Source organism: Caulobacter vibrioides OR37, assembly GCF_000372645.1.
GTDB classification, from domain to species: Bacteria; Pseudomonadota; Alphaproteobacteria; order Caulobacterales; family Caulobacteraceae; genus Caulobacter; species Caulobacter vibrioides_E.
In genome coordinates, this window is record NZ_APMP01000009.1 from 1 (window position 1) to 109737 (window position 109737).

The 109737-nt window shown below is 67.1% G+C and carries 115 protein-coding genes, 1 tRNA gene and 1 pseudogene (1 of these 117 only partly in view); 64 read left to right on the forward strand and 53 right to left on the reverse strand.

Annotated features, from left to right (window positions below):
• Positions 1 to 138: 138 nt before the first annotated feature.
• Entirely contained in the window at positions 139 to 651 is a 513-nt protein-coding gene (locus tag OR37_RS09290) for a methylated-DNA--[protein]-cysteine S-methyltransferase (RefSeq protein WP_004618610.1), read from the forward strand.
• Here the strand turns inward: OR37_RS09290 and OR37_RS09295 are convergent.
• Together OR37_RS09295 and OR37_RS09300 are read right to left on the reverse strand one after the other, a co-directional pair.
• Positions 648 to 1073: a DUF4345 family protein gene (locus OR37_RS09295; RefSeq protein ID WP_004618613.1), complete on the reverse strand. Its 426-nt coding sequence runs from the start codon at positions 1071 to 1073 to the stop codon at positions 648 to 650. The two genes, OR37_RS09290 and OR37_RS09295, sit on opposite strands and share 4 nt — an antisense overlap.
• A 17-nt stretch (positions 1074 to 1090) precedes the next feature.
• Positions 1091 to 1474 (reverse strand): VOC family protein, encoded by a 384-nt coding sequence (locus OR37_RS09300; protein ID WP_004618614.1) that lies wholly within the window; start codon positions 1472 to 1474, stop codon positions 1091 to 1093.
• 174 nt (positions 1475 to 1648) lie between these two features.
• Here OR37_RS09300 and groES point away from each other — a divergent pair, with 174 nt between their 5' ends.
• The 4 genes from groES to OR37_RS09315 all read left to right on the forward strand — a co-directional run bounded on the left by groES (position 1649) and on the right by OR37_RS09315 (position 4394).
• Positions 1649 to 1939 carry a co-chaperone GroES gene (gene groES / locus OR37_RS09305; protein WP_004618615.1) on the forward strand — a complete coding sequence of 97 codons (291 nt, stop codon included), beginning with the start codon at positions 1649 to 1651 and terminating at the stop codon, positions 1937 to 1939.
• Between the two features lie 56 nt (positions 1940 to 1995).
• Positions 1996 to 3639, forward strand: coding sequence for a chaperonin GroEL (gene groL / locus OR37_RS09310; protein WP_004618616.1), 1644 nt, complete (start codon positions 1996 to 1998; stop codon positions 3637 to 3639).
• Between the two features lie 267 nt (positions 3640 to 3906).
• The gene (locus OR37_RS22080; RefSeq protein ID WP_004618617.1) at positions 3907 to 4038 is read left to right on the forward strand and encodes a hypothetical protein; all 132 of its coding nucleotides are present in this window, start codon (positions 3907 to 3909) and stop codon (positions 4036 to 4038) included.
• A gap of 41 nt (positions 4039 to 4079) precedes the next feature.
• Complete coding sequence (locus OR37_RS09315) at positions 4080 to 4394, forward strand: hypothetical protein (protein WP_035017161.1); 315 nt, start codon at positions 4080 to 4082, stop codon at positions 4392 to 4394.
• Here OR37_RS09315 and OR37_RS09320 read toward each other — a convergent pair.
• Entirely contained in the window at positions 4391 to 5335 is a 945-nt protein-coding gene (locus tag OR37_RS09320) for a hypothetical protein (protein ID WP_004618619.1), read from the reverse strand. The genes OR37_RS09315 and OR37_RS09320 overlap by 4 nt on opposite strands.
• Before the next feature lie 145 nt (positions 5336 to 5480).
• On the opposite strand from OR37_RS09320, the gene OR37_RS09325 reads away from it, so the two are divergent.
• The gene (locus OR37_RS09325; RefSeq protein WP_004618620.1) at positions 5481 to 6665 is read left to right on the forward strand and encodes a DUF3089 domain-containing protein; all 1185 of its coding nucleotides are present in this window, start codon (positions 5481 to 5483) and stop codon (positions 6663 to 6665) included.
• A 137-nt stretch (positions 6666 to 6802) separates the two neighbouring features.
• Here the strand turns inward: OR37_RS09325 and OR37_RS09330 are convergent, their stop codons facing one another.
• Complete coding sequence (locus OR37_RS09330; RefSeq protein ID WP_004618621.1) at positions 6803 to 6985, reverse strand: DUF1328 domain-containing protein; 183 nt, start codon at positions 6983 to 6985, stop codon at positions 6803 to 6805.
• 143 nt (positions 6986 to 7128) lie between these two features.
• Here OR37_RS09330 and cobT point away from each other — a divergent pair, with 143 nt between their 5' ends.
• Positions 7129 to 9075 (forward strand): cobaltochelatase subunit CobT, encoded by a 1947-nt coding sequence (gene cobT, locus OR37_RS09335; protein ID WP_004618622.1) that lies wholly within the window; start codon positions 7129 to 7131, stop codon positions 9073 to 9075.
• Entirely contained in the window at positions 9072 to 10160 is a 1089-nt protein-coding gene (locus OR37_RS09340; RefSeq protein ID WP_004618623.1) for an esterase-like activity of phytase family protein, read from the forward strand. Before cobT ends, OR37_RS09340 begins: the two co-directional genes overlap by 4 nt.
• Positions 10161 to 10199: 39 nt before the next feature.
• Here the strand turns inward: OR37_RS09340 and OR37_RS09345 are convergent, their stop codons facing one another.
• Entirely contained in the window at positions 10200 to 11456 is a 1257-nt protein-coding gene (locus OR37_RS09345; protein WP_235046562.1) for a serine hydrolase domain-containing protein, read from the reverse strand.
• A 273-nt stretch (positions 11457 to 11729) separates the two neighbouring features.
• On the opposite strand from OR37_RS09345, the gene OR37_RS09350 reads away from it, so the two are divergent.
• Complete coding sequence (locus OR37_RS09350; protein ID WP_004618625.1) at positions 11730 to 12044, forward strand: hypothetical protein; 315 nt, start codon at positions 11730 to 11732, stop codon at positions 12042 to 12044.
• A 278-nt stretch (positions 12045 to 12322) separates the two neighbouring features.
• Positions 12323 to 12616 (forward strand): hypothetical protein, encoded by a 294-nt coding sequence (locus OR37_RS09355; protein WP_004618626.1) that lies wholly within the window; start codon positions 12323 to 12325, stop codon positions 12614 to 12616.
• Between the two features lie 181 nt (positions 12617 to 12797).
• Here OR37_RS09355 and OR37_RS09360 read toward each other — a convergent pair whose 3' ends face one another.
• The 3 genes from OR37_RS09360 to rpmB all read right to left on the reverse strand — a co-directional run bounded on the left by OR37_RS09360 (position 12798) and on the right by rpmB (position 15747).
• Positions 12798 to 14189, reverse strand: a complete 1392-nt coding sequence (locus OR37_RS09360; RefSeq protein ID WP_004618627.1) for a CBASS cGAMP synthase — start codon at positions 14187 to 14189, stop codon at positions 12798 to 12800.
• An 8-nt stretch (positions 14190 to 14197) separates the two neighbouring features.
• Entirely contained in the window at positions 14198 to 15181 is a 984-nt protein-coding gene (locus OR37_RS09365) for a CBASS cGAMP-activated phospholipase (protein ID WP_004618629.1), read from the reverse strand.
• 266 nt (positions 15182 to 15447) lie between these two features.
• Entirely contained in the window at positions 15448 to 15747 is a 300-nt protein-coding gene (rpmB, locus tag OR37_RS09370; RefSeq protein ID WP_004618631.1) for a 50S ribosomal protein L28, read from the reverse strand.
• A 241-nt stretch (positions 15748 to 15988) separates the two neighbouring features.
• On the opposite strand from rpmB, the gene OR37_RS09375 reads away from it, so the two are divergent.
• Entirely contained in the window at positions 15989 to 16453 is a 465-nt protein-coding gene (locus OR37_RS09375; protein ID WP_004618632.1) for a DUF3617 domain-containing protein, read from the forward strand.
• A 180-nt stretch (positions 16454 to 16633) separates the two neighbouring features.
• Here the strand turns inward: OR37_RS09375 and OR37_RS09380 are convergent, their stop codons facing one another.
• Positions 16634 to 17104, reverse strand: coding sequence for an NUDIX domain-containing protein (locus OR37_RS09380; protein WP_004618634.1), 471 nt, complete (start codon positions 17102 to 17104; stop codon positions 16634 to 16636).
• 174 nt (positions 17105 to 17278) lie between these two features.
• On the opposite strand from OR37_RS09380, the gene OR37_RS09385 reads away from it, so the two are divergent.
• The 3 genes from OR37_RS09385 to OR37_RS09395 are packed head-to-tail and all read left to right on the forward strand — an operon-like array spanning position 17279 to position 19022.
• The gene (locus OR37_RS09385) at positions 17279 to 18052 is read left to right on the forward strand and encodes an SDR family oxidoreductase (RefSeq protein WP_004618636.1); all 774 of its coding nucleotides are present in this window, start codon (positions 17279 to 17281) and stop codon (positions 18050 to 18052) included.
• Between the two features lie 10 nt (positions 18053 to 18062).
• The gene (folB, locus tag OR37_RS09390) at positions 18063 to 18467 is read left to right on the forward strand and encodes a dihydroneopterin aldolase (protein ID WP_004618638.1); all 405 of its coding nucleotides are present in this window, start codon (positions 18063 to 18065) and stop codon (positions 18465 to 18467) included.
• Positions 18468 to 18470: 3 nt separating this feature from the next.
• Positions 18471 to 19022, forward strand: a complete 552-nt coding sequence (locus tag OR37_RS09395; protein WP_004618640.1) for a hypothetical protein — start codon at positions 18471 to 18473, stop codon at positions 19020 to 19022.
• Between the two features lie 69 nt (positions 19023 to 19091).
• Here OR37_RS09395 and OR37_RS09400 read toward each other — a convergent pair whose 3' ends face one another.
• A complete protein-coding gene (locus OR37_RS09400; protein ID WP_004618642.1) occupies positions 19092 to 19622 on the reverse strand; it encodes a fasciclin domain-containing protein in 531 nt (176 codons plus the stop codon).
• Between the two features lie 239 nt (positions 19623 to 19861).
• Between OR37_RS09400 and OR37_RS09405 the strand changes: the two genes are divergently transcribed.
• The 6 genes and pseudogenes from OR37_RS09405 to OR37_RS22085 all read left to right on the forward strand — a co-directional run.
• Positions 19862 to 20230, forward strand: a complete 369-nt coding sequence (locus tag OR37_RS09405; protein WP_004618644.1) for a DUF4870 family protein — start codon at positions 19862 to 19864, stop codon at positions 20228 to 20230.
• A 3-nt stretch (positions 20231 to 20233) separates the two neighbouring features.
• Positions 20234 to 20653, forward strand: a complete 420-nt coding sequence (locus tag OR37_RS09410) for a DUF4870 family protein (protein ID WP_004618646.1) — start codon at positions 20234 to 20236, stop codon at positions 20651 to 20653.
• A 172-nt stretch (positions 20654 to 20825) separates the two neighbouring features.
• Entirely contained in the window at positions 20826 to 21776 is a 951-nt protein-coding gene (locus OR37_RS09415; RefSeq protein WP_004618648.1) for a hypothetical protein, read from the forward strand.
• A gap of 239 nt (positions 21777 to 22015) precedes the next feature.
• On the forward strand, positions 22016 to 22579 hold the full coding sequence (gene ahpC, locus OR37_RS09420) for an alkyl hydroperoxide reductase subunit C (protein WP_004618649.1): 564 nt from the start codon (positions 22016 to 22018) through the stop codon (positions 22577 to 22579).
• Between the two features lie 136 nt (positions 22580 to 22715).
• Positions 22716 to 24299, forward strand: coding sequence for an alkyl hydroperoxide reductase subunit F (gene ahpF, locus OR37_RS09425; RefSeq protein ID WP_004618651.1), 1584 nt, complete (start codon positions 22716 to 22718; stop codon positions 24297 to 24299).
• 124 nt (positions 24300 to 24423) lie between these two features.
• Positions 24424 to 25545: pseudogene (locus OR37_RS22085) on the forward strand (phosphatidylinositol-specific phospholipase C1-like protein); the annotation flags it as partial.
• 677 nt (positions 25546 to 26222) lie between these two features.
• Here the strand turns inward: OR37_RS22085 and OR37_RS09435 are convergent.
• The 4 genes from OR37_RS09435 to OR37_RS09450 form a co-directional block, all read right to left on the reverse strand.
• Entirely contained in the window at positions 26223 to 26720 is a 498-nt protein-coding gene (locus OR37_RS09435; protein ID WP_035017165.1) for a helix-turn-helix transcriptional regulator, read from the reverse strand.
• A 10-nt stretch (positions 26721 to 26730) separates the two neighbouring features.
• Positions 26731 to 27396: a cytochrome b/b6 domain-containing protein gene (locus tag OR37_RS09440; RefSeq protein WP_004618656.1), complete on the reverse strand. Its 666-nt coding sequence runs from the start codon at positions 27394 to 27396 to the stop codon at positions 26731 to 26733.
• Positions 27383 to 27640, reverse strand: a complete 258-nt coding sequence (locus OR37_RS09445) for a hypothetical protein (RefSeq protein ID WP_004618657.1) — start codon at positions 27638 to 27640, stop codon at positions 27383 to 27385. The genes OR37_RS09440 and OR37_RS09445 overlap by 14 nt, the downstream gene beginning before the upstream one ends.
• A 98-nt stretch (positions 27641 to 27738) precedes the next feature.
• Complete coding sequence (locus tag OR37_RS09450; RefSeq protein ID WP_004618659.1) at positions 27739 to 28629, reverse strand: branched-chain amino acid aminotransferase; 891 nt, start codon at positions 28627 to 28629, stop codon at positions 27739 to 27741.
• A gap of 80 nt (positions 28630 to 28709) precedes the next feature.
• Here OR37_RS09450 and OR37_RS09455 point away from each other — a divergent pair, with 80 nt between their 5' ends.
• From OR37_RS09455 to OR37_RS09465, 3 genes are read left to right on the forward strand one after another with little or no spacing between them, the layout of a single operon-like run.
• Positions 28710 to 29210 (forward strand): MarR family winged helix-turn-helix transcriptional regulator, encoded by a 501-nt coding sequence (locus OR37_RS09455; RefSeq protein WP_004618661.1) that lies wholly within the window; start codon positions 28710 to 28712, stop codon positions 29208 to 29210.
• Positions 29207 to 29911: a response regulator gene (locus OR37_RS09460; protein ID WP_004618662.1), complete on the forward strand. Its 705-nt coding sequence runs from the start codon at positions 29207 to 29209 to the stop codon at positions 29909 to 29911. Before OR37_RS09455 ends, OR37_RS09460 begins: the two co-directional genes overlap by 4 nt.
• A gap of 3 nt (positions 29912 to 29914) precedes the next feature.
• Positions 29915 to 31255 (forward strand): ATP-binding protein, encoded by a 1341-nt coding sequence (locus tag OR37_RS09465; protein ID WP_004618664.1) that lies wholly within the window; start codon positions 29915 to 29917, stop codon positions 31253 to 31255.
• 34 nt (positions 31256 to 31289) lie between these two features.
• Here the strand turns inward: OR37_RS09465 and OR37_RS09470 are convergent, their stop codons facing one another.
• The 4 genes from OR37_RS09470 to OR37_RS09485 all read right to left on the reverse strand — a co-directional run bounded on the left by OR37_RS09470 (position 31290) and on the right by OR37_RS09485 (position 33749).
• Positions 31290 to 31844 carry a hypothetical protein gene (locus tag OR37_RS09470; protein ID WP_004618666.1) on the reverse strand — a complete coding sequence of 185 codons (555 nt, stop codon included), beginning with the start codon at positions 31842 to 31844 and terminating at the stop codon, positions 31290 to 31292.
• A gap of 40 nt (positions 31845 to 31884) precedes the next feature.
• Complete coding sequence (gene proC, locus OR37_RS09475; protein ID WP_004618668.1) at positions 31885 to 32667, reverse strand: pyrroline-5-carboxylate reductase; 783 nt, start codon at positions 32665 to 32667, stop codon at positions 31885 to 31887.
• Positions 32668 to 32852: 185 nt separating this feature from the next.
• Positions 32853 to 33359, reverse strand: a complete 507-nt coding sequence (locus OR37_RS09480; protein ID WP_004618671.1) for a YbjN domain-containing protein — start codon at positions 33357 to 33359, stop codon at positions 32853 to 32855.
• 132 nt (positions 33360 to 33491) lie between these two features.
• On the reverse strand, positions 33492 to 33749 hold the full coding sequence (locus tag OR37_RS09485; RefSeq protein ID WP_004618673.1) for an accessory factor UbiK family protein: 258 nt from the start codon (positions 33747 to 33749) through the stop codon (positions 33492 to 33494).
• A gap of 110 nt (positions 33750 to 33859) precedes the next feature.
• Between OR37_RS09485 and lgt the strand changes: the two genes are divergently transcribed.
• From lgt to OR37_RS09535, 10 genes are all read left to right on the forward strand, one after another.
• Positions 33860 to 34777 (forward strand): prolipoprotein diacylglyceryl transferase, encoded by a 918-nt coding sequence (gene lgt / locus OR37_RS09490; protein WP_004618675.1) that lies wholly within the window; start codon positions 33860 to 33862, stop codon positions 34775 to 34777.
• On the forward strand, positions 34764 to 35957 hold the full coding sequence (locus OR37_RS09495) for a class I SAM-dependent methyltransferase (protein WP_004618677.1): 1194 nt from the start codon (positions 34764 to 34766) through the stop codon (positions 35955 to 35957). The genes lgt and OR37_RS09495 overlap by 14 nt, the downstream gene beginning before the upstream one ends.
• Positions 35954 to 36742: a peptidoglycan editing factor PgeF gene (gene pgeF / locus OR37_RS09500; protein ID WP_004618679.1), complete on the forward strand. Its 789-nt coding sequence runs from the start codon at positions 35954 to 35956 to the stop codon at positions 36740 to 36742. Before OR37_RS09495 ends, pgeF begins: the two co-directional genes overlap by 4 nt.
• Before the next feature lie 118 nt (positions 36743 to 36860).
• Positions 36861 to 37799, forward strand: coding sequence for a ribose-phosphate pyrophosphokinase (locus OR37_RS09505; protein ID WP_004618681.1), 939 nt, complete (start codon positions 36861 to 36863; stop codon positions 37797 to 37799).
• Positions 37800 to 37931: 132 nt separating this feature from the next.
• On the forward strand, positions 37932 to 38999 hold the full coding sequence (locus tag OR37_RS09510; protein ID WP_004618682.1) for a hypothetical protein: 1068 nt from the start codon (positions 37932 to 37934) through the stop codon (positions 38997 to 38999).
• Positions 39000 to 39155: 156 nt separating this feature from the next.
• Positions 39156 to 39755 carry a 50S ribosomal protein L25/general stress protein Ctc gene (locus tag OR37_RS09515; protein ID WP_004618685.1) on the forward strand — a complete coding sequence of 200 codons (600 nt, stop codon included), beginning with the start codon at positions 39156 to 39158 and terminating at the stop codon, positions 39753 to 39755.
• A gap of 88 nt (positions 39756 to 39843) precedes the next feature.
• Positions 39844 to 40464, forward strand: a complete 621-nt coding sequence (pth, locus tag OR37_RS09520; protein WP_004618687.1) for an aminoacyl-tRNA hydrolase — start codon at positions 39844 to 39846, stop codon at positions 40462 to 40464.
• Between the two features lie 52 nt (positions 40465 to 40516).
• Positions 40517 to 41266, forward strand: a complete 750-nt coding sequence (locus OR37_RS09525; protein ID WP_004618689.1) for a tetratricopeptide repeat protein — start codon at positions 40517 to 40519, stop codon at positions 41264 to 41266.
• A gap of 26 nt (positions 41267 to 41292) precedes the next feature.
• Entirely contained in the window at positions 41293 to 42546 is a 1254-nt protein-coding gene (locus OR37_RS09530; RefSeq protein WP_004618691.1) for a M24 family metallopeptidase, read from the forward strand.
• Between the two features lie 269 nt (positions 42547 to 42815).
• Complete coding sequence (locus OR37_RS09535) at positions 42816 to 43718, forward strand: hypothetical protein (RefSeq protein WP_004618692.1); 903 nt, start codon at positions 42816 to 42818, stop codon at positions 43716 to 43718.
• A 130-nt stretch (positions 43719 to 43848) separates the two neighbouring features.
• On the opposite strand, the gene OR37_RS09540 is transcribed toward OR37_RS09535, so the two are convergent.
• Positions 43849 to 44679 carry a pirin family protein gene (locus OR37_RS09540; RefSeq protein ID WP_004618694.1) on the reverse strand — a complete coding sequence of 277 codons (831 nt, stop codon included), beginning with the start codon at positions 44677 to 44679 and terminating at the stop codon, positions 43849 to 43851.
• 121 nt (positions 44680 to 44800) lie between these two features.
• On the opposite strand from OR37_RS09540, the gene ychF reads away from it, so the two are divergent.
• The 6 genes from ychF (at position 44801) to OR37_RS09570 (ending at position 49446) form a co-directional block, all read left to right on the forward strand.
• Complete coding sequence (ychF, locus tag OR37_RS09545) at positions 44801 to 45901, forward strand: redox-regulated ATPase YchF (RefSeq protein WP_004618696.1); 1101 nt, start codon at positions 44801 to 44803, stop codon at positions 45899 to 45901.
• A gap of 75 nt (positions 45902 to 45976) precedes the next feature.
• Positions 45977 to 46414 carry a L,D-transpeptidase family protein gene (locus tag OR37_RS09550; protein WP_268743948.1) on the forward strand — a complete coding sequence of 146 codons (438 nt, stop codon included), beginning with the start codon at positions 45977 to 45979 and terminating at the stop codon, positions 46412 to 46414.
• A 52-nt stretch (positions 46415 to 46466) separates the two neighbouring features.
• Positions 46467 to 47147 carry a dienelactone hydrolase family protein gene (locus tag OR37_RS09555; RefSeq protein WP_004618701.1) on the forward strand — a complete coding sequence of 227 codons (681 nt, stop codon included), beginning with the start codon at positions 46467 to 46469 and terminating at the stop codon, positions 47145 to 47147.
• 2 nt (positions 47148 to 47149) lie between these two features.
• Complete coding sequence (locus OR37_RS09560) at positions 47150 to 47827, forward strand: dienelactone hydrolase family protein (protein ID WP_004618703.1); 678 nt, start codon at positions 47150 to 47152, stop codon at positions 47825 to 47827.
• Between the two features lie 68 nt (positions 47828 to 47895).
• On the forward strand, positions 47896 to 48618 hold the full coding sequence (locus OR37_RS09565; protein ID WP_004618705.1) for a hypothetical protein: 723 nt from the start codon (positions 47896 to 47898) through the stop codon (positions 48616 to 48618).
• A gap of 63 nt (positions 48619 to 48681) precedes the next feature.
• Complete coding sequence (locus OR37_RS09570) at positions 48682 to 49446, forward strand: hypothetical protein (RefSeq protein ID WP_004618706.1); 765 nt, start codon at positions 48682 to 48684, stop codon at positions 49444 to 49446.
• A 79-nt stretch (positions 49447 to 49525) separates the two neighbouring features.
• Here the strand turns inward: OR37_RS09570 and OR37_RS09575 are convergent, their stop codons facing one another.
• Genes OR37_RS09575 through petA form a run of 3 tightly spaced genes read right to left on the reverse strand, consistent with a single transcriptional unit; the run spans position 49526 to position 52229 of the window.
• A complete protein-coding gene (locus tag OR37_RS09575) occupies positions 49526 to 50380 on the reverse strand; it encodes a cytochrome c1 (RefSeq protein WP_004618708.1) in 855 nt (284 codons plus the stop codon).
• Between the two features lie 5 nt (positions 50381 to 50385).
• The gene (locus OR37_RS09580; protein WP_004618710.1) at positions 50386 to 51672 is read right to left on the reverse strand and encodes a cytochrome b; all 1287 of its coding nucleotides are present in this window, start codon (positions 51670 to 51672) and stop codon (positions 50386 to 50388) included.
• Positions 51673 to 51677: 5 nt separating this feature from the next.
• On the reverse strand, positions 51678 to 52229 hold the full coding sequence (gene petA / locus OR37_RS09585) for a ubiquinol-cytochrome c reductase iron-sulfur subunit (protein ID WP_004618712.1): 552 nt from the start codon (positions 52227 to 52229) through the stop codon (positions 51678 to 51680).
• A gap of 201 nt (positions 52230 to 52430) precedes the next feature.
• On the opposite strand from petA, the gene OR37_RS09590 reads away from it, so the two are divergent.
• On the forward strand, positions 52431 to 52889 hold the full coding sequence (locus tag OR37_RS09590) for a tRNA (cytidine(34)-2'-O)-methyltransferase (RefSeq protein WP_004618714.1): 459 nt from the start codon (positions 52431 to 52433) through the stop codon (positions 52887 to 52889).
• Positions 52890 to 52895: 6 nt separating this feature from the next.
• On the opposite strand, the gene OR37_RS09595 is transcribed toward OR37_RS09590, so the two are convergent.
• Together OR37_RS09595 and OR37_RS09600 are read right to left on the reverse strand one after the other, a co-directional pair.
• Entirely contained in the window at positions 52896 to 53318 is a 423-nt protein-coding gene (locus OR37_RS09595; protein WP_004618716.1) for a hypothetical protein, read from the reverse strand.
• A 107-nt stretch (positions 53319 to 53425) separates the two neighbouring features.
• Positions 53426 to 54163, reverse strand: a complete 738-nt coding sequence (locus OR37_RS09600) for a glycosyltransferase family 2 protein (RefSeq protein WP_004618718.1) — start codon at positions 54161 to 54163, stop codon at positions 53426 to 53428.
• A 281-nt stretch (positions 54164 to 54444) separates the two neighbouring features.
• Here OR37_RS09600 and OR37_RS09605 point away from each other — a divergent pair, with 281 nt between their 5' ends.
• The 3 genes from OR37_RS09605 to OR37_RS09615 are packed head-to-tail and all read left to right on the forward strand — an operon-like array spanning position 54445 to position 57421.
• Positions 54445 to 56151: an ArnT family glycosyltransferase gene (locus OR37_RS09605; RefSeq protein ID WP_004618720.1), complete on the forward strand. Its 1707-nt coding sequence runs from the start codon at positions 54445 to 54447 to the stop codon at positions 56149 to 56151.
• The gene (locus tag OR37_RS09610) at positions 56148 to 57047 is read left to right on the forward strand and encodes a hydroxymethylglutaryl-CoA lyase (protein WP_004618723.1); all 900 of its coding nucleotides are present in this window, start codon (positions 56148 to 56150) and stop codon (positions 57045 to 57047) included. Before OR37_RS09605 ends, OR37_RS09610 begins: the two co-directional genes overlap by 4 nt.
• Positions 57044 to 57421: a hypothetical protein gene (locus tag OR37_RS09615; RefSeq protein WP_004618725.1), complete on the forward strand. Its 378-nt coding sequence runs from the start codon at positions 57044 to 57046 to the stop codon at positions 57419 to 57421. Before OR37_RS09610 ends, OR37_RS09615 begins: the two co-directional genes overlap by 4 nt.
• A gap of 767 nt (positions 57422 to 58188) precedes the next feature.
• Here the strand turns inward: OR37_RS09615 and OR37_RS09620 are convergent.
• Genes OR37_RS09620 through cysS form a run of 6 tightly spaced genes read right to left on the reverse strand, consistent with a single transcriptional unit; the run spans position 58189 to position 63724 of the window.
• Complete coding sequence (locus OR37_RS09620) at positions 58189 to 59115, reverse strand: glycosyltransferase family 2 protein (protein ID WP_004618728.1); 927 nt, start codon at positions 59113 to 59115, stop codon at positions 58189 to 58191.
• Positions 59115 to 61091, reverse strand: a complete 1977-nt coding sequence (gene thrS, locus OR37_RS09625; protein ID WP_004618730.1) for a threonine--tRNA ligase — start codon at positions 61089 to 61091, stop codon at positions 59115 to 59117. The genes OR37_RS09620 and thrS overlap by 1 nt, the downstream gene beginning before the upstream one ends.
• Positions 61088 to 61342, reverse strand: coding sequence for a membrane protein insertion efficiency factor YidD (gene yidD / locus OR37_RS09630; RefSeq protein ID WP_035017170.1), 255 nt, complete (start codon positions 61340 to 61342; stop codon positions 61088 to 61090). Before yidD ends, thrS begins: the two co-directional genes overlap by 4 nt.
• A 53-nt stretch (positions 61343 to 61395) precedes the next feature.
• Entirely contained in the window at positions 61396 to 61857 is a 462-nt protein-coding gene (locus OR37_RS09635) for an iron-sulfur cluster assembly scaffold protein (protein WP_004618732.1), read from the reverse strand.
• Between the two features lie 8 nt (positions 61858 to 61865).
• Complete coding sequence (locus OR37_RS09640) at positions 61866 to 62327, reverse strand: SRPBCC domain-containing protein (RefSeq protein ID WP_004618734.1); 462 nt, start codon at positions 62325 to 62327, stop codon at positions 61866 to 61868.
• A gap of 5 nt (positions 62328 to 62332) precedes the next feature.
• Positions 62333 to 63724: a cysteine--tRNA ligase gene (gene cysS / locus OR37_RS09645; RefSeq protein WP_035017171.1), complete on the reverse strand. Its 1392-nt coding sequence runs from the start codon at positions 63722 to 63724 to the stop codon at positions 62333 to 62335.
• Positions 63725 to 63924: 200 nt separating this feature from the next.
• Here cysS and folE (OR37_RS09650) point away from each other — a divergent pair, with 200 nt between their 5' ends.
• Complete coding sequence (folE, locus tag OR37_RS09650) at positions 63925 to 64554, forward strand: GTP cyclohydrolase I FolE (RefSeq protein ID WP_035017173.1); 630 nt, start codon at positions 63925 to 63927, stop codon at positions 64552 to 64554.
• A gap of 33 nt (positions 64555 to 64587) precedes the next feature.
• Here the strand turns inward: folE (OR37_RS09650) and OR37_RS09655 are convergent, their stop codons facing one another.
• Positions 64588 to 65472, reverse strand: coding sequence for a DUF817 domain-containing protein (locus tag OR37_RS09655; protein ID WP_004618740.1), 885 nt, complete (start codon positions 65470 to 65472; stop codon positions 64588 to 64590).
• Positions 65473 to 65540: 68 nt separating this feature from the next.
• Here OR37_RS09655 and hisI point away from each other — a divergent pair, with 68 nt between their 5' ends.
• From hisI to OR37_RS09685, 6 genes are all read left to right on the forward strand, one after another.
• Positions 65541 to 65960 (forward strand): phosphoribosyl-AMP cyclohydrolase, encoded by a 420-nt coding sequence (hisI, locus tag OR37_RS09660; RefSeq protein ID WP_004618742.1) that lies wholly within the window; start codon positions 65541 to 65543, stop codon positions 65958 to 65960.
• Positions 65947 to 66573 carry a LysE family translocator gene (locus tag OR37_RS09665; RefSeq protein ID WP_004618744.1) on the forward strand — a complete coding sequence of 209 codons (627 nt, stop codon included), beginning with the start codon at positions 65947 to 65949 and terminating at the stop codon, positions 66571 to 66573. The genes hisI and OR37_RS09665 overlap by 14 nt, the downstream gene beginning before the upstream one ends.
• Positions 66570 to 67604, forward strand: a complete 1035-nt coding sequence (locus OR37_RS09670) for an RluA family pseudouridine synthase (RefSeq protein WP_004618746.1) — start codon at positions 66570 to 66572, stop codon at positions 67602 to 67604. Before OR37_RS09665 ends, OR37_RS09670 begins: the two co-directional genes overlap by 4 nt.
• 112 nt (positions 67605 to 67716) lie before the next feature.
• Positions 67717 to 68397: a hypothetical protein gene (locus OR37_RS09675; protein WP_004618748.1), complete on the forward strand. Its 681-nt coding sequence runs from the start codon at positions 67717 to 67719 to the stop codon at positions 68395 to 68397.
• 93 nt (positions 68398 to 68490) lie between these two features.
• Complete coding sequence (locus OR37_RS09680) at positions 68491 to 69333, forward strand: MBL fold metallo-hydrolase (protein WP_004618750.1); 843 nt, start codon at positions 68491 to 68493, stop codon at positions 69331 to 69333.
• Between the two features lie 201 nt (positions 69334 to 69534).
• Positions 69535 to 69624 (forward strand) — tRNA-Ser (locus OR37_RS09685).
• 80 nt (positions 69625 to 69704) lie between these two features.
• On the opposite strand, the gene OR37_RS09690 is transcribed toward OR37_RS09685, so the two are convergent.
• Entirely contained in the window at positions 69705 to 70199 is a 495-nt protein-coding gene (locus OR37_RS09690) for a universal stress protein (protein WP_035017174.1), read from the reverse strand.
• 572 nt (positions 70200 to 70771) lie between these two features.
• On the opposite strand from OR37_RS09690, the gene OR37_RS09695 reads away from it, so the two are divergent.
• A complete protein-coding gene (locus OR37_RS09695) occupies positions 70772 to 72235 on the forward strand; it encodes a FadR/GntR family transcriptional regulator (protein WP_004618753.1) in 1464 nt (487 codons plus the stop codon).
• An 87-nt stretch (positions 72236 to 72322) separates the two neighbouring features.
• On the opposite strand, the gene OR37_RS09700 is transcribed toward OR37_RS09695, so the two are convergent.
• The 4 genes from OR37_RS09700 to OR37_RS09715 all read right to left on the reverse strand — a co-directional run bounded on the left by OR37_RS09700 (position 72323) and on the right by OR37_RS09715 (position 75227).
• Positions 72323 to 72643, reverse strand: a complete 321-nt coding sequence (locus tag OR37_RS09700) for a 2Fe-2S iron-sulfur cluster-binding protein (protein ID WP_004618755.1) — start codon at positions 72641 to 72643, stop codon at positions 72323 to 72325.
• 124 nt (positions 72644 to 72767) lie between these two features.
• On the reverse strand, positions 72768 to 74084 hold the full coding sequence (locus tag OR37_RS09705) for an amidohydrolase family protein (protein ID WP_004618757.1): 1317 nt from the start codon (positions 74082 to 74084) through the stop codon (positions 72768 to 72770).
• Between the two features lie 53 nt (positions 74085 to 74137).
• Positions 74138 to 74377, reverse strand: a complete 240-nt coding sequence (locus tag OR37_RS09710; RefSeq protein ID WP_004618759.1) for a hypothetical protein — start codon at positions 74375 to 74377, stop codon at positions 74138 to 74140.
• Positions 74378 to 74393: 16 nt separating this feature from the next.
• Positions 74394 to 75227: an enoyl-CoA hydratase/isomerase family protein gene (locus OR37_RS09715; protein ID WP_004618761.1), complete on the reverse strand. Its 834-nt coding sequence runs from the start codon at positions 75225 to 75227 to the stop codon at positions 74394 to 74396.
• Between the two features lie 289 nt (positions 75228 to 75516).
• On the opposite strand from OR37_RS09715, the gene OR37_RS09720 reads away from it, so the two are divergent.
• Positions 75517 to 75810, forward strand: coding sequence for a hypothetical protein (locus OR37_RS09720; RefSeq protein ID WP_004618763.1), 294 nt, complete (start codon positions 75517 to 75519; stop codon positions 75808 to 75810).
• A gap of 108 nt (positions 75811 to 75918) precedes the next feature.
• Here the strand turns inward: OR37_RS09720 and folE (OR37_RS09725) are convergent, their stop codons facing one another.
• The 3 genes from folE (OR37_RS09725) to OR37_RS09735 all read right to left on the reverse strand — a co-directional run bounded on the left by folE (OR37_RS09725) (position 75919) and on the right by OR37_RS09735 (position 78070).
• Positions 75919 to 76503, reverse strand: coding sequence for a GTP cyclohydrolase I FolE (gene folE, locus OR37_RS09725; RefSeq protein WP_004618765.1), 585 nt, complete (start codon positions 76501 to 76503; stop codon positions 75919 to 75921).
• A 197-nt stretch (positions 76504 to 76700) separates the two neighbouring features.
• Positions 76701 to 77354 carry a 3-oxoacid CoA-transferase subunit B gene (locus OR37_RS09730; protein WP_004618767.1) on the reverse strand — a complete coding sequence of 218 codons (654 nt, stop codon included), beginning with the start codon at positions 77352 to 77354 and terminating at the stop codon, positions 76701 to 76703.
• Between the two features lie 14 nt (positions 77355 to 77368).
• Complete coding sequence (locus OR37_RS09735; protein ID WP_004618769.1) at positions 77369 to 78070, reverse strand: CoA transferase subunit A; 702 nt, start codon at positions 78068 to 78070, stop codon at positions 77369 to 77371.
• Positions 78071 to 78324: 254 nt separating this feature from the next.
• Here OR37_RS09735 and OR37_RS20715 point away from each other — a divergent pair, with 254 nt between their 5' ends.
• From OR37_RS20715 to OR37_RS09790, 11 genes are all read left to right on the forward strand, one after another.
• Entirely contained in the window at positions 78325 to 78984 is a 660-nt protein-coding gene (locus OR37_RS20715) for a methyltransferase (RefSeq protein ID WP_165570594.1), read from the forward strand.
• Positions 78981 to 79664, forward strand: coding sequence for an SDR family oxidoreductase (locus OR37_RS09745; RefSeq protein ID WP_004618772.1), 684 nt, complete (start codon positions 78981 to 78983; stop codon positions 79662 to 79664). The genes OR37_RS20715 and OR37_RS09745 overlap by 4 nt, the downstream gene beginning before the upstream one ends.
• A gap of 102 nt (positions 79665 to 79766) precedes the next feature.
• Complete coding sequence (locus OR37_RS09750; protein ID WP_004618774.1) at positions 79767 to 81071, forward strand: phenylacetate--CoA ligase family protein; 1305 nt, start codon at positions 79767 to 79769, stop codon at positions 81069 to 81071.
• Positions 81071 to 82393 (forward strand): MFS transporter, encoded by a 1323-nt coding sequence (locus OR37_RS09755; RefSeq protein WP_004618776.1) that lies wholly within the window; start codon positions 81071 to 81073, stop codon positions 82391 to 82393. Before OR37_RS09750 ends, OR37_RS09755 begins: the two co-directional genes overlap by 1 nt.
• A 23-nt stretch (positions 82394 to 82416) precedes the next feature.
• Positions 82417 to 83538 carry an acyl-CoA dehydrogenase family protein gene (locus OR37_RS09760; RefSeq protein ID WP_004618777.1) on the forward strand — a complete coding sequence of 374 codons (1122 nt, stop codon included), beginning with the start codon at positions 82417 to 82419 and terminating at the stop codon, positions 83536 to 83538.
• On the forward strand, positions 83535 to 84764 hold the full coding sequence (locus OR37_RS09765) for an acyl-CoA dehydrogenase family protein (protein ID WP_004618779.1): 1230 nt from the start codon (positions 83535 to 83537) through the stop codon (positions 84762 to 84764). The genes OR37_RS09760 and OR37_RS09765 overlap by 4 nt, the downstream gene beginning before the upstream one ends.
• A gap of 25 nt (positions 84765 to 84789) precedes the next feature.
• Positions 84790 to 86241 (forward strand): aldehyde dehydrogenase family protein, encoded by a 1452-nt coding sequence (locus OR37_RS09770; protein ID WP_004618781.1) that lies wholly within the window; start codon positions 84790 to 84792, stop codon positions 86239 to 86241.
• 9 nt (positions 86242 to 86250) lie between these two features.
• The gene (locus OR37_RS09775) at positions 86251 to 87504 is read left to right on the forward strand and encodes a CaiB/BaiF CoA transferase family protein (protein ID WP_004618783.1); all 1254 of its coding nucleotides are present in this window, start codon (positions 86251 to 86253) and stop codon (positions 87502 to 87504) included.
• Positions 87505 to 87514: 10 nt separating this feature from the next.
• Positions 87515 to 88327 carry an enoyl-CoA hydratase/isomerase family protein gene (locus tag OR37_RS09780; RefSeq protein ID WP_004618785.1) on the forward strand — a complete coding sequence of 271 codons (813 nt, stop codon included), beginning with the start codon at positions 87515 to 87517 and terminating at the stop codon, positions 88325 to 88327.
• 26 nt (positions 88328 to 88353) lie between these two features.
• Complete coding sequence (locus OR37_RS09785; RefSeq protein WP_004618787.1) at positions 88354 to 89214, forward strand: SDR family oxidoreductase; 861 nt, start codon at positions 88354 to 88356, stop codon at positions 89212 to 89214.
• A gap of 88 nt (positions 89215 to 89302) precedes the next feature.
• Complete coding sequence (locus OR37_RS09790; protein ID WP_004618789.1) at positions 89303 to 90142, forward strand: alpha/beta fold hydrolase; 840 nt, start codon at positions 89303 to 89305, stop codon at positions 90140 to 90142.
• An 80-nt stretch (positions 90143 to 90222) separates the two neighbouring features.
• On the opposite strand, the gene OR37_RS09795 is transcribed toward OR37_RS09790, so the two are convergent.
• From OR37_RS09795 to OR37_RS09840, 10 genes are all read right to left on the reverse strand, one after another.
• On the reverse strand, positions 90223 to 91833 hold the full coding sequence (locus OR37_RS09795) for a GMC family oxidoreductase (protein ID WP_004618792.1): 1611 nt from the start codon (positions 91831 to 91833) through the stop codon (positions 90223 to 90225).
• A 105-nt stretch (positions 91834 to 91938) separates the two neighbouring features.
• Entirely contained in the window at positions 91939 to 93057 is a 1119-nt protein-coding gene (locus OR37_RS09800; protein ID WP_004618794.1) for an acyl-CoA dehydrogenase family protein, read from the reverse strand.
• The gene (locus tag OR37_RS09805; RefSeq protein ID WP_004618797.1) at positions 93054 to 94220 is read right to left on the reverse strand and encodes an acyl-CoA dehydrogenase family protein; all 1167 of its coding nucleotides are present in this window, start codon (positions 94218 to 94220) and stop codon (positions 93054 to 93056) included. The genes OR37_RS09800 and OR37_RS09805 overlap by 4 nt, the downstream gene beginning before the upstream one ends.
• Before the next feature lies 1 nt (position 94221).
• Positions 94222 to 95010, reverse strand: a complete 789-nt coding sequence (locus OR37_RS09810) for an enoyl-CoA hydratase-related protein (RefSeq protein WP_004618799.1) — start codon at positions 95008 to 95010, stop codon at positions 94222 to 94224.
• A 57-nt stretch (positions 95011 to 95067) separates the two neighbouring features.
• Positions 95068 to 97386: a TonB-dependent receptor gene (locus tag OR37_RS09815; protein ID WP_035017178.1), complete on the reverse strand. Its 2319-nt coding sequence runs from the start codon at positions 97384 to 97386 to the stop codon at positions 95068 to 95070.
• Positions 97387 to 97585: 199 nt separating this feature from the next.
• The gene (locus OR37_RS09820; RefSeq protein WP_235046563.1) at positions 97586 to 99073 is read right to left on the reverse strand and encodes a class I adenylate-forming enzyme family protein; all 1488 of its coding nucleotides are present in this window, start codon (positions 99071 to 99073) and stop codon (positions 97586 to 97588) included.
• A gap of 81 nt (positions 99074 to 99154) precedes the next feature.
• Positions 99155 to 99940 (reverse strand): thioesterase family protein, encoded by a 786-nt coding sequence (locus tag OR37_RS09825; protein ID WP_004618805.1) that lies wholly within the window; start codon positions 99938 to 99940, stop codon positions 99155 to 99157.
• Positions 99937 to 102036 (reverse strand): acetate--CoA ligase family protein, encoded by a 2100-nt coding sequence (locus OR37_RS09830; protein ID WP_004618807.1) that lies wholly within the window; start codon positions 102034 to 102036, stop codon positions 99937 to 99939. Before OR37_RS09830 ends, OR37_RS09825 begins: the two co-directional genes overlap by 4 nt.
• Positions 102037 to 102066: 30 nt before the next feature.
• Positions 102067 to 102897 (reverse strand): SDR family NAD(P)-dependent oxidoreductase, encoded by an 831-nt coding sequence (locus OR37_RS09835; RefSeq protein ID WP_004618809.1) that lies wholly within the window; start codon positions 102895 to 102897, stop codon positions 102067 to 102069.
• 108 nt (positions 102898 to 103005) lie between these two features.
• Positions 103006 to 104280 carry an FAS1-like dehydratase domain-containing protein gene (locus OR37_RS09840; protein ID WP_004618811.1) on the reverse strand — a complete coding sequence of 425 codons (1275 nt, stop codon included), beginning with the start codon at positions 104278 to 104280 and terminating at the stop codon, positions 103006 to 103008.
• Between the two features lie 198 nt (positions 104281 to 104478).
• Here OR37_RS09840 and OR37_RS09845 point away from each other — a divergent pair, with 198 nt between their 5' ends.
• Entirely contained in the window at positions 104479 to 105717 is a 1239-nt protein-coding gene (locus OR37_RS09845; protein WP_165570595.1) for a cytochrome P450, read from the forward strand.
• A 93-nt stretch (positions 105718 to 105810) separates the two neighbouring features.
• Here OR37_RS09845 and OR37_RS09850 read toward each other — a convergent pair whose 3' ends face one another.
• From OR37_RS09850 to OR37_RS09865, 4 genes are all read right to left on the reverse strand, one after another.
• Positions 105811 to 106980 carry an acyl-CoA dehydrogenase family protein gene (locus tag OR37_RS09850; RefSeq protein ID WP_004618815.1) on the reverse strand — a complete coding sequence of 390 codons (1170 nt, stop codon included), beginning with the start codon at positions 106978 to 106980 and terminating at the stop codon, positions 105811 to 105813.
• Positions 106977 to 108005: an acyl-CoA dehydrogenase family protein gene (locus tag OR37_RS09855; protein WP_004618817.1), complete on the reverse strand. Its 1029-nt coding sequence runs from the start codon at positions 108003 to 108005 to the stop codon at positions 106977 to 106979. Before OR37_RS09855 ends, OR37_RS09850 begins: the two co-directional genes overlap by 4 nt.
• Before the next feature lie 6 nt (positions 108006 to 108011).
• Complete coding sequence (locus tag OR37_RS09860) at positions 108012 to 109553, reverse strand: AMP-binding protein (RefSeq protein ID WP_004618819.1); 1542 nt, start codon at positions 109551 to 109553, stop codon at positions 108012 to 108014.
• Between the two features lie 73 nt (positions 109554 to 109626).
• Positions 109627 to 109737 carry the end of an AMP-binding protein gene (locus tag OR37_RS09865; protein WP_004618821.1) on the reverse strand. 1410 nt of this gene lie beyond the right edge of the window, so 111 of the gene's 1521 nt are visible here — the last part of the coding sequence; the start codon falls outside the window, past its right edge; its stop codon occupies positions 109627 to 109629.

Genomic DNA, 109737 nt, shown 5'->3' on the forward strand with positions numbered 1-109737 from the left:
ACGAGTAGACTGGAGGCTCTAAATCAAATACTTAGAGCGTGACTCACGCCGAAACCGGTTCCCACTGTCGGCGTCACGCTCTAGGCAAACCGCAAATTCCGGGCGGACAACCTGATCCGCTCGCGCGACCATCGCCGCATGAGTCGTCCCGCCCGCCTCGTCCTCGACCGCGCGCCCTCGCCGATCGGCGAACTGCTGATCGTCACCGACGAGACGGGCGCGTTGCGGGCGCTGGATTTCGATGACCACGCGCATCGCCTTGATCGCCTGCTGAAGATCCACTACGGCCGGCTGCGTCCTGAGCCGGGCGCGGCGCCCATCGCGATCCGCGAGGCCCTGTCGGCCTATTTCGGCGGCGCGTTCGCGGCGCTGAACACCCTTCCCTGGGCGACCAACGGCACGGCCTTCCAGCAAGCGGTGTGGACGGCGCTGACCCAGATCCCCTCGGGCCAGACGATCACCTATTCGGAACTCGCCCGCCGCGTCGGCCGCCCGGCCGCCGTCCGCGCCGCCGGCCACGCCAATGGCGCCAATCCGCTCGGCATCGTCGTCCCCTGCCATCGGGTGATCGGCCTGAACGGCGCGCTGACCGGCTATGGCGGCGGAATTGAGCGCAAGCGCTGGCTGCTCGCCCACGAGGGGGCGCTTTAAACGAGGTTCATCCCGCGCACGATGATCCGGCCGACCTGGAACGACGGCAGGGTCAGGGTCAGACCGATCAGGGCGTTGAAGACGATCGAGCCCAGATTGAACCGCGCCTCCGCGCCGTCCAGGGCCAGGGAGGCGGCCCGGCCCGCCGCCGCGCCCAGCCAGGCGATGGCCAGCACCAGGGCCATGGCCGCGCCGATCCGGGGCTGATAGCCGAGATAGAGCGCCGTCACCCCGTGGCTGGCGATCAGCACGCCGCCCAGGGCGCGCCCCTCGGCGAACAGCGGCGGCTTGGGCGTGTCCTCGTCGGCCAGTCCCGCCAGCTCCAGCATGATCTGCGGCCGCGCCAGGATCATCCCGCCCAGGGTTCCGCCAATGACGCAGGCCAGGACCGCCAGGAACAGCGACAGGACATAGTTCGACATGCCTAGGGGGCTCCCCTTCACTCCGTCGCGCGGCAGACGGCCTCGACGTTGAAACCGTCCGGATCCAGAACGAACGCGCCGTAATAGTCCTTATCGTAATGCGGGCGAAGTCCTGGCGGACCATTGTCTTTTCCGCCGGCTTTCAGCGCCGCCGCGTGGAAGGCGTCGACCTGGGCGCGGGTTTCCGCCGCGAAGGCGACGTGCAGCTTGCCGCGTGTCGGATCCGCGCCCGAAATCCAGAACATCGGCCGCTGGACGCCGTAGCCGACCACGTCCACGCCGCCGGTGAATTCCCTGGGCACGACATAGAGCTGGCGAATGCCCAGCGGCGCCAGGGCGGCGTCATAAAAGGCCGTGGATCGCTGGTAATCCGCCACGCCCAGACCCATGTGGTCGTACATCGAAGCCCTCCCGCGTTAACCGCGCCAAAAAAAGTTCGCGGGCGCCGTCCTTGACTCCCGTCGAGGCCCTACTTAACTCACGCCCGACGTTGGCACTCGATGGGAGCGACTGCTAACAGCCCGCTCCCCGGTCCAGCGCAGCCTTTACAGAAACCGTTCCGACGGAGAACCACAATGAAGTTTCGTCCCCTGGGCGACCGCGTCCTCGTGAAGCGCGTCGAAGAAGAAACCAAGACCAAGGGCGGGATCATCATCCCCGACACCGCCAAGGAAAAGCCGCAAGAAGGCGAAGTCGTCGCCGTCGGCCCCGGCGCGCGCAACGACAAGGGCGATATCGTCGCCCTGGACGTCAAGGCTGGCGACCGCATCCTGTTCGGCAAGTGGTCGGGCACCGAAGTGAAGGTCGACGGTCAGGACCTGCTGATCATGAAGGAAAGCGACGTCCTGGGCGTGGTCGAGGCCTAAGCCTCCCGCTCCCGAGCGCTTTCTTCCCCTAACCTCTTTTCAGAAAGGCACCTAAAATGGCCGCCAAAGACGTCTATTTCTCCTCCGACGCGCGCGACAAGATGCTGCGCGGCGTCAACGTCCTCGCCAACGCGGTGAAGGTCACCCTGGGTCCGAAGGGCCGCAACGTCGTCATCGAAAAGTCGTTCGGCGCTCCGCGCACGACCAAGGACGGCGTCTCGGTCGCCAAGGAAATCGAACTGGCCGACAAGTTCGAGAACCTCGGCGCTCAGATGATCCGTGAAGTCGCCAGCAAGACCAACGACAAGGCCGGCGACGGCACCACCACCGCCACCGTGCTCGCTCAAGCCATCGTGCAAGAAGGCCTGAAGTCGGTCGCCGCCGGCATGAACCCGATGGACCTGAAGCGCGGCATCGACAAGGCCGTCGCCATCGCCGTCGAGGACATCAAGGCCTCGTCGAAGAAGGTCACGACCAACGCTGAAATCGCTCAGGTCGGCACCATCTCGGCCAACGGCGACAAGGAAGTCGGCGAGATGATCGCCAAGGCGATGGACAAGGTCGGCAACGAAGGCGTCATCACCGTCGAGGAAGCCAAGACCGCCGAGACCGAACTCGACGTCGTCGAAGGCATGCAGTTCGACCGCGGCTACCTGTCGCCGTACTTCATCACCAACGCCGACAAGATGGAAGTTCAGCTGGAAGAGCCGCTGATCCTCCTGTTCGAAAAGAAGCTGTCGTCGCTGCAGCCGCTGCTGCCGGTGCTGGAAGCCGTCGTCCAGTCGGGCCGTCCGCTGGTGATCATCGCCGAGGACGTCGAAGGCGAGGCCCTGGCCACGCTGGTCGTCAACAAGCTGCGTGGCGGCCTGCGCGTCGCCGCCGTCAAGGCTCCGGGCTTCGGCGACCGCCGCAAGGCCATGCTGGAAGACATCGCCATCCTGACCGGCGCTCAAGTCGTCAGCGAAGACCTGGGCATCAAGCTTGAGAACGTCTCGCTCGACATGCTGGGCCGCGCCAAGAAGGTCTCGATCACCAAGGACGACACCACGATCGTGGACGGCGTCGGTGAGAAGGAAGCCATCGAAGCCCGCATCTCGCAGATCAAGAAGCAGATCGAGGACACCACCTCGGACTACGACAAGGAAAAGCTGCAAGAGCGTCTGGCCAAGCTGGCCGGCGGCGTCGCGGTCATCCGCGTAGGCGGCTCGACCGAAGTCGAGGTGAAGGAAAAGAAGGACCGCGTCGACGACGCCCTGAACGCGACCCGCGCGGCCGCCGATGAAGGCATCGTCCCGGGCGGCGGCACGGCCCTGCTGAAGGCCTCCAAGGCCCTGGCCGGCGTCACCGGCGACAACGACGACCAGACCGCTGGCATCGCCATCGTCCGTCGCGCCCTGCAATCGCCGATCCGCCAGATCGCCGAGAACGCCGGCGTCGAAGGCTCGATCGTGGTCGGCAAGATCCTGGAAAACGCCTCGAGCTCGTTCGGCTTCAACGCCCAGACCGAGCAATATGTCGACCTGGTCGCCGACGGCGTCATCGACCCGGCCAAGGTCGTCCGCACGGCTCTGCAGAACGCCGCCTCGGTGGCCGGCCTGCTGATCACCACGGAAGCCGCCATCGTCGAAGCCCCGAAGAAGGCTTCGGCCGGCGCCGCTCCGGGCGGCATGCCCGGCGGCATGGGCGACATGGACTTCTAAGAAGTCCATAAAGTCGCCCATCTCCCAAAGAGATCTGGATCGGCCCAGCCGATCCAGAGCGGCGACATGGACTTCTAAGAAGTCCATAAAGTCGCCCTAGGCGCTGAATGAATGAAGGGCGGGGCCGCGAGGCTCCGCCCTTTTTCTTTGCTCCGAACACGGCGCGTCACGGCGCCCTCAACTTCCCGTGACGGGCGAATGGTCACGCATCCAAAGACCTCCGGCGGCGTTAACCTGCCGCTCAAGGTTCCAGGCATGGAGGCGTGTATGTCGTTCGTGCGTTTCCTTCCCGCCCATCGCAGGCGGCGGATGTCCAAGACGGTGGTGGTCGTGGCCGGGCTGTCGGCCTGGCTGGTTCTGGGTCTGGTCAGCCAGGCGGCGTTCCAGCTGATCGGCTAAGGCCCCTTTCGGCGAAGGCCAGCCGGCGCTACATGCGCCTCATGTTCCGCCAGCGCCCCGACGCCGACATGATCGTTCAAGGCTGGGTCATCGGCGTGATGGTCGAGATCGCGGGCGAGCGGGCGCCTGTCCGCCACTACTTCGCCGTCGGCAAGGCCGATCGCGCCCAGGCCGAATGGACCGCCGTGGATCTGGCGATGAACGCCGGCCCCGTGGCGTCCAGTCCGGTGGCCGGCCAGGAGCCCGTCGAGGCCCTGCGCGAGATCGTCGCCTACCGGATGCGCGAGCTGGGCCTCAAGCCGGGCGAGGCCCGCGCCCTGGGCGACAAGCACCCCCGCCGCTGGTTGAACCTCTAGTACCGGCTGCCCCCGCACCCGCCGCAGCCGCCGCTTTGGCCGCCGCCGACATGGACCGATGACGACGCCGAGACGGACGAGGAGGCCGACGCGCTCGCCGAGGCCGAGCCCGATGCGGAGCCGCCGACATACCCGCCCGCGTAGCCGCCAACATAGCCGCCGCCGCGTCCGCCCGACGGCCGGCCGACATAGCCCATCGGCAGGGGCGGCGGCTCGACGGCGTAACCCCAGCCGCTGGATCCGGCGGCCGTGGGATTCCAGCCGCCCCCGACCCCGTAGCGCGACACGGCGTATCCGCCGCTATAGGACACGCTCTCGTGGCTCTCCTCGTAGGATGAGCGCTCGCGGCTTTCCTCGCGGGTCTCCGGGCCGCAATCGCAGGACCACCGAGGCGGCGGCGGGCGATCCACATAGACGGGACGATCGATATAGATCGGCCTCTCGACGATCTTTTCGACCGGAACCCGGACGATCCGCTCGACGGGCTTTTCGATGATCCGATCCACGGGCCGATCGATATAGACCGGCCTCTCGACGATCTTCTCCACCGGAACCTGGACGATGCGTTCGACCGGGACCTCGACGCGCTTTTCAACGATCCGATCGACGGGACGGTCGATATAGACCGGCTTTTCCACGATCCGCTCGACCGGCACGTCCACGCGCTTTTCGACCACGACGGGCCGCTCGACGATCACCGGCTTCTCGACGACCTTCTCGACGGTCACCGGGCGGTCCACATAGACCGTGACCTTCTTTTCCACGACGACCGGGCGGTCGACATAGACGATCCTGACCCGCGGCTTGGGCGCGTGCCGTTTCGGGACAGCCGCGTGACGAACCGGCGCGCCGGGAAAGCCGTCGGCCAAGGCCGGTTGGATCACCGAAACACTCGCCAGCGCCGTCGCGGCGCCGACAAGGAGCAGGGTCTTGAGCGTCATCGACCACTCCGTCGCAAAGCTTCACTGTCCCAGAGCGGAACGATTGGGCGGTGTTTCGCAACCTCCGCGCCAAAGCCCCTTGGCGATCGCGTCTGTTTTGGACATGCTCGCTCGAAACGGGCGTTTGAACGCCAGGGAGGAACCGATGAAGACGACGTGGCTCGCCTGGACCCTGGCGGCGGCCTTGACCGCGGGAAGCGGAGCCCTGGCCCAGACGCCCGCCGCCGCGCCCGCCCCCGCGCCCAACGACTACGGCAAGACCGAGAACTGGCTGTGCTGGCCCGGCCGCCAGGACGCCTGCGCCGTCGACCAGACCACGACCATCGTCCAGGCCGACGGCAAGACGGCGACCGAGACGTTCAAGCCCGCCGCCGCGCCGGCCTATGACTGCTTCTACGTCTATCCGACGGTCTCGGCCCAGCCGACCGGCAACAGCGACATGACCGTCACCGCCTCTGAGCGCATGGTGGTCGAGCAGCAGCTGGCGCGCTTTACCAGCAAGTGTCGGGTCTTCGCGCCGATGTACCGCCAGGTGACCCTGGCGGCCCTGCGCGCGGTGATGATGGGCCAGCCCTCGCCCGGCGACGGCGCCCTGGCCTATGGCGACGTGCGCGACGCCTGGACCTGGTATCTGACCCACGAGAACAAGGGGCCCGATGGTAAGGCAAGGGGCGTGGTCCTGATCGGCCACAGCCAGGGTTCACGGGTGCTGCAGACCCTGCTGAAGCAGGAGATCGACGGCAAGCCGGCCCAGAAGCGGATGATCTCGGCCCTGATCCTGGGCATGACCACGCCGGTCGTCGATGGCCAGTACGGCTCGATCCCCTTGTGCGCCAAGGCCGACCAGGCCGGCTGCATCGTCACCTATGTCTCGTTCCGCGAGACCAGCCCGCCGCCGGCCAACAGCCGGTTTGGCGTGACCGACGCGCAGGGCCATGCGGCCGGCTGCGTGAACCCCGCCGCCCTCTTGGCGGGCAAGGCCTCCACCGAGGAGGTTCCGCTTCGGTCGTATCTGAGCGCCAAGGGCTTCGGCGCGGTCTCGGGCCAGGCGCCCAAGCCGTTCGCCACGGGCGTGACGGTGACGACGCCGTTCGTCGCCCTGCCGGGCCTGCTGTCCGCCCGCTGCGCCAGCGAGCGCGGCTTCACCTATCTGTCGGTCAAGGTGAACGCCGATCCCGCCGACCCGCGCACCGACGAGATCACGGGCGACGTCGTCGTGGGCGGCGCGGTGCTCAAGGACTGGGGCCTGCACCTGATCGACGTGAACCTGGAGATGGGGGATCTGGTGGCGCTCGTCGATCGGCAGGCGGCGGCATACGCGGCGAAGTGAGCGCGCGGGATGCTCCCCCGCGACGCGGGGGAGATGTCGCGAAGCGGCTGAGGAGCTAACTGGACATATGCCGAGCTCGCCCCCTCCGGTCCTCTGGACCACCTCCCCCGCATCGCGGGGGAGGAAGTCGGTCGGACCTATTTCGGCCCGGTCACGGCCTTGAACACCGTGGTTCCCAGCACGAGCATGATCACGAAGCCGATCAGGAACAGGAAGAACAGGATCTTGGCGACGCCGGCGGCCGCGCCCGCGACGCCGGTAAAGCCCAGCGCCCCGGCGATCAGGGCGACGACGGCGAGAATGATGGCCCATTTCAGCATTTGCGTTTCCTCTCGAAGGCGCGTGAGCGGCGCCGGCGGAAAATCCCAAAGGCGGCGCCCTAGCGGCGCCGTCGGAAAATCAACGTTCCTTCCGCGCACGCCGTTCCTTGTTTTCGCCCGCGCGGGCCGCTAACTCGGAAGCCATGGCGTCCAAGCCCGAAAGCCCGACCGAACCCTTCAAGCGCGCGCTGGCGCACGCCGCGCGCTCGCTCGCCGAGACGCCAGACCTGGAGGTCGTGTTTTCGGGGGACGGCCCGCAGCTTCTGGGCAACCGCGCCGTGCTGCCTCACCCGCCGCGCGACCTCAATTCGAAGGAGGCCGCCCGCATCCGGGGTCTGGCCGACCAGATGGCCCTGCGCCTGGCCCACCACGACCCGATGGCCCACGCCCGCGCCCGTCCGGCCTCGCCCGACGGCCAGGCGGCGTTCGAGTCGATCGAGCAGGCCCGGCTGGAGGCCATCGGCGCCAACGCCCTGGGCGGCGTCCGCGCCAACCTGACGGCCGCCCTCGAGGCGCGGCTGGAAAAGCAGGGCCTGACCCGCGCCGTCGCCACCGACCGCCAGTCCGCCCCGATGGCCGAGATCCTGGGCCTGCTGGTCCGCGAGCGCCTGACCGGCGACGCCCCGCCGGACGGCGCCAAGGCGCTGGTCGATATCCTGCGAAGCGACATCGAGGCCCGAGCCGGCAAGGACTTGGACCGCCTGGCCGCCTCGATCGACGATCAGGCCGCCTTCGCCCGCGTGACCCGCGACATCCTGCGCGACCTCGACCTGGGCGAGGAGATGTCGGACGCCACCGAGAGCGCCGACGAGGACGACGGTAACGAGGACGAAAGCCCGACCGAAAACGCCGACGAGGATCAGGGCGAGGGCGAAGGCGAGCAGCCGGAGGGCTCCCAGCCCCAGGAGAGCGAGGCCTCGGACCGCGAGACCGAGGCCGGCGACGAGGAGATGGTCCAATCGGACCAGGACGGCGAGCCCGACGAGTCCGACGAGCAGCCCGAGATGGGCGACGGCGCCAAGCCGGCCCGTCCCGACAGCGGCCAGTCGCAGGGCGGCGAGCCGCAGTACAAGATCTTCACCACGGCCCACGACGAGGTCGTCGACGCCGAGGACCTGTGCGACGCGGAGGAGCTGACGCGGCTGCGGGCCTATCTGGACCAGCAGCTGACCGCCCTCTCCAGCGTCGTCTCGCGGCTGGCCAACAAGCTGCAGCGCCGCCTCCTGGCCCAGCAGAACCGCGCCTGGACCTTCGACCTCGAGGAAGGGATGCTGGACGTCGCCCGCCTGACGCGGGTGATCATCGACCCGACCGCGCCCCTCTCGTTCAAGCAGGAAGAAGACCAGGAATTCCGCGACACGGTCGTGACCCTGCTGATCGACAATTCCGGCTCGATGCGCGGGCGGCCGATCATGGTGGCGGCGATCTGCGCCGACATCCTGGCCCGCACGCTGGAGCGCTGCGGGGTCAAGACCGAGGTCCTGGGCTTCACCACCCGGGCCTGGAAGGGCGGGACCAGCCGCGACGAATGGATCAAGGCCGGCAAGCCGCCCGCCCCGGGCCGGCTGAACGACCTGCGCCACATCATCTACAAGGCCGCCGACGCGCCCTGGCGCCGGGCTCGCAAGAACCTGGGCCTGATGATGCGCGAGGGCCTGCTGAAGGAAAACATCGACGGCGAAGCCCTGATGTGGGCGCACCAGCGGATCATCGCCCGGCCCGAACAGCGCCGCATTCTGATGGTGATCTCGGATGGCGCCCCGGTGGACGACTCCACCCTGAGCGTCAATTCCGGCCACTATCTGGAGCGTCACTTGCGCCAGGTCATCGCTGAAATCGAGGGCAAGAGCCCCGTGGAGCTGATCGCCATCGGCATCGGCCACGACGTCACCCGCTACTACCGCCGCGCCGTCACCATCGTCGACGTCGAGCAGCTGGGCGGGGTGCTGGTCGAGCAGCTGGCGGCCCTGTTCGAGGAAGAGCCGCGCCAGATCGCCCGCACGCGCGGCCTGCTGGCCCCGCCACCGGTCGTGACGCCCCAGACCTCTCAGGTCGGCAAGTCCGCCAAGTCCGGCAAGGTTCCGGCGTGATCGGACCGCGCTCGGCGCTGGTCTTCGCGCTGATCGGCGGCCTGTCCGGCTTCGCGACCCAGTGCACGCCCAAGCGCCCGCCGCCGGTGGTCCAGACGCCGCCCGCGCCAGTCAAGGCCGGGCCGGAGATCAGCGTCACCGCCACGCCCGCGCCGCTGGACGCCTCCAACCCCGCCCGCGTCACCGTCGACGGCGGCTTCACCTACGCCGGCGGCCTGGTGCTGACCAGCACGAGCACAAGCCGGCTGCACGGCCTGTCGGACCTGGCCATCGGCGGCGACGGCCAGCTGACGGCGATCACCGACGAGGGCGATGTCTTCGAGGCCAAGCTTCAGCTGGACGCCAATGGCCGCCTGACCGGCCTGACCGACGGCAAGCTGTGGCCGCTGAAAGGCCTGGACGGCCAGCCGATCCAGGGCGGCAAGACGCAGACCGACGCCGAAGGCTTGGCCATACTGCCCAATGGCGATCGCCTGGTCAGCTTCGAGCGCAACCACCGCATCTGGCTCTATCCGACCCAGGCCGACGGAAGCTGGGGGACGCCGCGCCCGGTTCCCAAACCCGCCACCGTCTTTCCCGACAACGAGGGCATGGAGGCCCTGACGGCCTACCCGGCCGCCGGTCCGGACGCCTATCTGGTGGGCGGCGAGGAGGGCGAGGTCTGGCTGTGCCGCCTGGCCGGCGCCTGCCAGTCCGCGCCGCCGCAGTCGGGCCCGGACTTCACCTGGGGCCTGACGGGCTTCGCCGCCTTCGGAGGCGGCGCGGTCGCCACCCTGCATCGCGGCTATGACCCGATCCGGGGCTGGCGCGCGATCGTCCGCTTCATCTCCGACCCCACCAAGCCGGCCGCCCAGCAGCGCATCACCGCCGCCCTGCATCTGGAAGGGTCGCTGATCCGCGACAATTTCGAGGGCTTGGCCCTGACCCGCTCCCCGTCGGGCGGGACGCGGCTCTATCTGGTTTCGGACGATCAGGCGGTGGGGAACAACCAGCGCACCCTGCTGCTGGCCTTCGACTGGGTCGCCCCGCCAAGCCCGCCGCCGCTTCCGCCCAAGCCGGCCAAGAAGAAGCGCGGACATCGCTAGGGGCGTCGACCCCGCCGCGAGGGGACGAGGATAAGCCGACTAGATCAGGGACTTCAGCCGGTCGATCCCCGTCGCCTCCCGAACGATCCGGGCCGCGAGCGCATTGCCGTTCGCGGCGTTGGTGAAGACGACGATCGCGCGTCCGCGGCGGGCGTCGCCGACGCCCAGCGTCTTGAAGATCCCGTAATTGCTGCCGCTGTGCTGGAACAGCGGGCCCGCCGAGGATTGTTCGAGTTCCCAACCCAGTCCGCGCGAAATGTCGCGCCCGCGGATGTCGAGCAGAGGGGTGAGCATCGCTCGCCGCGAAGCATCGCTGATCTCCCAGTCCGCCCGTGTCGGCCGGTCGATCATCAGCCGCATGAACTTCGCGTAGTCGGACGCCGTCGTCAGGAGCCCGCCGGCCGAATTGACCAGCAGATCGTGCGTCGACGGCGCCGTCTTTGGGTCGATCTCGCGCATCGCCGCGATCGACTCTTCGTAGGTCCATGACGCGATCGGCTTGCGCCACCGCGAAGCGACCCCAAGCAGCCGGTCGCCCAGCTCGCGCGTGGGCTGGGGCGGAAGCGTCTCCTCGCCCTCCGGAGGCTCGGAATGGCCAAAGACCGCCGACCTGGCGATCCGTTCGTCCCAGCCGAAGCCGCTGTGAGACATGCCGGCCGGCTCGAACAGCTTGGCCCGCATCACGTCGCCAAGGCCCATGCCCATGATCGACTCGACGACCAACTGGAGCCAGACGAAGGCTTCGCCCGAATAGGTGTAGCTTGTTCCCGGCGCCTTGCTCGTCACGAGCGGTCCGGTGGCCCAGTTGGGCAAGCCGGTCGAATGCGCCAGCACGTGCCGGACCGTGATCCGTTCCAGATTCGGATCATCACCCAGATACCCGGGCCGGCGATACGCGACGAGCGGCGTGTCGAGGTCCAGGCGCTTCTCATCGACCAGCCGCATCACGACATAGGCGAAGACCGGCTTGGTCATGGACGCGGCTTCAAACAACGTGTCCTCCCGCACCGGGTCGCGGGTGAGAACGTTTTTCACGCCAAAGCCGCGGCTCCAGGCGAGCTTTCCGCTATCGATGACCGCGATGGCGACGCCGGGGACCCCGGCGATGCGCATGAAGCGCGGAAGCTCCTGAACCAAGTCGTCCGACGGGATCCAGGCGGCATCCTCGTCCAAGCACCGGGCTGGCGGACGGGCGCGGGCCGATGTCGCCCCGCCGCCGACGGTCAGCGCCGCGGATCCGGCCAGCAAGGCGCGCCGCGCGAACGTCGGTCCAGAAGAGCTCATCTCGGTTTCCAATAAGGCCGTCGGGAAAGTCTCGCGTGCTGGCGACCCTATTTCAAGGGCCGAGCGCGCGGGGGCCGGCGGGGTGCGAGGCCGCCCCGAATTGGTTTCGTTGGCAACGATATGTTACCGCTAACATTTTTTCGTCGAAGTGGCGCTTTCGCACTTGCAGCAGACAACGTTGTCATGCATCTCTGACAGCGACGGACGACGAGGCGAGACCCGGGGGCCGTCAGAGGAACGCGCCGGGAGGCGGTTGAACCCAACCTCCTTTCCGGGACTACCCACATGATCCGTCTGCTCGTTATCGCCATCTCGGCCCTGATGGCCACGACCGCCGCCACCTCGGCCAGCGCCGCCGAGATCGCCGTCAAGGTCGCCGGTCGCTCGACCCCGGCCGTCCACGCCGACATCGTCCAAGCCGCCAAGCAGCTGTGCCAGCAGGATCTGGCCGACGGCCCCGCCGTTCCGACCGATTTCGCCGCCTACTGCGTGCGCGAAGTCACCCGCGACGCCGTCCGCCGCGCCCACAGCCGCGATCTGGTCGCCTATGACAAGGCCCAGGGCCGCGCCACCTATCTCATGCGCGTCTCGTCGCGCTAAGGTCGCTCAAAACCGCGACGGCCATAGCCCTCGGGACTCGCGACCCGAGGGCTTTTTGCCGCCGGTTTGATCGGCCTGGCGCCGCCGATGACGGCTTTTCGCGCGCGCTTGGCGCGACCGTCCCCATTTAGGGTGCAGCGCAACATAATCGTTGATCAGTCACACAAACGTCGCTATAGCCGATGACGACGACGCAGGCGGGCGTTCAGACCTTGGCCGGATCGTCAGAGGAACGCGTCTGGAGGTGGTTGCTCACAACCCCCTTTCGGAGCATCGAAATGATCCGCACCATCGCCATGGCCGCCTCGGCCCTCGCCCTGACCGTCGCCGCCCCGGCTTCGGCCGCTGAAATGCGCGTCAAGGTCGCCGGCAAGTCGGCCGCCGAAGTCCACGCCGAAATCGTCAAGGCCGCCTCGTCGGTCTGCTGGCACGACGTTCGTGGCGAAGCCCTGGCCGGCTACCTGTACCCGGCCTGCATCCGCGCCTCGGTCAACGACGCGGTCGCCAAGATCAACAACCCGGCCCTGACCGCCTACAACACGGCCAATTCGGGCGCCATCTCGGCCCGCTAAGCCGCGATCCAAAGTACCAAGCGTTCAAAACCCGCCGCGGCAGAGGTCGCGGCGGGTTTTGCTTTTTGCGGTGAGGGGGACTTTGGGGGAGATCTTTGATCTCGGCGGCGACATTCACAACGACCGGTTTACCGCCGGCCATTCGAAGCCGTCGTCGCTCCCATCCGCCCCGCTTGGGCGCCTAACGCCTCTTTTGCCGAAACTTGACCCAGCCGGGCCGGGCCGAATTCCGCTTCGGCATGCGCAGGCCGTAAATTGTGACGGGAACCCGCCGGTGGCCAACGAGCACACCGTTTCGACGCACCGCGACGTCCATGAAATGTCTTCCCGTGTAGGCCGCGTTCTCTTCAGCCCGAAGGCCGACGCCCACTGGGTGCCCAAGGTCGTTCTCCTCCTCTGCCTCCTTGCCCTCATTGCGGACAGTCCAGGTGACGATGGAGCCGGCGGGCAGCTCGTGGGCGTTGGCGAGAGTGAACTCGATAGAGGAGTTCTTCGGCAGCGGGCCGATGCTGTTGAGCCCCCGGATGGTTCTCACTGGACCGCTCGGAGCCGTCGCCTCGACGTGTACTTCGGGGACGAAGAGCACCGGCGTTAGCGCCCTGGCCATTTCCGTGAGCATCTCTTCTTCTGGCGGGACAGGGAAGAAATGATGGAATGCTTCCGCCCAGATGTCGGCGGCCTGCGATTTTGTGGGGGCCGCCAGCGCGCGATCCGCCGTCGACAGCAGTCCGTCGAGCCCTGCAACGAACGCGTCTGAACGCTCTTTCGAAAGGCGGTTGAGGTTCTCTGTCGTGTCGACGGGATTGGCTACGGCCGGGTTTCGGCGAAGTCGCGACAGGGCGGCGTTCACCACCGCGCGAAGATACTCATCGTCGCCGCTGAAGCCTTCCACGTCGAGGGTAACGTACCCTTGCGCCGCGAGAACGGTAAGCATGATGGAAGAGGGTCGGTGTTCCGCCTCGAAGGCTAGTGCGGCCCACATCTTGAGGTATCGCACCAAGCGGCGGACCCGAGGGCGGTCACTGTCGCTGATCGTGTCTTTCCACCATCCGTAGAAGGCCTTCGGATCGCTCGGTTCCCAGGCATCTTCCTGAGTTGCCAGAGCGCGCGCATCGCGGTCCCGGTCTAGGTGGTACGACGGAACGTCAATATGGAAGTTGTCCGCAAAGTGGATACGATTGCAACGCGGCTTCGGAGCCGAAACGCCTTCCGCGTCGTTCTCACTATCCTCCACGTAGGCCTCCAAGCTAGCCTGGACAAAGTCCTTGAGCTCGGAGGGCTTGTGACCCCCGTCGAAGGGCGTGCCCAACCAGTTGAAGTACACGCCGAGGTCGATGTCGAACTCTTCGAATTTGCTAGGCGGCCGCACCTGGGTGCCGAACTTGTATGACCCCTGAAGCCAGGACGAGAGGGTGTACCCTGATCGTTCCTTTAGGTCCGCAAGCAGGTAGCTCGCAAGGTCGTTCCAGCGCTCCTTCTGAGCGTCGTACTGCTCGTCGGAAGGCCGGATGCGCCAGTCCAGGCATTCGGTCGGCGTGGTGGTGCTGAAAAACAAGCTGGCGGCGTTGCCCATGGTGGAACTCAGTTGTTGAAGAAGGCGGGCACCGGCGCTTCACGGCCGAGCATGGCCTGCAGCCGTGGCTTCGCGAGATGCTCGCGGGCAGACGCTTCAGCCAGTCCGCGAAGATCCAAGATTGATCCTGGGCTTGCTACGTCTAGGCCGAGGAAGCGCTCCTGCTGCGGCGACTGCCTTTGATCGATGCGCAGGTAGCGTTCCCCCAGACGATGCCGGAGCATTTCCTGAACGATCATCTGCTGAGACGAGATCATCACACTGGGCAACCGCTGCCCCTCCATCCAGGCCATCCATCCCATGTCGACTGATACCGTGTTGGAGAATGAAAACTGCGCGGTCGTCGTGCCGATGCTGAGCATGGAGACGTCCGCTGCGTCCCAGCCGAGGAAGTGTTCGGCCTCGTGCAAGGCCACTTGATCGGGCGCGTTGGCGTAGAGGCCACCGTCGGCAAATAACTCGCCGCCAATTCGATGCAACGGAAAGAAGGTGGGTGCAGCCGATGTCGCCAGCGCCACGTCGGCCACGTCGAGCCGCCAATCGCGCACGAAGGTCTCGTGGTGGCTGGTCTTGAAAACCTGCGGCGCGCCCTTGGTAAGATTGACGGCCGGAACGACCACCCGTTGGCGGAGGTCACCGATCTTTCGTCCATTGCCCACAATCGTCTCGATCACTTCTCGGAGCGGTTCAGGGCGATAGCCGGCGCGAAAGGCATTTGTTCGCAGGGCGAGGGCGCGCCCCGCCCCGGTCTGAGGCGGAGGTTTGTCACCGAAGATTTCCGGCCCCTTCTTGACCATGGCGTCACGGATGGTTGCGGCCGGTGTGCCAGCCGCCAATCCGAGCGCGATGATCCCGCCAATGGACGTGCCGGCGATCAGGTCGAACTGGGAATGGATCGGCCGGCCGCTGTGCTGCTCAATTTCTGCGAGGACGCACGCGGTGTAGAGGCCAAGGAACCCCCCGCCGGACAGCGCCAAAATCTGGTAAGTCATTTCCCCCACGACACCCCTTGCGAACAACGCGCACGAGTAGCGAAGCTAGTTCGCTATCGAGGCGCTAGTCTAGACACCGGGGTGACGATTGGGGCGGCATGTCTGAATGCGGCGCCGCCCCGCCGTCGCGAAGCGCGGTCGCGTCGCGGTGGGTGGCGGGCTGAACGTGCGTTGGCGGGATGGCGACGTCGGCCCCAACGCGAAAAGCCCGCCGGGAGCGCTCCCGGCGGGCTTTCGAAATTCTCGGCCTTGGAAGCCGGTAAGCCTTAGGCGGCTTGGGCGGCGGCCTTCACCTTGGCCTTCACCTGGGCCTTGATCTTCAGGGCGCGCGGCGACAGTTGCTCGTCCTTGGCGCCCAGCAGGAAGGTGTCCAGGCCGCCCTTGAAGTCGAGCGTGCGCAGCGCCGCGTTGCTGATGCGCAGCTTGAAGGTCTGGCCCAGCGCTTCCGACTGGAGCGTGGCGGGCGACAGAGCCGGCAGGAAGCGGCGCTTGGTCTTGATGTTCGAGTGGCTCACATTGTGGCCGACCATCGGACCGATACCGGTAAGTTCGCAACGGCGCGACATGGTGGTTACCCTGGGCTTGGGCGAAGCCCCGCTCCGTTTAAGGAGCCTGGCCCGCTACATATGAATTCGGACACGCGGTCCGGACGAGGTCCGCCGCGCGAGAGCGGGCGATATAGGCGAAGGCTCGCCGTCGAGTCAAGGCTGGAGTCCGACGCGGCGAAGGAACCATCGCCCCAACCTCGCCTTCAAGCACGGTTCATGTGCCGCTCTATATATAGGGCCGCAGAAGGAGACCTTTCGTATGCGTTCCACCGCCCTCGCCGCCTCCGCCCTGGCGCTCGCCGCCGGCGTCGCCCTCGCCGGCTTCAGCCTGGCCCAGACCCCCGCGCGCGCCCCCGCGAAGGCGACGATTCTGCCCGGCTACTGGGAGTACGACTACAAGGTCGGCATCATTCCGGTCAGCAGCGAGACCAAGTGCCTGAAGCCCGCCGACGCCGAGCAATTCTCGCGCGGGATCTGCACCCGCAAATATCGCTGCGACTACACCACCAATGTCGTCTCGAACGGCAAGATCCAGCTGCAGGGCTCGTGGACCGACAAGAAGGACCGCGTCTCTCCGGTCACCGCCGAGGGCTCCTACACGCCCGAGAGCTTCAAGATGGATATCCACATCAAGACGATCAGCGGGATGCCGGTGGCCGGGACCATGACCGCCAAGCGCCTGTCGGCCGACTGCCCCGCCCCGGACCCCGCCAGCGGCAAGTGACGCCGCGACGCTTGGCCGCGTGAAACCGATTTGTGGTTAATCCGCTTTAAGCTACAATAGCTGGTAGGGAACAAACGCTGAATCGGAGAACGTCGCCGATTCGGTCATGATTCGTTTCGCCCCTGTTCGAGGAAGCGTTAGCGCGCGTTAAGAGGCGTGGCCGGACGGTTTCCCAGGCCCCTACCACATCACGTCCGGTTCTTGCCCCGCCAGCGCCTCGGCGATCCGCCGGCGGGTGGCGGGGGTGGTCGACTCGGGCAGGGCGTCGGGCGCGAACCACCCCACCGCCAGGATCTCGCCCGCCGCGTCGGAGGCGCAGGGCTCCCAGGCGTCGACGCGGTAGAGCAGCACGTGGTCGCCCGGATGCAGCGCCTCGTTGCTATGGGCCGACACCAGGCGCGGCCGCGAAAGCGCCCGGACCCCGGCCTCCTCCCGCAGCTCGCGAACGACGGCGGTCTCGGCCGTCTCGCCGCGCTCGACCCCGCCGCCGGGCAGGTACCAGCCCTTCAGATAGGTGTGCTCGACCAGCAGGACCTTGCCGGCCTCGTCCGTGACCACCGCCCGCACGCCCAGGGTCAGCCCCCGCCTCATCCGAAAGACGGCGTAGATCAGCGGGCGGGCAAAGGGTTCGATGCGGCGACGCCAGGTCATGGCCCAGCTCTGTACAGCTTACCGGCCTTGCGGTCAGCGGTCTCGACCTTTAAAGCCGGCTTGACCGCTGTTTTCTTTCATCCGGAGCCGCGCCATGCTCGCGATCGGTGTCATCGCCATTTTCCTGCTCATCATCATGGGCCTGAACGCCGTCGAGTTCGGCCGCATCGACTAATGAGCGCCCCGCGGGGTCCGGCGGGACGCGGCGCGGCCCTGGTCACCGGCGCGGGTCGCCGGATCGGCCAGGCCCTGGCGCTGGAAGCCGCCCGCGCCGGCTACGACGTCGCCGTCCATCATCGCGGCCCGGCCGAGGAGGCCGAGGAAACCATCGCGGCCGTTCGCGCCCTGGGCCGCCGCGCGGCGGCCGCGCGCGCCGATCTGTCGGTCGAGGCCGAGGTCCGGCGCCTGATCGACCAGGCCGGCCAGGCGCTCGGCCCCGTCACCCTGCTGGTCAACAGCGCCTCGGCCTTCCAGGACGACCGCGTCGGAAGCCTGTCGCGCCAGACCTGGGACCTGCATTTCGAGACCAATCTGCGCGCGCCGATCGTGCTGGCGGAAGCCTTCGCCGCCGCCCTGCCGGACGACCGGGAAGGCCTGGTCGTCAATATCATCGACCAGCGCGTCTGGCGGCCCAATCCGCAGTTCTTCAGCTACACGCTCAGCAAGGCGGGCCTGTGGTGGGCCACCCAAACCCTGGCCCAGGCGCTGGCGCCGCGCGCGCGGGTCAACGCCATCGGACCGGGACCGACCCTGCCGTCGGTGCATCAGGCCCCCGGCGAGTTCGAGGCCGAGGCGGCCGGCACCCTGTTGCAACGCCGCGCCACGCCCGACGAGGTCGCGGCCGCCCTGCGCTATCTGATTGACGCGACGTCGGTCACGGGCCAGATGATCGCCGTGGACGGCGGCCAGCATCTGGGCTGGCGCACGCCTGACATCGTTGCTCCGTAGGAGGCCAGATTTGGCCGCTTCGCCCCTCCCCGACACCGCTCCCGCGCAAGACCTGGCCCGCGTCATCGTCACCAAGGTCTTCGTGCGCGGCCTGAAGGTCGACGCCCAGATCGGCGTCTACGACCACGAGCACGGCCGCGCCCAGCCGCTGCTCGTCGATGTCGAGCTGGACGTGGCCGCCAGCCACTGCGAGCGCCTGCCCGACACGGTGAACTACGAGATGATCGGCGAGGCCGCCCGCGCCATCGCCGCCCAGGGCCATGTCGACCTGGTCGAGACCTTCGCCGAGCGCCTGGCCCAGGCCTGCTTCTTCGACCACCGCGTGACCCGCGCCCGGGTGCGGGTCGAAAAGCCTCTGGCCCTGGCCCCGCACGCGGCCGCCGCCGGCGTCGAGATCACCGCCGTCCGGAGCTAGGGCTTGGAGATCCGTCACGCCGCCCGGCTCGCTCCGTTCCAGCCCGAAACGGTCTGGAGCCTGGAGGCCGGAACGCTGGTGGAGACCCGTGGCCCGCGAAGCCGCCGCTTCCCGCTGTCCAGCCTGACCCGCTACAGACTCGCCGCCGAAGCCGGCGGCGGGCGGCGGCGCAGCCTGTTGGTCACCTTCGGGCGGCGGCGCTTGGTGATCGTCTCGCAAAGCTATCTGGCCCCCGGCCGGTTCGAGGATCGGCTCGCCAGCTTCTCGATCCTGGCCCGGGCGATCGCGGCGGTGGGGGCGGACCTCGCTCCTCGCGCCCGGTTCGGCCTGGCGCGGTTCGAGGCGCGGACGGCCCTCACGTGGGTGATGGGTCTGATGGCGTTCGGCGCGATCGCCACGCTGCTGTTCTCGCTGACCGCCGGCATGGCCGCCGTCGGGATCGACATGGCCGCGAGGATGAGCTTCGCGCTGTTCCTGATCCTGGCCGCCTTGCCATGGCTGAGCCGAGGCCAGCCCTTCGATCCGCGCGATCCGCCCAGCGACCTGCTGCCCTGATCGAGAAAACCCCGACCGCCGAGGCGGCCGGGGCGCGAGAGGCGCGGGTAAAGGTTGGCGCGCGCGCGATCAGCGCGGCATCAGCACTGAGTCGATGACGTGAATGACGCCATTGCTGGCGGCGACGTCCGTGGCGGCGACGGTGCTCTGGCCGCCCTTCTCGTCGGTGATCACGACCTTGCCGGCCTTGACCGCGGCCTTGAACTCGCAACCGCCGACGGTCTTGATCGTGTAGGCGCCGCCGTGCGCCTTGATGGCCGCGACGAGATCCTTGGCCTCGACCTTGCCGGCCACCACGTGGCAGGTGAGAATCTTGGTCAGGGTCGCCTTGTTCTCCGGCTTCACCAGGGTCTCGACCGTGCCGGCCGGCAGCTTGGCGAAGGCGGCGTTGGTCGGGGCGAACACGGTGTAAGGACCCGGCGCCGACAGGGTGTCGACCAGGCCGGCGGCCTTGACGGCCGTGACCAGGGTCGAGAAATCGGCGTTGCCGGCGGCGACGCCGACGATGTTGGGGGCGTGGTCGCCGGCCAGGGCGGGCGCGGCGAAGGTGGTGGCGGCGAGCGCCAGAGCGGCGGCGCCGCCCAGAATCGAACGCGTCATAGTCAGGACCTCATGCTTTGGGGTGAGCCTTGGCTCGGGGGTGTCGACGGCGCGCTGTCGATGACTTCTACGGTCCTCCCCCGGCCCCGGACGAAAGACGGACCATGACTCTTTGGTAATCTTCTTCTTCGCCATCGCGTCGCTCCGCCGATGACTGCGCCTTCATGACGCGGGCTTCATTTGCATCCCGGGCCGTTCAGCGCGACGATCGAGAAACGTCGTTCTTCCAAGGCTCAGAAGTGACCGACCCCATCGCCGACCCCGCCGTTCCGCCGCGACTGCAGGACGACAAGACCCTGCCCCTGATCATCTACGTGCTGCTGATCGCCGGACCGGTGACGGGCGTCAGCCACGTGGTCGCGGTGATCCTGGCCTATATCAGCCGCAAGGACGCCCCGGACTGGCTGGCCAGCCACTACCAGTTCCAGATCCGCACCTTCTGGCTGTCGCTGCTGTTCTGGACGATCGCCGCCATCCTGACCCCGGTGGGCGTCGGCGTCGTGCTGTTCGTCGCCGTCGGTCTGTGGATCATCGTCCGGGCCATCGTCGGCCTTTCCAACCTGCTGAAGGGCCAGCCCTATCCCACGCCCAAGAACTGGATGCTGTAAGCCATGACCGATCTCGCCGCCGAACAACCGTCCGGCCCGCCCACCGGCGCCGCCGAGGAGGAGAAGGTTCTCCCCGCCATCGTCTATGGCCTCTACCTGCTGGGCTTCACCAACGGCCTGACCTTCATCGCCGGCCTGATCGTCGCCTATGTGAACCGTGACACGGCCGGACCGATCAACGAGAGCCATTTCACCTTCGCCATCCGCACCTTCTGGATGGCGATCGCCTGGTTCCTGCTGGGGATGGCGATCCTGCTGGTCGGGATCGTGCTGTCGATCGTGCTGATCGGCATTCCGCTGATGGTGCTCGGCGGAACCATCCTTTGCGCGGTCGGCCTCTGGTTCGTGACGCGCTGCATCCTGGGCATCTACTATCTGTCGCGCGGCGAGGCTTATCCACGTCCGCGCGCGTGGTTGGTTTAAGGGCGCCCGGCCCGTCCGGCGCCCGCCGAGCCATCAGATGACTTGAGCGCTTCCCCCGTCGGTTGAGACGGCTCGACGGCGCGTCGGGTCTGAGATGAGCTGCGCGGTCTGGCGGTGGGAATGCTCCGGTGGGGGAGTGGCGCCCATTCTTGGGTACGTCTGGGGGGACGTGATGCTGGCGCGAGTGGTTGGGATCATCTTGGGGCTGATCCTGGCGAGTTCGGGATACGTGGTGGCGGGCTGGGGCTCGCTGGGGAACTGGGCCGCGCATCTCGATCTCGGACCGCTCGAGCCATATCGGACCAACGCCGGCGTGGCGGCGGCGATCGTGGGCGGGGCGCTCATCGTCGCCGCCCTGTCGCCGCGCCGCGAACCCAAGAAGCCGAGGCGCGCGCCCATGGCGCTCGGCCTGGACCTGGAACCGGAACCCCAGACCAAGACCGCCCCGCCCGAACCCGCGCCCGTCCCTCCAGCCCCCATGGCCGCGCCGATCATGGAGACCGCCGCGCCGCCGCCCCAGCCGCCGCGCGCCCTGACCTTCGCCGAGCAGCGCGCGCGCCTGGTCTCGCTGAGCCGCTCGGAGTCCTGGGCCGAGGCGGCGCGCGCCCTGAACGCCATGAAGTCCCTCGCCCGCACCGACGAGGAGCTGGCGATCCTGCATCGCGATCTCGGGGACTTCGCGCGCGGCCAGGGCAATCTGGACAGCGCCGCCGAGGCCTATGAGACCGCCGTCGGCCACGCCCGCCAGGTTTGTCATGACCGCCCCTCCGACGAAGCCTCGGAACTGCTGGCCGGCGCGCTGTCGGGGGTGGGCGACGTCGCCGAGGCCGAGGGCCGCCTGGACGCCGCCCTGGCCGCCTTCGAGGAGGCCTTGGCTCTGCGCCGCGCGCGCGGCGGCCGCGAGGCCGGCGATCCGAACGCCCAACGCGCCCTTTCGGTGAACCTGGAGCGCCTGGCGGACCTGCGCGAGGATCGCGGCCACCGGATGCGCGCCCTGGACCTTTACCGCGAAAGCTATGACATCGCCGGCCGCCTCGCCGCCGCCGACCCAGCCCGCTTCGGTCCGGACCTGGCGGCGACCCGCACGCGCCTCAACGAACTGGAAGCCAAGATCTCGAGCTGAGGCCCGCCGGATTATTCCCACAAGTTTTTATGACGGGCTTCCGCGCCGCCTCCGCGCGCCACCATACTCGAAATTCGATAGTGTCGCCTAAAGGCCGCCTAGGAGACCCCCACAGCCATACCCCTGCTTCTCTTTCTTGCTTGAATAGATTAAATCTATTCCAACGAGAAGATTTATCAATTTGATCAATTGAAAAGCGCCGCGCTAAAAGGGCGCATCCTTTTCCAACGGAGCGTCTCATGTCGCTGATCAACACCGAGATCAAACCCTTCACCGCCCAGGCCTACAAGGACGGCAAGTTCGTCACGGTCAGCGAAGCGGACACCAAGGGCAAGTGGTCGGTCTTCTTCTTCTATCCGGCCGACTTCACCTTCGTCTGCCCGACGGAACTGGAAGACCTGGCCGACAACTACGACACGTTCCAGAAGCTGGGCGTCGAGATCTACGCCGTGTCGACCGACACGCACTTCTCGCACAAGGCCTGGCACGACAGCTCGCCGGCCATCGGCAAGATCAAGTACACGATGATCGGCGATCCGTCGGGCCAAGTGACCAACAACTTCGAGATCATGCGCCCGGGCATCGGCCTGGCCGACCGCGGCACCTTCCTGGTCGACCCGCAAGGCGTGATCCAGTTCCTGGAAGTCACCGCCGAAGGCATCGGCCGCAACGCCGCCGAACTGATCCGCAAGGTCAAGGCCGCCCAGTACGTGGCCTCGCACCCGGGCGAAGTCTGCCCGGCCAAGTGGGAAGAGGGTGAGAAGACCCTCGCCCCCTCGCTCGACCTCGTCGGCAAGATCTAAGACCTGAACGATCCCGCGCCGCCGCTCTTCGGAGGGCGGCGGCGCATCCCCTTCCGATCGTTCGCCGCGTTCGATCGCTCTCCCCCCCGACAATCGAACGTTCCTTTCACTCCCCCAGCCTCCCAGGGAGCCCCTCATGCTGGACGCCGGTCTGAAGACCCAACTGAGCACCTATCTGCAGAACCTGCGCCAGCCGATCGAACTGGTCGCCACGCTGGACGACTCGGCCGGTTCGGCCGAGATGAAGGCGCTGCTGGAAGACATCGTCGCCACCTCGGACAAGGTCAGCCTGAACCTGACCGGCGACGACGCCCGCAAGCCCTCGTTCGCCATCACCCGCGCCGCCAATGACGCCGATGTGCGCTTCGCCGGCCTGCCGCTGGGCCACGAATTCACCTCGCTGGTGCTGGCCCTGCTGCACGTCGGCGGCCACCCGCCGCGCCTCGACGCCGAGGTGATCGAGCGCATCAAGGCGCTGGACGGCGACTATCGCTTCGAGACCTATTTCTCGCAGTCGTGCCAGAACTGCCCCGACGTGGTGCAGGCCTTGAACACGATGAGCGCCCTCAACCCGCGCATCCGTCACGTCGCCATCGACGGCGCCCTGTTCAAGGCCGAGGTCGAGGCCCGCGAGGTCATGGCCGTGCCGACCATCCTGCTGAACGGCCAACCCTTCGGCCAGGGCCGCATGGACGTCGAGCAGATCCTGGCCAAGCTGGACGTCGGCGCCGCCGACCGCATGGCCGACAAGATCAAGGCCAAGGACGCCTTCGACGTGCTGGTGATCGGCGGCGGCCCGGCCGGCGCCGCGGCCGCGGTCTACGCCGCCCGCAAGGGCATCCGCACGGGTGTCGCGGCCGAGCGCTTCGGCGGCCAGGTGCTGGACACTATGGACATCGAGAACTTCATCTCGGTGCCCCACACCGAGGGCCCGAAAATGGCCTCGGCGCTGGAACAGCACGTCAAGGACTACGACGTCGACATCATGAACCTGCAGAAGGCCGTCGGCCTGGTCCCGGCCAAGACCGCCGGCGGGCTGATCGAGGTCAAGCTCGAGAACGGCGCCAGCCTGAAGTCGCGCACCGTGATCCTGTCGACCGGCGCCCGCTGGCGGAACGTCAACGTGCCCGGCGAGGCCGAGTACAAGAACAAGGGCGTGGCCTATTGCCCGCACTGCGACGGCCCGCTGTTCAAGGGCAAGCGCGTGGCGGTGATCGGCGGCGGCAACAGCGGCGTCGAGGCGGCCATCGACCTGGCCGGCATCGTGGCCCACGTGACCCTGATCGAGTTCGACAGCCAGCTGCGCGCCGACGCCGTCCTGCAACGCAAGCTGGCCAGCCTGCCGAACGTCAAGATCGTCACCTCGGCCATGACCACCGAGATCCACGGCGAGAACGGCAAGGTCTCGGGCCTGTCCTACAAGGACCGCAACCACGACAGCGTCCACCGCGTGGACCTGGAAGGCGTCTTCGTCCAGATCGGCCTGGTGCCCAACACCGAGTGGCTGAAGGACAGCGGCGTCGCCCTGACCCCGCGCGGCGAGATCGAGGTCGACTATCGCGGCGAAACCTCGATCCCCGGCGTCTTCGCCGCCGGCGACGCGACGACCACGCCCTACAAGCAGATCATCATCGCCATGGGCGAAGGCGCGAAGGCCTCGCTGTCGGCCTTCGACTATCTGATCCGCCAGGTCCCGGCGGACGAGGCGGCGGCGGCGTAACGGCGTCTGGCGTCCGACAGCTTGAAGGCCGCCCAAGGCTCCTTGGGCGGCCTTCTTCGTGGACCCTTACGTCAAACCGTCACGCCTGGGCGATACTGCGACGCTCTGATTTCGGAGTTCGCCCATGCTGCCCCTGTTCGCCGCCCTGGCGGTCGCCGCCGCCCCCTGCCCCTCCAGCGACGAGAGCGCCGCTTGCGTCCGCCAGCGCATGGACGCCTTGCGGATGAACGACCTCCTGGCCGTGGGCACGCACAATTCCTACAAGCTGGCGATCCCGGCCGACGAGATGGCCGCCATGGTGGCCGCGCGCGGCCGCGAGGCGCTGAGCATCGATTACGGTCACCGCCCGCTGACGCAGCAGCTGGACGCCGGCGCCCGCCAGCTGGAGCTGGACGTGGTGGCCGACCCCGAGGGCGGGCGTTACGCCAAGCCGCTGACCGTGTTCGGCCACGGAACGACCCTGCCGCCGGCCGTGGCGGCGGCCCTGGCCAAGCCGGGCTTCAAGTCGATGCACATGCCCGACGTCGACTTCCGCGTCTCGTGCGTCGCCTTCGTGACCTGCCTGCGCGAGATCCGCGCCTGGTCGGACGCCCACCACGACCACGTGCCGATCATGATCCTGATCAACGCCAAGGACGACGGTCCCTCCATGCCCGGCGGCGTGGTCCCGCTGCGCTTCACCGAGGCCCTGTTCGACGCCCTGGACGCCGAGATCCGCTCGGTGTTCGGCGAGGACCGGCTGATCACCCCCGACCAGGTGCGCGGCAAGGCCGCCACCCTGCGCGAGGGCGTGCTGAAGACCGGCTGGGCCAAGCTGGCCGACGCGCGCGGCAAGGTGTTCTTCGCCCTGGACGAGGACCCCGACAAGATCGCGGTCTATCGCGGCAAGCGCGCCTCGCTGGAAGGCCGGGCGATGTTCGTCAACACCGACGAGGCCTCGCCGGCCGCCGCCTATCTGACGCTGAACGACCCGATCAAGGACCGGGCGCGCATCGCCGCCGCCGTCAAGGCCGGCTTCATGGTCCGCACCCGCGCCGACGAGGGCACCTGGGCCGCGCGCGACAACAATCCGCGCCAGCGCACGGCCGCCCTGACCAGCGGAGCGCAGTATGTCTCGAGCGACTATCTCTGGCCCGACCCGCGCTTTCCCGGAAACTACACCGTGCGCCTGACGGGCGGCGACGTGGCCGTCTGCAACCCGGTGCGCCAGCCCGCCGCCTGCGACAATCTGGCGATCGAGGCCCAGCCTGGCGCGCCGACGCGCGGCTACCTGCCGCCGGAAAAGCGTCCCGACCTGACCAGGATTCTCAGCGCCCCGCCCCAGCCCGGCTCGCCGCGCGCCCTGGCCGACGCGGCGATCTTCGACGAGAGCCGCGCCCTGAAGGACACCCCGCGCTGGAAGCGGGCGATCGACGACGTCGACGGTCCGCCCATGGGCCACTTCGAAGAGGTCCTGGGCCTGCGCCTGACGTCGGAGAACGCCCCGATCCTGACGGCTCTGCTGGAGCGGGCCGGCGACGATCGCTCGGTGGTCGGCGTCGCCAAGGACCACTGGGGGACCAAGCGTCCCTATATCGGCAAGGACGCCGCCCCGATCTGCGAGGCCAAGACCGCGCACCTGGCGGCCAATCCCGACTATCCGTCCGGCCACTCGACCTTCGGCGAGCACGCGGCGATGATCCTGGCCGAGGTGATCCCCGACCGCGCCGACGCCCTCTACGCGCGGGGGCGCGACTATGCCGACAGCCGTTGGGTCTGCGGCTCGCACAGCTACAGCGCCACCGAGGCCGGCGTGCAGTCGGGCGCGGTGATCTATGCGGCCGAGCACCGTTCGGAAACCTTCCGGCGCGACCTCGACATGGCCCGGGCGGAAGTCGCGGCGGCCATGGCGGATGCGGGTGTCAAGGCGCCGTAAGAAGGGCGTCAGCCGGGGCGGGTCTCGACCAGTTCCTCGATGAACAGCGCCATCAGCCCTGACTGGGATTTGACGGCCGCCTTGGCGTAGACCCTCGCCAGCTGGGCCCGGACGGTGCCCGGAGCCGCGCCGCGCAAGGCGGCGATCTCGGCGACGTCGCAGCCCTTCAGCGCGAAGAGCGCGACATCGGCCTCGGCCGCCGTCAGCCGCCATTCGGCGAAGCGCAGGCGGACAAGGTCGGCCAGGGCGCCCTTGGACGCGGCGACGGCGGCCTCGTCCTGGCGGGCGCGCAGCGCCAGCCAGCGCACCTGGCCCGCGCCGAACAGCACGCCGACGAGGAGCGCCACGGCCGCGCCGCCCTCGGCGACGAGATGCGCGCCCGGCCCGTCGGCGCGCAGGTCGCCGGCGAAGTCCACGAGAAAGAAAAGGGTCGCGGCCAGCTGCAGGATCACGATGACCGCGATCATCGTGATCCTGTGCTCGAGGGCGCGCCGGCGACTGTTCATCGCCGGACTTTTAGCGCCGCCCCGGAAGCATCGCCAAGACAATCCGCCGGCCGCTCCGCCGCGTCTCGAAGACCACGCCGGCGATGTGCAGGACGATCAGGACGTAGAGCAGGTTCACCGCCGCCTCGTGGACTTCGGCCAGGGGACCTTCCTCTTCGCGACCCTCGCCGGCCTCCTCGCGTTCGCCGGTCTCTTCGCGTTCGCCAGTCGCTTCGCGTTCGGGGGGCTCCCGGTCGAGTGTCGCGGCGGCGACGGGACGAGCGTCCGTCGCCGCGCGGGGCTTGTCGGGCGCGGCGACCATCAGAACGCCGGTGACGACGATGGCGGCCAGCGTGCTCCAGATCGCGTAGACCATCAGCGCGCCCAACGGATTGTGCGAGGCGTGCTCGCTTCGACGGCCCTCGGCGATCTCCCGGATATGATCCAGGGCCCGGCCCGGGCTGGGCGGAAAGGCCGAGAACCGCGCCTCCGGCGGACCGATCACGCCCCAGAGCAGGCGCAGGGCCAGGGTCGCGGCCAGGGCGTAGCCGACCCACACGTGGGCTCCGGATCCTTCCTCGGTGATCAAGCCGTTGGCCAGGATGGCCCCGACGATGGTCCAGTGGGTCAGCTTGACGACCGGGTCCCAGCGGCGAGGCGCGGCCGTGACCGAGGTTTCGGCCTCAGTCGCGGTCATGACGCTTTTCCCCGCGATGGTCGTCGTCGCGCCGGTCGCGGTCGCGATCGTCGTCCCGCCGCGTCTTGCTCGCGCCGGCCGCCTGGGGCTGGTTGGCGGGCTTGGCCTTGGCCGACGGGGACGAAGGAGCGGCGGGCGGGCGCGGCTTGTCTGTCGAGGGTCTGGCCTCGTCGGCCAGGGCCGTCGTCGCGAGGAACAAGGTCAAGGCGGCGCCGACGAGGGCCGCGCGGGGGTGATGGTTCATGAGGACTTCTCCCGTGTCGAGAACGAGAGAAGCGATGCGCCGGGCGGGGCGGCGCGACCATGGGCGGGCGGCTTACGCCCCCGCCCATAAGCCCGTGCTTACGCCTCGGCCATCGCCTGGCCGCGCACCAGGGCCGCGTAGGTGTCCATCAGGTCCAGCGACAGCTTGCCGGGGGTGAACGTGAACTCGCCCACTTCCGACACCGGCGTGACCTCGGCGGCGGTGCCGACGATGAAGCACTCGGTGAAGCCCGAGAGCTCTTCCTTCTGGATATGGCGCTCGATCACCGCGATCCCCTTGCCCTTGGCGATGTCGATCACCGTGCGGCGGGTGATGCCATCGAGGAAGCAGTCGGGCTTGGGCGTGTGCAGCACGCCGTCCTTGACGAAGAACACGTTGGCGCCGGTCGCCTCGGCCACGTAGCCGCGATAGTCCAGCATCATCGCGTCGGCATAGCCGTCCTTCTCGGCGGCGTGCTTGGAGATGGTGCAGATCATGTAGAGACCGGCGGCCTTGGCGGCGACCGGGGCGGTCTTCGGGTCCGGACGCTGATACTTGGCCCAGGTGAGGCGGATGCCCTTGGCCTTGGTCGCCGGGTCGAAATACGACGGCCACTCCCAGACGGCGATGGCCACGTGGATCTTCGTCTGCTGCGCCGAAACGCCGATCATTTCGCTGCCGCGCCAGGCGATCGGACGAACGTAGCAATCCGTGAGGCCGTTCTTGGCCGCGGTCGCCTTGCAGGCCTCGTCAATCTCGGCCACCGTGTACGGGATCTTGAAGTCGAGGATCTCGGCCGACTTGAACAGGCGCTCGGTATGCTCGGTCAGCTTGAAAATCTCGCCGCCGTACATCCGCTCGCCCTCGAACACGGAGGAGGCGTAGTGAAGGCCGTGCGTGAGTACGTGCACCTTCGCCTCGCGCCAGGGAACGAACTGGCCGTCCAGCCAGATCCATCCATCACGATCGTCGAAGGGAACCAGAGACATCGGCCCAAGACCTCCTTATTGAGAACCCGGCCCTTAGACGCCCCGGGGGCGGACGCGTCAAATAAAATGGACTCCTCGCGATGATAGCGCCGCTGCAGCCTGGTTCGGACGACCCCCGTCTGATCCTCCGCGAGGAGGAACTCGACGGCGGCCTGGAGCTGATCCTGCTGGCGGAGGCCTCGCTGTGGGCGGCGGTCGACGCGGCGCTGGAGAGCGAAGGCCTGGGCCGCTCGCACTGGCGAGCGACGTTCCTGCTGCGCCGTCGGCCCGGCATCGGGGTGCAGGACCTGTCCAGGCTGACCAGCCTGTCGAAGCAGGCCGCCAGCCGCACCCTGGCCGACCTGGAGAAGGCGGGCCTGGTCGAACGCCTCTCCGGCGACCTGGACGGCCGGCGGCGGCCGGCCAGCCTCACGCCCGAGGGCATGGCGTTCGAGCAGCGCACCGCCGAGCGTCTGCGCGCCCTGCTGGCCCGGGCCTATCGCACCGGCGGCCTCGACGGCGTGGCCGGCGCGCGGCGGATCCTGGCGGCCCTGGCCGGTCCCCGCCAGGGCGTCGGGGCGGCGCGACGGACCGTGTCATGACGCCCGAAGAGCGCCGCGAACGCCACATCCTGGTCGTCGACGACGACGATCGCCTGCGCAAGCTGATCAAGGAATTCCTCGGCCGGGCCGGATTCCGCGTCACCGCCGCCTCGAACGCGGCCGGGGCCGACCGGCTGTTCGAGGCCCTGGATTTCGACCTGATGGTCCTGGACGTGATGATGCCCGGCGAGGACGGCTACGCCTTCACCAAGCGCCTTCGGTCCAAGGGCGGCGAGAGCGGCCGCACGCCGATCCTGATGCTGACCGCGCGCGACCAGACCGCCGACCGCATCGAGGGCCTGTCCAGCGGCGTCGACGACTATCTGGGCAAGCCGTTCGAGCCCCAGGAGCTGCTGCTGCGCATCGAGGCGATCCTGCGCCGCTCGACCGCCCGGCCGACGGGGCCGAAGGCGGCGCTGTCGCTGGGCCGCTGCGCGTTCGAGCCCGAGCGCGGCGAACTGACCTGCGACGGCGAGACCGTGCGCCTGACCGAGGCCGAGGTCACGCTGCTGCGCCGCCTGGCCCGCGCCGCCCACGAACCCGTCGACCGTCTGGAACTGGCGCGCGACACCGCCGACGCCACCGGCCGGGCCGTGGACGTGCAGGTCACGCGCCTGCGCCGCAAGATCGAGCCGGACCCGAAGAACCCCCGCTATCTGCAGACCGTGCGCGGGGTGGGATACAGGCTGGCGCCGGATTGACGGATGCGCCTTCGCACCAGGCTCTACATCCCTCGCGTCATCAAGCGTCTGCTGCCGACCTCGCTGTTCGGACGCAGCCTGCTGATCATCATCCTGCCCGTGGCGGTGATGCAGATCGCCGTGACCTGGGCGTTCTTCGACGCGCACTGGCAGGCGGTGACGTCCAAGCTTTCGGAGGGGCTGGCCGGCGACATCGCCTGGGCGGTGCAGTCCTACGAGGACGATCCCAGCCCCGCCGCGGTCGAGAAGCTGGCCAAGCGGGCCGAGGACTCGATGTCGCTGTCGATCGCCTTCCAGAAGGGCCGCAAGCTGCCGACCGGCCACCGCCCGTCGCTGTTCGCGGCGCTGGACCGCTCGCTGCAGCACGCGCTGGAGGACCGGCTCGACAACCCGTTCTGGTTCGATACGACCCGCTATACGGCCTATATCGACATCCGCGTCCAGGTTCAGGGCGGGGTCTTGCAGATCTACGCCCTGCGTGATCGCGCCTACGCGACCCAGGGCCATATCTTCATCCTGTGGATGGTGGTGGCGACGCTGCTGCTGACGGCGGTGGCGATCCTGTTCATCCGCAACCAGGTGCGCGCCATCGAGCGCCTGGCCGACGCCGCCGACGCCTTTGGCCGGGGCGAGGACAACGACTTCAAGCCGCATGGCGCGCGCGAGGTGCGCCAGGCCGCCCAGGCCTTCCTGGCGATGAAGGCCCGGATCGTCCGCCACATCGAGCAGCGCACGGCCCTGCTGGCCAGCGTCAGCCACGATCTGCGCACGCCGCTGACCCGGCTGAAGCTGGAAATGGCCTTGTCGGAGCCCAGCGAGCAGATCGAGGCCATGAAGGGCGATCTGGCCGAGATGGAGCACATGATCGACGAGTACCTGGCCTTCGCGCGCGGCGAGGGCGGCGAGGCCGCCCAGGTCGTCGATCTGGCCGAGCTGGTCGAGGGGGTCGTGGCCTCGGCCGAGCGCGCCGGCGCGGCGATCGAGACCCAGATCGCGCCGGGGCTGGAGGCGCGCCTGCGACCGCTGGCCTTCCGCCGGGCGCTGGCCAACCTGATCGACAACGGCCTGGCCCACGCCCGCCATGTTCGCGTCAGCGTCGCGCCGCGCCTGACCGGCGGGGTCGAGATCGCCGTCGACGACGACGGGCCGGGCATCCCCGAGGATCGCTACGAGGAGGCCTTCAAGCCGTTCTCGCGCCTCGACGAGAGCCGGAACCAGAACGAGAAGGGCGTGGGCCTGGGCCTGGCCATCGCGCGGGACATGGCTCGCGGCCTGGGCGGCGACCTGGTGCTGGCGCGGTCGGCGCTGGGCGGTCTGAGGGCGTCGATCCGTCTGCCGGGATAAGCCGTAGATCCTCCCCCGCGCCGCGGGGGAGGATCTAGAACCCCGCGCCGATCTTGCCGAGCTGCTCGGCCATCTGCTTCAGGCGCTTGTCGAGCTCGGCCATGGTGCGGTTGAGGGCGCCTTCATCGTCGCGCCAGACCTGGACGGCGCGGGCCCAGACAGCGGTCATCGCCGCCAGGCGCGCGGCGGTGGCCTCGACGCCGGCGGCTTCGAGGATGGCGCGGGCGGTCTTGGGAAACCGGATCACCGCCAGCAGCGGACCGTCGGCCTTGGCGATGGCGATCAGCGCCGCGCGGTGCGGCTCCATCGCCTCGAGGCGCGCCATGGCCGCGTCGAACAGGCGATCGTGGACCGGCGCGCTTTCGGCATAGTCGACGCCGAGGGCCGCGCGGTCGAAGCGAGCCGACAGATGGGCCAGCACGCCGCGCTTGCTATCGGCGGCGACGTAGAGCTCGGCGAACGGAACCTCGGCCTTGGCGGCGATGTCGCGCAGGGCGATGGCCGGCCAGGGCCGGTCGGCCGCCAGGGCCAGGGCGGCGGCGGCGGCGCGGTCGAGAATATCCTCTCGGAGGGGCGAAGCGGCGGTCATGAGAGTCACATGGTCGCCGAAAGCGACGAGAGCAAGACAGTCAGCCGCCCAGTTCCTTCGAACGGGTCACGGCGGCCTCCAGCGCCTTGGGCAGCAGGTCGCCAAACCCGCCCTCGCCCATCAGCACCGACAGCGCCGCCGCCGTCGTGCCGCCGGGCGAGGTCACCTGCTTGCGCAGCTCGGCCGGCTCCTCGCCGCCCCGCGCCATCAGGGCCGCCGCGCCGATGATGGTCGCCCGCGCCAGCTTGGCGCTGTCGGCCGCGTCCAGGCCCTGGGCGGCGCCGGCGGCCTCCAGCGCCTCGACGAAGGCGTAGAGATAGGCCGGCGCCGAGCCCGAGACGGCCGTCGCCGCGTGCATCAGGTCCTCGTTTGGCAGGTCGACCACGGTCGCCACCGGCGCGAACAGGGCGTGAGCCGCCGCTCGCGCGTCGGCGTCGTCGGCGAAGATCGACGCCGTGCCTTGGCCGATCGCCACCGCCGTCGTCGGCATCACCCGCGCCACGCGCCGGCCGCCGAAGGCCTCGGCGATGTCGGCCGCGCGGACGCCGGCCGCGATCGAGACGATGATGGCGTCCGGGGCGAGATGGGGAACGACGTCCTTGACCGCCTCGCGCCAGATCTGCGGCTTCACGGCCAGCAGCACGGTCTTGGCCGCGCCCAGAGCCTCCGGCGCCGGATTGACCAGAGCGCCCTCGAAGGCGGCGGCGTCGATATTGGGATCACGGATGATCAGGTCGGCGGCGGCGAAGGCCCCCGCGTCGCGCCAGCCCTCGGCCAGGGCCCCGCCCATGCGGCCCGCGCCGAGAAGGAGAATGGGGGTCATAAGGATTACCTCTCGCAGCCCGCTCCTTCTCCCCTTGCGGGAGAAGGTGTCGCGAAGCGACGGATGAGGGGTCGCACAGCGGCGTCCATCAAGCCTATCGCGCGTCGAAGGCGAAGAAACCCCTCATCCGACCTGCTTCGCAGGCGACCTTCTCCCGCAAGGGGAGAAGGGAAGTCCAGCTTAAATCAGGCCTGCCCCACCGTCTCGAACATGCAGGCGGCCATGGCCTGGTCCGGGGTCTTGGCGCCCTGGAGCAGGAATTCGAACGCCGGGAAGAAGCGGTCGGCGGCTTCCACCGCCGCGTCGATCATCGAGGCGGCCTGGGCCATGGTCGGGCGCTCGCCGGCCGGCAGGGCCAGGGCGTGGCGGAACACCACCTCGCCATCCTCGGTCCAGACCTCGAAATGGCCCAGCCAGACGCGCTGGTTGATCAGGGCCAGGAGCTCGTAGGCGTTGGCGCGCTTGGATTTCGGGGCGCGGAGATCCAGCGACAGGCACAGCTGCAGGCAGTCGGCCTCGGGGCGCCAGGCGAACCACAGCTCGTAGTCCTTCCAGTCGCCCCGGAGCGCGAACGCCAGGTCGCCGTCCTCGGTGCGATCAAAGGTGAGATTTTCGGCCGACAGCACATGTTCGACCACCTCTAGGGGGTCGAGAGCCATCAGGACGTCGTCGTCTTCCGGTTGGGTGTCCATGAAAAACCTACGTCCCCGCCCGCGACGGCGGGGGTCGCCCCCGCCATGAATCGCTCACGTCCTAGGGGACACTAATCTGCTTCGTTGCGTTCGTCTCAACCCGCTTCACGTCCGGAGCGAGCGACGAATCACCTATTCGCCTGAACTCGCGGTTTTTTTGGCGGGCGTCTTCTTGGCCGCCTTCAGCGCCGTGACCTCTTCGCGCAACGCCGCGACCTCGGCCTTGAGGGCTTCGAAATCGTCGCGACGGATCAGGTCGAACTCAGCCGCCAGGCGGTCGGCCTGGGCCCGCATCGCGGTTTTCGCCTCTTCTCCGGCCGTTTGGGCGATGCCCATGGCCGCCTGGGTCAGCTTGGCGAATTCGTCGAGGAAGGGGTTCTGGCTATGCATGTCCGGTCCATGCCCGAGGAGGGGCGCGCCTTCTTATATGGGAAACGGGGGATGAAAGCGAAGCCCGAAGGCTATAGAGGTGCGACGATCTGTCCGCACGGAGCCCGAGCGTGATCTTCCCGAACATCGACCCCGTGGTCCACATCGGGCCCCTGGCGCTGCAATGGGGCCCGCTGGCCCTGCGCTGGTACGCCCTGGCCTATGTGGCCGGCATTCTGCTGGGCTGGCGCTACGCCATCCGTCTGACCCGCACCGAAGGCGTCTGGGGCGGCCGCCAGCCGACCGCCAACGCCCTCCAGATCGACGATCTGGTGCTGTGGATCACCCTGGGCATCATCCTCGGGGGGCGGCTGGGCTATATTCTGTTCTACATGCTGATGAACGGCGACCAGCGCGCCTGGCTGTTCTCGCACCCCCTGGACGTCTTCAAGATCTGGGAAGGCGGCATGTCGTTCCACGGCGGCTTCCTGGGCGTCTGCGTCGCCATCGTGCTGTTCTCCCGCAAGAACGGCATCGACATGCTGAAGCTGGGCGATCTGGTCGCCCCGGTCGTACCGATCGGCATCTTCTTCGGCCGTATCGCCAACTTCATCAACGGCGAGCTGTGGGGCCGGACGACCGACGTCCCCTGGGGCATGATCTTCTGCAACGAGACGATCAAGGCCGCCAATCGCGGGACCTGTCCGGCGGGTCCGTATCCGCGTCACCCCAGCCAGCTGTACGAAGCGGGTCTGGAAGGCCTGACGCTGTTCCTGATCCTGGCCTTCTGCGTCTATCGCCTGAAGTGGCTCCAGCGGCGCGGGGCGATCGTCGCCGCCTTCCTGATCTCGTATGGCCTTTTCCGCCTGTCGCTGGAGAACGTGCGCAATCCGGACATCGGCATGCCGGCCTTCCCGCTGGGCCTGACGATGGGGATGATGCTGTCGACGCCGATGCTGCTGGTGGGCGGCTGGCTGCTGTGGAAGGCGCTGAAGGCGCCGATCCAGCCCGTCGGCGAGGACGATCCGGGGGCGCATGAGCCTGCTTGATCGCCTGAAGGCCCAGATCGCCCAGGACGGGCCGATCGGCGTCCCCGAGTTCTTCACCCGCTGCCTGCACGACCCGCGCGACGGCTACTACGCGACCCGCCCCGAACTGGGCGCTGGAGGCGACTTCATCACCGCCCCGCTGGTCAGCCAGATGTTCGGCGAGTTGATTGGCCTGTGGGCGATCGAGACCTGGATCCGCATGGGTCGCCCCGCGCCGTTCCGCCTGGTCGAGATGGGTCCCGGCGACGGCGCGCTGATGAGCGACCTGCTGCGCGCCGCGCGCGTGGCGCCGGACTTCCTCGCGGCGTCCGACCTTTGGCTGGTCGAGGTGTCGGCGCCGCTGCGCGCCCAACAGAAGGCCCGGCTGGGAGACACGCCCCGCTGGGTCGACCGGCTGGACGAAGTCCCGGCCGGCGCGCCGATGATCCTGGTCGCCAACGAGCTGCTGGACTGCCTGCCGGCGCGGCAGTTCGTCCGAACGAAAGACGGCTGGGCCGAGCGGGTGATCGGACTGGGCGACAAGGGAGAGCTGGCGTTTGGGCTTAGAAGTTTGGGTAAATCCCTCCCCCTTGATGGGGGAGGGGCAGGGGTGGGGGTGACTGCGGCGGTGGGGGTGACCGCGGCGGTTGATGATGAACGCCGTCGCCAAGCCGCCAACGCCGAGATCACCCCCATCCCCTACCCTTCCCCCATCAAGGGGGAAGGGGGCTTTTCGATCGGCGCCGTCGTCGAATCCTCGCCCGCCCAGGCGGCCCTCGCCTCCGACATCGCTCATCGCCTCGTCGCCGACGGTGGCGCGGCGCTGCTGATCGACTATGGCCGCGACGCCCCGGAAGCCGGCGACACCCTGCAGGCCGTGCGCGACCACCAGAAGGTCGATCCGCTGACGACGGCGGGCCTGGCCGACCTGACCGTCTGGGCCGACTTTCCCTCGGTCATCGCCGCCGCGCGGGAAACCGGGGCCAAGGCCGGACCGATCCTGAGCCAGGCCCAGTTCCTGCTGGCGCTGGGAATCCTCGACCGCGCCGAGGCCCTAGCGGCGCGACAGCCCGAGAAGACCGACCAGATCGGAAGACAGCTTGATCGCCTGCTCGGCGAGGCGCAGATGGGGAGCCTGTTCAAGGTCGCGTGCCTCGCCGCGCCCGGCCTTTCGCCCCCCCTCTTCGAGGACGCGACATGATCCACAAGTCCGACCTGCCGACCGTCCAGTCGCCGCTGCTGTCCAGCCTGCCCGGCGTCAAGCACGCCTTCTTCACGCGCCAGGGCGGCGTGTCGAAGGGCATCTATGACAGCCTGAACGTCGGGCGCGGCAGCAAGGACGACCCGGCCGACGTCGTCGAGAACCGCGCCCGCGCCGCGCGCTGGTTCGGCGGCGCGCCGGAAGACCTCAACACCTGCTACCAGATCCACTCGACCATCGCGATCACCGCCGACGGCTCGTGGGGCGATGTCCGTCCCGAGGGCGACGCCGTGGTCAGCAAGACGCCCGGCGTGATCTGCGGCGCCCTGGCCGCCGACTGCGCGCCGGTCCTGCTGGTCGATCCCGAGGCCCGGGTCGTGGCCGCCGCCCACGCCGGCTGGCGGGGCGCGCTGGACGGCGTGGTCCAGGCCGCCGTCGACCGCATGGTGACGCTGGGCGCGCGACCGGATCGCATCACCGGCGTCGTCGGCCCCTGCATCGGCCCGAAGTCCTACGAGGTGGGACTGGAGTTCCTGCAGAGGTTCGAAGCCGACTGCCCGGGCTCGGGCCGGTTCTTCAACCCCGGTGTTTCCGACGACAAGCGCTTCTTCGACCTGCCCGCCTTCGTGCTGGACCGCCTGGCGACCGCCGGCGTCGAGCGCCGCGAGTGGGTGGGCCGCGACACCCGCGCCGAGGAGGATTGGTTCTTCTCCAACCGCCGCGCCTTCCTGAACAACGAGGGCGATTACGGCCGCCTGCTGTCGGCGATCATGCTGGAGGCGTGAGGCGCCCGAACCACGACGGCAAAGCTCCGCACACGGAAGCGGATGTTAACGCTTGCCCCGGGGGCGATCGCTGCTAGAAGGCCCCGCATCGGCCGCCCCCACATTCCGAGCGATCCCCATGAAGCTGCTGTCCGGCAACTCGAACCGCCCTCTGTCCCAGGCGATCGCGGAATATCTCGACATGCCGCTGACCCGCGCCCAGGTGCGCCGGTTCGCCGACCTCGAGGTGTTCGTCACCATCGACGAGAACGTGCGGGGCGAGGACGTCTTCGTCATCCAGTCGACCAGCTATCCGGCCAACGACAACCTGATGGAGCTCCTGATCTGCATCGACGCCCTCAAGCGCGCGTCGGGCAAGCGGATCACCGCCGTGCTGCCCTATTTCGGCTATGCCCGCCAGGACCGTAAGACCGGCGGCCGCACGCCGATCTCGGCCAAGCTGGTCGCCAACCTGATCACCCGCTCGGGCGCCGACCGCGTCCTGACCATGGACCTGCACGCCGGCCAGATCCAAGGCTTCTTCGACATTCCGACCGACAACCTCCTGCCCTCGCGGCTGATGGCCGAAGACATCCGCAAGCACTATCCGATGGGCGACGACCTGATGGTCGTGTCGCCGGACGTCGGCGGCGTGGTTCGCGCGCGCGCCCTGGCCAAGCGGCTGGACGACGCCGATCTGGCCATCGTCGACAAGCGCCGCTCGGGTCCGGGCCAGTCTGAGGTCATGAACATCATCGGCGACGTCAAGGATCGTCGCTGCATCCTGTTCGACGACATCGCCGACTCGGCCGGCACCCTGTGCAACGCCGCCCAGGCCCTGATGAGCCACGGCGCCACCTCGGTCAGCGCCTACATCACCCACGGCGTGCTGTCGGGCGCGGCGGTCGACCGCGTGGCCAATTCGGTCCTGACCGAGCTGGTGGTCACCGACTCGATCGAGGCCTCGGATCCGGCCAAGGCCTGTCCGAAGATCCGCTACGTCTCGTGCGCCCCGCTGATCGGCGAGGCCATCCGCCGGATCGCCAACGAAGAATCGGTGTCGAAGCTGTTCGACTAACCCGGAGGGGCGAGCCTCTCGCCCCTCCCACGGCCACGCTTGTAAAAGTTTGGTTAACGAGGCGACAGTCACATTGTCGTCCGCCCGGGCTGCTATGCGCGCCGCCGAAGTCTTGATGGGAAATTCACCACCATGCGTTCCTTCTCGCGTACACGGATCGTCCTGACGACGACCGCCGTGGCGCTCGCCGCGTTGGTCGCGGCCTGTAGCTCCCCGCCGCCGCCCGCGCCGCCGCCCGTCGTGCAGGCCCCGCCGCCCCCGCCGCCGATCACCCTGTCGACCAGCCTGGTCGAGCGCGCCAGCGCGTTCCGGGGCTATATGACGCGCGCCGCCGCGGTGTCGTCGACCTTCCAGAACGGCGACCAGATCCAGGCGTCGCTGAAGGTCGGCGCGGCCTACGAGCCCAAGTCGTTCCTGAACGGCGCGGTGGCCTACGCCGCCGTGCTGGCGCTGCAGGACCCGACCTTCGTGTCGTCCGTGCGCGAGGTCGCGGCCAACGCGGCCCAGCGCCAGCAGATGATCGCCAACATCTTCTCCAACCCCTCCTACGCCACGGTGTTCAAGGGTTCGGACAGCGCCGCGGGCCTGATCATCGACACGATCGGCAATGACGGCCTGAAGGTCTACATGGCCGGCAAGGCCGTGAAGCAGTCGGCCTATGACGTCCAGAAGGCCAGCTGGTCCAAGAGCTTCGTCGTCGACCGCGACGGCCGCTTGGCCTCGGCCAAGACGCTGTCGAACACGCCGGCCCTGGCCGAGAGCGCCGACGTGGCGGTGCTGCAAAGCGCCTCGACCGGCGGCCAGTCACTGGGCCTGACCCCGCGCACGGCGCCCGCCCCCTACCAGCCTGTGGTGATCCGCGGCCTGGCCGTCGCGGCCCTGGCGGCCCTCGGCGCGGCCGGCGACGACAACCTGACCTCGATCGACGCGCTCAGCAACGATCCGGGGACGTCCAACTGCCTGTCCATGGCCAAGCTGAACCTCTACCAGTGCCTGGCGGTGGCCAAGCCGCACTACGAGGACATCTTCTGCCTGGGCCAGCACATCCTGATGGATACCGGCGCCTGCATGGTCAAGGCCGCCGGCGCCAGCCTGCCGCCCGAGCCCCCGCCGCCGCCCAAGCCCGAGCCGGTCTCGACCAAGAAGAAGGTCGCGGCCAAGAAGGGTTCGGCCAAGAAGCCGGCCGCCAAGAAGAGCTGATTTTCCTCCCGATACGCGCGAAGGGGCCGGGCGATTGCGTCGCCCGGACCTTTTGTGTATGTAGCGCGACCCCAAAACGACCGGGCGAGCGTGGCGATACGGCCATAGGCGTCAGGTCACAGACGAGAGCATCCGGCTCTCGAGAAAGACAGCCTCATGGCCGAGATCATTCTGAACGTTGAAGTCCGCGACGGCGCCGGCACCGGCAACGCGCGCGCCACCCGCCGCGAAGGCAAGGTCCCCGGCGTCCTGTACGGCGGCGGCAAGGCCCCGGTGAACATCGCCGTGCGCGCCAACGAATTCCGCAAGTCGCTGTACACCGGCAAGCTGCTGGGCCACCTGGTCACCCTGCAACACGGCGACGAGAAGCAGTCGGTCATCGCCAAGGCAATCCAGTTCCACCCGGTCACCGACGAGCCGATCCACTTCGACCTGTACCGCGTCGACGAGCACCAGCTGATCAAGATCGAAGTGCCGGTTCACTTCAAGAACCAGGACATCTCGGTCGGCATGAAGAAGGGCGGCTCGCTGGAAGTGATCCGTCACACCGTCGAACTGGCCTGCCCGGCCGACAAGATCCCCGAAGAGCTGGTCATCGACCTGGCCTCGCACGACATCGGCGACACCATCCGCATCTCGGAAGTGAAGCTGCCGGAAGGCGTGAAGCCGGCCGTGGACCGCGACTTCGTGATCGCGACCCTGAAGGCCTCGTCGGCCGCCCAGTCGGACGCCGGCGACACCACCGTCGAAGGCTAATCCGCTCGGTCTTCGGATCGACCTGTTTTAGAGACGGGCGGGCCTTCGGGTCCGCCCGTTTTCGTTTGTCCCCCTTGAGACCCTCGCGATGCTGATCCTCGCCGGCCTGGGCAATCCCGAGCCCAAGTACGAGAAGAACCGCCACAACGTCGGCTTCATGGCCGTCGACGCGCTGGCGCGAAAGTGGGGGACCGCCCCGTGGCGCGCCCGCTTCCAGGGCCTGGCCTGCGAGGGGCAGGTCACGACGCCCGACGGGCCGGTCAAGCTGCTGCTGCTCAAGCCCAAGACCTATTACAACGAAAGCGGCCGCGCCGTGGGCGAGGCCATGAAGTTCTTCAAGCTGACCCCCGCCGACGTCATCGTCTTCCATGACGAGATCGACATGGCGCCTGGGCGCTTCCGGATGAAGGCGGGCGGCGGGGCGGCCGGCAACAACGGCATCCGCTCGGTGACCAGCCAAGTCGGCGACGCCTTCCGCCGAGGCCGCATCGGCGTGGGCCACCCCGGCCACAAGGACGCGGTGATGCACTATGTGCTGGGCGACTTCCACAAGGTCGAGCACCAGTGGCTGGACCCGATGCTGGACGCCATCGCCGACGCCCTGCCCTTCGCCGCCGCCGGCGACGACGATCGCTACCAGGCCGAGGTCATGCGCCTGGCGCCCGCGCCGAAGGCCGATCCTCGCAAGCCCGGCAAGGCGGACGATTGACGCCGGACGGCGGGCAAGGGAAAGACCGGAGGCCACAGTCTAGGGTTCCGACATGTTCTCGCTTCCGCTACCGCTTCTGGGCCTGTCGTTCCTGATCGCCATCGCCCTGTGCGTCCATGTGGTCCGCACGGGCCAGCAGATGTACTGGCTGTGGATCATCCTGGCCTTCCAGCCGATCGGCGGGATCGTCTATTTCGTGGCCGTGATCGGCCCGGAGATCTGGGGCGGCAAGACCGCGCGCAAGGTCGGCCAGGCCGCGCGCAAGGCGCTGGACCCGCAGCGTGAATACCGCGAGGCCGCCCAGGCCGTCGACGACGCCCCGACCGTGGCCAACCGCGTCCGCCTGGCGGTGGCGGCCACCGAGCTTGGCAAGCACGCCGAGGCCGAGCGCCTCTACGCCGACAGCCTGACGGGCATGTACGCCGACGACGCTCAGCTGCTGCTGGGCCGCGCCAACGCCCTGATCGAGCTCTCCCGCCCCGCTGAGGCCCTGCCCCTGCTGGAAAAGCTGGGCGAGCAGCCCAACGCCGGGCGCACGCCCCACACCATGCTGGCCCTCGGCCGCGTCTATCACGCCCTGGGCCGCGAGGAGCAGGCCGACACCGCCCTGCGCTGGGCCGCCGACCACTATCCCGGCTTCGAGGGCATCGCCCGCTACGCGGTGTTCCTGGCTCAGACCGGCCGCAAGGACGAGGCCCGCGCGCAGTTGGCCGAGATCGACAAGCGCCTGGCCAAGACCCACAGCCACTTCCGCAAGGAAGCCAAGAGCTGGCGCGACTTCGCCGCCCAGGCCGTGGGCTGAGCCCGACCGATCCAGAGGGGACCGACATGACCGCTCTTCACCCGCTTCGCCGGCGCGAGCTCCTGGCCAGCCTGGGCGCCGGCGCCCTGGCCGCCGCCGTCCCCGCCTGGGCCAGGCCCGACGCCCCCCGGAAGATGACCGACGGCGTGGCCCTGATCGGTCCGGCCGAGCGCCAGGCCCGGCTGGAGCGCGCCCAGGCCCTGATGGTGAAGCTCGGCCTCTCGGCCATCGTCACCGAGGCCGGCTCGTCGATGGACTATTTCACCGGCGCGCAATGGAGCCGCAGCGAGCGGCCGGTGCTGGCGATCATCCCGCGCGAGGGCCAGGTCGGCATGGTCATGCCGAAGTTCGAGGAGCCCTCGATCCGCCAGAGCCTGTCGGTCCCCGCCGAGGTCCGCCCCTGGGAAGAGGACGAGAACGCCTACGCCATCGCCGCCGGCCTGCTGGCCGACCGCAAGCTGGCCTCGGGAACGATCGGCGTCGAGGAGACGACCCGCGACTTCATCGTCGAGGGCCTGACCCAGGCGCTGCCCTCGGCCAAGGTGGCGTCGGGGGCGGCGGTGTTCCGGGGCTGCCGGATGATCAAGACGCCGGCCGAGATCGCCCTGATGCAGGTCGCCGCCGACATCACGGTGGCGGCCCTGCGCCACACCCACGCCAACGTCCGGGCGGGCATGGGCCCCAAGGACATCGCCGCCCTGATGAGCGACTTCACCGTGGCCCAGGGCGCGCGGGTCAGCTTCAACCTGATCCTGATCGGCGAGGCCAGCGCCTATCCGCACGGCTCGCGCCAGCCCCAGATCGTGGGCGAAGGCCAGGTGGTGCTGATGGACTGCGGCTGCAATGTCGGCGGCTACGAGTCGGACATCTCGCGCACCTTCGTATTCGGCGAGCCGACCGCCCGCCAGCGCAAGGTCTGGAACGACGTCGCGCGCGGCCAGCAGGTGGCGTTCGAGGCCGCCCAGATCGGCGCCGAGGCCGGCTCGGTCGACCGCGCCGTCCGCGCCTATTACGAGAGCCTGGGCTGGGGTCCGCGCTACAAGCTCCCCGGCCTGTCGCACCGCACCGGCCACGGCATCGGCATGGACGGCCACGAGCCGGTGAACTTCGTGATGTCCGAGACGACCCGGCTGGCGCCCGGCATGTGCTTCTCGGACGAGCCCGGTATCTACATCCCGGACGAATTCGGCGTGCGGCTGGAGGACTGCATCCACCTGACCCCGCAAGGCCCCAAGTGGTTCAGCGAGCCGCCGAAGTCGCTGGACAAGCCGATGGGGTGACGGGCCGGCGCGCGGCGTCTCGACCAGGCCGACATCGCGAGGTTGGGCCTCGTTCAGCCCCCCTTCCCCCTTGATGGGGGAAGGGTTGGGGATGGGGGTGATCCGCTGAGTTCGGGGCCGCGCACGGCTTCCAACGCCGCGTCACCCCCATCCTGCTCTCCTCGAGCCCCGCGCCAATCTCGGGAGAGGCCCCTGAACGACTCGCTCCCCGTCGGCATGGCGACATCCGTCCCGATGGCGGCGAGTTCGTCCTCTGGTAGTCTGCGGCCATGAACGACAAACCCGCTCTCTGGCCCACGATGCGAGCTAACTCGGCGCGACTTTACGTGCTGATAGCGCGCAAAGCGGGTCGCGCCGTCGTGTTTCGACGAGGGCCGACGAAGCGCACTCTCGTTCTCACTTGGGACCTGAGGACCGACACGCTCGTCCCGGGGCAATGGCTTAAAGGCCGAATCTATGAACGCCGCGCCGACTTGTCGCCGGATGGAGAACTACTCGTGTACGCCGCTGCAAAGGGCGGAAGCGAACTTACGAGTTGGGTCGCCGTGTCGCGACCGCCGTACCTGACCGCGCTGGCCCTTTGGACCGAAGCCGGCATGTGGGGCGGCGGCCTCTTTGGAAAAGATTGGCGATCGCTCCAACTGAACCTGCTGTCCTGGGAAGTCGCCGACAAGGACAGGAGCGCTGGCTCGGTGTCTTCGAAACTGCGGGTTTCGAGACTTCATCCCTATCTCGACGAGCTGAGATTATCGCTCATGCGCCTGCAGCGAGAGGGATGGGATATCACATTAGGCGAACGGAAAAAGCTGCCACGCACCGCGCGCTATGGCTACGTCTTCGATCCGCCCATAGTTCAAACCAAGGCTCTGCGCGCGGGATGGACGCTCGTCGTCGAGATGCACGCCGCTAATGAGTCGAATGGCAGGCTGTACGTTGAAACCGCTTCCGTGCGAGGCGCGGACGGCGTGATCAAGGCCCAGCTGGGGCGGGTAGATTGGGCGGATATCGACCTCAAAGGGGATATCATACTCGCGCGTGAAGGATGCTTGAGCCGGCTCAAAATATCTCAACTGGCCAATGACGCGCCCAGCGAGCCAAGCCTGATCGCAGATCTAAACGATCTGAGCTTTCGGCCCCTTGAAACTCCGGCGAAGGCATTGCGATGGCCCTGATGGGCTGGTGCGTTTGTTAGCGCCAGTGGCCGCTTCGTCCGACAATCACCCAAGTCGGACTATCGTCACTTCCCTTTACGGCGATCCGCCAACCGACAGGCGAAAAAGGTCGCCCAAGACAGCGCGCCCCCTAAAACCGTCCCCGCTGGAAGTCCTCGAACGCCTGGACGATCTCCTCGCGGGAGTTCATCACGAACGGGCCGTGCCAGAAGACCGGCTCATTGATCGGGCGGCCGGCCAGCAGCAGGACGCGGGCGTCGGTGACGGCCTCGACGCGGATGGCGTCGCCGGTTCCCAGGAACACGCCCGACAGCGCGTTCACCGTATCGTGGGCCACCCGGACCTGGCCTTCATAGACCGCCAGCATGGCGTTGCGGTCGTCGCCGACCGACTCCTCGAACACGGTCCCGGCCGGCAGGACGACGTCGAAATAGAGCGCGTCGACCGCGCCGCCGCCGATCGGGCCGGCGGTTCCAGCATCGGTCGCGCCGGAGATCACCTTGACCGAGACGCCGCCGTCGCGGGCCTCGACCGGAATGCTGTCGGCCTCGAACTCCTGATAGCCGGGCGCGCTCATCTTCAGCTTGGCCGGCAGGTTCACCCACAGCTGGAAGCCGCGCATCCGGCCCTCGGCCTGCTCGGGCATTTCGGAGTGGACGATGCCCTTGCCGGCCCGCATCCACTGGATGCCGCCCGGACCGATCACGCCCTCGCGGCCGGTGTTGTCCTTGTGACGCATCCGGCCTTCCAGCATGTAGGTCACGGTCTCGAAGCCGCGATGCGGGTGGTCGGGGAAGCCGCCCATGTAGTCGCTGGCCTGGTCGTTGTCGAAACAGTCCAGCATCAGGAACGGGTCGAACATCTGGGCTTCCGGCGTGCCCAGCATCCGGGTCAGGCGCACGCCGTCGCCGTCCGAGGCGGGCAGGCCCTTGACGATCTTCAGGACGGGTCGAACGCGCATGGGAGAACTCCTTTGGGCCTTTGATATCAGGTCTGGTTGCAATTGATGCAAGGGGCCGGCGCGTTCGCCTTTCGCGGCCATCCGTGCTAAGCGCGCGCCCAACGAAATTCACGAGAGTTCCATGGCCCTGAAAGTCGCCATCGTCGGCCTGCCCAACGTCGGCAAGTCCACCCTGTTCAACGCCCTGACCCAGACGGCGTCGGCCCAGGCCGCCAACTATCCGTTCTGCACGATCGAGCCCAACACCGGCGACGTGGCGGTGCCCGAGCCGCGCCTGAACGCCCTGGCCAAGGTCGCCGGCTCCAAGGAAATCATCCCGGCCCGGATCAACTTCGTCGACGTCGCCGGCCTGGTGCGCGGCGCGTCCAAGGGCGAGGGCCTGGGCAACCAGTTCCTGGCCAATATCCGCGACTGCGACGCCGTGGCCTTCGTGGCCCGCTGCTTCGAGGACAGCGACATCACCCACGTCGAGGGGCGCATCGACCCGATCGCCGATCTCGAGATCATCGAGATGGAGCTGATGCTGGCCGACCTGGAAAGCCTGGAAAAGCGCCTGCCCAACGTCGAGAAGCGCGCCAAGAGCGGCGGCGACAAGGACATGGTCCAGACCCTGCGCCTGATCAACCTGGCGCTGGAGCAGCTGCGCGAGGGGCGTCCGGCCCGCGCCGCCAAGGTCGACAAGGAAGACGCCAAGGCCTGGGCCATGCTGCAGCTCCTGACCTCGCTGCCGGCCCTCTATGTCTGCAATGTCGAGGAAGCCAGCGCCGACAAGGGCAACAAGTATTCGGACTTGGTCGCCGAGCGCGCCGCCCGCGACAACGCCAAGAGCGTGATCATCTCGGCCCAGATCGAAAGCGAGATCGCCCTGCTGGACGAGGCCGAGCGCGCCGAGTTCCTGGAAACCCTGGGCCTGGAAGAGCCCGGCCTGAACCGCCTGATCCGCGAGGCCTACAAGCTCCTGGGCCTGCAGACCTATTTCACGGTCGGGCCCAAGGAAGCCCGCGCCTGGACCATCCCCGTGGGGGCCACCGGCCCGCAGGCGGCCGGCGTGATCCACACCGACTTCGAGAAGGGCTTCATCCGGGCCGAGACGATCGCCTTCGACGACTACATCGCCCTGAACGGCGAAGTCGGCGCCAAGGAAGCCGGCAAGATGCGCTCGGAAGGCAAGGAATACATCGTCAAGGACGGCGATGTGATGCACTTCCGGTTCAACGTCTAGGACGTGCGGCGCCTCGTTCTAGTCGGGGCGCTGCTGCTGACGGCCTGCGGCTCGCCGCGGGCCGCGCTTCCGCCTGTGGTCGCAGATGGGGCGGTCGATCACGTTTTGGTCGAAAAGGCCGCCCATCGCATGACGCTCTACGTCGGCGACCGGGCGGTGCGGACCTACAGGGTGTCGTTGGGCGCCGGCGGCCTCGGCCCCAAGACCCGCGAAGGCGATCGCCTGACGCCCGAGGGCGAGTACCCCATCACCGGCCGCAATTCCCGGAGCCGCTTCCATCGCGCTCTACGCATCGGCTATCCGACGTCGGCCCAGCTCGCCGACGCCCACGCGCGCGGCGTCTCGCCCGGCGGCGACATCATGATCCATGGACTGCCCAATGGGGCTGGCGTCGTGCCGGCGCTTTTCAAGGGCCGTGACTGGACCGATGGCTGCATCGCCGTCACCGATTCCGAGATCGACGAGATCTGGCGGCTGGTTCCAGACGGGGCGGCCGTGAGGATCATCGCTTGACCAATGGTCCAGCGCGCCTCTTGGATGCAGACGCATTTTCGGGAGTTGCTTCATGCCTGAGACCATCACCCTCGCCTCGGCCGTCGACGGCTTCGAGTTCACCGCCGTCCACGCCCAGGCCCAAGGCGCGCGCAAGGGCGGGGTCGTGGTGATCCAGGAGATCTTCGGCCTGGACCAATACGTGCTCGCCGATGTCGAGCGCTGGTCGGCGCGGGGCTTCGAGGTGTTGGCCCCGTCGATCTTCGACCGGGCCGAGCGCGGCTATGTCGCCGAGCACGAACCGGCCGCCTTCCCCGTCGGCATCGGTCACGTGCAGTCGATCGGCGTCGAGAAGATGCTGTCGGACATCCAGGCCTGTATCGACGCCCTGACCGAGCGCGGGCCGGTGTTCGCGGTCGGCTACTGCCTGGGCGGCTCGCTGGTCTGGCTGGCGGCCAGCCGGCTGCAGGGCCTGGCCGCCGGCTCGGCCTATTACGGCAGCATGATCGCCGCCAACGCCGAGGCGACGCTGGCCGCGCCGGTCCTGGTCCACCTGGGCCGCAAGGACGCCCACATCCCCGCCGATGAGGTGAAGGCCAAGGTCGAGGCCGCCCACCCCGACGTCCCGGTCCACATCTACGAAAACAGCGGCCACGGCTTCAACAACGACGGCCGTCCGGACAGCGATCTCGCCGACGCCGAGCTGGCCCGCGCGCGCACCCTGGCCTTCTTCGAAGCCCACGGGGCCGCCTGAGCATGGGAGCGCGCATCGCTCTGGCCTGCCGCGACGGCGGGCCGTTCGCGGCCTACCACGCGCCGCCGCTAGAGGCCCGGCGCGGCGGGATCGTCATGCTGCACGCCATCTGGGGGGTCACGCCGCATATCCGCCAGCTCAGCGACAGCCTGGCCGAGCAGGGCTATGAGGTCATCGCCCCCAGCCTGATGGACGCCGCCGACGCGGATTTCCCGGTCGAGGACCTGACGCCGGCGATCCTCGACGACCGCATGGCGCTGGGCAAGCTGACCGGCTGGGGCGCGACCACCCTGCCCCGCGTCCAGGCGGCGATCGACGCCCTGGACGGCCCGGTGTTCGTCATGGGGTTCTGCTATGGCGGCACGACGGCGTGGCTGGCGGCATGCCGCTGCGACGGCGTGACGGCGGTCTCGGCCTTCTATGGCGGCGACATCGCGGCCTATCGCGACGAGACGCCCAAGACAGCGACGATCCTGCACTTCGGCAAGACCGACAGCCTGATCCCGATGGCCGACGTCGACGCCATCCGCGACGCCCATCCGGACCTGCCGATCTATCTGTACGAGGCCGGCCACGCCTTCGTCGCGCCCAGCGGCCACCACCCCGACAGCGCGCGCCTGGCCCTGCTGCGGACGCTCCAGCTCTTCCAGCGCGCGGGGGGTGGGAAGGCGGAGAACTGACCCGCGGCGCTTGACTTTGTGACGCTTCGATTGAACCCTACTCTGGGTTTATGGATGGAGGGGTGACAATGTTTAGGCGTTCACTTCGGTCGGGCTTTGTCGCGGCGCTGATCGTCGTCGCTTCGGGGACCTCGGCTCTCGCGCAAGTGGGCGCCCCAGCGCCGTTTCCGAACCTTCCGCCGCAACCGCTGCCCAAGCGCTTCGCCACCTCGAGCTTCGACGTACAGAAGAAGGCGACATCGACGTTCCGTGAGGAGCGGCGCTCGGCGCTGCCGCTTCAGGTCAGCACCGCGCGTAAGCTGGCGGAACAATTGCAGATTCCCTGCGATGTCATTGACGCCGGCCTGCTATCGGACCGTCCGACCAAGGATCCCAGCTACGAGCTCGTCTGCAAGGACTCGATTGGTTGGATCATCCTGCATCGCGACGATGGTGGCACTCAGGTGGCCGACTGCCTGGCCTGGCAAGACTCGGCCGCCGCCGCCGGCCGCAAATGGCCGCGCGGGCTCGAATGCCTGATGCCCGCCAACAGCGACCCCATCGTCGGCCTGAAGCCTTTGGCCAAGCGCGTTGCCTCGGGCTGTGACCTGGCGGATGCGGCCTTCCTCGGATCGGGGGGGCAGCCCGCGATCACGCGCTATGAATTGGCCTGTCGGAACGGCCAAGGCTACGTTGTCGATCAACCCGCGCCGGGCTCAAAGGCCTCCTTCTCTTCGATCACCTGCGCCGACGCGGCTAAGCTCGGCGCGCCGTGCAAGCTGCCAGCCGGCGGCAAGAATAAAGCCGGCTGAGCAAGGCGCGACGACACAAACAGATCTTTCCCTTTCCCGGCGCGGCGACCTAGGCTGCGGGTCATGCGTTCCTGCCTCGCCGCGCTGCTTCTGACGACCACGATCACCGCCGACGCGGCCCGCGCTGGGGAGACGGCGTGCTGGTTCGAAAACGGGGCGGTCGTGGCGCCGGCGGTGATCGGGACCATGGCCGGCGACTACGTCATCGACCTGTCGGCCCCGCGCACCCTGCTGCATGACACCAAGGCGCAGATGGAGGGGATCCTCGCGCCCGAGCTCTCACTGTCGGTCGAGGTGGCCGGACTGAAGGCGCCGGCCGTGTCGGTCAAGGTCGCCGACCTGGACGCGCGCGGCGCGGGCTTCGTCACCCCCATCGCCGGGGTCATCGGCATGGATGTCCTTTCGGGCCACGCGATCGAGATCGACTTTCGCCATTGCCGCCTGCGCATCGACCGGCCCTGGCGGGCGCGGCGTCAGGCCGTCTTGCCGGTCACCCTGGTCCAAGGCCTGCCGACGATCGTCGCGGCCGTCAGCGACGGCCCCGTGGCCCTGCGCGGAGCCTTCGCCATCGACACCGCCTCCCGGGCCATGGCCCGGCTCTCGACGCGCGAGGCCAAGGCGAGCGGCAAGCTTGACCTTTCGGCCCGCCATCGGGCGCCGGCGCGGCTGCGGGCGCTGTCGATCGGCGGCGTGCTGGCCCAGAACGTTCCCGCCAGCCTGGCCGACGACCTGCCGGAGGGCGTGACCGGCAGCCTGGGCGTCGGCCTCTGGGCCCGCCATCGGCTGCACCTCGACGCCCGCGCCACCACCTTGTCGGTCGCGCCGTGAGCCCCTCCGCCGCGGCTTGACCAACGAAAAAGGCCCGGCGTTTCCACCGGGCCTTTCCATTTCAGCGCTGAACCAGGGCTCAGTGCGACTCGTTGCGCCACACGGTCTTGTAGCTGGCATACAGCAGACCCGAGAGCAGGATGAGGTAGATCAGCACGGCGAAGCCGGTCTGCTTGCGCTCTTCCAGCTTGGGCTCGGCGGCCCACATCAGGAAGGCCGAGACGTCCTTGGCTTCCTGTTCCAGCGTCGACTTCGTGCCGTCATCGAACGTCACCTGCCCGGCCTTCAGAGGCTGGGGCATGGCGATGAAGCCGCCCGGCGGGACGTGCTCCTTGTCGCCGGACCAGTACGACGACAGGTCGCCGGCCATGTACGGGTTGTAGTTCTGGCCAGGACCGACCTTCAGACCCTTCGGAGGCGCCTGATAACCGACCACGATCGAGTAGATGTGCGCCGGGCCGCCTTCGCGGGCCTTGGCCAGCAGCGACATGTCCGGCGGCAGGGCGCCGCCGTTGGCCGCGCGCGCCGCCGCCTCGTTGGCGAAGGGCGACGGGAAGCGGTCGGCGGGCGTGGCCGGACGCTTGATGGCGTCGCCGGTCTCGCCGTCGATGTCGGCCACCTGGTAGTCCTTGGCGATCGCCTTGACGACCGGGTTCTCGTTCGAGTTCGGATACTTCGGATTATAGAAGGGCGCGCCCTTGTCGCCGAGGTTGCGGAAGGCCACCAGCTTCATCGAGTGGCAGGCCGAGCAGACCTCGCGATAGACCTTGTAGCCGCGCTGCAGCTGGGCCTGGTCGAACGTGCCGAACGGACCTTCGAACGACCAGTGGACGTCCTTGGGCTCCAGCGCGCCGCCGTTGGCGAAGGCGGGGGCCGAGGCCCCCACCGTCAGGAGACCCGCGACCGCCGCGATAACCGAGAGTTTGCGGAGCATCGGGATCAACCCTTCTTGGCGTCGGCCGACAGGGCCGGCGAGGCGATCGAGTCCGGCACCGGCAGGGTCTTTTCGACCAAGCCCAGGACCGGCAGCACGACCAGGAAGAAAGCGAAGTAGTAGAGGGCCGCGAAGCGCGACAGCCACACGAAGCTGTTCAGGTCCGAACCCATGACCGAGAAGGTGGTCAGGTGCGGGATGACCGGATCGTCGGGCAGCTTGGCGCCGCAGAGGCCCAGGATGCAGCACACCACCACGAAGAACAGGAAGTAGATCTTCGCGGTCGGGCGGTAGCGCATCGAGCGCACCTTCGAAGTGTCCAGCCACGGCAGGGCGAACAGGCAGGCGATGGCGCCGAACATGGCCAGCACGCCCATCAGCTTGTCCGGCACGGCGCGCAGGATCGCGTAGAACGGCAGGAAGTACCATTCCGGAACGATGTGCGACGGCGTCACCAGCGGGTTGGCCTCGATATAGTTGTCCGCGTGGCCCAGGGCGTTGGGCATGTAGAAGACGAAGAAGGCGAAGAGGATCAGGAAGACGCTCATCGCGAAACCGTCCTTCACCGTCGCGTAAGGCGTGAAGGGCACGGTGTCGGCCTTCGACTTCGGGTCGACGCCGGTCGGGTTGTTCTGGCCGACGACGTGCAGGGCCCAGATGTGCAGGATCACGACGCCCGCGATCATGAAGGGCAGCAGGTAGTGCAGCGAGAAGAAGCGATTCAGGGTCGGGTTGTCGACCGCGAAGCCGCCCCACAGCCAGGTGGTGATGCTCTCGCCGACCAGCGGCAGGGCGCCGAACAGGTTGGTGATCACGACGGCGCCGTGGAACGACATCTGGCCCCAGGGCAGGACGTAGCCCATGAAGGCGGTGGCCATCATCAGCAGATAGATCACGCAGCCCAGCAGCCACAGCACTTCGCGCGGCGCCTTGTAGGAGCCGTAGTAGAGGCCGCGCAGCATGTGGATGTAGACGGCGATGAAGAACATCGACGCGCCGTTGGCGTGCATGTAGCGGATCAGCCAGCCGTAGTTCACGTCGCGCATGATGTGCTCGACCGACGCGAACGCGCCTTGGGCGCTCGGCGTGTAGTGCATCACCAGGATGATGCCGGTGATCAGCTGGGAGGCCAGGCACAGCGACAGGATGCCGCCGAAGGTCCACCAGTAGTTCAGGTTCCGCGGCGTGGGGTAGTCGACGAACGAATCGTAGCCCAGGCGCACGATCGGCAGACGGGCGTCGAGCCAGCGCTCGAAACCGGTCTTGGGTTGATAGGTCGAATGTCCGCTCATCTCGATTAGCCGATCTTGACCTTGGTGTCGGAGAGGAAGGCGTAATCCGGAACCACCAGGTTCTTGGGCGCGGGGCCCTTACGGATACGACCCGAGGTGTCGTAGACCGAGCCGTGGCACGGGCAGAACCAGCCGCCGTACTCGCCGCCGCCGAAGGTCGGCACGCAGCCCAGGTGGGTGCAGTTGCCGCCGACGATCAGCCATTGGGCCTTGCCCGGCTTCACGCGCGAGGCGTCCGTCGCCGGATCCTTCATGTCGGCGTGGTCGTCCTTGACCGCCTTGGCGATCTCGGCCTTGGTCCGGTTGCGGACGAACAGCGGCTTGCCGCGCCACTTGATCGTCACCTGCTGGCCCTCGGCGACCTTGGTCAGGTCGAACTCGGTCGAGGCCAGGGCCCGCGTGTCCGCGGACGGGTTCATCTGATCGATGAACGGCCACACCAGAGTCGCGGCGCCGCCGGCGGCGGCCGCGACGGCGGCGATGTGAATGAAGTCACGCCGGGAAGGATCGCTCCCGTGTTCCGGCTCGGTCGTTGCGCCCACGGCGGTGTCGGCCACCTTAAGTCACCCCTTTGATACAGGCGGTCGCGAGCGACCAACCTGGAGAAGCGCCTCCCAGCGCCATTCTTGCTCGACCCGCGAACGGATCTCCGCCACAAGGCAGCGGTCGGATCGTCCTATCGGACGCGCGGGCCAAGTCCGCAAGTCCTTTCGATTCGCGGCAAAGCCCCTGCTGCCCTTGTGGTTGGTTCGCTTATTATGCGTATCGCACTTTTTCAACCGGGTATTCCCCAGAACGTCGGCGCCGCCATCCGCCTCACCGCCTGTTTCGGCGTGGGGCTGGACGTCATCGAGCCTTGCAGTTTCCCCTTGAATGACAAGAGCTTGAAGCGCGCGGCGCTGGATTACGGCCCTCTGACGCACCTGACGCGGCACGACAGCTGGGAGACGTTCCTTAAGGCGCCGGCGCGCGCCGAAGGGCGCCTGTTGCTGTTCACGACCAAGGGCGCGACGCCGTTCCACCGGTTTTCGTTCGAGTCCGGAGACACCCTGCTGTTCGGCAACGAGAGCCGGGGCGCGCCCGAAGAGGTCCACGCGGCGGCCCAGGGGCGGCTGGTGATTCCAATCCGGCCCGAGACGCGCTCGATGAACCTGGCCACCACGGCGGCCATGGCGCTGGGCGAGGCGCTGCGCCAGACGGGCGGCTTTCCGGGCTAGAAGCCCCTAATGGTCCCCGAACTCGATGTCCCGGCGCGCGGACACGATGGTGACGATGAAGCCCGCCAGTACGTCCAGCAGCACCATCAGGGTGACCAGGAAGAAGGTCGAGGTCGCGAAGGCCGGAAACAGCAGAAACTCGACCAGGCAGAAGATGAACAGCACCATCGACAGCGAGTGGTTGATGATGGCGATCCGGCGGCTGGTCGTGGACTTCAACAGCTCGACGAACAGCACCACCAGCGAGGCGGCCAACAGAAGGTCGCCCAGGCTGACGCCCCACTCGGCCCGCGAGGTCATGTGGATGGTGAACAGCTTGTCGGTCATGCGGACATTGGCGTCCACGGCCTTGAACGCGCCCGACAGGGTCAGGCAGATCAGGTTGTAGATCAGCACTGGCAGCGCCAGCAGCGGAACCGCCGCGAACATCGAGCTTCCCCCTTCGGCACGCCCCGAGACGTCATGCCATGGTTAAGGCGTAACGGCTTATTCGGCTTCGGTGAAGACGTCTCGCCCGAAACGCGTGACGTCGCCTCTTACGCCTCGTCGACGCCCAGAGGATTGCGGGCCCGCGACTGCAACCACATCACCCCCAGGAGATCGGACACCGAGGCCTTCAGGCGGCCGAGGTTGGTGTATTTCGACACCCCCGTCTCGCGGTGGCGATGGTTCACCGGCTGGAACGCGACCTCGTAGCCCTCGCGCAGCATCAGGGCGGGAATGTAGCGATGGATGTGATCGAAGTACGGCAGGCGCAGGAAGGCCTCGCGCCGGAAGGCCTTCAGGCCGCAGCCGGTGTCGTTGGCGGTGTCTTTCAACAGTCGCTTGCGCACGCCGTTGCCGAACTTGGAGGCCAGCCGCTTGGCCTGGCTGTCCTGACGCTTGACCCGCTCGCCGCCCACCAGGGCGAGGCTGTCGGGGCCGGCGGCCAGGGCCTTGGCCAGGCGCGGCGCGTCGGCCGGATCGTTCTGCCCGTCGCCGTCCAGGGTGATGACGATCGGCGCGCGCGCGGCCAGCACGCCGCTGCGGACGGCGCGGCTCTGACCCGAGTTCTTCCGATGACCCAGCACGCGCAGTTGCGGGATCTCGGCCTTCAGGGCGATCAGCCGCGCCTTGGTGTCGTCGCGGCTGGCGTCGTCGACGAAGATCATCTCGTAGGCCTCGCCGGCGAAGGCGGCCGCGATCTCGCGCGCCAGCTTCGGCGCGGCCTCGCCCTCGTCGAAAACGGGAACGACGACGGAAAAGTCGGGGGTCTGGGCGGCTTGCAGGCTCATCGCCCCCTCATACAACAAAAGTCGCTCGAAGCCCGTCCTTTTCAAATCTCCGATTTGAAAGGGAAAGACGGGCTTCGAAATCAGATAGTTAGAGCGCGATCGCCGCCGAAACCGGCTTCCACTTTCGGCTATCGCGCTCGAAGCCCGTCCCTTTCAAATCTCCGATTTGAAAGGGAAAGACGGGCTTCGAAATCAGATAGTTAGAGCGCGATCGCCGCCGAAACCGGCTTCCACTTTCGGCTATCGCGCTCGACCGGAAGGATCGTGCTAAAGCAGGGCGCATGACGCTTGAATCTCGCCTGGATGGCTGGAGCCGGGGGTGGCGCGGCCCCCTGTTCGCCGCGCTGATCGCCCTGGTCGCGGGCCTGCCCGGCCTGTTCGCCATGCCGCCGCTCGATCGCGACGAGTCCCGCTTCGCCCAGGCCACGTCGCAGATGCTGGAGACCGGCGACTATGTCGTCATCAAGTTCCAGGACCAGCCGCGCTTCAAGAAGCCGGTCGGCATCCACTGGCTGCAGGCGATCAGCGTCAAGGCGCTGTCCGACGCCGAGACGCGCCGGATCTGGGCCTACCGCATCCCTTCCCTGCTGGGCGCGATGCTGGCGGCGGCCGCCTGCGCCTGGGGCGCGAGCGCGCTGTTCGATCCTCGCACCGGCCTGATCGCCGGCGGGATCCTGGGGGCCACCTTCCTGCTGTCGTCCGAGGCCTTCATCGCCAAGACCGACGCGGCGCTATGCGGCTTCACCACCCTGGCCATGGCGGCCCTGGCGCGAGTCTACGCGGCCCAGCTGAAGGGCGAGAACGCCGGCAAGCCGACCAAGCTGGCCTTCTGGCTGGGCCTGTCGCTGGCCGCCCTGATCAAGGGCCCGGTCGGCCTGCTGGTCGTGATCCTGGCCCTGATCATGCTGGGCCTGTGGGACCGCAAGGCCGCCTGGATGAAGAGCCTGGGCCTGACCTGGGGCCTGATCCTGTTCGCCGCCATCGTCCTGCCCTGGGCGATGATGATCACCGTGGCCACCGACGGCGCCTTCTGGGGCGCGGCCGTGGGCGGGGACCTGGCGCCGAAGATGGCCGGGGGCCAGGAGGGGCACGCCGCGCCGTTCGGCTACCACGCCCTGGCCGCGCCGCTGCTGACCTTCCCGGCCACCCTATTGCTGCCGGCCGCGGTCGCCTTGGGCTGGACCGGCCGCAAGCAGCCGGGCGTGCGCTTCGCCGTCTGCTGGCTGGTCCCGACCTGGCTGATGTTCGAGCTTTTGCCCACCAAGCTGATCCACTACGAGCTGCCGGCCTATGGCGCGCTGGCCATGCTGATGGCGGCGGCGATCCGCGCGCCGCTGGGCGGTTGGAGCCGGCGGATCGGCGCGGTCCTGGCCCTGTTCGCGGGCGTCGTCTTCGCGGCCGTCGCGGTCTACGGCCAGAAGCGGTTCGGAGACGGCGCGACCCTGGCCTTCGCCGCCCTGGCCGGCGCGCTGGCGCTGGGCGCGGGGATCGCCGGCGCGGTCCTGCTGCTGCGCCGCCATTCGGTTCTCGCCCTGGTCAGCGCCGGGGCCCTGGGCGTCGCCGCCCACATCGCCCTGACCGCCGGCCTGTTGCCGAACCTCAAGCCGCTGTTCCTATCCAAGGACGTCGCCGACGCCCTGGACAGCGCCCGCCTGTCGCCCCGCTCGGGCGCGCTCGGGCCGGTGGCCGTCACCGGCTACGCCGAGCCCAGCCTGGTGTTCCAGCTGGGCACGGCCACCCAGCTGACCAATGGCGAGGGCGCGGCCGACGCCATCGCCGAGGGCCGCCCCGCCGTGGTCGAGGCCCGCGAGGAGAAGGCCTTCCGCGCCGCCATGGTCGACGACAATCTCAAGCCGCGCCCCGTCGCCGTGATCGAGGGCGTCAACTATTCCGACGGCCACAAGAACCGCCTGACGATCTACCGGGGCGAGCCCCAGACGCCCGATCCCTCCGCCGAACCGGGCGGGGCGCAGGAAACCAACCCATGAGCCGCTTCATCCAGATCGTCGAGGTCGGGCCGCGCGACGGCCTGCAGAACGAGAAGACCATCCTGAGCGTCGAGGACAAGCTCGACCTGATCCGCGCGCTGGAGACGGCCGGCGCCCGGCGCATGGAGGTGGTGTCGTTCGTCAACCCCAACCGCGTGCCGCAGATGGCGGGGGCCGAGGACATCATGGCCGCGCTTCCCGCCGACCGCGTCCAGTCGCGCATCGGCCTGGTGCTCAACATGCGCGGCTGGGAGCGTTGCGTCTCGACCGGCTGCGACGAGGCCAATGTCGTGGTCTGCGCCTCGGACGGCTTTGGCGTGAAGAACCAGGGCGCGACGGTCCGCCAGCAGATCGATACGTTGGCCGCCATCGCCGAACGCCAGGCCGTCGAGGGCGGCCCGCCGATCACCGCGACGATCTCGGTGGCCTTCGGCTGTCCGTTCGACGGCGAGATCAGCCAGGATCAGGTCGTGGCCATCGCCCGCGAGGCCGCCGCCCTGGGCGTGCGCGAGATCGCCGTCGCCGACACGATCGGCGTCGCCGATCCCTGGACCGTCCGCCAGCGGATCGAGGCCGTCCGCGCGGCCGCCCCGGACGCGCGGCTGCGGATGCACTTCCACGACACCCGCAACACCGGCCTGGCCAACGCCTTCGCCAGCGTCGAGGCCGGCGTCGACGTGCTGGACGCCTCGGTGGGCGGCCTGGGCGGGTGTCCGTTCGCGCCCGCCGCCACCGGAAATATCGGCACCGAGGATCTGGTCTACATGCTGGAACGCGCCGGCTTCGAAACCGGTTACGACCTGGCGGCCCTGATCCGGATCGGCCGCGACATCAGCGCCAAGCTGGGCAAGGCCCCCGCCTCGTCCCTGGCCCGCGCCGGAGGCTTCCCCGCATGATCCGCCTGGCCGCCCTGCTCGCCCTGTCCTTGAGCGCCTGCGCGGCGGCCGCGCCGGAGGGCGCCTCGCCCGGCGGCCCGGCGTCGCGCTGCGACGTGACGATCCGCTTCGGCAGCTATGGCGGCGGCATCGACCGGCCGCTTTCCGACACCGTGACCGACATGGTCAAGACCGACCGCGACCTGGCCCATGTCGAGCGCAAGCCCTGGGGCCGCGAGGGCGAATACGACCTCTGCCTGACGGCCAAGTCGAAGCTGAACGCCAGCGCCATCTACGAGCGCTACCGGGCGATGCTTCCCGCCAGGAACCTGCAAGCGCCCACGTCGATCGAGGGGCCGGACGGCAAGCGGTTCGAGACGATCGGGCCTATGTAGCGGCGGTTCCTACCGACAGATCTGGGTGGAAGGGCGACTTTCACTCCGGCAAGCTGGAGCGATGACAATACCTGCCGGCTTCTCCGAACTTTGCTCAGGGCTCCACCAGGACGCGCTCTACCTGGCGCAAGGTAGCGTGGAACGTCTTGCGGCTGATTGCGTCGAATTCGTCAGGCAAGATCACAAGGCTGATCTCCGTGAATTCTTGCGCACCGAACTCGAAGCACGAACGGCAAGCGAACTGAAGGGAGCCATAAATCGGCAAAAGCCCGACATTCGCTTTTCGTCTTCCGAAGCGAAGACCTTCCTTGAGAGTGCCCTTCAGCGCCTTGGCTAATCCGACAGCTGTCGAACGCGGACGTGATCAACGTCTGAGACGGGCGGTGGTTGGGCATTGCGCCCCCTTCGTCACGTCGCCTATCGGCGCCGCGCCACCTCCCCCGTTTCTCGGGGGAGGAGGAAACGGTTATCTCCTCACCCGTAGCCAAGCGTACGGGGGAGGTGGCGCGATGCGGATACGCATCGTGACGGAGGGGGCGCTTGCGAACTTCCGAGTAGGGCCGCGAACAGCCTCTCCCCTTCTTCCATAAACCCGACCTTCCCGGCGACTGCCGGGACCCAGATCGAACCCACGGTCGCGCGTCCCTTTGGTTCGGAGCGATGTCGCCCCCCCAGCCGCTCTGGATGAATCTGGGCCCCGGCGTTCGCCGGGGAGGTCGGTTGAGAAGGGATATCTATTAGGGCCGAAAGCCGCCCCGACCGTCGCCCTAAATCGGCCGCCCGGTCAGCTTCCACAGCAGCGGGCGGCAGACGCTCATCAGCATGATGGCCGGGGCCAGCAGCACGGCGGCGGCGAACAGCTGGAACGAGTCGGCGCGCTTGATGAAATAGCGGGTCAGGCCGACGCCCTTGTGGAACTCGACCTTGACCGGATGCTCCAGGCTGGTGTGGCCCAGATGCACGACCTGGGCCTTGGGCTGGAACAGCACCTGGCCGCCGGCGCGGCGGGCGCGCCAGCACAGGTCGATGTCCTCGACGTGCAGGAAATAGCCTTCGTCGAAACCGCCCAGGGCGTCGAAATCCCGGCGGCGCATGGCGAAGCAGGCCCCGGAGATGGTCGGCATCGGCGCCGGTCCCGCCGGCACCGGCTCGTGTTCCCGGTGGATCTCGAAGGCCGCCAGCTTCGGATAGCGGCGGGTCAGCTGGCCGAAGCTGAGCACGGTGCTCATCGGCGTCACCTCGCCGCGACGACCGCCGCGCTGCTCGGAGCCATCGACGTTCAGCACCCGCGCCCCGACGATGGTCGGCGTCGGCTGGCCCTTGAAGGCCGTCACCAGGCTGGCCACGCAGCCGGGCTGCAGGTTGGCGTCCGGATTGAGGAAGACGATGTGCTCGCCGCCCGCCGTCGTGGCGCCCAGATTGGCCCCGCGCGCGAAGCCGATATTGCCGTGGCCCTGCTTGAGCACGACGCGCGGCTCGGTCAGGGCCAGGGCGCGCAGCATGTCCTCGTCGCGAGCGCACGAGCCGTTGTCGACGATCACGAACTCGTCGACCAACGGCTCGGCCAGCACGTGCCTGATGCTCTCGATGAGCGCGTCTCCCGTCCGATAGACGACCATGACCACCGACACGTTCGGGCGAGCCGGACGGGCGCCGGCGGTAATGGTCGAGAGGGACGGGATCATGCTGTTCATCAGGCGGTCACGGCCTCCAGTGACGCCTTGGCGGCGCGCGCGCGCGCCACGTCCGGCGGGGTGGCGTCAGCGGTCAGGACGGCCAGGGCTTCCTCAAGCGGCAGGACGCTCTGTCCCTCGCCGCCCAGGCGGCGCAAGGCCAGTTGCCTCGTCTCTGCTTCCTTGCGTCCCACAACCGCGATCACTGGCGTCTTGGCGAGGCTATGCTCGCGAATCTTATAGTTGATCTTCTCGTTCCGAAGGTCCAGTTCCGCGCGCATACCTAGATTCGTCAACGTCTCAACGACCTCGCGGGCATAGTCGTCGGCGTCGGAGGTAATGGTGGCCACCACGACTTGCGTCGGCGCCAGCCAGACGGGCAAGGCGCCCGCGTAGTTCTCCAACAGAATGCCGATAAATCGCTCGAAGGACCCCAGAATGGCGCGGTGAAGCATCACGGGACGCTTCTTCGAACCGTCCTCGGAAACGTATTCAGCGCCCAATCGTTCCGGCAGAACGAAATCTAATTGCAGGGTGCCGCACTGCCAGACGCGGCCGATCGCGTCCTTCAGCGAGAACTCCAGCTTTGGACCGTAGAAGGCGCCCTCGCCCTCCTGGAGCACCAGGGTCTCGCCCGCCGCCTCGGCGGCCGCCGACAGAGCGGCTTCGGCCTTGTCCCAGATTTCGTCCGTACCCGCGCGCAGCTCGGGACGCGTCGAAAACTTGGTGTCAGCCAGCGTCATGCCCAAGTCGTTATAGACCGAGCGCAACAATTCGATGAATCGCGCGCTCTCCTCGGTGACCTGCTCCTCGCGGCAGAAGATGTGGGCGTCGTCCTGGGTGAAGGCCCGCACGCGCATGATACCGTGCATCGAGCCCGACGGCTCGTAGCGGTGGCAGGCGCCGAACTCGGCCATGCGCAGCGGCAGTTCGCGATAGGACTTCTGGCCGACATTGAAGATCTGGATGTGGCCGGGGCAGTTCATCGGCTTGACGGCCAGGACCTCGCCCTCGGCGCTCTCGCACATGAACATGGCGTGGCCGAACTTCTCGGCGTGGCCCGACTTTTCCCACAGGCTCCGGTCCAGGATCTGCGGCGTCTTGACCTCCTTGTAGCCGGCCGCGTCCAGGCGGCGGCGCATATAGTCTTCCAGCACGCGATAGAGCGCCCAGCCCTTCGGGTGCCAGAACACCATGCCCTTGCCCTCTTCCTGGATGTGGAAGAGGTCCATGGTCTTGCCCAGCTTGCGGTGATCGCGCTTCTCGGCTTCCTCGACGCGCTTCAGATAGGCGTCGAGATCGGCTTCGGTGGCCCAGCTCGTGCCGTAGATGCGCTGCAGCTGAGCGTTGTTCTGGTCGCCGCGCCAGTAGGCGCCGGCCAGCTTGGTCAGCTTGAAGGCCTTGCCGACGTGCTTGGTCGACGGCAGATGCGGACCGCGGCACAGGTCCTTCCAGTTCCCCTGGCGATAGACCGTGATCGTGTCGGTGTTGGGCAGATCGCGGATGATCTGAGCCTTGTACTGCTCGCCGATCTCGTCGAAGTGCTTGATGGCCTCGTCGCGGTCCCAGACCTCGCGCGTGATCTTCTCGTCGCGATCGACGATCTCCTTCATGCGCTTTTCGATCTTCTCCAGATCATCCAGACTGAAAGGCTCGTCGCGGGCGAAGTCGTAGTAGAAGCCGTCCTCGACGTTCGGGCCGATCGTCACCTGGGTGCCGGGGAACAGCTCCTGCACCGCCTCGGCCAGCACGTGGGCCGTGTCGTGACGGATGGTGTCGAGGGCCTCGGGCGCCTCGCGCGTCAGGATCTCGAACTTGCGCTCGCCCGTCAGCAGGTCGGGCGTCAGGGCGCGGTCCAGGTCCAGCACCTGGCCGTCCAGCTTGATCAGCAGCGCCTTCTTTTCCAGCGACTTGGAGATGGCGGCGGCGACGTCGCGCCCCGTGGAGCCGTCCGGATATTGTCGCGAGGAGCCGTCGGGGAAAACCAGATCGATCATTCTTCACATTTCCACTTGCGTGGCTGGTGTCGCGGCGGCGGCGGGTCGTATCCCGATCCGCCAAACGGATTGCAGCGGCAAATCCGTCGCAACGTCAGCCAAGAACCCGTTATCGGGCCATGATCCTTCAGGGCGGCGGCCGCGTACTCCGAACAGGTCGGCGCGAAGCGGCACTGACGCCCGATAAAGGGCGAGAGCGTCAACTTGTAGGCCCGGAGGCCAAGGTCGACGGTGCGTTCATAGAGAGACATTGCCGGCGCGCGACTTTGTTGCAGTGCGGTTACACACTCCCCGGAGGGAAGGATCAAGCCGCGCCGGCGGTGCTAGTTCGCGTTTCGGAGCGGGCTGTGGCCTTCCGGACAGCCTCCACCGTCGCGTCGAACGCCAGCAGCGTCGAGGCGTGACGGGCGGGATAGTCCTTGACCGGCTCCAGCACGGCGAGCTCCGCAAACCGGCCCGCGGGAGGCGAACCGTTCGACTTGAGCATAGCGGCAAGCGAGTCCCGCGCCAACTCGATCTCGGAAAGTTCGGCGCCGATCACGTTGGCGCCCAGGATCGCGGCGGCCGCCTGGCCCAGGGCGCAGGCCGAGACGTCCTGGGCGTAGTCGACGACCTTGCCGTCTTGGACCGTCACATCGACGACGATTCGGCTGCCGCACAGCTTGGCGGTCTTCTCGCTGGTGGCGTCCGGCGCGGCCAGGCGGCCGGCGCGCGGCATATTGGCCACTAGCGTCAGGATTTTCGCGCTGTAGAGGTCGTCGATCATCGCGCGTCTCAGATGGGGGCCCGTCGGCGCTCGGACCAGAGGACCTCGGACCGATCGCGCACCGCCTCGCCCATCGCCGCGAAGGCGGCCTTCAGCCGGCGGCGCTCCTCGCGCGACACGAAGCGCAGCAGAAGCCCCATGAACAGCTCGCCGTTCGAGAAGGTGGCGTTCTCCGGGCCCATGTTCTCGATCTCGAGATACCGGATGGCGGTGACGAAGCCGCCCATGCGGCTGGATCGCCAGTGCAACTGCTCGTAGGGCACCCAGTCCTGGACGATCGGCGCGATCACCTGGGCCGGCTGGTCGGGCAGGTGCTGTTCCAGCGTCAGGGCCGTGCCGATCTTCATCTGCCCCTCGGCCTTGCGGTAGAGGGGGTTCCACTCGTGCCAGGTCGAAAAGTCGGACACGACCTCCCAGACGATCTCGGCGGGGGCCTGGACCCCGATGCGGTGCTCGACGGCGCGCTTCATGGCCCTCAGTCCTTCATCCGCCAGGTCGCGCCCGACGGGCCGTCCATGACCACGACGCCCAAGGCGTCCAGCTGGGCGCGGATGGCGTCGGCGGCGGGCCAGTCCTTGGCGGCGCGCGCGGCGACGCGCTGGGCCAGCAGCGCCTCGACCTGGGCCTTCAGCTCGTCGGAGGCGTCGCCTTCGAACCAGCTGTCCGGATCGGCCTGCAGGAAGCCCAGCAGGGCGCCGGCCTCCAGCAGACGCGCCTTGTTGGCGGCGATGGCGACGGTGTCGCCGGCCGTCACGGCCTTCTCGATCAGGCTCGACACCTCGAAGAAGGCCGAGGTCGCCAGCGGCGTGTTCAGGTCGTCCATCAGGGCGGCCATCACCTCGGCCGGGGCCTCCATGGCCTGGTCGGGCGCGACGTCCTTGGCGCGGCGCAGGGCGCCGTACAGGCGGTCCAGCGACTTCTTGCTCTGCTCCAGCAGTTCCGGCGTCCAATCCAGCGGCTGGCGGTAGTGGGCCGACAGCAGCGCCCAGCGGATCACCTCGCCCGGCACCGTCTTCAAGAGCTCGTGCGGGATGATGACGTTGCCCAGGCTCTTGGACATCTTCTCCCCGCCCATGTCGAGGAAGCCGTTGTGCATCCAGTAGTTGGCCAACACGGACGTCTTGTGGGCGCAGCGGCTCTGGGCGACCTCGTTCTCGTGGTGCGGGAAGGTCAGGTCGATGCCGCCGGCGTGGATGTCGATCGTCTTGCCCAGCGCCTTGTCGATCATGGCCGAGCATTCGATGTGCCAGCCCGGACGGCCCGCGCCCCAGGGGCTTTCCCACTCTGGCTCGTTCTCCTTGGAGGGCTTCCACAGCACGAAGTCGGCCGGGTGGCGCTTGTAGGGCGCGACCTCGACGCGGGCGCCGGCGATCATCTCGTCCAGCGGCCGGCCCGACAGCTGGCCGTAGTCGGCGAAGCTCTGGGTGTCGAACAGCACGTGGCCCTCGGCGGCGTAGGCGCTGCCGTTCTCGACCAGCTGGCCGATCATTTCGAGGATCGCGCCGATGTGTTCGGTGGCCTTGGGCTCGAGATTGGGCCGCAGCGCGCCGAGCGCATCCGCGTCCTGGTGATAGGCCGCCAGATAGCGCTCGGTGATCACGCTGATCGGCACGCCCTCGTCGGCGGCCTTCTTGTTGATCTTGTCGTCCACGTCGGTGACGTTGCGGGCGTAGACCACCGCGTCCTCGCCATAGAGATGGCGCAGCACGCGATACAGCACGTCGAACACCACCACCGGCCGGAAATTGCCGATGTGGGCGTGGTTGTAGACCGTCGGGCCACAGACATACATCGTCACCCGCGTGGGATCGGCGGGAACGAAGTCGCGCTTCTCGCGCGCCAGGGTGTCGTGGATCTTCAAGGTCATGATGTCGCGATGCTGTGACGTAACGGAGATGTTGCCCCCAGGCGGGGCCGGCTCCATATATCCTTCGGATACGGATTGGGCCACGCCCATCGATACGTCCATCGCGACGCTTCGACCGTAGCCGTGAAACGGGTGGCACGCGTCATTCCAGGACGACCGGCGTCCTGGCGCAACTCAGCCCGTGGAAAGAACCCTCTGACATGGACGCCCTCGCTCGCGAACGAACCCTGATCGGCGCCGACGATCTTGATCTTGAAGCCGCTGAACGCCCTTCGAAAGAGGAGGCCATGGCCGCCGTGCGGACCTTGCTGGCCTGGGCCGGCGACAATCCCGAACGCGAGGGGCTGATCGATACGCCCAAGCGCGTGGTCGAGGCCTTCGAGGAATGGTTCGCCGGCTATCACGGCGATCCGGCCAAGGAGCTGTCGCGCACCTTCGAGGACGTGCAGGGCTATGACGACATGGTCATGCTGCGCGGCATCGACGTGCAGAGCCACTGCGAGCACCACATGGCGCCGTTCCTGGGCAAGGCCTGGGTCGCCTACATGCCGACCGGCAAGGTCGTGGGCCTGTCGAAGCTGGCGCGCCTGGTCGAGATCTTCGCCAAGCGTCTCCAGACCCAGGAGACCATGACCATGCAGATCGCCGACGCCATCGAGGACCACCTCTCGGCCGCCGGCGTCGCCGTGCTGATCGACGCCGAGCACCAGTGCATGTCGACGCGCGGCGTCCACCACCACGACGTCTCGACGATCACCACCCAGTTCCGCGGCGTGTTCAAGACCGACAAGGTCCTGCAGCAGCGGTTCATGGACCTGGTGCGGAAGTAGGAAATGGATCCTCCCCCGCGACGCGGGGGAGGATCAAGCCGCCCGCCAGATGCCCTCGCGCAGCCGCGCGACGCAGGCGTCGACGGGGCGGTGCACCAGCGTCACCAGCACGAAGCTGATCAGCATCAACAGATACCAGGCGCCCATCTTCTCGATCGGCACCAGGCGCCAGCCGTCCGCCTGGCTGGGATAGATCCACGCCCCGGCGAAGGTCCCGAGGTTCTCGGCGAACCAGATGAACAGCGACACCAGCACCGCGCCCATCAGCATCGGCATCCGCCGCGCGGTTTGATCGGGCGTGAACACGAACCACGTCCGGCCGAACAGGAGCGCCGACAGGGCGAACAACCCGACCCGGAAGTCGACGATGTAGTGGTGGGAAAAGAAGTTGGCGTAGATCAGCACCGCCAGGATGTGCGTGCTCCAGAACGGCGGATACCGCTCGAAGGTGATGTCGAACAGCCGCCAGATCCGCGCGATATAGCTGCCGACGCAGGCGTACATGAAGCCGGTGAACAGCGGCACGCCGCCGATCCGCAGCAGGCTGGGCTCGGGATAGATCCAAGAGCCATGGGCCGTCTTGAACAGCTCCATCACCGTGCCGACGACGTGGAACATGAAGATGACCAGCGCCTCGTCCCAGCGCTCCAGCTTCAGCGCGAGCAGAGCCGCCTGGATCGCGACGGCGGCGATGACGAGAAAGTCGTAGCGGGCCAGCGGCGCGTGGGCGGGCCAGAACAGATGGGTGCCCACCAGCAGGGCCAGCATCAGACCGCCGAACAGGCAGGCCCAGGCCTGTTTCAGGCCGAACAGCAGGAATTCGTAGGCGTAGCCGTTCCAGCGCGAGCGCCGCGCCCAGGGCCGAGCCCACACGTCCAGAGCCGCGACGGCGGCCTTGATGCGGTCCTTCAGAGTCATCCCTGTCCCGTCCCTCGGGGAGACGCGGAACCTAGCGCAGGCTCAGCGCCTGCGCCATATGTGGCGCCATGAGCACCAACCTGTTTCCCCAAGCGCACAGCAAGCACGATCTGGAACGCGGCGCGGCCCTGGCCCCGCGCTTCAACGCCGACGGTCTGGTCGTGGCGGTGGCTCAGCACGCCGACACCGGCGAGATCCTGATGCTGGCCTGGATGAACGACGAGGCCCTGAAGCTGACCGTCGAAACCGGCGTCGCCCACTATTTCAGCCGCTCGCGCAACGCGCTCTGGAAGAAGGGCGAGACCAGCGGCCAGCTGCAGGACGTGGTCGAGCTGCGGGTCGACTGCGACCAGGACGCGGTGCTGATCAAGGTTCGTCCGCGCGGCGACGGCGGCGCCTGCCACGTCGGCTTCCGCTCGTGCTTCTACCGCGTCTTGAAGGACGGCGAACTGGTCGAGACGGACGCGCCGCTCCATGACCACGACTGACGCCCTCGTCGCCTTTAGCCTGGCCGCCGGCCTGCTGACCCTGACGCCGGGCCTGGACACGGCGCTGGTCATTCGCACGGCCGCCGCCGAGGGGCCGCGCCGGGCGGCGGGCGCGGCGATCGGCATCGGCCTGGGCTGCTTCCTCTGGGGCGCGGCGGCCGCCTTCGGCATCGGGGTCCTGCTGACCGCCTCGACCCTGGCCTATACGGCGCTGAAGTGGACCGGAGCCGCCTTCCTGGCCTGGACCGGCCTTCGCATGATCCTCAAGCCCCGCGACCAGTTCGAGCCCGGCGAGATGAAGGCCGTCGACGCCGGACCGATCGGGGCGATGCGCCGGGGCCTGCTGACCAATCTGCTCAATCCCAAGGTCGGGATCTTCTACGTCTCGTTCCTGCCGCAGTTCATCCCGGCCGGCGTCGATCCCGCCCACTTCGGCCTGCTGCTGGCCGGCATCCACGTGGCCGAGGGCCTGCTGTGGTTCACGGTCCTGATCGCCGCCACCGTGCCGATCGCCGGCCTGCTGCGCGTGTCGAGCGTGGTCCGCTGGCTGGACCGCGTGACCGGCGGCGTCTTCCTGGCGTTCGGCCTGCGGCTGGCGTTGGAGCGGCGATGACCCGCGCCGTCGATGACATGGACGACGACTTCGCGGACCTGGCCTTCGCGGATGGCGCGGAAGGCGCGGAAGGCGAACGTCTGACCGTCGACCTGCCCGCCGATCAGGCCGGCCAGCGGCTGGACAAGGCGCTGGCGCCGCTGTTTCCCGCCCTGTCCCGCGCCAGGCTGCAAGCCCTGATCGGCGAGGGCCGCCTCAGCCTCGACGGCCAGCCGGTCGCCGACGCCTCGCGCAAGGCCCGGGCCGGGACCTATGTCCTGTCGGTCCCGCCGCCCGCCGCGGCCGAGCCCGAGCCCGAGGCTATTCCTCTGACCGTCCTCTACGAGGACCAGCACCTGATCGTGGTCGACAAGCCGGCCGGCATGGCGGCGCACCCGGCGCCGGGCTCGTGGACCGGCACCCTGGTCAACGCCCTGCTGCACCATTGCGGCGACAGCCTGTCAGGGGTCGGCGGGGTGGTGCGGCCGGGCATCGTCCACCGCCTGGACAAGGACACCTCCGGCGTCATGGTCGCGGCCAAGAGCGACGCGGCTCACCAGGGCCTGTCGCGGCTGTTCTCGACCCACGACATCGACCGCCTGTACATCGCCCTGACGCGCGGCGCGCCCTCGCCGGCCGCGTCCACGATCGAGACCCGCATCGGCCGCTCGCCCGGCGATCGCAAGAAGATGGCGGTGCTGCGCGCGGGCGGCCGCGAGGCGATCACCCACTACCGCGTCGAGGCCGCGTTCGGCCCCGCCGACAAGCCCCTGGCCGCGCGCGTCGCCTGCCGGCTGGAAACGGGCCGCACCCACCAGATCCGCGTCCACATGGCCAGCAAGGGCTCGCCGTGCCTGGGCGATCCGGTCTACGGCGCGGGCCAACCGGCGACGGCGGTGCGCGAGATGATCCGGGAGGCCGGCCTGTCGCGTCAGGCCCTGCACGCGGCGGTGCTGGGCTTCGTCCATCCGATCACCGGCGAGGCCCTGCGCTTCGAAACCCCGTTGCCGGCGGACATGGCGGCGCTGCAGGCCTGTCTGGAAACCCTCTGAACCCGGCCTAAATGTCGCGACGAGGCAAAACTTGCGCCCCGGCGACAAACTCGCCCTAATTAGGCTGACTTGGCGGCGCACTGTTGGGGTTCCGTCGTCGTGGAGCGTAGTCATGCGGCCTCATCTCGCGATCATCGTCGCCTCCCTGGCCCTGGGCGCCGCCGCCGCGCGGGCCGCGCCCGCCGACGACGAGGTGATCGCCACCGCCCAGGCCAAGCCCTCGGCCCAGGCCCTGACCGCGACCGCCGCCGCGCCGACGCCGCCCGCCGCGACGCCCGCCAAGCCGTTGACCACCCAGGAACAGATCGCCGCGTTCATCGCCGCCAACCCCGCGCCCCAGGTCGAGGACGGCCCGCGCGGCATCGTGCCGGCCGCGCGCGACCAGGACGACGACCGCGACGCCGACGGCAAGCGCAAGATCCACGGTTCGGCGGGCTTCTCGGTGGGTTCGGGCGGCTATCGCAGCGCCTACGCCTCGGCCCTGATGCCGGTCGGCGAGAACACCACGGTCGGCGTGGCCGTCTCGAAGACCGACTACGGCAAGCGCGGCGCCTATCTTGATCCCTATTATGGGTACGGCGGCGGATACGGCTACGGCGGGCCGTGGCGGCGCGGCGGCGAAAGCCAGTCCCTGGCGCTGTCGGTGATGACCGGCTCCGGACGGGGTCATGGCGACGTGCCGGCCGGCTGCGCGCCTGGATTCCGCGATGGAAGCCGCTATGTCGAGCCGCTCTGGGTGCAGGACATGCGCGCCGATGGTCGCGGCTGCCCGGCCAGCGAACCGTCGCACTGATCCGCATACCCGCGATCGACGATCGCGCGGCGTTCGCGGATGTTTAACGGCTTAGCCCCCATGGTGCGCGCCTCGGGCGTCTAGGGCTATTCGATGCAGCCGGAACTCACCGCATATCGCCACCCCGCGACCGGGACCATGACCTATGTCATCGTCGACACCGCGACCTTTCTTTGCGCCATCGTCGACCCGGTTCTGGACTTCGACCCCAAGACCGAAGCCGTCGACACGGGTTTCGTCGACCAGATCATCGCCGACATCCGCGCCAAGGATCTGGGTCCCACCTGGATCCTGGAAACGGGCCTGCACACCGGCCATCTCTCCGCCGCCGGCCATCTGAAATACGAAACCGGCGCCTCGGTCTGCATCGGCGCGCGGGTCGTCGAGAGCCTGAAGCGCCTGGCCCCGATCTTCGGGGAAACCATGGTCGACCTGGACGGCTGGGATTTCGACAAGCTGGCCCAGGACGGCGACACCTTCCCGATGGGCGGGCTGGAGATCACCCCGATCGCCCTGACCGGCCGCCTGCCCGGCGCGGTGGCCTACAAGATGGCCGACATGCTCTTCACCGGCGACCTGATCCTCTGCCCCGAGGACGGCGCGGGCCGTTGCGACGTGCCGGGCGCCGACGCCGGCAAGGCCTGGGACGACGCGCGCAAGCTTCTGGACCTGCCGCCGGAAACCCGGATCCTGCCGGGCGTCTGCGCCGTCGAGGCCCGCGAATCGACCGTGGCCGAGGAAAGGGCCGGCAATATCCAGTTGAACGACAAGATCGACCGGCTGGACTTCATCGCCCTGCGCACCGCCGCCGACGCCATCCTGCCCGACCCGGATCTGGTCTCGCCCGCCCTCCGCGTGGCGATCCGATCCGGCAAGCCGCCCTCCCCGCCCGAGCAGGGACCGCGCTTCCCGGTCGTGGACCTTTCGAAGCTCTGAGGCGACGGGCGTCGGGACCCTGGACGCGCCGCCGGGAACCCTGGCGAAGTCCCCGCTTTTTCCGCTGCATCCTGACAATCGCGCGCCCCCTGGGCTCGCTCGATAAAAAGCTTGGTCCAGGGGCTTGCGTCCCGCCGACGACGCCGCTAGGTATCGCGCCCTCGACCTCGGGGGCCTTTCCGGCTCTCCCGAACGGCGCCTGGAGAGGTGGCAGAGTGGTCGAATGCGCCGCACTCGAAATGCGGTTTACGTGAAAGCGTAACGTGGGTTCGAATCCCACCCTCTCCGCCATAGCCCCTCGCCGCGACCGTGGTCTTCTGGCCATGAGTCCTGAGCCTAGATCCCGCACCGACGAACCTGTCCGCGAACAGTCAGCCGGTTGATTCAAACGAGCGGGCGTCGAGCTCGCGCAACTCCGCCTCAAATGCGGTGTCGCTGATTGTCGTTTGCGCGACCAGCAGGCTGCAGTCGACATTGTCGACGATGTATCCGCCGCTTGCCCCCGACCACCAGCGCTCAAGGAAGTTTCGCCGGCGATGCCCGACCACGACCAGATCAGCGCCCACCGCTCGGGCGAATTTGGCGATCTCCTGGGTTGGTTCGCCTCGAACCAGTTCACCTTCCGCCATGAAGCCCAACCGACGAAGATTGGACAAGCCTTCTTCAAGGACCGAAGCATAGGTGTCCCTCAGCCGTTCGGCCGCGCCGACCTGAGCCGCCTCGGCCATCGACACGCCCGAGGACGCCGGCAGAACCGACAGCAGAAACACGCGCGCGCCACAACGTTTGGCGACAAGCGCGCCCTCGCGTAACGCCGCGCGTCCTTCCAATGTGCTATCGTAGGCCAGTACGATCCTGCGGTACATTTCCACCCCACGCAGCCGGTCCGATGGCCGGAGTCCTTATTGTCGCCAATCGCGGCGACCCAAAATAAAGGGTATACTGGTTAAAATGGCCGAGTCCACCAGCCCAAGCGTCTATGAGGTTCACGGGACAGCGTCGATCAATGGGCTGGACAGCGCGCTCGACCGGTTAGCGCGCGGGCGATCGCCGCGCCTCCGCCGTCACCGGTGAGACGGCGATCGGCGGGAGCGCCCGATCGCCGAGACGCCAAAGCCTAATCGATCCCCTCAGGATCGCTCGGCCGAACTGGCGCGCCTTCCGACGCCCGCGTCACCTACCGGCCGCCAAGCTCTCTTTCATCCTCGGCGGACAGACGCTCGATTTTCTTCTCGGAATTTACCGCCCATGGTCTCCGCGCACGAAGACATCTTCAGTATACCCATTTGAACGCCTTACGCAGTTGGACGAGATGACAAAGCGGCCTAGGCGTGTCAAATTGTTTGACCCAGTAGTCTGAAGTCAAATCCGAACCCAACGAGGCGAATAGCTCGGCGGGACAAACGTGCTCGGTGCTCGCAGGAAACCCATAGAGATTATGCCGTCGTCCAACGTGGATTTCGTTCAGCCCCGAAAAAAGAAACTTGGTGAGCAGATCGCTCAACAGATCATCCGGCACATCATCGACAGCGGCTGGCCCCAGAATGAGAACCTTGGCACGGAGCGGGAGCTTCTTGAGCGCTACAATATTTCGCGCGCGACGTTCCGCGAGGCCGTAAGGCAGGTCGAGCGTCACGGCGCGGCCAAGATGCGACGCGGCGCCGGCGGCGGCTTGGTGGTAACCTCCCCGCCGCGTTTCGCCGCCCTGCGGGCGATGATCACCTATCTCGAATTCACTCGCGTTAGTTTCGCCGAACAGCATGAGGTGCGCGAACAGCTCGAACGCACCGCCGCGCGCTTGGCCGCGACCCGCGTCCAACCAGAGCAGGCCCAGCGACTCGTCGCCCTGGCCAAAACACTGGACGGGCTAACCGACCCCGCCGAAAACGTCTCGGGCAACATGGCCATCCGGGTCGCGATCGCCGAGACGACGGGCAATCCGTCGCTGGCCTTGTTCATCGAGACCTTGAACGGGGTGTTACGCGACATCCTGGTCGTGCTGGGCCTAGACGCTCGCTCCTTCCAAGAAGACCGCGACCAGTCGGTGCGCTTCAAGCATGAATTGATCGCGGCGATCATCAGTCACGACAGCGAGGAGGCCCAACGCCTAGTGGACCGCGACGTCGCCCGCCGACTGCTCGCGATGTCCTCCGTAAGCGCATTGGGGCCCGCGCCGGCGGAAGCCCAGCACAGGATTCGCACGGTTCCCGACTGGTGGGAGGCCGCCGGCGCCGAGCGAAAGCTTAGCGAGCGGGTCGCCTTCGACATCGTCAGGGACTTGGCCGCCGAGCGGTGGCAGGAGGGCCGCAACCTGGGCAATGAGGCCATTCTGCAGAAGCGTTACAAGGTCAGCCGCGCCGTGCTGCGCGAGGCTATTCGCCAGCTTGAGCTGCACGGCATCGTGCGTATGAAGAGCGGCGTCCAAGGCGGGCTGATCATCGGTCGGTTCGATCCGGCCTACACCGTCGAACTGGTCGAGACGTATCTGACCTCCACGAAGATCGCGATGATGCATCTGTGGGAGACCCAGTCGGTCCTTGAGATCTTCGCGGCCGAACGTCTGGCGCGGATCTGCACGCCTCGGGACGCCGCCGCCCTCAGGACCGCCGTCGACCGGCTAGACCATGCCTCCCCGGAGGCGTTCCTGGCCGTATCGACGCAGTTGCATCGGGAGATCGCCGATCGCGCCGGCAATCGCGCGTTATCCCTGTTCGTGCACATCCTGCTGCACCATGGACTTCTGGCCTTGCCCCCCATCGACGCCCTGCGCATACCGTGGTTGATCAAGATGCACCGACGGCTTGTCGACGCGATCTGCGCGCATGATCAGACGGTCGCCCGTCGCGAGATGGCGACCCTATTCGAGCAGTCGCGGATCTGGGTCAGCGAAGTAGATCGTTGAGGGACTGGCTCCGGGGCTAGGCCTGAAGATGGTCACGCCACGCCAGCAACCGACAGTCCTTTGAATCGGGCGCGCCGGGCCACCCGCTCAATCCTCTTCCGGCGCGATCACGACCCGCAGGCCATCGAGCGCCGCGGTCATCTCGATTTGGCAGCCCAGGCGCGAGGTCTCGCGTCGGTGGTTCGAGCTGTCGAGAAGCTCGCTTTCGAATTGGCCGGGCGCGCCCACGCGATCGATGAAGGCCGCATCGACGAAGACGTGACATGTCGCGCATGAGCAGCTTCCGCCGCACAGAGCCAGCAATTCATTCAAGCCGCCGTCACGAATGATTTCCATGACGGTGAATCCCGGCTTGGCCGGCAGACGATGCTGCCGGCCCCCTCGGTCCGTGACGACGAGCTCCGCCATGTTTTCTCCCCGCGGCGCGTTCGCCCGCGATCTATTTGGTTGAATGGCGCGGAAGCACGCAGGGCGCCTCCGCCGACGCGAGTGACGCAAGAGCGCGAGTGGGTCGGCCGCTCGCGCTGTTGCGTCAGGCCCTTTCGAAGGTGTTGGATTGCGGGAACAGACGCATGATGTCGCGCGCGCGCACCGTGCCTTGATGCTCGGCCGGCGGCTTCCCGCCGCCTTTCAGCGGCGTCAAGTCGACATGGCCTGCCTGAGCGCGCATGGCCCCGACGTTGCAGTTCTCACGCCCGAGGCGTTCCACCGCGTCCCACCTATAGGTGCGGGCGGCGTTCTGGAACGTGATCTTATCGATGTCGGCCTGCCCGATCGCGCCATTTTCGAACTCGCCGCTCCACAACTGTTCGGGCGTGTTCGGCCAAGTGATATCGGCGTGCGGATAGTCATTTTCGAACGTGATGGTGTCCACGCCGATACGGTCGCGCATCGAAACCCCAACCTCATCCTGGATGAAGCACGAGATGAAGTGCTCGCGATAGATATCGGTCGGACGCTTACCCCGCCAGTTGTGGCGCATCCAAGGACCATGGTTCTTGCACACCAGCTCGGCCCGTTCCAGGCAGTAGGGCAACCAACCGATCCCGCCTTCCGACAGAATGATCTTGAGGTTCGGGTAGTCATGGATGAAATCGGACCATAGGTATTCCGCGAAGACCGCCATCGAGGCCAGGCCGACCTTGGTCAGGAACGAGCCCAAGGGCGAGTCCATCGAAAGGTGCTCCGATCCCGTGGAGTCGCCGGCGCTGATGTGGATCGAGATCGGCATCCGCTCTTCGTCCAGCACCTTCCATAACGGACGCCAGTAGTCATCATGGATGGTCGGCATACCCAGTTGATGCGGCATTTGCGGGATCGTCACCGTCCGCGCCCCCTTGCGCGCCGTGCGCTTGACCTCGGCAACGGCGGCGTCGATGTCGTAGAGGGGCAGGCTCACCATCGGGATCAGCCGATCCGGGGCGACTCCGCAGAATTCGTCGATGTGCCAGTCGTTGTAGGCGCGGATGATGGCCGTCGACAGATCCCGATCGGCGCCGGTCTGGAACATCTCCAAGGCAAAGCCCGGAAACGTCGGGAAGTTGACGCCGGCGAAGACGCCATTGACGCTCATGTCGTCGACCCGGCTCTTGGGATCGTAGCACCCCTTGCGGATCTGCTCGAAGCGATTGGGTTCGAAACCAAGCTCCTCGCGCGGTCGTCCGGCCACGGCGTTTAGCGCGAAATTGACGCTAGGCTTGCCCTCGTAGACCCACTCGAACCCATCCTCCCGCTCGATGCACTTGGGCGCGCGGTCTTTCCATTTGGCCCCGATGTGCTGGTCGAAGATGTTCGGCCCTTCGACGATATGATCGTCGACGCTGAAAATCACCATGTCCTCTTTGCGCATCACCCAGATTCCTCGCCTAATTTCTAATTAGTATACTCTTAAGGCCTACGCATTCAAGCACTCGCGATGCGGGGCTCTCCTGTCGCCCCGGCGGGAATCTCGACCTTCACGCCATCGACGCGAACCGCGTAGCCGCTCTCGGGGAACACCTGGGTGGGCCTGATGCCGCCGTGCTGACGGAGCCAACGCCCAACCCGCCAGGCGACGAAGGCGCTCGATCCGTGGGTGAACTCGACCGTAGCGTCTTCCTCGGCGTCATAACCTTGCTGGGCGAAGAGGGTCAGATCGATCATCGCGTCTCTCCTGAGGTCACTGGCCCGTGAATTCGGGTGCTTGCTTCGTGCCGAACAGCCGCATGGCCGCGAGGTTGTCCTTGGTGCGACCGGTGCGCGCGACGGCCCTGGCCTCGGCTTCGAAGGCGCTGTCGAGTTCGCCGCTTAAACCGTCGGCGAGCAGCCGCTTGATCTCCATCAAGGCGATGGTCGGCCCCGCCGCGAAGGCGGCCGCCCGCGCCAAGGCCGCTTCCTCGAAACCTTCCTCGGGCGCCACCTCGGCGATCAATCCAAGATGCAGCGCCTCGCGCGACGAAATGCGCTCGGCGCCCAGCAAAAGGCGTCGCGCGGCCTGCAGCCCCACCAGCCTGGGCAGGAGCCAGGTCAAACCGGAGTCCGAGGCCGAAGCCAGGTTCCGAAAAGGGGCCTGAAAATAGGCGGCTTCGGAAGCGATGATGTGATCCGCCGCCAGAGCCAGGCCTAGACCGATGCCAAGGCAGGGGCCGTTGACGGCGGCGATCACTGGCACCGGTAAGGCGTGGAGCCGGCGCAGCATAGGGTGGAAAGCCGTCTCCACCGCGTTGATCGCCGGCGCCTTGCCTTGCCCCCGCGTGACCGCTCGGGCTTCCGCCGCGAGGTTCGCGCCGGCGCAGAAGCCCCGCCCCTCGCCGCGGATCAGCAGCGCGCGAACCCCGCGTCGCGGCTTCGAAAGCTCCGTTAAGGCCTCGATGACGCCCAAGGCCATGGCGGCGCTGAGCGCGTTCAACCGATCCGGATCATTCAGGGTCAGCGTGGCGAGGGCGGCGTCGAAACGCAGCGTCAAGCCCTCGTAAATGATGGTTTCTTCGACACGCTCCGTCGCGTCCGTCATGGCCAAACCCCTTTCATCGACATCCGCCGCCTACCTGGTGGGATCGCCGCCGACGGGCGGCATCCAGCGATTTCATCCTTCGCCTCTCGCTTGACGTGAGGATTTCCATATCCAGTATACGGTTATAGGCTAACGAGCGCTCTTACCAGGGACTTCCTTGGCGACGATGGCGCTCCGCCCGCACGCGTTGCAAAAAATACGGCGCTTGCCTCCGCAAACTAGTATACTCATATAGGCCGCATTGGCTCGGGCCGCCTGGAGCGACCGAGCGCGCCAAAGAGAGTTCGTCATGCGCCTCATCTCCATCGCCGCCACGCTTCTCGTCCTGACCTCGCCCGCGATGGCGCAGACCGCTTCGCCCCAAGCGCGGACCGCGACACCCCAGGCGCCGATCCGCGCCGGGCAGATCCTGCGCGACGTCAACAAGGTCCGCTTGGGCCCCATCAACACGGTCAAGGCCGACGGGTCGGTCGTCATCATCTTCGACTCCCACTTCAAGACGATACCGGCCGACAAGGTCAACGTGATCAACGGGCAGCCGACGACGTCGCTGACTCGCGGCGAAGTCTTCAAACTCGACTGACCGAAGCGGGATCTCCCTGCGCGTTGTCGGATGCCCGCTCGAGGAATTCCTCGAGCGCCGCGACGCGGATATGCGTGGCGATGGAATGACGCTTTCGCGACTTGCGCTTCAGAAGCCCATCAGGGCCAGCACCTCGCGCCGTGAACGCTCGTCTTCCCGAAAGACGCCCATCATGCGACTGGTCTTCATCGCCACGCCGGGGGTGCGTACGCCACGGCCGCTCATGCAGGCGTGACTCGCCTCTATCACCACGGCGACGCCAAGAGGCTTGAGATTTTCCCAGAGGCAATCGGCGATCTCGGCCGTCAGACGCTCCTGGACCTGCAGGCGCCTAGCGTAGCCATGCAATACGCGCGCCAATTTGGAAATGCCAACGACATGGTTACGCGGCAGATAGGCGATATGCGCCTTGCCGATGATCGGCGCCATGTGATGCTCGCAGTGCGACTGGAACGGGATGTCCTTGAGCAGGACGATGTCATCGTAGCCACCGACCTCCTCGAAAACGCGCGAAAGATGTTCGCCCGGATCCTCGTCATAACCTTCGCAATACTCCTTCCAGGCCCGCGCCACACGTAATGGAGTGTCGATGAGACCTTCGCGCTCGGGGTCGTCTCCGGTCCAGCGGATGATCGTCCGAATGGCCTCCTGCACGTCTTCCGGAACATCGGGCTTCTTGGCTTTATTGCTCATCGAGTTCTCCCATCTCGGGCGTCCGCCGCTCGTCAACACGACCGATGCGAATAGCGCTCGCCAGCCGATGACGCTCCCGCGCTCGAAATCGGCCGTGATCTCGTCTCGCCGAACGGGCGATCTCAAAGATCAATCGCGGCGCGGCCGCGCTTGCTGACCTGTCGCTTCGCGTCCCCGAGACATTCGCTCTTTCGATGTCAGTCCGTCAGGTATCTTGCGGTCGTCGCCGCCCGAACCCGCGCCGCGCTCACGCCGGGAGCCGTTTCGAGCAGGCGAAAGGGCGCGCTTCGGTCCGGGCGCTGGAATACCGCCAGGTCGGTGATGATCATGTCGACGACGTTGACGCCGGTGAGCGGCAGCGTGCAGGCGGGAATGAACTTGGCTCCGCCATCCTTCGCCAAGTGGTCCATCACCACGATGATCCGCCGGGCGCCGGCGACCAGGTCCATGGCGCCTCCCATGCCCTTGACCATTTTCCCCGGGATCATCCAGTTGGCGATGTCGCCGGTCTCGGAGACCTCCATCGCGCCGAGGATCGACAGGTCCATATGGCCGCCCCGGATCATCGCGAAACTGTCGGCGGAAGAGACGTAGGCCGTATGGTCAAGCTCGGTGATGGTTTGTTTGCCGGCGTTGATCACGTCGGCGTCGACCTCATCTTCCCGGGGATAGGGCCCAAGGCCCAGCATGCCGTTCTCGGACTGCAAGACCACCGCGACGCCGGACGGAATGCAATTGGCCACCAGCGTGGGAATGCCGATGCCGAGATTGACGTAAAACCCGTCACGCAGCTCCCGAGCCGCGCGAGCGGCCATGCCTTCGCGGGTCCAGCCCTCCGTCGTCGCCGACATGCCTGCCTCCAAGCTCATGCGGCGCTCCGACGAACCGTGCGCTGCTCGATGCGCTTTTCGAACGTGCCTTCCAGGATACGATCCACATATACGCCCGGCGTGTGAACCGAGTCGGGATCGATCTCGCTCGCTGGCACGATCGCCTCGACCTCCGCGACGCACACCTTGCCGCAGGTGGCGACCATCGGATTGAAATTCCGGGCCGACTTTCGGTAGACCAGATTGCCCCAGGAGTCGCCCCGCCAAGCCTTGACGATCGCCAAATCGGCGGTGATGCCGGTCTCCAGAATGTGGGTCTCGCCATTGAAGACCTTATGGTCCTTGCCCTCGGCTACCTGGGTGCCGACCCCGGTTTTGGTGTAGAAGCCGGCGATGCCCGCGCCTCCGGCCCGGATACGCTCGGCCAGGGTGCCTTGCGGATTAAATTCCAGCTCGAGCTCGCCGGCCAGATACTGACGCTCGAACTCCTTGTTCTCGCCGACATAGGACGAGATCATCTTGCGGACCTGACGCGACCGCAGCAGCAGGCCCAGACCGAAGTCGTCGACGCCGGCGTTGTTCGAGACGATGGTCAGATCCTTGACGCCCGACGCGCGGATGGCGGCGATCAAGTTCTCGGGGATGCCGCACAACCCGAAGCCGCCCGCGGCGATGGTCATCCCGTCGAACAGGAGGTCTTGGAGCGCGATCTCGGGATTCTGAAAAATCTTGTTCATCACACTTCCGGCGATGCTGAGTGAAGGTCGTGAAGGCGCCGCGGGGACAATTGCTTATTCCCATTTCCCGCAAAGAGTCTACTAGAATGGGGTGGTGATCGCGCCCTGGCGACATACTGACGGAGGAACCCCTGGACCGCCACGCCACGCCGGTCAGCCATGTCCGAGACGCGGACGAAGCCAGCCGGCGCCACCATGAAGCGGTGCTGCTTCGCCTTGGCGTGCGGCACTGGGCCAGCTTCGATCGGGAGGTCGTGGCCGGCGCGCACGAGGCGCATCTCCAGCTCCAGCTGACTGACGCCACCTATTCAGTCGATGGCGTCGAAGCGCACTGCCCGCCGGGCGTCTATCATGCCACGTCGGCCTCCAGCTCGACCTTTCTGCTGCGCCACCTCAACGGCGTGAACTTCGGCGATCATCCCTCCATCCTGGAGGTCGGCGTGGGCAGCGGCGCGGTGCTCCTGTCATTGGCTAAACGCCTGGGCGACGGTGTTTTCGTGGGCGTGGACATCTCGGACCTGGCGGTGAAGACCGCTAGGTCCAACGCCGTTCGAAACGGCCTGAACGTGGACATCCGCAAATCGGACCTTTTCGACGCGGTCGCGGGCGAGCGCTTCGACGCGATCTTCTTCAACGCGCCGCTTTACGATCGCGAGCCGCGCTCGGCGGTCGAGGAGCACATGCTGTGCGATCCGGGCGGACGCATCCTCGAGCGCTTCGTCCGCGAGGCGCCGCGACATCTGAAACCCGGGGGCGCGGCCTTCGTCACCGCGTCGAATATCGGCCTAGTCGCGCCGCTCGACGATCCGACCGTCTCGATCGCGCTGAAGGGCGCCGAACTTTTCGACACCGGCGTGATCCGCGCGCTCGTGCGCATTACGCCCGCTAGGACCCGGAAGGACACGCCACCATGAACGCTCCCGTGATCGTCGTGACAGGGGCCGCCGGCGCCCTGGGCTCGGTGGTGGCCGCGCGTCTGGCCGCCGCTGGCGCGCGCGTCGTTGGCGTCGATCTCGCGCGCGAAGGGCTCTCGCCCGCCTTGGCCCTAGCGCTCGGCGGGGTCGACCTTGGAGAGCCCGCGCAAGTGCGAGCGGCGTTCGCGGCGGTGGCGGAGCGCTTTGGCCGCCTGGATGGCCTGGTCAATATCGCCGGCGGCTTTGCCTGGGAAACCATCGAAAGCGGCGCCGTGGAAACCTGGGACCGGCTGTACGCCATGAATGTCCGTTCCGCGCTCTTGGCCTGCCAGGCGGCGACGGAAGCGCTGGCGCGCGACGGCGGGGCGATCGTCAATGTCGGAGCCGCCGCCGCCCAACGGGCGTCCTTGGGAATGGGCGCCTATGCCGCATCCAAATCCGGCGTCGCTCGCTTGACCGAGGCGCTGGCCGCAGAGTTGCTGGACCGAGGGGTGCGCGTGAACGCCGTGGCGCCGAGCATCATCGACACCCCGCTCAATCGCAGGGACATGCCCGACGCCGACTTCGAGCGCTGGGTCGCGCCCGAAGCACTCGCCGAGGTCGTCGCGTTTCTCCTGTCGCCGGCCGCCCGCGCCATGACCGGCGCCTTGCTTCCCGTCACCGGCCGCACGCCGCTCTAGCTTGGCTTTCGGATCTTCCTTCGTCTCGTAGGGTGGACACTCGACGCCGAATTTTAAATCGTATACTAGATTGCCTAAGAACATCGACGTAGGGAGAGAGACGTGGCGATTGAGGATTTTGGCGATCTGACGCGTGAAATGTGGGACGAGGCCGCCGAGACCGAGCCGATGGAGTCGCGACGTCAGCGTTCGCTTGCCGCACTAAAGACCGAATGGCTCCGGGTCTGGGATGAGCCTATCCCCTTCTATCGCGACAAGTTCGAGGCCGCCGGTCTGACACGCGACGCCATGCCCGCCCTGGACGAGATTCCAGTGACGCGGAAGGGCGAACTCCGCGCGAACGAAGCCGAACACCCGGTTTTCGGCACCCACCGCTCGACCCGGCTTTACAAGGATGGCCAGATCAACGCCCTGCGGATCGCCCAATCGACCGGAACGACCGGCAAGGCCTGGTACATCTTCTACTCGAAGGATGACCTGCTGCGCTGGCGAGCGCTCAACAAAGAGCAGCTTTGGCGCAACGGCGTGCGCCCAGGAAATCACTTCACCCACGCCTGGCCGGGGGGCATGTATCCGACCGGTATACTGGGCGGCGCGCAGTATAGCGACCTCGACGTGATCGAACTGCCCGTGGGCCCGCCCTTTTCGGCGGCCGACGCCCTACGTCACATCCAGATCTGGCAGGATTGCGGGATCGACGCGCTGATGTGCACGATTTCTCAGTTGCAAATCTATGACGCCGCCGCCCAAGGCGCCGGGATCGACCTAGCTTCGATTCTGAAGGGCAAGCCACTGATTACCTCGGGCGAGGCCATATGGCAGTTCGAAGCCGGACGTAAGCGCATCGAGGACGCCTACGGCGTCTCGCTATTCAACATCGGCGGCGCTTCCGAAGCCCCTGGCTTTGTCACGGCCGACAGCCGCTACCACGACGGTCTGATCTGTCCGACCGATCACTACTGGATTCAAGTCTGCGATCCGGAAACCGGTAAGGAAGTGCCACCCGGAACGCCCGGCCACCTGGTCATCAACGCGTTCGGCATGGATCACTTCATGCTGCGCTACGACCTCGAAGACCTGGTCGTCCTGCATGAGGGCCCCGACAAATCTGGCCGCACGGCCCAACGCTATACGATCTTGGGTCGCCTGGCTGATCGCGCCATAGTCGGCGGGAAGGCGCTTCTACCCATCGATGTGCAGCTGGCGCTCGAAACCTTCGGCGCGCCGGAATACACCATGGCCGCCGGTGTCGCCGACGCGCTGATGCTCAATATCGAGGGCGAGGGCTCCGCCGCCCGGTTGACCGACGGTCTGTCCGCCGCGCTCGGCGTCCCGGTGGTGATCACCGAGGTCCCCGTCGGCTCGATCCCGCGCTCGACCTTCAAGCAGCGTCGACTGGCGGAGTGATGGCCGGGGACGCGCTCAACAGTGGCGAGGCGTCGGATCCCGAGGCCCGCTACCGCTGGTATGTGCTCGCCATTCTGATGCTGGCCTATACCGTCCACTACCTGGATCGCAGCGTCGTCAACGCGGTGCTGGAGCCCATTCGCGTCGAGTTCCATGTCTCGGACGCGGCGTTGGGTCTGTTGGCGGGGCCGGTCTATGCGGTGGCGTTCGCTTGCGCCGGCGTGCCGCTTGGCCTGCTGATCGATCGGGTCAACCGCAAGCGCCTGCTGGCGACCCTGTTGGCCGGCTGGAGCGCGTTGACCTTCGTCAGCGGCTTCGCGGGCGGCTTTTCCATGCTCTTGGCGGCTCGGGCGGCGGTCGGCGCGGCCGAAGCCGGCGGCTCGCCAACAGCCATGTCGCTCTTGTCCGACTACTTTCCGGCGTCCAAGCGCGCGACGGCGACAGGCGTCTTCTTCCTGAGCGTCACGCTCGGCATCTTCCTGGGCTACCTCGTCAGCGGCGTCGTCGCGGCCCATCACGGTTGGCGCGCGGCCTTCCTGGTGGCCGGCGCCCCCGGCCTCCTGATCGCGCTGCTCTTGATGGCAACGGTGCGCGAGCCGCCGCGCGGCCGGTTCGATGCGCGAGCCGTTCAGGCCCGTCCGTCTCTGCTGGAGACCTTCTCGGCCCTGCTCGGGCGTCGGGCCCTAGCGCTCACGCTCGTCGCGCTGGTCATCGCCGCGACCGTCACGGGCGGCTTCAACGCCTTCGTCATCTCGCTCCTAGTCCGCCGCTATGAGCTCGGCCTGGCCGAAGCGGCGATCATCGTCTCGGTCTCTCTGGGCGTCTTCGGCGGCCTGGGATCGGTTTTTTGGGGCGCGCTCAGCGACCGGGTCGCCGAGCGCGGCGCCTTCGCCCCGCCCCTGCTCATCGCGATCACTTCGCTGATCGCGACAGGATTTGGCGTCTTTGGCGTTCTCGAAGGCTCGTTGAAGAGCAGCATCCTGGGTATCGCCGGGTTTTCGCTGTTCATCACCAGCTTCATGGGCGGCGGCTATGGCCTGCTGTTGAACCTATCGCCGCCATCCATCCGAGGGGCCTGCACCGCGATGGCGCAAGTGTTGGTCAATCTGATCGGCGTGGGCTTTGGACCGCTCGTCGTAGGCGGGCTCAGCAGCGCCCTTGGGGCGAGCGGCAAGGTCGACGGCCTTGCCTGGGCCCTGGTGCTCGTTCTGCTCCTGTCGCTGGTCAGCGCCGCTTGCCAAGTCGGCGTGGCCAACGCCCTGAGGCGCTCAGCCGCCGCTGGCCAATCCCCCTTGCCGAACCCGCTCCCCGCGCCTAATTAGTATACTAGTTTTGGAGACAGCCCATGCGCTTATCCTTTTCAAGCGATCATCAGGGCCTGCGGGAGGAATTCGAACATGTCTTCGCCGCCGAGGCGACGAGCGCCCGCGCGCGCGCGGGCGCGTCGAGTCCGGAAGGCTGGGATCGCGCGCTTTGGCGGCAGTTGTCCGAGTTGGGCTGGCTCGGCGTGACGGCCAGTGAGGCCCATGGCGGCTTGGGTCAGGATCCCCTGGCGCTCTGCCTTATCGCCGAAGCCTTCGGTCAACGCCTGGCGGCGATTCCGTTCCTCGGCGCCGCGCTCGGTTTCGCCGACGCGTTGCTCACGATCGGCGACCGGTCTCTGTCGGACGCGCTGGCGCCGGGTGTCGTAGCTGGTGAGGTGATCGGCGCTCTGGCGATCCCCGAGCATTTCACGGCGCTGGATATCGACGACGGACACGCCAGCGGCGCCTGCCCAGCCTTGATGGACGCGGCCGCGACGACTCACATCCTGACCTTGGCGGGAGCAGGATCGGACGCGCAGCTGATCCTGCTGGATGTAACCGCCGCCCACCGCGAACGGATCGACTCCCTGGACAGAGTCAACCTGGCTTGGGCGGTCACGTTTGACCGCGCGCCGAGCCGAACCTTGGCGCGCGGCGAAACGGCGTCGGACCTGTGGCGAACGCTACGAGCTCGCTACGCGACCTTCATGTCCTTCGTCCAGATCGGCGCGGCCAGCGCCGCACTGGACATGGCGCGTGATCATGTCATCCAGCGTTACGCCTTCGGTCGCCCCCTCGGGTCGTTCCAGGCGGTCAAGCATGAGCTGGCCGACGTGCTGGCGGCCATCGAGATCGCCCGATCGAACGCCTGGTTCGCCGCCGCCGCGCTGAACGAGGGCGGATCGGCTCTGGCTCAGGCCGGCGCCGCCGCGCGCGTATCCGCCACAGACGCCCACCGCTTGGCCGCCCGCGCCAATGTTCACCTTCACGGTGGCCTTGGGGTCACGGCCGAGAGCGACGCCCACCTTCATTATCGACGCGCTCAGGCTCTTGGCCTGGTCATCGGCCCCTCGTCGGTCTGGCGCGAGCGCCTGATAGCCGAGTTGGTCGCCGCGCGCGCCGTCGCGCCCGCCGCGCCGCAGCTACCGAGGACCGGCTCATGAACCTCAACGACACGCCCGAGGAGGCCGCGTTCCGCGCCGAAGCGCGCGCCTGGATCGCCGCCAACCGATACGACGAGAGGACGATGGAGACCCTGAAGGGCCTGGCGGGCAACGGCGCGCCCCTCCCCTCGGCGGAACTCTGGGCCCTGGCCAAGGACTGGAACGCCCGCAAGTACGACGCCGGCTATGCGGTCCTGACCTGGCCCAAGGCGTTCGGCGGCCGAGACGCGCCCAACCTTGCCGCCATCTTCGCCGAGGAGGAAGGCCCGCTGGCGCGCTTCCAGGGCTATCTGGTGATCACCCAATTCATGTGCGCGGCGACCTTGATGGCGTTCGCTTCGTCGGAACAGAAGGCCGCCCTGCTGCCGCGTATCGCCCGGGCCGATGACATCTGGTGCCAGATGTTCTCCGAGCCGGCCGCGGGCTCCGATCTGGCGGCGGTCCGCACCCGCGCCGAACGTGTCGAGGGCGGCTGGCGGGTAAACGGCCAGAAGGTTTGGACCAGCGGCGCGCACATGGCCGGCTGGGGAACCTTGCTGGCCCGGACCGATCCGACGACGCCCAAGCACAAGGGCTTGACCATGTTCTTCCTCCGCATGGACAGTCCAGGCGTGCGCGTTCGGCCGATCGAACTGATGTCCGGCGAAGCCGAATTCAACGAAATCTTCTTCGACGACGTCTTCATTCCCGACGCCCAGCGTCTCGGCGAGGTCGGCGCGGGCTGGAAAGCCGCTGTCGTGACGCTGAACAGCGAGCGCATGGCCATCGGGGCGATGCTGGACGTCGATTCCGCCGCCCTGCTGGACCTCGCCTGCGAGACAGGCGCGATCACGCGGGCGGATGTGCGCCAAACGCTCGCGGACTGGATCATCAAGGAGCGCGGGCTTCGCGCCTGTGTCGCGCGGCAGCTGACGGCGATTTCCGAGGGCCGCGCGCCGGGTCCGGAGGCGGCGACCATCAAGCTCGTCGGCGGCGTGATGATCGAAGACATGGCCGCCTACGCCCTGGACCTTATCGACGGTGAGGGCCTGGCGTTGCGGCCTGGCCGCGACCCGCGCCGCGTCTATCGCGACATGTTCTACTTTGGTCCCGCGCAGCGCGCCGCCGGCGGCTCGGACGAAGTGCTCAAGAATGTTCTGGCTGAAAGGGTTCTGGGCCTTCCGATGGAGGATCGTCCGGACAACCGGCTGCCCTTCAACGAGGTGCCGACGGCGCCCCGCGGCTAGAACCATATAGGGAGGAAGAAAGATCATGGACGCCCAAGGCCAAGACTTCACCCGCAACGCACCGCTGATCGGCGGTCGCTGGCTGAGCGCCACTTCGCTGGGCAAGGCGGATCATCTCAATCCAGCCAACAATCGCCCCCAGGCCGAACTGCACATCGGCGGCGCGGCGGAGATCGACCAGGCCGTGGCCGCCGCGCGCCAGTCGCACCGGGCCTGGGCCGGACTCGGCGGCGACGCCCGCCGTGATATCCTCCTGCGCTGGGCCCAACTGATCGAGGACAATCGCGAGCAGTTCACGCGTCTGGCCGCGCTGGAAAGCGGCACCCCGGTGATGATCGGCGGCGGGGTCGGCTTGGCGCTCCATTGGCTGCGCTATTTCGCCGGCTGGGCCGACAAGATCGCCGGAGACGCGGTCGAGCCGATCGGCGCGGCCGGGATGAACTACACCCGGCACGAGCCCTATGGGGTCGTCGGCCTGATCATACCCTGGAACTCGCCAATGGTCGCCAGCGCGATGAAGGTTGCGCCGGCCTTGGCGGCCGGCAACAGCGTCGTGCTCAAGCCTCCGACCCTCACGCCGTTCGTGGCCCTACGCCTGGCCGAGCTCGCGCTGCAGGCGGGCATGCCCGAGGGGGCGTTCAACGTCGTTCCCGGCGACGCCGAAGCCGGCAACGCCCTGGTGACCCATCGCGACGTCGCCAAGGTCAGCTTCACAGGCGGAGAGACGGTGGCCAAGACCGTGATGCGCAACTGCGCCGACCATCTCAAGCCCCTAGCCCTGGAACTGGGCGGGAAGTCGGCCAATCTGATCTTCGAGGATGCCGACCTCGACGCCGCGGCCCAAATGGCGGCGATCCATGGAACGGCCGTTCTGGCCGGACAAGGTTGCGTCTTGCCCACCCGCGCCTACGTCCACGAAAGCCTCTACGACGCGTTCGTGGCCAGGGTGAAAGCGATCGTGGAGAGCTTCCGCGTCGGCGATCCGCTCGATCCGACGAACTTCGTGGGCCCCGTGATCAGCCGCGGCGCCGCCAGCCGGATCCTCGGCATGATCGAGCGGGCGAAACAGGAGGGCGGAGAGCTTATCGCCGGCGGAGAAAAGCTCGGCGGCGCCCTGGCCGAAGGCAATTTTATCGCGCCGACGGTGTTTGGCGTCGCTCACGACAGTGATCTCGCGCGGCGGGAAGTGTTCGGCCCGGTCCTGGCCGTTTCGCGCTTTTCGGACGATGACGACGCCCTGGCCAAGGCCAACGACTCGGACTTCGGCCTGGGCGCCTACGTCCACACCCGCGACCTGGGCCGCGCTCACCGCCTCGCCGCCGGGCTCAAGGCCGGCGCCGTGTCGATCAATAGCGGCGTACCCATGGCCCCGAACACGCCCTTCGGCGGCTACAAGCAGTCGGGCTTCGGGCGCGAGGGCGGCAAGGCGGGGCTCGAAGAGTTCCTGCAGGTCAAGAACGTCTACATCCCCTTCTGAGGAACAGCCATGTTCAAACTCCTCGAAGGCGTGCGCGTGATCGAGTGCGCCATGCTGTTCAACGGTGGCGCCGTCGGAATGCATTTGGGTGATCTGGGCGCCGACGTGATCAAGATCGAAAGCCCGGGACGCGGCGACTATCTGCGCGATTTCCTGGGCCAGATCGTCCCGCACGTCAGTCCGCCGCACGCCCAGCTCAACAAGAACAAGCGCTCGGTCGAACTGGACGTGCGCACGGCCGAAGGCCGCGAACTCTTCTTCGCCCTTATCCGCGACGCCGACATCTTCATCGACGGCTTTCGCGCTGGGGCCTGCGACGAAATGGGCATTGGCTACGACGCCCAGAAGGCCATCAAGCCCGATATCGTCTACGTGCAATACACCGGCTATGGCGCGGACGGCCCCTACGCCGCCATTCCCACGCACGGCCAGCAGATGAACGCCCTGGCTGGCGGCATGCCCTGCGAGGTTGGAGAGGACGGATTCGTCCATTTCGTCCGCGGCAAGCAGTTCATGGGCGGCACCGAGCAGTCGGGACCGGGCCCTTCGGTCGGCGCGCCCGTCGCGGCCCTAGCGGCGGTCTCGGCCTTGGTTCACCGTGATCGGACCGGCAAGGGCGCATACATCGACGTATCGGCGGCCGACGCGGTTCTAGCCATGAGCTGGATCGGCGGCGCCTTCGCGTTCAACAAACACCGACTGACGAGCCGGGTCGGCCTCGCCGACGAATCCAAGGCCGACGAGGTCGGCGGCGGCTCGGCCCGCTATCAGCTGTACCAGACCCTCGACGACCGCTTCATGCTGTTCTGCGCGATCGAACCCAAGTTCTGGCGCAACTTCTGCGCGGCGATCAACCGTCCCGATCTGGTCGAGACGATCGACCAAGGCGCGCCGGTGGACTTCGGACACGCCGACGATGCGCTGCGCAAGACGCTGACGGAGATCTTCAAGGGCCGAACCCAGGCCGAATGGACGAAGATCGCGGCCGACCACGATATCGCCATGGGACCGGCCCCGCGGCTCGAGGAAGTGCGCGAAGACCCCCATATCGCGCACCGCGGCGTAATCGTCGACGGCGTGCATCCGGCCGCGGGCCCGTTCACCTATATCGGCTTCCCCGCCGTGATCAGCGGTGATCGCTACGGCGAGGTCCGTCCCGCGCCCGCGCTCGGCGAGCAGACGGCCGAAATTCTCTCCGAGCTTGGCGTGAACGCCGCGCGGCTGGCCCAACTCCGCGCCGCGGGCGTGGTGGGAAAGAATTAGGGAGCACACCATGGAAAGCCACGAAGGCCTGCTTTACGACATCGACGACGAAGGCGTGGCCACCATCACGCTGGACCGTCCCCAGGAAGGCAACGCCTTGACGGTCGAGATGCACCGGGCGCTGCGGCGCGTCTGGCGTGATGTCGACGAAAACCCCGCCGTGCGCGTCGCGATCGTCACCGGCGCCGGCGAACGCCATTTCTGCACCGGGGCTTCGGTCTCAGGGCTCAAGACCGATGGCGATACCGCTCTGCAGATGGGCACCTTCCAGGAATCCAACCATCTGTCGCCCTATCAGAACCGCGTCTGGAAGCCAGTGATCTGCTGCGTCAACGGCTTGGTCGCCGGCGGCGGATTTCACTTCGTCGTCGACAGCGATGTCGTCGTCGCGGCTTCGCACGCCAAATTCATGGACACCCACACCACCATCGGCCAGGTCGGGGCTCTGGAGAACATCGGCATCGCCCGACGTTCGACGCTGGGCACGGCGCTGCTTCTGACCCTGGCGGGGCGGGGTTATCGCATGGACGCCGAACGGGCCCACCAGGTGGGCTTGGTCGACATCCTCGAGCCCGACGCGCCCAGCGCCCTGGCCAAGGCGCGCGAGATCGCAAAGTTGATGGCCGGCAATTCTCCCAACGCCATGCGCCTTTCCAAACAAGCGCTCTGGGGAGCGATGGAGAACGGTTACGAGCGCGCGCTGGAGCACGGCTGGTCGCTGCTGCAGGCGCAATGGTGCCATCCAGACTTCGAGGAAGGCCCCAAGGCCTTCGCGGAAAAGCGAGCGCCGGTCTGGAACCCTGACCGGAACGCCCGTCGATAGGACAATTCAGGATACAAGGTCAGAACATGGGAATGCTCGACGGCAAGGTGGCCATCATCACGGGCGCTGGCGGCGGCTTGGGGCGCGAATATGCCCTGCTGCTGGCCAAGGAAGGCGCCAAGATCGTGGTCAACGACTATGGCGGTTCGCCGGATGGCCGGGGTGGAGGCTCGCCAGCGGCCCAGAAGGTGGTCGATGAGATCCGCGCCGCCGGCGGCCAGGCGGTAGCCAATGGCGCGGACGTCGGCGATGTCGCTTCCGGCGCGAGCCTACTCGACGCCGCCCTCGACGCGTTCGGCCGCGTGGACATCCTGATCAACAACGCCGGCATCCTACGCGACAAAAGCTTCGTGAAGACCGATGAGGAGGACTGGGACGCCGTGGTCCGCGTTCATCTCAAGGGAACCTATGCCGTCACCAAGCCCGTTTTCGCCTGGATGAAGGATAATGGCGGCGGCGTCATCATCAACACGTCATCGGCCTCTGGACTTATCGGCAACTTCGGCCAGTCCAACTACGCGGCGGCCAAGGCCGGCGTCTGGGGCCTGAGCAATGTCCTGGCGATCGAGGGAGCGCGGTTCGGCATCCGGGTCTGGACCCTGGCGCCCACGGCCACCACGCGCCTTACCGAAAACCTGCTGCCGCCCGAACTCGCGGCCAAGTGGAGACCTCACCGGCTGGCGCCGGCCGTACTCTACATGGTCAGCGATGCGGCCGCCCATTTGACCGGCAAAACGCTTTCCGTCTCGGGCTCGAAGATCCAAGAGCTGCGGCTGGTCGCCGGACCCGGCTACTGGCCCGGCGATGAAACACCGACCGTTCAGGACATCGTCGACAACTACGACAAGATCTTCCTGCCGGAGACCGCTCCGATCGGCTTCGAATAGGCTGGGCCATGGGCGCGCGCCGCGCCGGATGGTCCCAGGGCCGGCCGCGCCACCGATCTATCGGCGCTCGCCCTTATAGGAGCTGGAATTGGAACACCGTAGGTTCGAGGGTCATCGCGGTCTTGCTCTGGCCGCGGATATCGCGGGACCGGCCCAAGGCCGGCCCGTGGTCTTGTTGCATGGCGGCGGCCAGACGCGCGGGAGCTGGAAGAACGGCCTGAAGGCCTTGGTCGAACGCGGCTACCGCGTGTTCTCGATCGACGCCCGCGGCCACGGCGAGAGTGGGTGGGATCCCGATCAAGACTACAGCTTGGACGCCCAAGTCGCGGACCTGACGGCGCTGCTCGCCCAGCTTCCCGACTCTCCGGCCCTCGTCGGAGCCTCTATGGGCGGCGTCACCGCCTTGGCGACCCTGGGACAGGCCCATCCCCCCGCCGCGCGCGCCCTAGTCCTGGTGGACGTCACGCCTAAGGTGGACCCGGTCGGCGCCCAGCGCATCGCCGACTTCATGCGCGCCAATCCAGAAGGTTTCGCCACCCTGCAAGAGGTGTCGGACGCGGTGGCGGCCTATAATCCTCATCGCCCGCGCCCCAAGGACCTTTCGGGGCTCAGGCGCAACCTCCGAGAGGTCGACGGTCGGTTCTATTGGCACTGGGACCCAGCCTTCCTCGGCGTGCGCCGTCTTGAGCCGGAAGCCTATCGCGAGCGCCTGGAGGACGCGGCGAGGGCTATAGCCGTCCCGACCCTCCTCGTGCGCGGCGCGCGAAGCGAGATCGTCGGCGACGCCGAAGTGGCCCACTTCCGCGCGTTGATGCCTAGGGCGCGCTACGTCGACGTGGCGGGCGCCGGGCATATGGTGGCTGGCGATCGCAACGACGCGTTCAATGCCGCGATCCTGAATTTCCTCGCCGACGTCGACGCGACCTAGACTCTTCGGATCGTCAAGCTTCCGAAGATGAATAGAGTGAGGATGGCCGCTTCCGATGTTCCATCGGAAGCGATAGCGATCTAAGCAGCGACCCGTCGGCGGAGCGCCGCGGCGACGAGTTCGGCGCCTTTTTCGGCGATCATGATCGTCGGAGCGTTGGTGTTGCCCGAGATGATGTTGGGCATGGAGGACGCGTCAATCACCCGCAGTCCCGCCACGTCGCGCACACGTAGCTGGGCGTCGGTCACCGCTTGCGGCCCATCCCCCATCGCGCAGGTGCTGGTGGGGTGGTAGCCGATGCCCGCCGTGGTCCGGATGTGGCTTTCCCACGCCTCGTCGGTCTCGGGTATCGGCGAGGGCATGTTCTCGGCGATCACGTGACGCTTCATGGCCGGAGCCTGGTAGACCGCCTCGATGGCGCGGGCGATGGCGATGAGAACCCGCATGTCGCGCTCATCGCCGATCAGGCGATGGTCGATGACGGGCGGATCTTCGGGTTGGGCCGAGCGCAGCAGGATGCGGCCGCGGCTGTGAGGACGCGCCACGTTGCCAGCCAGGGTAATGCCTGGCTTGGGGTGCATGCCCGGCTTGCCGCCGGCGAAGCTTATGGCGAGCGGCATCAGGCTCAGGCAGAAGTCAGGCACGTCCAGATCAGGACGCGACTTGCCATAGGCCATGGCCTGAACCGCCGCCGACGTCATGGGGCCATTCCTCAAGAACAGGTACCGCAACATGTTCCCCGCCGCTGTCAGCGGTCCGAAAGGACTGTTGTAGGTTGGCATGTCGACCAGCTTGCTGATCGATGTGGCGCTGTGCTCCTGGAGATTGCGCCCTACCCCATCGAGCGGGACCACGACATCGAGGCCGTGGGCCTTAATGGCGTCAACCGGTCCGATGCCCGAGCGCAGTAAAATCGCCGGAGAACCGATCGCGCCGGCGCTAACGATCACCTCGGCCCCCGCGCGCAGGTCTCGACTCCCGCCATCCTGCTTGATGCGCACGCCAGTCGCGCGACCGCCTTCGACGAGCACCTTATCGACCAGGCAGTCGGTCAGGACCGTCAGGTTTGGACGCCCCAACGCCGGCTCGAGAAAAGCCTTGGCGACACTGGCGCGCTGGCCGTTGCCGGTGGTGTTGTAGACTTGGAAGGCGCCTTCCGGGTCGCCGTCGCAATAGTCGTCATTGCGGGGGAGACCGATTTCGCCGCAGGCTTGGACGAAGACGTCGACGATCGGGTGCTTGACGCGCCCGGCCGATACGGACAGCGGCCCCATCGCGCCATGGCTTTGCGAAGGCGGACCATCGAAACGTTCGGACTTCTTGAAATAGGGCAGCACCTCGTCAAACGACCAGCCCTTGGCGCCCGCCGCGACCCAGTCGTCATAGTCGCTACGCTGACCGCGAATGTAGACGAGACCGTTGATGGCGCTGGAACCGCCCAGCATCTTGCCGCCCGCCCATTGGACGACGCGGTTGTTGATCGAGGGGTCCGGCTCGGTGCGATAACTCCAGTCGGCCTTGGGGTTTCCCATCAGCTTGAAGGTGCCGGCGGGCATGTCGACGAGGAAGCCGCCGCCCACAGGTCCGGCTTCGATCAGCAAGACCTTGATCGATGGATCTTCGGACAGGCGCGCGGCCAGAACACAGCCAGCACTGCCCGCGCCCGCGATAATGATGTCGGCGTCCGCCAAGCCTTCACTCCCAATCATCGGCGCATTTCCGTCAGGTCTAAACAGCCGGCGGAAGTGTTCGCGGAACTATTGGACGGTCGGCGCCCGCGCCCGCGCGCGCCCTCGTCAGATAGAAAAGGTATACTGATTGTCGAGGCGGAGTCCAGATGACCAGCCGGCCAGATCCGCGGCGCGCAGACGATGGTGTCGAGGGTCGCCCATCCACGCCCAGTCGAACATCGCGCGCTTCAGAAACAGATGCGCATCGTGCTCCCAGGTAAAGCCGATGCCGCCATGGGCCTCCACCGTGTCGCGCGCGGCCTGGAGATAGCCATCGCAAAGGTGTGCCTTGGCCTGGGCGGCGGCGTGGGCGGCTTTTTCCGGCAGATGATCGATGGCGTGGGCCGCGTACCAGAAAAGGCCACGGCCGGGTTCGACGGCCAGAGCCATCTCGGCCAGTTGGTGCTTCAGCCCCTGGAACGAACCAATCGGAACGCCGAATTGCTCGCGAAGCTTGGCATAGTCGACCGACATCGCCACACACCGCCGCGCGCCGCCGAACGCATCGGCCGCCAACAGGACGCAAGCCGCGTCGACGAGGCGTTCAGCGGCATCGAGCTCGCCCTTGAGCGGATGAGCCCGGACGTCCACGAAAGACACCCGATCCAGGGGGCGCGTGCGATCGGCGCCGTCGATTCGCTCGCAGGTTACTCCGCCCCCCCGCTCGACCACGCAAAGCCCGCCGTTCGCCGTGCCGACCACGAAGAGGTCCGCCTCCGTGCCGTGGGGAACAAGCGTCTTGACGCCGCTAAGCCGTCCGTCGCGGGGTGACAGCGTCCAGGCCCGCGACGACCAGCGTACTGCCTCTTCCGCCAGCGCTACGGTCGCGAGGATTTCCCCGGAGGCGATCGCGGGAAGCCAACGCGCCCGCTGATCGGCATCGCCGCCGCGCGCGATCGCCAGGCCAGCAAGAGCCTGTCCCAGGAAAGGGACGGGCGCGAGCGCCGCGCCAAGAGTTTCCGCCACCAGGGCCAGATCGATCATCTCAAGGCCCAAGCCGCCCGCCGCCTCGGGCAGGATCATGCCAGCGACGCCGAAATCGATCAGTTTTGCCCAGAGGTCCTTATCAAACGCGACCCCGCCGTCGAGCACTTCGTGAACCCGCCGTAAGGGACAGGTCGCTTCGATAAGTTCGCCCAGCCGATCCTGCAGGATCCGCTGTTCCTCCGAAAGCAGGAAGTTCATGGGGCGCTCGTGATGTCGCGCGGCAGGCCAAGGCCCCGCTCGGCGATAATGTTGCGCTGGATGTTGGACGTGCCGCCCGCGATCGCCATCGACAACGAGACCATGAAACGTTCGGTCCACTTGCCGTGCGGTCCGGACATGTCGAGAAGGTCGTCCTTAAGGATGTCGCGCGCAAGCTTGGCGATGCGTTGGGCCAGATCGGTGCTGGAGATCTTGGCCATGGTCGAGAACAGCCCAGGATCTTGCCCATGCGCGTTCATGGATGCGGATCGATAGGTCGAATAGGTGAGCGCCATCGCCGCACCTTCGATGGCGGCCAGCTCGGCGCGAATACAAGGGTCGAGAATGGCGGGTCGTCCGTCATGCGTCGTCTCGCGCGCCAGTTTCACGAGATCGCGTAGCATCGACTCCACCCAGGTCACCCCGCCCAGCGATCCGCGTTCATGCTTGAGGGTCGACCGGGAGACACGCCAGCCCTGCCCGCGACCGCCGACGATCCAGTCGGCCGGCGTCCGGGCGTTGTCGAAGAAAACCTCGCAGAACTCCGACCGCCGCGTCATCTGGCGTAAGGGACGGATCGTCACGCCAGGCTGGCGCAAATCGATGATAAGGTAGGAGATACCCTCGTGTTTTGGCGCGTCGGGCTCGGTGCGCACCAGCGCGAACATGAAGTCGGCGCGGTGCGCGTAGCTGCTCCAGATCTTCTGACCGTTGATCACCCAGTTATCGCCAACCAGCTCGGCGCGGGTCCGCAAGGCCGCGAGGTCCGAGCCCGCGCCCGGCTCCGAAAAGCCCTGCGCCCAGCGATATTCTCCCGCCAGCGTTTTGGGGATGAAGGTCTCCTTCTGGGCCTCGGTCCCCCACTCAAGCAATGTCGGAATGAGCAGGGTGATGCCGCCATCCCGCACCTCGGCGGGCGCTCGGGCGCGGCGCACCTCTTGGCGGATGATCTCTCCCCGAACCATGTCCGGGGGCTGCTCGGATCCGCCATAGCGCTTTGGAACCCCGCGGGCATAATAGCCCGCGGCGATCGCCGCGTCCCGAAAGGCGCGCTGGGCGACCGGATCCTTAGGATCGCCGCCAGGAGGCGGCCAGTGGGCCCCGACGAAGGCGGCCACTTCGGACCGGAAATCGTCGAACCGTGAACCGAAGCCGAGATCCATCCTAGCCCCCGCTCCAATTGGGCGCGCGCTTTTCGAGAAAGGCGCGCGGCCCCTCGCGCGCGTCGTCGCTCGCCGCGATCCTCCGTCCGGCGGCCTGGCTGAGCGTCCAGAGTTCTTCCTCGTCCAGCTGATCGGCCTGTCGCGCCAGGGTCAGGGATTCGCGGACCGACAGCGGGGCGTTGGCTGCGACCAAGCTCGCCAGGGTCAAGGCCTCCGCCATGAGCAGCGAGTCGTCCACCACGCGATTAACAAGGCCTAGGGTAAAGGCATGATCGGCCCCAATGGACTCTCCGGTCGCGATCAGCTCCATGGCCACGGCGCGGGGAATGGCGCGGGGCAGTCGGAAGACGCCTCCGGCGCCGGCGAAGATGCCGCGCTTGACTTCCGGAAGCCCAAAGCGCGCCGCGCGGGCCGCGACAACCATATCGCAGGCCAAGCAAAGCTCCAGCCCGCCACCCAGGGCGTTGGAATTGACCGCCGCGATCCAGGGCTTCGAGCGCTTTGCGCGCACGAAGCCGGCGAAGCCGCCACGCGCTGTCGACAGTTCATGGCCTCGTCCGCTCGCGGCCACGGCTAGGTCCGCGCCCGCGCAGAAGCTCTTGTCGCCGGCGGCCGCGAGGATAGCGACCCGAACCTCCGGATCGGCTTCGGCCTCGTCCACCGCGGCCTCCAAGCGTTGGGCGACCTCGCCGTTCACTGCGTTGCGGACAGCCGGACGGTTGAGGGTCGCGCGCATGACGAAGGGCGCGGGGCGCTCGATCAGCACCGCCGGAGCGGCTACATCGGTCATGAAATGAACTCCAGGCGGTCGCCACGCTCCACGAAGGTCGCGGCGACCGCTTTCCGGTTAGAACTTGACGGTCGCCTCGAGACCGAAGATCCGGGGTTCGCCATAGAAGCGCGACAGGTAGCCGAAGGCTTGGCCCAGATTCACCGTCTGCGCGTAGGCCTTGTTTGTGAGATTCTTGCCATAGAGCGCCAGGTTGACGTTCGATCCGGCGACATTGGCCAAGTCGATGCGCGCGTTCAGCAGGCCGTATGAACTGATGAAGTTGCCGGGCGACTTCTCGTAAGTGAAGTAGAAGCCCTGACGCCAGCTATAGAAAACCGACGGGGTGAGCCGACCAAAGTCCGTATCAAGGCCGTAGGAGGCGTTTAGAGTATAGGTGAGCTTTGGTTGTGAATTGTAACGCACCCCGGCTAGGTTCACTGGCATGTTGTTGGTGCCGATGATCGTACCTTGGGTGAACTTACCGTCGAAATAGCTGACGGTCGCGTTGAGCGTGAGATTGCGGACTGGAATGACGATCAGTTCGCCCTCGCCGCCCCAGAGCTTGGCCTTACCGATGGTCTGTGTAAGCGATTGAGGGCCTGCCGTCGGATCGACGACCACGTTGGTCAGTTGCAGACCATCGTACCAGTCGTGGAAGCCCGATCCGTTGAAGCGGACGTCCACGTCGCCGAAGCGGTGCTGGGTTTTGAAGCCGACCTCCAGATCGTTCAGTTTTTCAGGCTGGAAAATCAGCCCTGGCCCGGAATAGCTCGAAGTCGAATTGAAACCTCCGGACTTATATCCGTGGCGGAACGATGTGTAGAGCAGGACGCCCTCGGTCGGCTTCCAATCCATGCTGGCGATATAGTTGCCCGCCGCGAACTTGGCGCTGGCCGAGCGCATGCAGTTTGTCGTGTCCACCGTAACCCCGGGGGAGATCGGAGCGGCCAGCAGCGAGCACGCGCTGAAGCCTGTCGCCGGCGGCGTGAACGGCAGCAGCACCGTTCCGGGGAAGAACACGCGATACTGGGAATCGTGCAGCTCGGTTTCGTCCCAGGTATAACGATAGCCGCCCGTCACGGTGAGTGTGTCGGTCAGCTTGTAGCTGGCCTGGGCGAATAGGGCTTTGCTGGTCTCTTCGCGATGGGTGTACTGCGGGTTCACGAAGAAGGCGGGGAAATCGACATAGCCGACGCTGGTCCCGCCCATCGCCGTGCGCCCCTTGAACGGATCCTCGGAGGTGTCGAGATAGAAGGCGCCCCCAATCAGGCGCAGGCGGTCGTCCAGAAGCGAGCCCTGCACCTGGAGTTCCTCGCTCAGTTGCTTGGCATGACGGGCGTACTCAACGGTCAAGCCCGTGGAGTCGATGCCGTCATAGTCGTCGTGACCCTGGAACTTGGCGTCGTGATAGCCGAAGACATTCTTGATGGTCAGATTGTCCAGCTGGAACGTGGTGGTGTTCGAAACCCCGTAGGCTTTGATCTCGATATATCCGGGCGTGCTCAGCGCCACCTTTCGTATGCCCAATGCCTGTTGGGCGGCGAACTGCGACGTCGCGGCGGGGAAGATGCACGACATTGCCGGCGGCGAGGAGCACGGCGCTAGGTCAGAGAGGATATAGGCGGGACCGCGCTCGTTGCTGTGGCTGTAGTTGACCACCAGTTTGTTGTCGACGACGTCGTTGGGCTGCACGCGCAGCGAAATCCGGGCGTTCTCATAGTTGAGATTGTCTAGATCGGCCCCCTCGGTGTTCTTGGTGAAACCATCCCGCCGCTCGATATTTCCGGCCGCCCGCAGAGAGACCTTGTCACTCAGCGGAATATTGATCGCCGCCTCGCCGTAACGCTCGTTGAGATTGCCGATCCGGCCTGTGGCGTAGCCTTCGAAATGGGCGCTCGGAGCCACGCTTTCGAAAAGGATCGCGCCACCGTTTGTATTGCGTCCAAACAGCGTGCCTTGCGGCCCCTTCAGGACCTGGACGTTGTTGATGTCGAAGAACGACCGGGCGATTTCGGCGCCGAACACCGGCACTTCGTTGAGATAGGCCACGACCCCGGGCGGCGCATCGTCGCCGGCGGCCTTCTGACCGTGGATGACATAGCTACCGGAGGCCCGGCCCTCCGACTGGGTGCCCTGAACCTGCAGCGAAGGGGTGGCCATCTGCAGGGCGTAGACGTCGTTGACCGCCCTCTCGGCGAGAATTTTCGGCGACATGGCCGTTACCGTCAGAGGCACGTCCTGCAGATTTTCCTCTGTCCGGCGGGCGGTGACGATGACCTCCGCTATGCTTGTCGAGGGTTCGGCCGCGGGCGACGAAGCCTGCCTGGCCTGCGCGAGGGACGGCGCGGCGACATAGGCGCCCAGACCGAGCAGCACAGCGGTCGCGCCCGACATCGTCGAGTTTCTACGCATACAAACCTCCCTGATCCTTATTTTATAGAAAAGGAGTATACTATTTTTCGCGGGCGCCAAGCCAAGATAAAATCAGTGCACTAAATTGGGGGTTAGTGAGGCTCCCCCGCCACACCTAACGGCGTTCACTTTCGCTAGGCGCGCGCCTAGCCGGCTTGTGACGCCCTGATCCGGGGGCGTCTCAAGGCCTAGCCGTCCCAGCGAACATTTCGCGCAGCGCCAGCGCGCTGACCTTCATCGAGACGGTGCGGGGCAGCTCCGCCACCGGCCGAATTTCGACGGGCACCTGGTAGGACGAAAGCCGCTCGCGCAAGAAGGCCTTCAGGTCCTCGTCCGAGGGAGCCGCCTGCCCTGCTCTGACGATGTAAGCCGCCACGGGAAGTTCGCCCAGTCGATCATCGGGTATCGAGCCTACGGCCGCCTCCAGGACGGCGGGATGCTGCTCGATCGCCCGCACGACGTCGTCAGGCATGATCTTGAAACCGCCGCGGATGATGGCGTTGTCGTAGCGCCCCTTGATGAACAGAAAGCCGTCCTCGTCGAGCACCGCGCGGTCGGTCGTGTCGATCCAGGCCTGACCATCGCCTAGGTGCCCCGCGCGTAACGACAGCACGCCTTCGGCTCCAGCCGGCAGGGGCGCGCGGGTTTCCGGGTCGAGAATCCGGCCCTGGATCCCGGGATTGAGCCGTCCGACCGACCCACGCTTGCGACTTCCGTGGGCATGGAAGTCGTCCAGCGTCCACCCGGCCACGCCGCCGGCGAACTCGGTCGCGCCATAGACCTGGAGCACCGGAATCCCATAGCGCGCGAAGAAGGCGTCCGCGGTGTCCGGATCGAGCGGCGCGGTCGAGGTGCGCCAAGCCTTGACGCTCCGCAGATCATCCGGCGACACGCCCGCGTCCAGCACCATGCGCAGGATGGCCGGCGGCGTGCCCAACACGCGTGGGCGGTGTCGGCGGAGGCCCTCGACGAAGGGGGCGATCGCGAACTTCTCGAGCATGAACATCTGCCGGCCGCTGACGAGGGTGTTCATGACGCTCCAGACGCCGCCCATATGGGCGAAGGGGATCATGACGAAATTGATCCCCTTGCGGAGCCGGGGAGTGTCGTCGCCCTGACGATCACGCTCGTAGATCGCCGAGTCATTGAGCATCTTCTCGAACAGCCGAGTCTTGAGCGGAATACGCTTGGGAACGCCGGTGGTGCCGCTGGTCAGCATTTCGATGGCGATGCCCGGCGCTTCGCGAACTTCGGCGGTCGTAACGCGCTCCAGACCTTCGACAAGGCGGACGGCCTCGCCGGGCGAGTCCGGCAGAAGGATGCCGAGAACCCCCGCCTGCTTCGCGGCGCTCATGACCGCCGGTCGGTCCCAATCCCGCGCGCAGCCGACGACCACGGGCAATCCTAGGTTCGCGATATCCGCGGCGAGCTTTTCGTCAGGCAGACCGGGATTGAGCGTCACGACGCATCTGTCGCCCGACACGATGGCGGCCAGGACGGCCGCGCAGGCCGGCTGGTTGCGGAGCATCGCGCCGATGCGGACGCCAGCTCCCAATCCCGCGGCCTCCAGCGCCGTTTCGAACTGCCTCTTGACGCGCGACAAGTCGCCCCACGACCACCACTGTCCGTCGCTTTCCACGGCGGCGGCCTCGGGATCCACCGCCAGCACGCCCTCGATCGTTTCGCGTAAACTCGCCATGTCCTCACCCCTTTTCAGGTCAAAAGGCCTTTGAGTGGGGCCTTTGAGCGCTCATCGGGCTTGCCGCTCCAAAAACAGGGTCTGGTGGGTCTTGCCGACCGGTCCGTGAAGATCCCAGAGATCGCCATCCACCACGGCCACGCCCTCGCCAGCACTTAGAGACCTCGCCTGCAGCTTCAGCCAGTCGCCTCGCGGCGCGCGCGCCAGATGCAGCGTGATATCAACATTGGCGAACGACCATTCTCGCCAATCGACGAAGGCCGAGAGCCCGCTGCCGAAGTCCGCGGCCATGGCCGCCCGCGCCAGGGGCGAGGCGGGCTTGCCGCGCACCACCTCGCCATCGAGCTTCACCCAGACCTCTCCCGGTCCCTTCTTCTCCAGGCCGCCGCTGATCAGCCGCGTGTCGGCCAAATGGCGCAGACGCGAGCGCTCGGCCAGCAAGCCAGGACCTTGGGCGGGCGGCGGCTGGAGCGGCTGTGGCGACGCCATTCCGGGCGAGACCGGCCCCTCGGCCACTCGGACGCGCATGGCGGCGGCGCGAACCGTCACCTGGCCATCGACGAACAGTTCCACCTCGCTCCATTGCAGCCGGCGCCCTTCCCGGACGATCCGGCTGCGGGGAACGATCACGTCCATCGGCGTCGGCCGCAGGATGTCGATCACCAGCCGGGCTATGATCATCGGGCCCGTCGTGGGGATGTCCTCGACCAAATGCGCAACCAATCCCGCCAGGGGGACACCCCCCTGATGGGCGGGATTCCACGGGCCGGGAACCAGGCTGCTCGGCGCGAAACCCTCTCCTTCGGCCTCATAGAAGAAATTGGGCGGCGCGCTCATGCCGTCCAAACCGCCAGGGCGTCCAGGCACTCGATCCTGTCACCGTCGACCCAGAGAGGATTAATCTCGAGCGACGCCAGATCGGGGCCCAAGGCGATCGCCGCGTCGCCGATCGCCGCGACGGCCCTAGCCACCGCATCGACATCTACCGGCGGTCCGCCGCGATAGCCGGCCAGGACCTTCGCTCCCCGGAGCTCCCCTAGCATGGTCTTGACCATTTCCGGACGCACCGGAAGCAGGCGCAGACTTGTGTCATGGAGCAGCTCCACGAAAACGCCGCCGAGGCCGACGGCGATCGCCAGACCCCATGTCGGGTCGCGCGCCACGCCGACGAACAGCTCCAAGCCGCCCTCGCGCATTGGAGAAACGATGACGCCTTCGATATGCGCCGTCGGCCTGACCGCCGCGACACGGGCCATCATGGCCTCGTAGGCGTCGCCGACGGTCTCCTGGCCCACCAGGTTCAACTGGACGCCACCGACTTCGGTCTTGTGCTGGATATCCGGCGACAGGATCTTCAGGACGACCGGCTCCGCGATCTCTCGAGCCGCGGCCTCAGCCTCGGCCCGAGAGCGCGCGATCCTCGCCGGCACCACCGGAACGCCCGAGGCCGCGAGAACGTCAAGGGTTTCGCGTTCGGTGATGGGGCGCGCGACGATCGGCGCCGGCGCCGGCGGCGCCTTGGGAAGTCCCTCGCGGGCAAGCCGCGACCAGGCGAACGCCGCGCCGACGGACCGCATGGTGTGACCAAGGCCGCTGGCGATGTACGGCAGCCCCGCCTCGGCCGCCAGTTGGCGCGCGAACGGCGTGATCGGCTGATAGGTTTGCTGCAAGAGAAAGCCTTTGACGCCCGCCTCGTTAAGGCCCTTGGCGATGGCCCCGATGGCCGGCCGGGTCACCGGCGACACGTCTTCTTCGGCCGCCGGCGCCTCGAAGCAGACACCAATCAGGCCGACCTGCGGGTCGGGGGCGATGGCCGCGATCGAGCGTCGGAAGAGATCCGGATCCGACATGGCCGCGCCGGTGATGTCGAGCGGGTTATGCGCCGCGCCGAAGTCCGGCAACTCGGCCTTCACCCGCGCGGTCGTGGCCGCGTCGAAGCGAGCGAAGGGAACGCCGTGATCGTCGCCGCGGTCGGCGATCATCTCGCAGGCCCCACCCGAGATAGACGCGACCGCGAACTTGGCGTCGGGCAACACGCCGGCATAGGCGAGGAAGTCGGCGGTGTGGAGCAGCTCTTCGAGGGTGTCGACCCGCACGACGCCGTATTCACGACAGGCCGCTTCGAAGATTTTGTTGTCGCCGACCAACGCGCCGGTATGGGCCTGAGCCACCGCCGCGGCCAATTCCCCGACCCCGACCTTCAGCATCACGATTGGCTTGCGCGCGGCGAGAGCCTTGCGGGCGACGCCGAGAAAACGGGCTGGATCTCGGATAGACTCGGCGAACACGGCGATCGATCGCGTCGTCGCGTCGTCGACGAGGAACTCGACGACGTCCGACAGACCAACCCGCGCCTCATTGCCCAGGGCCACCGAATAGCTCAGCGATACGTTGGTCTTGTTTGCGGCCCGGCTGAGGATGCCCGCGGTGGCGCCGCTCTGGCTGACCAAGCCCACCCTCGGATCGGCCAGAAGCGGTGTGGTCACGGGCAGAGTTCCCACGCCGACGCGATCGACGAAATTGAGGAAGCCTAGGCTATTGGGTCCCAACAGGGTCAGGCCAAGGTCCTCGGCTCGCGCGAAGATCCTGGCCTGTTGCGCGGCGCCCTCGTCGCCGACCTCGGCGAAGCCGGACGTCACGATGGCGCCGTGTCGGATACCCGCGGCGGCCATGTCCTCGATCGCCTCCGCCAGACCCGACGCCGGCACGACCACGAAAGCCGCGTCAACGGGTTCCTGGATGGCCCTGGCGGAGGTCACGCTCCGGCGCCCCAGAACCTCGCCGCCCCGCCGGTTGACCAGATGGACCGGCCCGGAGAAGTCCATCTGCTTGAGGACCCTCAGCGCCATCGCCCCCCAGGGGTTCTTATCCGACGCGCCGATGATCGCGACGCTTCGCGGTCGAAGCAGTTGCGTGAGGTCCAGCGCGGTCATCCAAGGTCTCCATGAAAGCGGGTCATTGGCCTAGTCGAGCAAGGCGGCGGCGCCGCCGTGAATGAGGGCGCTGGCGGCCGCCCCGGCGGTCAGGGCCCGGTCGATCGCGATCTCCGAGCCCGTGATCATGCGCGCCTCGGGGACGCAAAGCGCCGCGAGACTGACAGCCACCTCCTCGGGCTTCATCATGAGCCCCGCGTACCGGTCGAGCGCCTCGGCGCTCGGTTCACGATCGGCGCCGGCGGCGGACTTGGCCATGGCGATCGTGGTGGCGACATTCATCTCTGAAAGGACGCCACCCAAGATTATGGCGTTGGCCCGCACGTTATTGGCCACGCCTTCCGCGGCGATCACCTTGGTCAGGTGAACAAGACCGGCCTTGGACGCACAATAGGCCGCCATCTTGGTGACGCCGAACCTGGCGTTGATCGAGGCGATGTTGAGAATAACGCCGTCGCCCTGAGCGCTCATTAGCGGCACGGCGAGCTGACAGAGGTGGAACGCCGCGGTGAGATTGAGATCGACCGTTCGGCTCCAATCCGCGGCGGGATAGTCGCCAACGGCCGCCAGGACGCCGCTCACTCCGGCATTGTTGATCAGAATGTCCAACCGCCCTGAGCGCGCCAGGCACGCATCGATCGCCGCTTGGCGGCAGGCAGGATCGGTGATGTCGCCCGGCACGAACCACATGGAACCACCGCTGCGCTCGATGTCCCAGGCGAGCGCCCGCCCCTTGTCGGCCCGCCGGGCCACGCCGATCACCCGCGCCCCTAGAGCGGCGAAGACCCTGGCCACGCCCTCGCCAAGGCCGGAGCTGACGCCGGTTACAAGGACGGTGCGTCCACTGAGCGATATCGACATGGCGTTCCTTCCTCGCCTCTCACGCTGGCCCCGCGGATCAGGCGCGAATGAACCTTCCGCTGGCCGAGGCGCGCTATGGGATATTTTCCGGACGATGTCGGGCCGGGCTCAGCGTCGCGCCGACAATCGCCAATGGTTGGCCATCATGCGCGCGGCGTCCTGGGCCAGCGCCTCTGGAACCGGCGGATAAAGCGGGAGCTTGCCATTGAGCGGCAAGGCGATCGTGGCCGTCGCCTTGACGGTCTCCTCGCCGCGTTGGTTGGTGAAGCGCACGGCGACATCGACAAGGCCCTGACCGTTTTCTTCACGCTTGGCCGTCACCTCGCCCGTGATCTTCTGAAGATCACCCATGTAGTTGAACTTGCGAATCTCGTCGTGGAGACCGAGCACGACGCCGTCATCGCCGCACCAGTCAGTGAGATAGTGGTAGAGGTAGTTTTCGCGCATCACCCCATAGTCGTAGGCCATGGGATTGCCGATCGCCTGCGCCCATTTGGGATCCCAGTGAAGACGCTGGGCGACGTCGGGCACGCCGTATTCGTTCTTGATGTAGAAGGGCGGAATACGCTTGCGGTTCTTGTAGGCTAGACGGCCCACCGTGGGCGCATAGGGCACGAATCCGTAGCCGCCAGCGTGGAAGCATACGACGTCGGTCACCGTGAGCGGCCCCTTGGCCATGACGCCGAGGCTGTCGCCGACCGCCACCGCGCCAAAGTCTCTCGGGGTCGCGCCCTGCACCTGTTCGGCTTCGTAAATCGCGTCGATCGCCGCGATATCGTCTTCGGTGTAGGTGGCCGGCTCCAGAGCGCTGTACTTGCCCTTCTTGGCGGCTGTCTTCCGCTCGGTGAGCACCATCAGCACCCGATAGACGGCGACCACCTCGCCCCGCTGGTTGACCTTCACCTCGCGACGAACCCGGATCACCGATCGGCCGGCGAACTCCGAGTCCTTGGCTTCGACGCTCTCGTCCCCATAGAAGCTGAAAAGTGTGTCGCCGGGATGGATCGGCCGGTACCAATCCCACTTAGATCCCGAGACGAAAACGTGAATGCCGCGGAACAGGCTCTTGCGAGCGGCCTTGATGTGGTCTGGAGTGGGCTCGCCGCGCATGGGCGAATTGATGACGCCGGCCATCATGCCTGGCGCGATCACCGAGCCCCACCGTGTCCCTCGGCCATATTCGGGGTCGCAGAATAGCGGGTTGTCGTTGCCACAGCCGTGAGCGAAGTTGCGGATATTGTCAGAGGTCGCCGTCTGAATGTACTCGCGCTCGCGAGCGGCGTCATAGAAGCCCACTTGGCTCTGGGCGCGGGCTATATCCTCGTCCGTGATCTGGTAGCTCGTGGCCTTACGCCACTCTTCGCTTTCCGCGATGTCCGTCATCGCGCCCTCCCCATTCTCATTGTCTTTGATAAAATAGTATCCTGTTTAAGTTGTCACTGCAAGGCGCCGTAACCGCTGCCTCCGAGCCTGCCTTTTGATTTAAAGTCACCATCCCAAAGCACGACCTCGATGCCGGCGGATTGCCATTCCGGACAATCGGTGCACTATATGCTGAAAATGCAGAAACGAGGGATGGAAGTGTCTTCAGCGCGCCCTTTCGACGCTCAGGCGTTCAATGCGAACTTCAATCACCACGCCGCCGAATTCGGGGCGCATCGCGAGGCGATCTTCGACGATCTGCGCGCTCGCTGTCCGGTCTCGCGCACCGATGCCTGGGACGGTTTCCACATCCTGACGCGCTACGAGGATATAGCCGCCGTGGCCAAGGACGACGTCACGTTCAGCAGCGAGCCCGGCATCACGGTTCCAGGCCTCCCAGCGGATCAGATGCTCCGTCTGCCGATTTCGATCGATCCGCCGCGCGCCTTCTTCTATCGCAACATCCTGGCGAGGTTTTTCACGGTTCGCTGGCTTAAGACGCTCGAGCCCTGGATGCGCGACCTCGTCGATGACATGGTCGACGGGTTCATCGAGACCGGAAAGGCTGATCTGCAGACCCAGCTGGGCCACCCGCTGACGGCCAAGTTCATCATGCACATCACCGGCCTGCCTATGGAGCGCTGGTACGAGTTGTCGGAGCCGGTCATCGCCGCGGTCGGCCACGGCAAGGATGATCCCAGCGGCATCCTGCGTCGCGGCGAAGCCAGCCGTATCCTCGCGGCCGAGATCGAACGTCAGAAGACCGACCCGAGCGGCGCGCCGGACGAGAAGGTCATTCCCTATCTGCTCAGCCTGGAGTTCGAGGGCAAGAAGCTCACCGACGCGGAATTGATGGGCATGGTCGAACTCCTGCTCGACGGCGGCTTCGACACCACCTTGGCCGCGATGGGCAATAGCTTCATCTACCTCTCCAAGAACCCCGATAAGCGGCAACAGCTGATCGACGATCCCGAGCTTATCCCAAGCGCGGTCGACGAGTTCCTGCGCTGGGTCACTCCCCAGCAGGGGCTGTTCCGTACAGCGATGGTCGACACAGAAATATCGGGCGTGAAGATCGCCAAGGGCGATAAGGTCTACTTGGCTTGGCCCGCCGCCAATCACGATCCGGAGGCCTTTCCCGATCCTCACGAGGTGCGGTTCGATCGCGGACCGATCCGCCATCTGACTTTCGGCGTCGGATCGCATCTTTGCCTAGGCATAAACGTCGCCAAGCTAGAAATGCGCGTGGCGTTCGAGACCGTTCTCAAACGCCTACCCGACTTCAAGGTCGACGAAAGCGGTGTTGTTCGACCGCCGGGCCTGGGCATTGTCTATGGGGTCGAGCACGTGCCGATCACCTTTACCCCGGGCCGGAAGCGAGCGGCCGCGGCGGCCTGAACGATTCAGGGACGGAGCAAGAAGAAGCCGCCGTGGTCATCCACGGCGGCTTTGGAGTTTGTCGAGGCGGGAGGGGCCTCGAGGAGAGTCTCGCTACCGGCCGCGCGGCAGCCCCAACAGACGTTCGCCGATGATGTTGCGACGGATTTCGGACGTGCCGCCGGCGATCGTCTGCATGATCGAACGCAGATACTGCGTGGTCCATCGGCTGGGGCTGGCGTCCAGGTCCAACATGTCTGGGCCCATCAAATCAGTCGACATGCGGTAGATGCGTTGCAAGGTCTCGGTGTTGTACAGCGCGATCAGGGTTCCCTCGGAGCCGGGGACCAGATCGCGCTGAGCCCTGCTGATCGACGCGTAGCTCATGGCTCGCAGAGCAGCCACTTCAGCGCGAAGCGTCGCCAGCCGGGCGGCGATTTCGTCGTCCTGGATCGCGGGCCTTGTCCCATCGGGCCCCACCCGCTCGTGGGCCAGCGCGATCAGCTCCTCGACCACCCTGCTCATTTCTATCTGTTCGGCCAAGGCCGCGGTCCCCCGCTCGAAGCCAAGCGTCGCCATGGCCACGTTCCAGCCGTCATTGATCCCGCCAACGACGTTCTTTAGCGGAATCCGCACGTCGTCATAGAAGACCTCGCAGAAGTCGGCCGAGCCGTGCATGCAAGAGATCGGCCGGATCGAGACGCCGGGCAGGTCCATCTGGCCGATCACCCAGGTGATCCCGCCGTAGCGGCTATCCGGATCGGTGCGGACAAGCAGCTCCTGATAGCTCGACCAATTGGCTAGGGAGGTCCAGATTTTCGAGCCATTGACGACTAGGTCGTCACCATCCACGACCGCTCGGGTGCGCAGTGAAGCAAGGTCCGAGCCGGCGCCAGGCTCTGAAAAGCCCTGGCACCACGGCGTCTCGCCCTTCAGGATTCGAGGAAGATAATACGCCTTCTGGGCCTCGGAACCGCGCGCGATCAAGGTAGGTCCCGCATGGCTGAGCGCCACGAAGAACGTGCCAAGATAGGGACCGCCGGCCAGGGCGTATTCCTCGAACCAGATCAATTGCTGAATCAGAGAAAGGCCGGCCCCCCCGTACTCCTTGGGCCAGCTGATGCCGGCCCAGCCATCGTCGAATTGCTTGCGCTGCCACGCCTTATCAAAGGCTAGCATCTCGGCTCCGTCGTCGGGGCGACGATCGGTCGGCACGTTGGCTCTCAGCCACTCACGCACCTGGAGGCGGAAATCGCGTTCGTCGGGCGTGAAATCCAGATTCATGCGGCCATCTCCGGCGCCGGCTGGGCCAGCAGCAAACGTTGTTGCCGACGGACGCCACCACCGATCTGGTCGTAGAGGTGCGCGCGCTTTAGGAAATGATGGGCGTCGCACTCGACGGTGAAGCCGATCCCGCCGTGGACCTGAATCACCTCCTTGCCGCTCAGCAGAGCGTACTGACCACCCAGGAGTTTGGCCGCGGTGGCTTGAAACTCGGCGTCATCACGCCGCGCGGCCACCGTGATCGAGGCGAAATTAACCAAGGCTCCTGTCGCGTCGGCGCGCAGCGCCATGTCGGAGCACTTGTGCTTGATCGCCTGGAAAGCCCCAATGGGCTGACCAAACTGCTGACGGACCTTGGCGTATTCCGACGCCAGATCCCGCGCGCCCTCGCAGAGCCCGGCGAGCATCGACGCCGCCAGCAGGCGCAGAAGAACGTGGCCGCCGAATGTGGCCGGAGCGCCCACGGGACAGCGTGCGCCCGCCAGAATCGCCTCGTGAAGCGTGACGCCGTCAATGGCCGATGACAGGGTCCGCCAACGAATGGCCTCGCGCGGCGCCAGAGCCGCCGAGCCGGCGTCGTCGAGCACCAGCAGCCAGTCCGCCCCCTCGGCGTCGAAAGCCTGGAAACGACCATCGACACGCTCGCCGATCGCGACGGGGCCTATCGGATTGGCCAGGGCAACACGCGTCCGACCCGCGGCGATCGCCAAGGCCAGATCCGCCTGGCCCCGGGCGGCGGCCACGCGCGCGCCGATGGCCGAGGCGATGACGTTGGGCGAGAGCAGATGGCGACCCAACTGGCGGAAGACCAGGGCCTCCTCGACCTCGCCGAGCCCGACCCCGCCGGCGCTTTCGGGCAGGGCCATCATGAACCAGCCCAGCGCGCCCATCTCGGACCAGAGCGACATCTCGGACGGGCTCTTGGCGTCGGGCCTCAGTCGCGCGACGGGCAGCTTCGAACCGAGATAGTCGGCGACGCTGTCGATAATCTGCTGCTGCTCGACGGAAACGACGAGATCAACCATCGACGATCACCCGAAGCTCGGATAGCCGCCGCCGCCGTGCGCGGCGTCCACGGCCTTGCGGTCCGTGAACGGCGTGCCGGCGAACTTCGGCAGGGCGTCAACGAAAGTCACCAGTTTGGGCTTCTTGTAGGAGGCGATCTTGGCGCGGCAGTGCTCGATGATGTCGGCTTCGCTAGCGCTTTGGCCAGGCTTGAGCACAATCACCGCCTTGACATTCTGCTTCCAGGTTGGGTCGGGCACGCCGATGACACAGACATCCGCCACGGCCGGGTGCTGACGGATGCAACCTTCCACGTCGGCCGGATAGATGTTCTCGTCGGCCGACTTGATGATCGCCGTCTTCGGGCCGACGAAGATCAGCGAACCGTCTTCGGCGCGCTTGCCCAGATCGTTGGTCAAGTGCCAGCCAAATCGACCGCGGCGCTGGTTCTCACGGTCCGCGCCAAGATAGCGGTTCATCACCAGAGGTCCCCGCACGGCGAACTCCCCCGTCTCCCCCGGCCCGACTTCCCGACCTTCGTCATCGAGCAAGGTGACCTGGGCCATGGGCGAGACCCGGCCCGCCGCCGTGCCGCCGAGATAGGCGAAGGAGATCAGCCCCATCACCTCCGACTGCCCGTAGCCGCCCAGCTTGCGCAGCATCGGCGCGTCGGCGGGCATGCACATCGGGTATTTCCATTCGGGCGCGGCGGGCGACGACCAAAGGCTTGAAACGTCGTAGAGCCCCTCCTTGTTGACCTCGCGGATCTGCTCGATGGTCGGAGCTGGGATGAAGGCGTGCGTGGCCTTCTCGGCCTGGATCAGTTCGAGGAGACCAACGGCGTCGACGCGGGCGGCGAAGACGTTGGCTCCGCCCAGGTGAAAGGTGGCCAACGCTCCCATCAGGGTGCCGAGATGGAACAGCGGTCCGGAATTCAGGTGGACACTATCCTCGTCGATCGCCTGGCCGCGACCGACGATCAAGTTCTGGTACATGAGGGTCGAATGCGACAACAAGGCCGCGTTCGGCTTACCCTCGAAGGCGGCGGTGAATACCGCCAACAGCGGCAGCTCGGCGTTGATGCGGGTGTCGGGGTCCGTCTCGGAACCGGCCGCTAACAGGCCCTCATAACTGCCCTGGCCCTCCGCGTCATGCTGAAGCCAAAGCCGATCTCCCCCCGAGGCCTCACGCGCCTTGCGCAAAGTCTCGCCGACCTCCGCGTCCTGCCAGATCACCACCGCCGGATCGAAATCCCGAAGCAGGGTCGTCACCTCGTCGGCTGACGAGCGCCAGTTGGCCGGGCAGAACACCGCGCCGAGCTTAGCGCAGGCGATCAGGGTCTCGAGAATGCGGAAGCTGTTCTGGCCCAGCCAGAGCACCCGGCCGCCCCGCGCCACGCCGCGATCCGCCAGCGCGTTAGCCAATTGGGTGGTGCGGCGATCGAAGGCGGTGAAATCCAGGCGTACCGCGCCGTCAACGACGGCAAGGAGATGGGGCCGCGAACGCCGGTGTTCACGGGCGACATCGCCGAACCCATGCAGGCGGATGGTCTCGTAAAGGTCGGTCAAGGCCGCCCCTCCCCTTTTTGGCTTTTTCTAATTGGTATACTGTTTTGAGGTGCTCGGCAATCACCTCGCGGCTTCAAGGCCAATAAGCGGCGCGCACCTCGCGCTTGAGCAGTTTTCCGTTCTCCAAACGCGGCAACGACGGAACGAAATCAACGCTCGTGGGGCATTTGAAGCCCGCGAGCTT

Bases quoted from the DNA above. Each gene is read 5' to 3' on its own strand.
- OR37_RS09290 (WP_004618610.1), top strand. From the start codon at position 139: ATGAGTCGTCCCGCCCGCCTCGTCCTCGACCGCGCGCCCTCGCCGATC.
- OR37_RS09295 (WP_004618613.1), bottom strand. From the start codon at position 1,073: ATGTCGAACTATGTCCTGTCGCTGTTCCTGGCGGTCCTGGCCTGCGTC.
- OR37_RS09300 (WP_004618614.1), bottom strand. From the start codon at position 1,474: ATGTACGACCACATGGGTCTGGGCGTGGCGGATTACCAGCGATCCACG.
- groES (WP_004618615.1), top strand. From the start codon at position 1,649: ATGAAGTTTCGTCCCCTGGGCGACCGCGTCCTCGTGAAGCGCGTCGAA.
- groL (WP_004618616.1), top strand. From the start codon at position 1,996: ATGGCCGCCAAAGACGTCTATTTCTCCTCCGACGCGCGCGACAAGATG.
- OR37_RS22080 (WP_004618617.1), top strand. From the start codon at position 3,907: ATGTCGTTCGTGCGTTTCCTTCCCGCCCATCGCAGGCGGCGGATGTCC.
- OR37_RS09315 (WP_035017161.1), top strand. From the start codon at position 4,080: ATGTTCCGCCAGCGCCCCGACGCCGACATGATCGTTCAAGGCTGGGTC.
- OR37_RS09320 (WP_004618619.1), bottom strand. From the start codon at position 5,335: ATGACGCTCAAGACCCTGCTCCTTGTCGGCGCCGCGACGGCGCTGGCG.
- OR37_RS09325 (WP_004618620.1), top strand. From the start codon at position 5,481: ATGAAGACGACGTGGCTCGCCTGGACCCTGGCGGCGGCCTTGACCGCG.
- OR37_RS09330 (WP_004618621.1), bottom strand. From the start codon at position 6,985: ATGCTGAAATGGGCCATCATTCTCGCCGTCGTCGCCCTGATCGCCGGG.
- cobT (WP_004618622.1), top strand. From the start codon at position 7,129: ATGGCGTCCAAGCCCGAAAGCCCGACCGAACCCTTCAAGCGCGCGCTG.
- OR37_RS09350 (WP_004618625.1), top strand. From the start codon at position 11,730: ATGATCCGTCTGCTCGTTATCGCCATCTCGGCCCTGATGGCCACGACC.
- OR37_RS09355 (WP_004618626.1), top strand. From the start codon at position 12,323: ATGATCCGCACCATCGCCATGGCCGCCTCGGCCCTCGCCCTGACCGTC.
- OR37_RS09360 (WP_004618627.1), bottom strand. From the start codon at position 14,189: ATGGGCAACGCCGCCAGCTTGTTTTTCAGCACCACCACGCCGACCGAA.
- OR37_RS09365 (WP_004618629.1), bottom strand. From the start codon at position 15,181: ATGACTTACCAGATTTTGGCGCTGTCCGGCGGGGGGTTCCTTGGCCTC.
- rpmB (WP_004618631.1), bottom strand. From the start codon at position 15,747: ATGTCGCGCCGTTGCGAACTTACCGGTATCGGTCCGATGGTCGGCCAC.
- OR37_RS09375 (WP_004618632.1), top strand. From the start codon at position 15,989: ATGCGTTCCACCGCCCTCGCCGCCTCCGCCCTGGCGCTCGCCGCCGGC.
- OR37_RS09380 (WP_004618634.1), bottom strand. From the start codon at position 17,104: ATGACCTGGCGTCGCCGCATCGAACCCTTTGCCCGCCCGCTGATCTAC.
- OR37_RS09385 (WP_004618636.1), top strand. From the start codon at position 17,279: ATGAGCGCCCCGCGGGGTCCGGCGGGACGCGGCGCGGCCCTGGTCACC.
- OR37_RS09400 (WP_004618642.1), bottom strand. From the start codon at position 19,622: ATGACGCGTTCGATTCTGGGCGGCGCCGCCGCTCTGGCGCTCGCCGCC.
- OR37_RS09410 (WP_004618646.1), top strand. From the start codon at position 20,234: ATGACCGATCTCGCCGCCGAACAACCGTCCGGCCCGCCCACCGGCGCC.
- OR37_RS09415 (WP_004618648.1), top strand. From the start codon at position 20,826: ATGCTGGCGCGAGTGGTTGGGATCATCTTGGGGCTGATCCTGGCGAGT.
- ahpC (WP_004618649.1), top strand. From the start codon at position 22,016: ATGTCGCTGATCAACACCGAGATCAAACCCTTCACCGCCCAGGCCTAC.
- ahpF (WP_004618651.1), top strand. From the start codon at position 22,716: ATGCTGGACGCCGGTCTGAAGACCCAACTGAGCACCTATCTGCAGAAC.
- OR37_RS09435 (WP_035017165.1), bottom strand. From the start codon at position 26,720: ATGAACAGTCGCCGGCGCGCCCTCGAGCACAGGATCACGATGATCGCG.
- OR37_RS09440 (WP_004618656.1), bottom strand. From the start codon at position 27,396: ATGACCGCGACTGAGGCCGAAACCTCGGTCACGGCCGCGCCTCGCCGC.
- OR37_RS09445 (WP_004618657.1), bottom strand. From the start codon at position 27,640: ATGAACCATCACCCCCGCGCGGCCCTCGTCGGCGCCGCCTTGACCTTG.
- OR37_RS09450 (WP_004618659.1), bottom strand. From the start codon at position 28,629: ATGTCTCTGGTTCCCTTCGACGATCGTGATGGATGGATCTGGCTGGAC.
- OR37_RS09455 (WP_004618661.1), top strand. From the start codon at position 28,710: ATGATAGCGCCGCTGCAGCCTGGTTCGGACGACCCCCGTCTGATCCTC.
- OR37_RS09460 (WP_004618662.1), top strand. From the start codon at position 29,207: ATGACGCCCGAAGAGCGCCGCGAACGCCACATCCTGGTCGTCGACGAC.
- OR37_RS09465 (WP_004618664.1), top strand. From the start codon at position 29,915: ATGCGCCTTCGCACCAGGCTCTACATCCCTCGCGTCATCAAGCGTCTG.
- OR37_RS09470 (WP_004618666.1), bottom strand. From the start codon at position 31,844: ATGACCGCCGCTTCGCCCCTCCGAGAGGATATTCTCGACCGCGCCGCC.
- proC (WP_004618668.1), bottom strand. From the start codon at position 32,667: ATGACCCCCATTCTCCTTCTCGGCGCGGGCCGCATGGGCGGGGCCCTG.
- OR37_RS09480 (WP_004618671.1), bottom strand. From the start codon at position 33,359: ATGGACACCCAACCGGAAGACGACGACGTCCTGATGGCTCTCGACCCC.
- OR37_RS09485 (WP_004618673.1), bottom strand. From the start codon at position 33,749: ATGCATAGCCAGAACCCCTTCCTCGACGAATTCGCCAAGCTGACCCAG.
- OR37_RS09495 (WP_004618677.1), top strand. From the start codon at position 34,764: ATGAGCCTGCTTGATCGCCTGAAGGCCCAGATCGCCCAGGACGGGCCG.
- pgeF (WP_004618679.1), top strand. From the start codon at position 35,954: ATGATCCACAAGTCCGACCTGCCGACCGTCCAGTCGCCGCTGCTGTCC.
- OR37_RS09505 (WP_004618681.1), top strand. From the start codon at position 36,861: ATGAAGCTGCTGTCCGGCAACTCGAACCGCCCTCTGTCCCAGGCGATC.
- OR37_RS09510 (WP_004618682.1), top strand. From the start codon at position 37,932: ATGCGTTCCTTCTCGCGTACACGGATCGTCCTGACGACGACCGCCGTG.
- OR37_RS09515 (WP_004618685.1), top strand. From the start codon at position 39,156: ATGGCCGAGATCATTCTGAACGTTGAAGTCCGCGACGGCGCCGGCACC.
- pth (WP_004618687.1), top strand. From the start codon at position 39,844: ATGCTGATCCTCGCCGGCCTGGGCAATCCCGAGCCCAAGTACGAGAAG.
- OR37_RS09525 (WP_004618689.1), top strand. From the start codon at position 40,517: ATGTTCTCGCTTCCGCTACCGCTTCTGGGCCTGTCGTTCCTGATCGCC.
- OR37_RS09530 (WP_004618691.1), top strand. From the start codon at position 41,293: ATGACCGCTCTTCACCCGCTTCGCCGGCGCGAGCTCCTGGCCAGCCTG.
- OR37_RS09535 (WP_004618692.1), top strand. From the start codon at position 42,816: ATGAACGACAAACCCGCTCTCTGGCCCACGATGCGAGCTAACTCGGCG.
- OR37_RS09540 (WP_004618694.1), bottom strand. From the start codon at position 44,679: ATGCGCGTTCGACCCGTCCTGAAGATCGTCAAGGGCCTGCCCGCCTCG.
- ychF (WP_004618696.1), top strand. From the start codon at position 44,801: ATGGCCCTGAAAGTCGCCATCGTCGGCCTGCCCAACGTCGGCAAGTCC.
- OR37_RS09555 (WP_004618701.1), top strand. From the start codon at position 46,467: ATGCCTGAGACCATCACCCTCGCCTCGGCCGTCGACGGCTTCGAGTTC.
- OR37_RS09560 (WP_004618703.1), top strand. From the start codon at position 47,150: ATGGGAGCGCGCATCGCTCTGGCCTGCCGCGACGGCGGGCCGTTCGCG.
- OR37_RS09565 (WP_004618705.1), top strand. From the start codon at position 47,896: ATGTTTAGGCGTTCACTTCGGTCGGGCTTTGTCGCGGCGCTGATCGTC.
- OR37_RS09570 (WP_004618706.1), top strand. From the start codon at position 48,682: ATGCGTTCCTGCCTCGCCGCGCTGCTTCTGACGACCACGATCACCGCC.
- OR37_RS09575 (WP_004618708.1), bottom strand. From the start codon at position 50,380: ATGCTCCGCAAACTCTCGGTTATCGCGGCGGTCGCGGGTCTCCTGACG.
- OR37_RS09580 (WP_004618710.1), bottom strand. From the start codon at position 51,672: ATGAGCGGACATTCGACCTATCAACCCAAGACCGGTTTCGAGCGCTGG.
- OR37_RS09590 (WP_004618714.1), top strand. From the start codon at position 52,431: ATGCGTATCGCACTTTTTCAACCGGGTATTCCCCAGAACGTCGGCGCC.
- OR37_RS09595 (WP_004618716.1), bottom strand. From the start codon at position 53,318: ATGTTCGCGGCGGTTCCGCTGCTGGCGCTGCCAGTGCTGATCTACAAC.
- OR37_RS09600 (WP_004618718.1), bottom strand. From the start codon at position 54,163: ATGAGCCTGCAAGCCGCCCAGACCCCCGACTTTTCCGTCGTCGTTCCC.
- OR37_RS09605 (WP_004618720.1), top strand. From the start codon at position 54,445: ATGACGCTTGAATCTCGCCTGGATGGCTGGAGCCGGGGGTGGCGCGGC.
- OR37_RS09610 (WP_004618723.1), top strand. From the start codon at position 56,148: ATGAGCCGCTTCATCCAGATCGTCGAGGTCGGGCCGCGCGACGGCCTG.
- OR37_RS09615 (WP_004618725.1), top strand. From the start codon at position 57,044: ATGATCCGCCTGGCCGCCCTGCTCGCCCTGTCCTTGAGCGCCTGCGCG.
- OR37_RS09620 (WP_004618728.1), bottom strand. From the start codon at position 59,115: ATGAACAGCATGATCCCGTCCCTCTCGACCATTACCGCCGGCGCCCGT.
- thrS (WP_004618730.1), bottom strand. From the start codon at position 61,091: ATGATCGATCTGGTTTTCCCCGACGGCTCCTCGCGACAATATCCGGAC.
- yidD (WP_035017170.1), bottom strand. From the start codon at position 61,342: ATGTCTCTCTATGAACGCACCGTCGACCTTGGCCTCCGGGCCTACAAG.
- OR37_RS09635 (WP_004618732.1), bottom strand. From the start codon at position 61,857: ATGATCGACGACCTCTACAGCGCGAAAATCCTGACGCTAGTGGCCAAT.
- OR37_RS09640 (WP_004618734.1), bottom strand. From the start codon at position 62,327: ATGAAGCGCGCCGTCGAGCACCGCATCGGGGTCCAGGCCCCCGCCGAG.
- cysS (WP_035017171.1), bottom strand. From the start codon at position 63,724: ATGACCTTGAAGATCCACGACACCCTGGCGCGCGAGAAGCGCGACTTC.
- folE (WP_035017173.1), top strand. From the start codon at position 63,925: ATGGACGCCCTCGCTCGCGAACGAACCCTGATCGGCGCCGACGATCTT.
- OR37_RS09655 (WP_004618740.1), bottom strand. From the start codon at position 65,472: ATGACTCTGAAGGACCGCATCAAGGCCGCCGTCGCGGCTCTGGACGTG.
- hisI (WP_004618742.1), top strand. From the start codon at position 65,541: ATGAGCACCAACCTGTTTCCCCAAGCGCACAGCAAGCACGATCTGGAA.
- OR37_RS09665 (WP_004618744.1), top strand. From the start codon at position 65,947: ATGACCACGACTGACGCCCTCGTCGCCTTTAGCCTGGCCGCCGGCCTG.
- OR37_RS09670 (WP_004618746.1), top strand. From the start codon at position 66,570: ATGACCCGCGCCGTCGATGACATGGACGACGACTTCGCGGACCTGGCC.
- OR37_RS09675 (WP_004618748.1), top strand. From the start codon at position 67,717: ATGCGGCCTCATCTCGCGATCATCGTCGCCTCCCTGGCCCTGGGCGCC.
- OR37_RS09680 (WP_004618750.1), top strand. From the start codon at position 68,491: ATGCAGCCGGAACTCACCGCATATCGCCACCCCGCGACCGGGACCATG.
- OR37_RS09690 (WP_035017174.1), bottom strand. From the start codon at position 70,199: ATGTACCGCAGGATCGTACTGGCCTACGATAGCACATTGGAAGGACGC.
- OR37_RS09695 (WP_004618753.1), top strand. From the start codon at position 70,772: ATGCCGTCGTCCAACGTGGATTTCGTTCAGCCCCGAAAAAAGAAACTT.
- OR37_RS09700 (WP_004618755.1), bottom strand. From the start codon at position 72,643: ATGGCGGAGCTCGTCGTCACGGACCGAGGGGGCCGGCAGCATCGTCTG.
- OR37_RS09705 (WP_004618757.1), bottom strand. From the start codon at position 74,084: ATGCGCAAAGAGGACATGGTGATTTTCAGCGTCGACGATCATATCGTC.
- OR37_RS09710 (WP_004618759.1), bottom strand. From the start codon at position 74,377: ATGATCGATCTGACCCTCTTCGCCCAGCAAGGTTATGACGCCGAGGAA.
- OR37_RS09715 (WP_004618761.1), bottom strand. From the start codon at position 75,227: ATGACGGACGCGACGGAGCGTGTCGAAGAAACCATCATTTACGAGGGC.
- OR37_RS09720 (WP_004618763.1), top strand. From the start codon at position 75,517: ATGCGCCTCATCTCCATCGCCGCCACGCTTCTCGTCCTGACCTCGCCC.
- folE (WP_004618765.1), bottom strand. From the start codon at position 76,503: ATGAGCAATAAAGCCAAGAAGCCCGATGTTCCGGAAGACGTGCAGGAG.
- OR37_RS09730 (WP_004618767.1), bottom strand. From the start codon at position 77,354: ATGTCGGCGACGACGGAGGGCTGGACCCGCGAAGGCATGGCCGCTCGC.
- OR37_RS09735 (WP_004618769.1), bottom strand. From the start codon at position 78,070: ATGAACAAGATTTTTCAGAATCCCGAGATCGCGCTCCAAGACCTCCTG.
- OR37_RS09745 (WP_004618772.1), top strand. From the start codon at position 78,981: ATGAACGCTCCCGTGATCGTCGTGACAGGGGCCGCCGGCGCCCTGGGC.
- OR37_RS09755 (WP_004618776.1), top strand. From the start codon at position 81,071: ATGGCCGGGGACGCGCTCAACAGTGGCGAGGCGTCGGATCCCGAGGCC.
- OR37_RS09760 (WP_004618777.1), top strand. From the start codon at position 82,417: ATGCGCTTATCCTTTTCAAGCGATCATCAGGGCCTGCGGGAGGAATTC.
- OR37_RS09765 (WP_004618779.1), top strand. From the start codon at position 83,535: ATGAACCTCAACGACACGCCCGAGGAGGCCGCGTTCCGCGCCGAAGCG.
- OR37_RS09770 (WP_004618781.1), top strand. From the start codon at position 84,790: ATGGACGCCCAAGGCCAAGACTTCACCCGCAACGCACCGCTGATCGGC.
- OR37_RS09775 (WP_004618783.1), top strand. From the start codon at position 86,251: ATGTTCAAACTCCTCGAAGGCGTGCGCGTGATCGAGTGCGCCATGCTG.
- OR37_RS09780 (WP_004618785.1), top strand. From the start codon at position 87,515: ATGGAAAGCCACGAAGGCCTGCTTTACGACATCGACGACGAAGGCGTG.
- OR37_RS09785 (WP_004618787.1), top strand. From the start codon at position 88,354: ATGGGAATGCTCGACGGCAAGGTGGCCATCATCACGGGCGCTGGCGGC.
- OR37_RS09800 (WP_004618794.1), bottom strand. From the start codon at position 93,057: ATGAACTTCCTGCTTTCGGAGGAACAGCGGATCCTGCAGGATCGGCTG.
- OR37_RS09805 (WP_004618797.1), bottom strand. From the start codon at position 94,220: ATGGATCTCGGCTTCGGTTCACGGTTCGACGATTTCCGGTCCGAAGTG.
- OR37_RS09810 (WP_004618799.1), bottom strand. From the start codon at position 95,010: ATGACCGATGTAGCCGCTCCGGCGGTGCTGATCGAGCGCCCCGCGCCC.
- OR37_RS09815 (WP_035017178.1), bottom strand. From the start codon at position 97,386: ATGTCGGGCGCGACCGCTGTGCTGCTCGGTCTGGGCGCCTATGTCGCC.
- OR37_RS09825 (WP_004618805.1), bottom strand. From the start codon at position 99,940: ATGAGCGCGCCGCCCAATTTCTTCTATGAGGCCGAAGGAGAGGGTTTC.
- OR37_RS09830 (WP_004618807.1), bottom strand. From the start codon at position 102,036: ATGACCGCGCTGGACCTCACGCAACTGCTTCGACCGCGAAGCGTCGCG.
- OR37_RS09835 (WP_004618809.1), bottom strand. From the start codon at position 102,897: ATGTCGATATCGCTCAGTGGACGCACCGTCCTTGTAACCGGCGTCAGC.
- OR37_RS09840 (WP_004618811.1), bottom strand. From the start codon at position 104,280: ATGACGGACATCGCGGAAAGCGAAGAGTGGCGTAAGGCCACGAGCTAC.
- OR37_RS09850 (WP_004618815.1), bottom strand. From the start codon at position 106,980: ATGAATCTGGATTTCACGCCCGACGAACGCGATTTCCGCCTCCAGGTG.
- OR37_RS09855 (WP_004618817.1), bottom strand. From the start codon at position 108,005: ATGGTTGATCTCGTCGTTTCCGTCGAGCAGCAGCAGATTATCGACAGC.